The organism is Pseudonocardia nantongensis (assembly GCF_046546495.1).
Classification (GTDB): domain Bacteria; phylum Actinomycetota; class Actinomycetes; order Mycobacteriales; family Pseudonocardiaceae; genus Pseudonocardia; species Pseudonocardia nantongensis.
Map to the genome: position 1 here is coordinate 281,231 of NZ_JBKGXT010000002.1, position 96,830 is coordinate 378,060.

General features: G+C 73.0%; 90 protein-coding genes and 2 pseudogenes (1 of these 92 cut by a window edge). 50 read left to right on the forward strand and 42 right to left on the reverse strand.

All coding sequences use genetic code 11. The features are described 5' to 3' along the window. Positions 1–631, reverse strand: partial view of a class II glutamine amidotransferase domain-containing protein gene (locus ACLFMI_RS03315; RefSeq protein ID WP_410946198.1) — the 5' portion only. 278 nt of this gene lie to the left of the window's left edge; the window shows 631 of its 909 coding nt (coding positions 1–631); it begins with the start codon at positions 629–631; its stop codon lies off the left edge, out of view. A gap of 287 nt (positions 632–918) precedes the next feature. Then, on the reverse strand, positions 919–1,671 hold the full coding sequence (locus ACLFMI_RS03320; protein ID WP_410946199.1) for a FadR/GntR family transcriptional regulator: 753 nt from the start codon (positions 1,669–1,671) through the stop codon (positions 919–921). A 245-nt stretch (positions 1,672–1,916) separates the two neighbouring features. Between ACLFMI_RS03320 and ACLFMI_RS03325 the strand changes: the two genes are divergently transcribed. Together ACLFMI_RS03325 and ACLFMI_RS03330 are read left to right on the forward strand one after the other, a co-directional pair. Continuing rightward, positions 1,917–2,597: a type 1 glutamine amidotransferase gene (locus ACLFMI_RS03325; RefSeq protein WP_410946200.1), complete on the forward strand. Its 681-nt coding sequence runs from the start codon at positions 1,917–1,919 to the stop codon at positions 2,595–2,597. Positions 2,598–2,607: 10 nt separating this feature from the next. Then, complete coding sequence (locus ACLFMI_RS03330; RefSeq protein ID WP_410946201.1) at positions 2,608–3,822, forward strand: cytochrome P450; 1,215 nt, start codon at positions 2,608–2,610, stop codon at positions 3,820–3,822. A gap of 140 nt (positions 3,823–3,962) precedes the next feature. Here the strand turns inward: ACLFMI_RS03330 and ACLFMI_RS03335 are convergent. The 11 genes and pseudogenes from ACLFMI_RS03335 to ACLFMI_RS03385 form a co-directional block, all read right to left on the reverse strand. Next, positions 3,963–4,526 (reverse strand): annotated as a pseudogene (locus ACLFMI_RS03335) (hypothetical protein); the annotation flags it as partial. A gap of 48 nt (positions 4,527–4,574) precedes the next feature. After that, positions 4,575–5,216, reverse strand: coding sequence for a helix-turn-helix domain-containing protein (locus ACLFMI_RS03340; RefSeq protein WP_410946202.1), 642 nt, complete (start codon positions 5,214–5,216; stop codon positions 4,575–4,577). 177 nt (positions 5,217–5,393) lie between these two features. Then, positions 5,394–6,098 carry a helix-turn-helix domain-containing protein gene (locus ACLFMI_RS03345; RefSeq protein WP_410946203.1) on the reverse strand — a complete coding sequence of 235 codons (705 nt, stop codon included), beginning with the start codon at positions 6,096–6,098 and terminating at the stop codon, positions 5,394–5,396. 79 nt (positions 6,099–6,177) lie between these two features. Beyond that, the gene (locus ACLFMI_RS03350) at positions 6,178–7,800 is read right to left on the reverse strand and encodes an APC family permease (RefSeq protein WP_410946204.1); all 1,623 of its coding nucleotides are present in this window, start codon (positions 7,798–7,800) and stop codon (positions 6,178–6,180) included. A gap of 28 nt (positions 7,801–7,828) precedes the next feature. Next, complete coding sequence (locus ACLFMI_RS03355) at positions 7,829–7,960, reverse strand: putative transporter small subunit (protein WP_410946205.1); 132 nt, start codon at positions 7,958–7,960, stop codon at positions 7,829–7,831. A 33-nt stretch (positions 7,961–7,993) separates the two neighbouring features. Continuing rightward, complete coding sequence (locus tag ACLFMI_RS03360) at positions 7,994–9,658, reverse strand: sodium:solute symporter family protein (RefSeq protein ID WP_410946206.1); 1,665 nt, start codon at positions 9,656–9,658, stop codon at positions 7,994–7,996. Positions 9,659–9,828: 170 nt separating this feature from the next. After that, a complete protein-coding gene (locus ACLFMI_RS03365) occupies positions 9,829–10,281 on the reverse strand; it encodes a hypothetical protein (protein ID WP_410946207.1) in 453 nt (150 codons plus the stop codon). Beyond that, a complete protein-coding gene (locus ACLFMI_RS03370; RefSeq protein ID WP_410946208.1) occupies positions 10,274–11,686 on the reverse strand; it encodes an FMN-binding glutamate synthase family protein in 1,413 nt (470 codons plus the stop codon). Before ACLFMI_RS03370 ends, ACLFMI_RS03365 begins: the two co-directional genes overlap by 8 nt. Before the next feature lie 9 nt (positions 11,687–11,695). Beyond that, positions 11,696–12,490, reverse strand: coding sequence for a GltB/FmdC/FwdC-like GXGXG domain-containing protein (locus tag ACLFMI_RS03375; protein ID WP_410946209.1), 795 nt, complete (start codon positions 12,488–12,490; stop codon positions 11,696–11,698). Then, positions 12,487–13,416, reverse strand: a complete 930-nt coding sequence (locus ACLFMI_RS03380) for a class II glutamine amidotransferase domain-containing protein (RefSeq protein ID WP_410946210.1) — start codon at positions 13,414–13,416, stop codon at positions 12,487–12,489. Before ACLFMI_RS03380 ends, ACLFMI_RS03375 begins: the two co-directional genes overlap by 4 nt. 40 nt (positions 13,417–13,456) lie before the next feature. Then, positions 13,457–14,854, reverse strand: a complete 1,398-nt coding sequence (locus ACLFMI_RS03385) for a glutamine synthetase family protein (protein ID WP_410946211.1) — start codon at positions 14,852–14,854, stop codon at positions 13,457–13,459. Between the two features lie 431 nt (positions 14,855–15,285). On the opposite strand from ACLFMI_RS03385, the gene ACLFMI_RS03390 reads away from it, so the two are divergent. The 10 genes from ACLFMI_RS03390 to ACLFMI_RS03435 all read left to right on the forward strand — a co-directional run bounded on the left by ACLFMI_RS03390 (position 15,286) and on the right by ACLFMI_RS03435 (position 28,309). After that, entirely contained in the window at positions 15,286–16,494 is a 1,209-nt protein-coding gene (locus ACLFMI_RS03390) for an FAD-dependent oxidoreductase (protein ID WP_410946212.1), read from the forward strand. Positions 16,495–16,560: 66 nt separating this feature from the next. After that, positions 16,561–16,809: a sarcosine oxidase subunit delta gene (locus ACLFMI_RS03395; RefSeq protein ID WP_410946213.1), complete on the forward strand. Its 249-nt coding sequence runs from the start codon at positions 16,561–16,563 to the stop codon at positions 16,807–16,809. After that, a complete protein-coding gene (locus ACLFMI_RS03400) occupies positions 16,809–19,685 on the forward strand; it encodes a 2Fe-2S iron-sulfur cluster-binding protein (RefSeq protein ID WP_410946214.1) in 2,877 nt (958 codons plus the stop codon). Before ACLFMI_RS03395 ends, ACLFMI_RS03400 begins: the two co-directional genes overlap by 1 nt. Beyond that, on the forward strand, positions 19,678–20,322 hold the full coding sequence (locus ACLFMI_RS03405) for a sarcosine oxidase subunit gamma (protein WP_410946215.1): 645 nt from the start codon (positions 19,678–19,680) through the stop codon (positions 20,320–20,322). The genes ACLFMI_RS03400 and ACLFMI_RS03405 overlap by 8 nt, the downstream gene beginning before the upstream one ends. Positions 20,323–20,366: 44 nt before the next feature. After that, the gene (locus ACLFMI_RS03410) at positions 20,367–22,727 is read left to right on the forward strand and encodes a DUF1989 domain-containing protein (RefSeq protein ID WP_410946216.1); all 2,361 of its coding nucleotides are present in this window, start codon (positions 20,367–20,369) and stop codon (positions 22,725–22,727) included. A 30-nt stretch (positions 22,728–22,757) separates the two neighbouring features. Then, positions 22,758–24,119: a flavin-containing monooxygenase gene (locus ACLFMI_RS03415; RefSeq protein WP_410946217.1), complete on the forward strand. Its 1,362-nt coding sequence runs from the start codon at positions 22,758–22,760 to the stop codon at positions 24,117–24,119. Between the two features lie 46 nt (positions 24,120–24,165). Continuing rightward, positions 24,166–25,500, forward strand: a complete 1,335-nt coding sequence (locus tag ACLFMI_RS03420) for an NAD(P)/FAD-dependent oxidoreductase (RefSeq protein WP_410946218.1) — start codon at positions 24,166–24,168, stop codon at positions 25,498–25,500. A 23-nt stretch (positions 25,501–25,523) separates the two neighbouring features. Then, entirely contained in the window at positions 25,524–26,459 is a 936-nt protein-coding gene (gene purU / locus ACLFMI_RS03425) for a formyltetrahydrofolate deformylase (protein ID WP_410946219.1), read from the forward strand. 12 nt (positions 26,460–26,471) lie between these two features. Continuing rightward, on the forward strand, positions 26,472–27,332 hold the full coding sequence (folD, locus tag ACLFMI_RS03430; protein WP_410946220.1) for a bifunctional methylenetetrahydrofolate dehydrogenase/methenyltetrahydrofolate cyclohydrolase FolD: 861 nt from the start codon (positions 26,472–26,474) through the stop codon (positions 27,330–27,332). 17 nt (positions 27,333–27,349) lie between these two features. Then, positions 27,350–28,309, forward strand: a complete 960-nt coding sequence (locus ACLFMI_RS03435; RefSeq protein WP_410946307.1) for an NAD(P)H-dependent flavin oxidoreductase — start codon at positions 27,350–27,352, stop codon at positions 28,307–28,309. 138 nt (positions 28,310–28,447) lie between these two features. Here the strand turns inward: ACLFMI_RS03435 and ACLFMI_RS03440 are convergent, their stop codons facing one another. From ACLFMI_RS03440 to ACLFMI_RS03455, 4 genes are all read right to left on the reverse strand, one after another. After that, complete coding sequence (locus ACLFMI_RS03440; protein ID WP_410946221.1) at positions 28,448–29,179, reverse strand: substrate-binding domain-containing protein; 732 nt, start codon at positions 29,177–29,179, stop codon at positions 28,448–28,450. Between the two features lie 173 nt (positions 29,180–29,352). After that, positions 29,353–29,700, reverse strand: coding sequence for a VOC family protein (locus tag ACLFMI_RS03445; protein ID WP_410946222.1), 348 nt, complete (start codon positions 29,698–29,700; stop codon positions 29,353–29,355). A gap of 5 nt (positions 29,701–29,705) precedes the next feature. Beyond that, positions 29,706–30,149, reverse strand: a complete 444-nt coding sequence (locus ACLFMI_RS03450; protein WP_410946223.1) for a cupin domain-containing protein — start codon at positions 30,147–30,149, stop codon at positions 29,706–29,708. Between the two features lie 99 nt (positions 30,150–30,248). Beyond that, positions 30,249–30,689: an ATP-binding protein gene (locus ACLFMI_RS03455; protein WP_410946224.1), complete on the reverse strand. Its 441-nt coding sequence runs from the start codon at positions 30,687–30,689 to the stop codon at positions 30,249–30,251. Between the two features lie 277 nt (positions 30,690–30,966). On the opposite strand from ACLFMI_RS03455, the gene ACLFMI_RS03460 reads away from it, so the two are divergent. The 5 genes from ACLFMI_RS03460 (at position 30,967) to ACLFMI_RS03480 (ending at position 34,459) form a co-directional block, all read left to right on the forward strand. Further along, positions 30,967–31,692 (forward strand): hypothetical protein, encoded by a 726-nt coding sequence (locus tag ACLFMI_RS03460; RefSeq protein ID WP_410946225.1) that lies wholly within the window; start codon positions 30,967–30,969, stop codon positions 31,690–31,692. Positions 31,693–31,864: 172 nt separating this feature from the next. Then, positions 31,865–32,569 carry an energy-coupling factor ABC transporter permease gene (locus tag ACLFMI_RS03465; protein ID WP_410946226.1) on the forward strand — a complete coding sequence of 235 codons (705 nt, stop codon included), beginning with the start codon at positions 31,865–31,867 and terminating at the stop codon, positions 32,567–32,569. Further along, positions 32,566–32,892: an energy-coupling factor ABC transporter substrate-binding protein gene (locus ACLFMI_RS03470; protein WP_410946227.1), complete on the forward strand. Its 327-nt coding sequence runs from the start codon at positions 32,566–32,568 to the stop codon at positions 32,890–32,892. Before ACLFMI_RS03465 ends, ACLFMI_RS03470 begins: the two co-directional genes overlap by 4 nt. Then, positions 32,892–33,623, forward strand: a complete 732-nt coding sequence (cbiQ, locus tag ACLFMI_RS03475) for a cobalt ECF transporter T component CbiQ (protein ID WP_410946228.1) — start codon at positions 32,892–32,894, stop codon at positions 33,621–33,623. The genes ACLFMI_RS03470 and cbiQ overlap by 1 nt, the downstream gene beginning before the upstream one ends. Then, complete coding sequence (locus ACLFMI_RS03480; protein WP_410946229.1) at positions 33,620–34,459, forward strand: energy-coupling factor ABC transporter ATP-binding protein; 840 nt, start codon at positions 33,620–33,622, stop codon at positions 34,457–34,459. Before cbiQ ends, ACLFMI_RS03480 begins: the two co-directional genes overlap by 4 nt. Before the next feature lie 65 nt (positions 34,460–34,524). Here ACLFMI_RS03480 and ACLFMI_RS03485 read toward each other — a convergent pair whose 3' ends face one another. Continuing rightward, positions 34,525–35,370 (reverse strand): crotonase/enoyl-CoA hydratase family protein, encoded by an 846-nt coding sequence (locus ACLFMI_RS03485; RefSeq protein WP_410946230.1) that lies wholly within the window; start codon positions 35,368–35,370, stop codon positions 34,525–34,527. Positions 35,371–35,447: 77 nt separating this feature from the next. Between ACLFMI_RS03485 and ACLFMI_RS03490 the strand changes: the two genes are divergently transcribed. From ACLFMI_RS03490 to ACLFMI_RS03510, 5 genes and pseudogenes are all read left to right on the forward strand, one after another. Continuing rightward, on the forward strand, positions 35,448–36,665 hold the full coding sequence (locus tag ACLFMI_RS03490) for an MFS transporter (protein WP_410946231.1): 1,218 nt from the start codon (positions 35,448–35,450) through the stop codon (positions 36,663–36,665). Between the two features lie 40 nt (positions 36,666–36,705). Then, positions 36,706–37,503 carry a TrmH family RNA methyltransferase gene (locus ACLFMI_RS03495; protein WP_410946232.1) on the forward strand — a complete coding sequence of 266 codons (798 nt, stop codon included), beginning with the start codon at positions 36,706–36,708 and terminating at the stop codon, positions 37,501–37,503. Between the two features lie 209 nt (positions 37,504–37,712). Beyond that, positions 37,713–38,159: a sensor histidine kinase gene (locus ACLFMI_RS03500; protein WP_410946233.1), complete on the forward strand. Its 447-nt coding sequence runs from the start codon at positions 37,713–37,715 to the stop codon at positions 38,157–38,159. Beyond that, positions 38,152–38,780 (forward strand): annotated as a pseudogene (locus ACLFMI_RS03505) (response regulator transcription factor). The gene ACLFMI_RS03500 and the pseudogene ACLFMI_RS03505 overlap by 8 nt, the downstream one beginning before the upstream one ends. A 712-nt stretch (positions 38,781–39,492) precedes the next feature. After that, a complete protein-coding gene (locus tag ACLFMI_RS03510; RefSeq protein WP_410946234.1) occupies positions 39,493–39,822 on the forward strand; it encodes a hypothetical protein in 330 nt (109 codons plus the stop codon). Between the two features lie 280 nt (positions 39,823–40,102). Here ACLFMI_RS03510 and ACLFMI_RS03515 read toward each other — a convergent pair whose 3' ends face one another. Further along, a complete protein-coding gene (locus ACLFMI_RS03515; RefSeq protein WP_410946235.1) occupies positions 40,103–40,282 on the reverse strand; it encodes a hypothetical protein in 180 nt (59 codons plus the stop codon). A 72-nt stretch (positions 40,283–40,354) separates the two neighbouring features. Between ACLFMI_RS03515 and ACLFMI_RS03520 the strand changes: the two genes are divergently transcribed. Further along, entirely contained in the window at positions 40,355–40,663 is a 309-nt protein-coding gene (locus tag ACLFMI_RS03520; protein ID WP_410946236.1) for a multicopper oxidase domain-containing protein, read from the forward strand. On the opposite strand, the gene ACLFMI_RS03525 is transcribed toward ACLFMI_RS03520, so the two are convergent. Then, positions 40,653–42,176: an AMP-binding protein gene (locus tag ACLFMI_RS03525; RefSeq protein ID WP_410946237.1), complete on the reverse strand. Its 1,524-nt coding sequence runs from the start codon at positions 42,174–42,176 to the stop codon at positions 40,653–40,655. The two genes, ACLFMI_RS03520 and ACLFMI_RS03525, sit on opposite strands and share 11 nt — an antisense overlap. A gap of 140 nt (positions 42,177–42,316) precedes the next feature. Here ACLFMI_RS03525 and ACLFMI_RS03530 point away from each other — a divergent pair, with 140 nt between their 5' ends. Further along, positions 42,317–43,279 carry an aldo/keto reductase gene (locus ACLFMI_RS03530; RefSeq protein ID WP_410946238.1) on the forward strand — a complete coding sequence of 321 codons (963 nt, stop codon included), beginning with the start codon at positions 42,317–42,319 and terminating at the stop codon, positions 43,277–43,279. A gap of 135 nt (positions 43,280–43,414) precedes the next feature. Here ACLFMI_RS03530 and ACLFMI_RS03535 read toward each other — a convergent pair whose 3' ends face one another. Further along, positions 43,415–44,566, reverse strand: a complete 1,152-nt coding sequence (locus ACLFMI_RS03535; protein ID WP_410946239.1) for an MFS transporter — start codon at positions 44,564–44,566, stop codon at positions 43,415–43,417. Between the two features lie 138 nt (positions 44,567–44,704). On the opposite strand from ACLFMI_RS03535, the gene ACLFMI_RS03540 reads away from it, so the two are divergent. Beyond that, positions 44,705–45,937 carry an ROK family transcriptional regulator gene (locus ACLFMI_RS03540; protein ID WP_410946240.1) on the forward strand — a complete coding sequence of 411 codons (1,233 nt, stop codon included), beginning with the start codon at positions 44,705–44,707 and terminating at the stop codon, positions 45,935–45,937. 13 nt (positions 45,938–45,950) lie between these two features. On the opposite strand, the gene ACLFMI_RS03545 is transcribed toward ACLFMI_RS03540, so the two are convergent. Next, positions 45,951–47,663 carry a pyruvate dehydrogenase gene (locus tag ACLFMI_RS03545; RefSeq protein WP_410946308.1) on the reverse strand — a complete coding sequence of 571 codons (1,713 nt, stop codon included), beginning with the start codon at positions 47,661–47,663 and terminating at the stop codon, positions 45,951–45,953. Positions 47,664–47,891: 228 nt separating this feature from the next. Here ACLFMI_RS03545 and ACLFMI_RS03550 point away from each other — a divergent pair, with 228 nt between their 5' ends. Continuing rightward, the gene (locus ACLFMI_RS03550) at positions 47,892–48,047 is read left to right on the forward strand and encodes a hypothetical protein (RefSeq protein ID WP_410946241.1); all 156 of its coding nucleotides are present in this window, start codon (positions 47,892–47,894) and stop codon (positions 48,045–48,047) included. A 201-nt stretch (positions 48,048–48,248) separates the two neighbouring features. Here the strand turns inward: ACLFMI_RS03550 and ACLFMI_RS03555 are convergent, their stop codons facing one another. Then, on the reverse strand, positions 48,249–49,133 hold the full coding sequence (locus ACLFMI_RS03555) for a beta-keto acid cleavage family enzyme (RefSeq protein WP_410946242.1): 885 nt from the start codon (positions 49,131–49,133) through the stop codon (positions 48,249–48,251). A 177-nt stretch (positions 49,134–49,310) separates the two neighbouring features. On the opposite strand from ACLFMI_RS03555, the gene aroQ reads away from it, so the two are divergent. The 7 genes from aroQ (at position 49,311) to ACLFMI_RS03590 (ending at position 56,156) form a co-directional block, all read left to right on the forward strand. Beyond that, positions 49,311–49,958 (forward strand): gamma subclass chorismate mutase AroQ, encoded by a 648-nt coding sequence (aroQ, locus tag ACLFMI_RS03560; protein ID WP_410946243.1) that lies wholly within the window; start codon positions 49,311–49,313, stop codon positions 49,956–49,958. A gap of 96 nt (positions 49,959–50,054) precedes the next feature. Beyond that, positions 50,055–51,101: a M29 family metallopeptidase gene (locus ACLFMI_RS03565; RefSeq protein ID WP_410946244.1), complete on the forward strand. Its 1,047-nt coding sequence runs from the start codon at positions 50,055–50,057 to the stop codon at positions 51,099–51,101. Then, on the forward strand, positions 51,098–51,847 hold the full coding sequence (locus tag ACLFMI_RS03570) for a maleate cis-trans isomerase family protein (RefSeq protein WP_410946245.1): 750 nt from the start codon (positions 51,098–51,100) through the stop codon (positions 51,845–51,847). The genes ACLFMI_RS03565 and ACLFMI_RS03570 overlap by 4 nt, the downstream gene beginning before the upstream one ends. Positions 51,848–52,003: 156 nt before the next feature. Further along, on the forward strand, positions 52,004–52,789 hold the full coding sequence (locus ACLFMI_RS03575; protein ID WP_410946246.1) for a GntR family transcriptional regulator: 786 nt from the start codon (positions 52,004–52,006) through the stop codon (positions 52,787–52,789). Continuing rightward, entirely contained in the window at positions 52,786–53,790 is a 1,005-nt protein-coding gene (locus ACLFMI_RS03580) for an ADP-ribosylglycohydrolase family protein (protein ID WP_410946247.1), read from the forward strand. The genes ACLFMI_RS03575 and ACLFMI_RS03580 overlap by 4 nt, the downstream gene beginning before the upstream one ends. A gap of 9 nt (positions 53,791–53,799) precedes the next feature. Further along, positions 53,800–55,245, forward strand: a complete 1,446-nt coding sequence (locus ACLFMI_RS03585; RefSeq protein ID WP_410946248.1) for a purine-cytosine permease family protein — start codon at positions 53,800–53,802, stop codon at positions 55,243–55,245. After that, a complete protein-coding gene (locus ACLFMI_RS03590) occupies positions 55,242–56,156 on the forward strand; it encodes a PfkB family carbohydrate kinase (RefSeq protein WP_410946249.1) in 915 nt (304 codons plus the stop codon). Before ACLFMI_RS03585 ends, ACLFMI_RS03590 begins: the two co-directional genes overlap by 4 nt. A gap of 9 nt (positions 56,157–56,165) precedes the next feature. On the opposite strand, the gene ACLFMI_RS03595 is transcribed toward ACLFMI_RS03590, so the two are convergent. The 10 genes from ACLFMI_RS03595 to ACLFMI_RS03640 all read right to left on the reverse strand — a co-directional run bounded on the left by ACLFMI_RS03595 (position 56,166) and on the right by ACLFMI_RS03640 (position 66,041). Further along, a complete protein-coding gene (locus ACLFMI_RS03595; protein ID WP_410946250.1) occupies positions 56,166–56,651 on the reverse strand; it encodes a hypothetical protein in 486 nt (161 codons plus the stop codon). A gap of 48 nt (positions 56,652–56,699) precedes the next feature. Further along, the gene (locus tag ACLFMI_RS03600; protein WP_410946251.1) at positions 56,700–57,563 is read right to left on the reverse strand and encodes an alpha/beta fold hydrolase; all 864 of its coding nucleotides are present in this window, start codon (positions 57,561–57,563) and stop codon (positions 56,700–56,702) included. Then, complete coding sequence (locus tag ACLFMI_RS03605) at positions 57,560–58,237, reverse strand: isochorismatase family protein (RefSeq protein WP_410946252.1); 678 nt, start codon at positions 58,235–58,237, stop codon at positions 57,560–57,562. The genes ACLFMI_RS03600 and ACLFMI_RS03605 overlap by 4 nt, the downstream gene beginning before the upstream one ends. Next, positions 58,234–58,767 carry a (2Fe-2S)-binding protein gene (locus ACLFMI_RS03610; protein WP_410946253.1) on the reverse strand — a complete coding sequence of 178 codons (534 nt, stop codon included), beginning with the start codon at positions 58,765–58,767 and terminating at the stop codon, positions 58,234–58,236. Before ACLFMI_RS03610 ends, ACLFMI_RS03605 begins: the two co-directional genes overlap by 4 nt. Continuing rightward, entirely contained in the window at positions 58,764–61,142 is a 2,379-nt protein-coding gene (locus ACLFMI_RS03615; RefSeq protein WP_410946254.1) for a xanthine dehydrogenase family protein molybdopterin-binding subunit, read from the reverse strand. Before ACLFMI_RS03615 ends, ACLFMI_RS03610 begins: the two co-directional genes overlap by 4 nt. Further along, positions 61,135–61,935 (reverse strand): FAD binding domain-containing protein, encoded by an 801-nt coding sequence (locus ACLFMI_RS03620; protein ID WP_410946255.1) that lies wholly within the window; start codon positions 61,933–61,935, stop codon positions 61,135–61,137. Before ACLFMI_RS03620 ends, ACLFMI_RS03615 begins: the two co-directional genes overlap by 8 nt. After that, the gene (locus ACLFMI_RS03625; protein WP_410946256.1) at positions 61,932–63,362 is read right to left on the reverse strand and encodes an MFS transporter; all 1,431 of its coding nucleotides are present in this window, start codon (positions 63,360–63,362) and stop codon (positions 61,932–61,934) included. The genes ACLFMI_RS03620 and ACLFMI_RS03625 overlap by 4 nt, the downstream gene beginning before the upstream one ends. Positions 63,363–63,407: 45 nt before the next feature. Further along, positions 63,408–64,676, reverse strand: coding sequence for an FAD-dependent monooxygenase (locus ACLFMI_RS03630; RefSeq protein ID WP_410946257.1), 1,269 nt, complete (start codon positions 64,674–64,676; stop codon positions 63,408–63,410). A gap of 162 nt (positions 64,677–64,838) precedes the next feature. Continuing rightward, positions 64,839–65,348, reverse strand: a complete 510-nt coding sequence (locus ACLFMI_RS03635) for a MarR family winged helix-turn-helix transcriptional regulator (protein ID WP_410946258.1) — start codon at positions 65,346–65,348, stop codon at positions 64,839–64,841. A gap of 99 nt (positions 65,349–65,447) precedes the next feature. Continuing rightward, complete coding sequence (locus ACLFMI_RS03640; protein ID WP_410946259.1) at positions 65,448–66,041, reverse strand: TetR/AcrR family transcriptional regulator; 594 nt, start codon at positions 66,039–66,041, stop codon at positions 65,448–65,450. 194 nt (positions 66,042–66,235) lie between these two features. Between ACLFMI_RS03640 and ACLFMI_RS03645 the strand changes: the two genes are divergently transcribed. Next, positions 66,236–67,156, forward strand: coding sequence for an SDR family NAD(P)-dependent oxidoreductase (locus tag ACLFMI_RS03645; protein WP_410946260.1), 921 nt, complete (start codon positions 66,236–66,238; stop codon positions 67,154–67,156). Between the two features lie 50 nt (positions 67,157–67,206). Beyond that, complete coding sequence (locus tag ACLFMI_RS03650) at positions 67,207–67,716, forward strand: DIP1984 family protein (RefSeq protein WP_410946261.1); 510 nt, start codon at positions 67,207–67,209, stop codon at positions 67,714–67,716. A gap of 255 nt (positions 67,717–67,971) precedes the next feature. Here ACLFMI_RS03650 and ACLFMI_RS03655 read toward each other — a convergent pair whose 3' ends face one another. Then, complete coding sequence (locus ACLFMI_RS03655) at positions 67,972–69,621, reverse strand: glycoside hydrolase family 13 protein (RefSeq protein WP_410946262.1); 1,650 nt, start codon at positions 69,619–69,621, stop codon at positions 67,972–67,974. Positions 69,622–69,709: 88 nt separating this feature from the next. Here ACLFMI_RS03655 and ACLFMI_RS03660 point away from each other — a divergent pair, with 88 nt between their 5' ends. From ACLFMI_RS03660 to ACLFMI_RS03685, 6 genes are all read left to right on the forward strand, one after another. Continuing rightward, entirely contained in the window at positions 69,710–70,711 is a 1,002-nt protein-coding gene (locus tag ACLFMI_RS03660; protein WP_410946263.1) for a LacI family DNA-binding transcriptional regulator, read from the forward strand. 185 nt (positions 70,712–70,896) lie between these two features. Next, complete coding sequence (locus tag ACLFMI_RS03665; RefSeq protein WP_410946264.1) at positions 70,897–72,240, forward strand: NUDIX hydrolase; 1,344 nt, start codon at positions 70,897–70,899, stop codon at positions 72,238–72,240. Beyond that, positions 72,240–74,048, forward strand: a complete 1,809-nt coding sequence (locus ACLFMI_RS03670) for an ABC transporter ATP-binding protein (protein WP_410946265.1) — start codon at positions 72,240–72,242, stop codon at positions 74,046–74,048. Before ACLFMI_RS03665 ends, ACLFMI_RS03670 begins: the two co-directional genes overlap by 1 nt. Before the next feature lie 63 nt (positions 74,049–74,111). Then, on the forward strand, positions 74,112–74,342 hold the full coding sequence (locus ACLFMI_RS03675; RefSeq protein ID WP_410946266.1) for a hypothetical protein: 231 nt from the start codon (positions 74,112–74,114) through the stop codon (positions 74,340–74,342). 45 nt (positions 74,343–74,387) lie between these two features. Then, entirely contained in the window at positions 74,388–74,756 is a 369-nt protein-coding gene (locus ACLFMI_RS03680; RefSeq protein ID WP_410946267.1) for a cupin domain-containing protein, read from the forward strand. A gap of 79 nt (positions 74,757–74,835) precedes the next feature. Further along, entirely contained in the window at positions 74,836–75,249 is a 414-nt protein-coding gene (locus tag ACLFMI_RS03685; RefSeq protein ID WP_410946268.1) for an META domain-containing protein, read from the forward strand. Between the two features lie 101 nt (positions 75,250–75,350). Here the strand turns inward: ACLFMI_RS03685 and ACLFMI_RS03690 are convergent, their stop codons facing one another. Together ACLFMI_RS03690 and ACLFMI_RS03695 are read right to left on the reverse strand one after the other, a co-directional pair. Continuing rightward, positions 75,351–76,127: an alpha/beta hydrolase gene (locus ACLFMI_RS03690; RefSeq protein WP_410946269.1), complete on the reverse strand. Its 777-nt coding sequence runs from the start codon at positions 76,125–76,127 to the stop codon at positions 75,351–75,353. Then, positions 76,127–77,182, reverse strand: a complete 1,056-nt coding sequence (locus ACLFMI_RS03695; RefSeq protein ID WP_410946270.1) for an alpha/beta fold hydrolase — start codon at positions 77,180–77,182, stop codon at positions 76,127–76,129. The genes ACLFMI_RS03690 and ACLFMI_RS03695 overlap by 1 nt, the downstream gene beginning before the upstream one ends. Positions 77,183–77,373: 191 nt before the next feature. Between ACLFMI_RS03695 and ACLFMI_RS03700 the strand changes: the two genes are divergently transcribed. Next, entirely contained in the window at positions 77,374–78,555 is a 1,182-nt protein-coding gene (locus tag ACLFMI_RS03700) for a macrolide family glycosyltransferase (protein WP_410946271.1), read from the forward strand. A gap of 201 nt (positions 78,556–78,756) precedes the next feature. After that, positions 78,757–80,250 (forward strand): alpha/beta fold hydrolase, encoded by a 1,494-nt coding sequence (locus ACLFMI_RS03705; protein ID WP_410946272.1) that lies wholly within the window; start codon positions 78,757–78,759, stop codon positions 80,248–80,250. Positions 80,251–80,355: 105 nt separating this feature from the next. On the opposite strand, the gene ACLFMI_RS03710 is transcribed toward ACLFMI_RS03705, so the two are convergent. Beyond that, complete coding sequence (locus tag ACLFMI_RS03710) at positions 80,356–81,642, reverse strand: amidase (protein ID WP_410946273.1); 1,287 nt, start codon at positions 81,640–81,642, stop codon at positions 80,356–80,358. A gap of 96 nt (positions 81,643–81,738) precedes the next feature. Between ACLFMI_RS03710 and ACLFMI_RS03715 the strand changes: the two genes are divergently transcribed. After that, complete coding sequence (locus tag ACLFMI_RS03715) at positions 81,739–82,311, forward strand: hypothetical protein (protein ID WP_410946274.1); 573 nt, start codon at positions 81,739–81,741, stop codon at positions 82,309–82,311. 58 nt (positions 82,312–82,369) lie between these two features. Here the strand turns inward: ACLFMI_RS03715 and boxB are convergent, their stop codons facing one another. From boxB to ACLFMI_RS03735, 4 genes are all read right to left on the reverse strand, one after another. Further along, positions 82,370–83,782, reverse strand: coding sequence for a benzoyl-CoA 2,3-epoxidase subunit BoxB (gene boxB, locus ACLFMI_RS03720; protein ID WP_410946275.1), 1,413 nt, complete (start codon positions 83,780–83,782; stop codon positions 82,370–82,372). 15 nt (positions 83,783–83,797) lie between these two features. Further along, the gene (gene boxC / locus ACLFMI_RS03725; protein ID WP_410946276.1) at positions 83,798–85,507 is read right to left on the reverse strand and encodes a 2,3-epoxybenzoyl-CoA dihydrolase; all 1,710 of its coding nucleotides are present in this window, start codon (positions 85,505–85,507) and stop codon (positions 83,798–83,800) included. A gap of 83 nt (positions 85,508–85,590) precedes the next feature. Continuing rightward, positions 85,591–86,034 (reverse strand): GNAT family N-acetyltransferase, encoded by a 444-nt coding sequence (locus ACLFMI_RS03730; protein WP_410946277.1) that lies wholly within the window; start codon positions 86,032–86,034, stop codon positions 85,591–85,593. 244 nt (positions 86,035–86,278) lie between these two features. Next, a complete protein-coding gene (locus tag ACLFMI_RS03735) occupies positions 86,279–87,937 on the reverse strand; it encodes a benzoate-CoA ligase family protein (RefSeq protein WP_410946278.1) in 1,659 nt (552 codons plus the stop codon). A 136-nt stretch (positions 87,938–88,073) separates the two neighbouring features. On the opposite strand from ACLFMI_RS03735, the gene ACLFMI_RS03740 reads away from it, so the two are divergent. Together ACLFMI_RS03740 and ACLFMI_RS03745 are read left to right on the forward strand one after the other, a co-directional pair. Continuing rightward, entirely contained in the window at positions 88,074–90,062 is a 1,989-nt protein-coding gene (locus tag ACLFMI_RS03740) for an AAA family ATPase (RefSeq protein ID WP_410946279.1), read from the forward strand. Between the two features lie 26 nt (positions 90,063–90,088). Beyond that, entirely contained in the window at positions 90,089–90,895 is an 807-nt protein-coding gene (locus ACLFMI_RS03745) for a PIG-L family deacetylase (RefSeq protein WP_410946280.1), read from the forward strand. 26 nt (positions 90,896–90,921) lie between these two features. Here ACLFMI_RS03745 and ACLFMI_RS03750 read toward each other — a convergent pair whose 3' ends face one another. Beyond that, positions 90,922–92,040, reverse strand: a complete 1,119-nt coding sequence (locus tag ACLFMI_RS03750; protein WP_410946281.1) for an acyltransferase family protein — start codon at positions 92,038–92,040, stop codon at positions 90,922–90,924. 249 nt (positions 92,041–92,289) lie between these two features. Between ACLFMI_RS03750 and ctaD the strand changes: the two genes are divergently transcribed. Genes ctaD through ACLFMI_RS03770 form a run of 4 tightly spaced genes read left to right on the forward strand, consistent with a single transcriptional unit; the run spans position 92,290 to position 96,704 of the window. Then, positions 92,290–94,044, forward strand: coding sequence for an aa3-type cytochrome oxidase subunit I (ctaD, locus tag ACLFMI_RS03755; protein ID WP_410946282.1), 1,755 nt, complete (start codon positions 92,290–92,292; stop codon positions 94,042–94,044). Between the two features lies 1 nt (position 94,045). Beyond that, positions 94,046–95,305, forward strand: coding sequence for a phosphoserine phosphatase SerB (gene serB / locus ACLFMI_RS03760; protein ID WP_410946283.1), 1,260 nt, complete (start codon positions 94,046–94,048; stop codon positions 95,303–95,305). After that, positions 95,302–96,087, forward strand: coding sequence for a peptidyl-tRNA hydrolase (locus ACLFMI_RS03765; protein WP_410946284.1), 786 nt, complete (start codon positions 95,302–95,304; stop codon positions 96,085–96,087). The genes serB and ACLFMI_RS03765 overlap by 4 nt, the downstream gene beginning before the upstream one ends. After that, complete coding sequence (locus ACLFMI_RS03770; protein WP_410946285.1) at positions 96,084–96,704, forward strand: carboxymuconolactone decarboxylase family protein; 621 nt, start codon at positions 96,084–96,086, stop codon at positions 96,702–96,704. Before ACLFMI_RS03765 ends, ACLFMI_RS03770 begins: the two co-directional genes overlap by 4 nt. Positions 96,705–96,830: the final 126 nt, after the last annotated feature.

The window sequence follows — 96,830 nt, forward strand, 5'->3', positions numbered from 1 at the left end:
AGGCTGCGACGAACCGGGCTGCGACCTCGGTGTCGTTCTCCGAGTCGAACTCGATGCCCTCGCGGCGCAGCGCCCGGCGGATGGTGGCGTGGTTGGAGAACGACCCGTTGTGCACCAGGCACTGGTCGGGCCCCACCGAGAAGGGGTGACTGCCCTCCGGGGTGATCGCCGATTCGGTGGCCATCCGGGTGTGGGCGAGCGCCTGCCAGCCTGTCGCGGAGCCGATGTCGTAGCTCGCGGCGAGCTCGAGGGGGTCGCCGATGTCCTTGTAGACGACGAGGTCGGTGCCGATCCCGACGACCGTGGCCTCCGGCGCGGCCGCCCTGACTGCCGCGGCCAGCGCGTCCGGGTCGACCGGGGCCGTGATCACCGTGGTCACGCCGAACCGGCGGACGGTGACGTCCGACAGATCGGGCAGTACCCGACGCAGGTCCGCGGCCGGGTCGGCCGGCGCGCCCAGCAGGGAGACCGCAGCGTGGCCCTCCGGGCAGCGCTCCCGGTCTCCGTAGACGGCGATTCCGGCGGCGTCCGGTCCTCGCTCGGTGGCTCCGGCCAGCATGGCCTCCAGCAGGCTGCCCAGCCGGGGGTACAGCTCGGGGTCCCGCAGGTGCAGACCGACGATCCCGCACATTGCGGCCTCCCTTCTCGATGCTCGGTCCCGCCGCTCGGGGACTCGGGATGATCTGAGGGCCTGCTCCGGACCGGTCAGAGGGCGACCGTCGAGTCGGCGTGGAGCAGCGCCGAGCGGTCGGCCGCGCGCCGGCGGTGACCGTCGCCATGGCCGGACGGCGGCTCGAAGGTGTGGTTTTAGTACCATTGCCGAGGCAACACCGAACTCCGACGAAAGTCAACCCTGATGGGACGAGCGGGCTCGAGGGGTCGCCACGTCACCGCCGGTCGCGCGTAGGCCCCATTCGCCTACGAGGCGCTGCGGGTGCCCTTCCCCCGGCCTTGCGCACGAGAACCGGTGGTGGCATGCGCGGCGGGTCCGTGGTCCGGAGAGTCGGCCGAGCCGTCCTCGTCGCCGAACACGATCCGCCGGAGCTGGGCGCGGGTGCTGTCCAGGTGCTCACGCATGATGCGGGCCGCGCCGTCCCCGTCCCGCGCGGCCACCGCGTCGAGGATCTGCTGGTGGTCCCGCAGCGTCTCTTCGACCGGTTCGGCGAAGGGCAGCAGGTCGTGCGGGCTGAAGAGGTCACCGCGCGAGGCCTCGATCGCCTCCGCGAGCCGATCGCTGCGGGCCGCCCGGGCCAGTGCGAGATGGAACTGCGAGTCGGCCTGGCGGAACGTCGCCCGCCCGTCGGTGTCGCGCAGCGCGTCGATCGCCGTCTGGAGGACGACGAGGTCGTTCCGGTCGTGCCGGCGGGCGGCGAGGATCGCGGTCTCGGTCTCGAGCGCGATCCGGAAGTCCACGATGTCGTCGATCTCGCCGTCCTGCGTGTGCATCCGGGCACGCCACGCGGCCGCCGGCCGGCTGAGCTCGGTGACGTAGGTGCCGCCCGTCGCCCCGCGCCGGACCTCGACGTATCCCTCGTTGCGGAGCTGCTTGATCGCTTCCCGGAGGCTGATGCGTGCCACGCCCAGCTGCTCGGCGAGCTCGCGCTCCGGCGGCAGCCGTTCGGCGGGTCCGACCTCGCCCCGGTGGATCAGCGTGCGCAGGTGATCAGCCACAGCCTGTGTCAGCTTCGTGGATGTCACCGGCCGCCTTGCCATGGTCCAACCCTACCCCGGGGCTTCAGCGTGCCCCGCCACGTCCGACCGGGAGCGGGATCATTGAGCTGCGACGGGGTTGACATGCGCCGGCGCGGGGTGTTGCCTCGGCAATGGTTCTATCACCGCACCTTGGCGAGCGGGTGATCGTCGCCCCGGCCCCCGGCGAGCACCTGCCGCTTCCCGGAGTTGGGAGGGTCCCTCCGATGCGTGTGCTGTTCGTGCAGCACCAGGCCGACGCCCCGCCCGGCCTGGTCGGTGACCGGCTCGTGGAGCTGGGCGCGACCGTCGACGTGGTGGACGCCCGAGCGGGGCGGTTGCCCGAGCCCGCCGGGTTCGATCTCGTCGTGCCGCTCGGCTCCAGCGACTCGGCGGCCGACGAGTCGGTGCCCTACCTGGGCAGCGAGTGGTCGTTGCTGGAGCGGGCGGTCGAGATCGGCGTCCCGGTCTTCGGCATCTGCTTCGGTGGCCAGCTGCTGTGCCGGGTGCTCGGCGGCCGGGTCGGCCGGATGCCGGACGGCCCCGAGCTCGGCTGGGTGAGAGTCGAGACCACCGCCCCGGACATCGTCGCGTCCGGACCCCGGCTGACCTGGCACTCCGACTGGTTGGAGCCGGGGCCGGAGAGCACCGGGGTGGCCCGCAGCCCGCGTGCCGCGCAGGCGTTCGTGCACGGCCCGCACCTCGGGGTGCAGTTCCACCCCGAGGCGACGGCCGAGAGCGTGCGGGCCTGGGCTTCGCGCTACGGCGATGCAGTCGTCCGGCTCGGACTCGATCCGGACGCCGTCGTGGCCGAGACCCGCGAGCGCACCGGAGGCGGGTACCGGCCGACCGACGAGCTGGTCGACCGGATGCTCGTGCGAGCCGGTCTGCTGCCACGCGCGGCGTGAGGGGGCGGGCGTGACCGCGACCGACGTGCCGTACTTCGACATCGCCGACCCCGCGTTCTCGGTCCAGTCCGACGAGGTGCGGGCGGCGCGGGCGGTCAGCTGGTATGCCCGCACCAACTACGGGCTGGCGGTGCTGCGGCACGACGAGATGAGCGCGCTGCTCAAGGATCGCCGCCTGGTACAGGGCAGCGCGCGCTGGCCGGAGCGCAACGGCGTCACCGACGGGCCGTTCGTGCACTGGTGGGCGCGGACGCTGCTCAACCTCGAAGGCTCCGACCACGACCGGATCCGCAGGCTGCTGAAGCCGGCGTTCAACCCCAAGCTCGTCGAGCGGCTCGCGCCCCGGTTCCGGGAGCTGGCCGACGAGCTCGTCGACGGCTTCGCTCACACCGAGGGAAGCGCCAGCGGAACGAGCATGGACACAGGCCGGTGCGAGTTCATCGCGAATTTCGCCGAGCCGTTCGCGGCCCGCGTCCTGACGACGATGCTCGGCCTCCCGGAGTCCGAATGGCGCACCCTGTCGGCCTGGTCGAGCGATCTCGGTCTGGCCCTCGCGGTGACCATCCGCGACGACATCGACCGCGTCCACGCGGCCCTCGACGGCCTGTACGGCTACGCCGACGACCTGATCCGGCGGCGCTCGGCGGCACCGGGCGAGGACTTCGTCTCGCGCCTGGTCGGCGCGTGGCGTGAGGACGGGCTGAGCGAGTCGGAGCTGCGCAACGCGATCGTGCTGTTGATCTTCGGCGGGATGGACACCACCCGCAACCAGCTCGGCCTCGCTGTGCACACCTTCCTCCGGTATCCGGACCAGTGGGCGTTGCTCGGACGACGTCCCGAGCTCGGGCGCGCCGCGGTCGAAGAGGTCATGCGGGTCAACCCGACGACCACGTGGGTGACCCGGGAGACCGCCTGCGACATCGAGTTCCGGGGTCTCCACATCCCGGCGGGAACGACGCTGCACCTGTTCGCGGAGTCCGCGGGTACCGACCCGCTGGCGGTACCGGACCCGCGTCTCGACATCGAGGCCAAGCGGGCGCCGCACTTCGCCTTCGGCGGCGGGAGCCACCACTGCATCGGCCACTACGTCGCCCGCACGGACCTCGGCGTCGCGCTGCCGCTGCTGGCACGGCGGCTCCGTGAGCCGAGGCTCGACGGTGACGCCCGCCCCCTCCCGCTGTCCGGTAACACCGGCTTCGTCTCGCTGCCGATCGCGTTCCGCTGAAAGCTCCGTGAGTGGTTATCGTGGTCCTGGCCGCGATAACCACTCACGGGCGAAGCCTTCCGGGACTCGTTCTGGTCGGGGCGCGGCTCGCTCGGAGCCGTCGTCGGCTCGTCGTGGACGATCCCCCAGAGGTGGAGGTCGTAGCCTTCGACCTGGACCTGCTCGCTGACACCGAGCCCGATGGTGCGCTCGAGGACGAACGCCAGCACCGCCGCCGTCACCAGGCCCATGGCGACGGCCACGACGAGACCCACCAGCTGCCACAGCACGTTGACCTCGGCGTTCTGGAACGCGTACGGGCCGGAGTCCAGGCCGAAGTAGCCGCCCTGCGAGGTACCCCAACTCACCAGGCCGACCATGATGATCCCGTAGGCGCCGGGTGCCACGCACAGCGGCAGGAGCTTGTGCTCGTCGAACTCGCGGCGCTGCGACCACTCGTAGACCACGTAAGCGGCGACCGGTGCGAACAGCGCGATCAGGAACATCTGCCACGGTTCGTAGATGTCGAACGCGGGCGCCCCCGAGAGGTAGCCGGCGAGCGGGCCGGCAGTGTGTAGATGTAGCTCTTCGTCCGGTAGGCGATGACGGCACCGGTCAGTTGCACCCACGGTCCCCGAGGCATACACGAGGGTCTGCGCGAGTGAGTTCGTGCTCACCTGGTCCGGGAAGGGCGCTTGCGCGAGGACCAGCAATGATGGTGGCACGGCATTCTCCCAGCACTCGGAGAACCCGTCAGGACAGCCCGGGCCGGCTCAGCTCCGGGAGCCGGGCGCCTTGATCGCGAGGAACTGGATGGGGAGCGAGATCAGTTCGCCCGGGCCGTGCATGACCTCGCCGACGAACTGCATCGTGTCGCCGGGCTCGAGCAGGTAGCGCCTGCCCCCGTAGCAGTACTCCATCTTGCCGGAGATCATGAAGATCAGCTCGGTTCCGGCGTGCTGGTACAGGGGGAACGCATCGCTACGCTCGGTGAGCGTGACGAGCATCGGCTCGAGCGAGTCGTGTGGGGCGCGCATCGCGCCGAGGGTCTGGTACCGATGCCCTGCACCCGAACCGCGGTGCTGGATGTCCAACCCTGCGCCTGCCTTGACGTGGAGCACGTCCTGCTCCTCGGAGAGACCGCGGAAGAAGGCGGTCACCGGCACGGCCAGCGCCTCCGAGAGCCGCGCGAGCGTCGCGAGACTCGGGGACGTCTGCGCGTTCTCGATCTTGGAAAGCATGCCTTTCGACAGCCCGCACCGCTCGGCCAGCCGCCCGATCGTCCATCCGTTCTGCCGGCGGAACCCCCGGACACGCTCGGCGATCGCGGTGGCGAGGGCCCCTTCGAGGCCGCTTTCGGGTTCGTCGTCGGACGGAGCCGGCGGCAGCGCGCCCGGCAACGGTTCGATAGTCATGCCTGCCCTCCGAACCCGGCGCGGACCCTCGAGCCGCGACTTCTCGACTGCCTCGACGATAGAGGACGGGCCACCGTGTCCGCTCGACAACGCCCACTGTGGGTAACCAACTCCGTGGTCGTCGGACCGGCCGCCGGGCCAGAATCGTCGGATCTCATATCGCGTTCGAGAACAGGCTCACAGCGGATAGCCGGTGACTGTCAGGAAGACCACGGGCAGCGTGAGAAGGGACTCGGGACCGTGTGGGCCCTCGCCGTCGAAGATCAGGGAATCGCCGCGGTTCATCTCGTATCGGGCCTCACCGTGGGCGTAGACCATTCTGCCCTCGAGCATGTAGATGAACTCGGTTCCGGCGTGCTGGAACACCGGGAACACCTCGCTGGCCTCGGTCAAGGTGCACAGCAACGGCTCCAGGCGCTTGCCCTCACCGCGCAGTGCGCCGAGGATCCGGTACAGGTGCCCGACATGGCTTCCGCGCCGGACGATCTGCGCGCCATGCCCGGCCGGGGTGTAGACCGCCTCCCGCTCACCGTCGGCTCCGCGGAACAGGGCGGTCACCGGGATCTCCAGCGCCGCCGCCAGCCTCTTGAGAATCGAGAGGCTGCAGGACGTCTGAGCGTGCTCGATCTTGGACAGCATCGCTTTGGAGATCCCCACGTCCCGGGCGAGGGCGCTGATCGTGAGCCCCTTCATCATCCGGTGTTCACGGGCACGCGCCGCGATCACCTGTTCGAGATCGTTGGAGTCGGCGCCGCCGGCCTCCGGCAGGTCGTGCACAGGGCCGACGGAGCCGACGGAGCCGACAGGGTCGACGGGGTCGACGGGGTCGACGGGGCCGACGGGGCCGACAGGGCCGAGGGAGCCGGCCGGTCGTGGCGTCACACCGACCACGGTACTCCGCGCCTGGTCGGAGGTCCGGTCGGTCGTGTCGCGCCCGCGCCGCGCCGGCACCGCGGACCCCTCAACCGCTCACGGCGGCGAGTACCTGGCCGATCGCGACCATCGCCACGCCGCCGGCGAGTACGAGGTACGGCCGGATCCCGGCACGGCGTACGAGCACCCCGGTCGGTTCCCGTTCGGAGGCCGGCAGATCCTCGTACATCGTGTCCGGGAAGACGCCGCGGTCCTGGTAGAAGTGCCGGTAGGCGAACACCGGCAGGATCAGCACCGCGCCGACGAGCCCGAAGACCAGCGCGCCGCCGCCCCAGACGCTCGAGCCCCAGCCCAGCAGCAGCGCGTTGACGAACGCCAGGATCGTGCCGAGCGCCACCAGCACCGTCGGGGCGCGGTAGGGCCGCGGGGTGGACGGGTTGTCGATGCGGTGCATCCAGCCCGCGTTGAGGTTGAGGAAGTTGAAGATCATGTAGCAGACGGTGGACGAGGCCAGCACGAACACCGTGTCGCTGAGCAGCAGCAGCACGAGGTTGAAGACGAGGTCTGTCCACATCGCCCGGGTCGGGGCCCCGTGCCGGTTGGTGAAGGCCAGGAACCGCGGCAGCCAGCCGTCCCGGGCGCCCTGGTACAGCGTCCGCGACGACCCGGCCATCGTGGTCATGATCGTGAGCAACAGGGCGAGCACCAGCATCACGATCAGCAGGTTGGCCACGACCGGGCCGCCGCCCACGATCTCGGTCATCGCCTGGCCGACGCCGTCGCCGTCGACGATGCCGGGCTCGGCGAGCCGCTCGGGGCCGAGCGAACCCTGGAACGCGATCGGGACCAGGAGGTAGATGACCAGGCAGGCCAGCCCGGCCGCGAGGATGGCGCGCACCGTGTCCCGCCCGGGATTGCGGAACTCGGCCGTATAGCAGATCGAGGTCTCGAAGGCGTAGGCCGACCAGGCCGCGATGAACAGCCCGCCGGCGAGCAGCGTCCAGCCGGACAGGTCCCACGCGCCGTTCAGCGGGACGAACGGGGAGAAGTTCTCGGCGAGCACGTCACCGGTGATCAGCGGGACGATCCCGACGACCAGCAGCGGGACGAGCACGGCGATGCCGATGATCGTCTGCACCCGTGCGGCGCGCAGGATCCCGCCGTGCTGGAGTCCGAAGACCAGGAGCAGGAACAACGCGGCCACCACGAAGGTCGAGTTGATCCGCAGGGCGAGGTCGTCCTGGAGGAAGTCCAGCGGCAGCAGCGTCATCGACCAGGTGTTGACGAGGGCGTCCGCCGGGAACAGCGCGGTCAGTACGTACCCGGCCGCCAGGCTGGAGCCGATCATCAGCACCGGGGACCAGGCGAGCCAGTTGCACCAGATCGACAGCGGTGCGACGAACTTCGAGTAGCGGACCCACGCCATGGCCCCGTAGACCGAGGCGCCGCCGGACTTGCGCGGGAACAGTCCGGCGATCTCTGCCCAGATGAACGACTGGATCAGTCCGAACGTGATGGAGACTCCCCACACCAGCACCGACGGCGCGCCGATGGTGGCGGCGATGGTGCCGATGGAGAACAGGACCAGGGCCGGGACGCCGCTGGCGATCCAGAACCCGCCCTTCCAATCCAGCGTGCGGTGCAGGCGGTCGTCGTCACCGGCGGCCGTCGGTGGTGTCGTGCGTTCCGGGTCGGGTGCGATACCGGCCATCTTCGGGCTCCTCGCATCGGATGGGGGATCAGATGATGTCGCGTCCCTCCCGACGGGCCTCGCGCCATTCGGCGAAGAAGGCCCGGGAGATGACGAACAGGACGCCGGCGACCAGCACCGGCCAGACCAGGACGTAGATGCTCAACCAGATGACGTCCACACCTCCACTCCGTCCTTCCTTCTCGGATGTCGTTCAGGGATCGGGCAGCGGATCCTCCCGGGCCAGGGCCTCCTTCTCGTCGAAGTTGCCGGTCCGCTGCCGGATGACCGTGAAATCGAACGTGCGACCGGAGTTCACCGACATCGCGAAGCAGACGAGGGTGCTCACCGAGTAGGCGATCAGCGATGCCGACAGGACGTGGTAGGAGTGCACGGCGCCGAACGCGAACGGCGCGACCACGAGTGCCGCCACCACTCCGGCGACCTTGCCCGCGCGCAGTCCGAAGAACCCGAACGCCATCAGCCCCGCGATGACGCCCACACCGACGATGGCGAGCACGTCGACGGTGTAGGCGAGTGGTCCACCGAGATCGACGAGCTCGAACCGAACGGGGATGAACAGCGCCAGTGCTGCGAGCACGGAGACGGTGAAGGCCGCGTTGGTGACCTTCTCCCAGTAGAAGCTGGCGATCACCGGGAAGACCAGGGCGCCCCACAGCGCGCCGACGAACACCAGCAGGTCGAGGATGTCGAGCCGCATGCTCGCGAGGACCAGCGCCCCCGCGGTCGCGGCCACCATCGTCAGCCGGCCGATCAGCAGCATCATCCGCGGGTCTGCCTTCTCCTTGCCGGCGATGTTCTGCCCGTAGATGTCGGCCATCGCGATCGAGGACAGGGCCGACAGGTCGGAGTCCCCGGTCGAGCACAGCGACCCGATGATCAGCACGAAGAACCCGATCAGGAGCGCGGTCGGCAGGTAGGTCGCGGCGAGCTGCGGGATCAGGTTGTTCGGGTCGCCGTCCAGTGGTCGCATCCCGAGGTACAGGGCCAGCACCCCGAACATGCCCATCCCGATCACGGTCCCGCCGTAGCCGAGGGTGGCCGTCACGAAGGTCTTGCGGATCAGGTCCTCGCGGACCGCGAAGAGGCGTTGCGCGATGGTCTGGTTGCCGATCGCGTAGGCGAGCACCGCGGCGATGTAGGGCGCGCCCTGGCTGAGGAACGCCTCACTGGAGAAGAAGTTGCCCTGTTCCGGGGTCAGGTTCGCGGCGCCGGAGGAGAAGGCGTCCGGGAACCCGGCGAGGAAGTAGATCGCCGGGATGAGCACGATGACCACGGCGAGCATTCCGACGACCTGGATGAAGTCGGTGAGCACGGAGGCACGGAAGCCCGACCAGACGGTGTAGACGAGCAGCCCCACCGCGATCGTCACGACACCATGGGTGAACCCCAACGGGGTGAGCAGGGCGATCAGTACACCGCCGGCGATCAGGTTCGACGTCAGGCTGATGATGCTGCCGACCACGTTGGACACCGCGAGCATCAGCTGGCTCGACCGGCCGTGCCGGGCGTACATCACCTCGGCCAGCGTGTGCGCCTTCGGTGCCACGGCGCGGATCCTGCGCCCGAACGGGTAGATGAACAAAATCATCAGCGCGCCCCACAACCCGTAGTGGATCGGGCCCGAGATCCCGTAGAGGTACCCGGAGGTCGCCGAGGCGTACATCGACGAGGCCCAGATCCAGGTCGCGGTCATGCTGCCGGCCGAGATGCCGAAACCGACGCGGTTCCCGGCCGTCATGTAGGCGTCCGCGTCCTCCTGTTTCTTGGCGATCTTCCGGACGATGTAGAGCATCGCGCCGAAGAACAACACCAGGATCAGGACCGTCGTCACCCCGTTGAACCTCACCAGGTCCATATCGGCTCCCCAGACTCCACGCCGAGTCCCCTCCGTGATCGTCCGGCAGTACGGCGCGACGCCGTGCCTGCTCGTCGCGCCCGCTGTCAACCTGCCCGAGGGCTACGGGCGACCGGGGTGGCGTCCTCGCCATCCCGGTCACACCCCCCGTGGTGCCCTGGCCGTGCCCGTCAGTGACCGGCCGGTGGGTCCCAGCCCTCGAGGATCGGTGGCCGCCAGTTGTCGCCGACGGTCGGCGAGCCGGTCAGCCACGAGCCCAGCTCCGGCTGCGGGAACTTGGCGTGCCGGTACTTCAGCCAGATCCCGTAGGAGTTGCCCTCCTGCAGGTGCTTGATCAGCACCTTGCGGGCGTACTCGTCCTCGCGTCCTTCCGGAATCGGGAAATGGATCTTCAGGAAGGCGTTGGTGTACCGGTCGAAGACGGCCGGGATGCCGTCTTCGGACATCAGGTGGATGTCCTCCAGCCAGTTGATGTCGTCGCCCGGTGTGGCGGCGTCGAGGTCGACGTCGTCGAGCAGCGCGGCGTCGAACTGGTACGGGAACGTCTTGCCGGTCAGTTCCTCGGTGTCGATTCCCTGCCGGGTGGACAGCTTGCGTTCGGACAGGTCGAACAGATCAGACATCGCGGCGGCCCCCGGTGTCGTTGGCGATGTGCTTGGCCAGCAGGTCCTTGATCTCGGTGAGCGTTTCCTCCTCGGTGACGCCGGGGATGTACTTGGTCCCCGCGAGCGGGACCCGGGCCATCGCGGCGGCCTCGGTGGTGAGCGCGTTGAGGTCCTCGGGCTCGAGGCTGTGCACGTCGGTCTTCCCGCAGGCACGGGCGAGCATCTGCACCTCGAGCGTCAGGGTGTGCAGGAAGTTGTAGACCCGCATCGCCCCCTCGTCGACGTCCAGCCGCTTGCGCAGTTCCGGGTCCTGGGTGGTGATGCCGGCCGGGTCCTTACCGGTGTGCCAGTGGTAGAAGTCGCTCGCCGGCACGCCGAAGGTGCCTTCGTAGTCGGCACCCGCGATCTCCTTGTTGGAACCCAGTGCCATCAGCGCGGCACTGCCGATCGCCACGGCTGTGGCGCCGAGCGCGATGCACTTGGCGATGTCGGCGCCGTTACGGATGCCGCCCGCCACCACGAGGTCGATCTCGTCGGCGAGGCCGACGTCCTCCAGCGCCCGGCGCGCCTCGGGAATGGCCGCCATCAGCGGGATGCCGGTCTCCTCGGTGCCGATGTGCGGCCCGGCGCCGGTCCCGCCCTCCGCGCCGTCGAGGTAGATGACGTCCGGACCGCACTTGGCGGCCATCCGGACGTCGTCGTAGACCCGGGCGGCACCGAGCTTGAGCTGGATCGGGACCTGGTAGTCGGTCGCCTCGCGGACCTCCTGGATCTTCAGCGACAGGTCGTCCGGGCCGAGCCAGTCCGGGTGGCGGGCCGGGCTGCGCTGGTCGATCCCGGCCGGCAGCGAGCGCATCTCGGCGACCTGCTCGGTGACCTTCTGGCCCATGAGGTGGCCGCCCATACCGACCTTGCACCCCTGGCCGATGAAGAACTCGACCGCGTCGGCCAGCATCAGGTGGTGCGGGTTGAACCCGTACCGGCTCTGGATGACCTGGTAGTACCACTTCGTCGACAGGTCGCGCTCCGGCGGGATCATCCCGCCCTCGCCCGAACAGGTCGCCGTGCCGGCCATCGACGCGCCCTTGGCGAGCGCCATCTTCGCTTCGAGCGAGAGCGCGCCGAAGCTCATGCCCGTGATGTACACGGGGATGTCGAGCTCGAGCGGCTTCTTCGCGAAACGCCCGCCCAGCACGGTCTTCGTCTCGCACTTCTCGCGGTAGCCCTCGATCACGAAGCGGGTGAGCGTGCCGGGCAGGAACACGAGCTCGTCCCAGTGCGGGATCTTCTTGAAGATCCCGCCCCCGCGCATCCGGTAGCGGCCGAGCTCGGCCTTCATGTGGATGTCGTTGATGACCTCGGGTGTGAAGATCTGGCTCCTGCCGAGGACCGTGTTCTCGGACGGCGCTGTCTCGTCAGCCATATGACTCTCCTAGAGGACGAGCTTGCGCTCGGCGGGCTCGAGGGTGTCGTAGTTGTAGAGCTGCTTGCCGCAGACGAACTTCCGGAAGGTGTCCGGGCGGTCCATGCGGTAGATGCGGAACTTCCGGTCGAGGAGCTCCTCGTCCTGCGGCGTCATGTCCTCCTCGATGCAGTCGACGCCGAGCGCGGCGACCTTCCCGGCGACGTAGATCTCGCCGTCGTACATCGAGTCGCCGAGACCCGGGCCTGCGTCGCCGCAAATGATCTGGCGACCCCGCTGCATCATGAACCCGGTCGTCGACCCGGCGTTGCCGCCGACCAGGATCGTTCCGCCCTTCTGGTCGATCCCGGTACGGGCGCCGACGTGCCCCCGCACCACCAGGTCGCCACCACGCAGGGCGGCTCCGGTCAGCGAGCCGGCGTTCTTGTCGACGACCACGACGCCGGACATCATGTTCTCCCCGAGCGCCCACCCGACCCGGCCGGTCACGTGGATCTCCGGGCCGTCGCCGAGGGTGGCGCCGAAGTAGCCGAGGCTGCCGTCGATGGTGATGCGGCACCGGGTGAGCAGCCCGACGGCGATCGAGTGCTTCGCCCCGGGGTTGGTGATGGTCACCTCGGAGATGCCCTCGCCGTAGACCAGGCGGCGCAGCTCCAGGTTGATCTGGCGCGTGCTGAGGTCGGCGGCATCGACCACCGCCGAGTCCCCGTCGACCAGGGCGGTCTTCGGGGCCTCGAGATCGGGCTCGACGAGCCCGCGCGCGTCGTAGCGGACGGGCCCCGACGCCTCATGCCTGTCATTCACCGCGACCACACCAGCACCTCCCGCTCATAGGGGTCGTACGAATCGATCTCCTGGGGGAGCACCGCACGGATGGCGCCCTCCTCGGATGCCAGGGCCACCATGTTGTCGGCCTGGTACAGCACGAGCGGCTTGGCCGCCATCTCGTCCTTGGCCATCCCGAGGCTGGTCTCGGTCACGACCAGGTAGGTGAACACGCCGTCGAGGTCGTCGAGGCTCTGCTTCATCGATGTCTCGAGGCTCATCCCGTCGGCCATCCGCTCGGCCAGATAGACGGCGATGATCTCCGAGTCGCACTCGGACTGGAACCGGTGCCCGGAGCGCTCGAGCCGCCGCCGCCACTGGTGGTAGTTCGTCAGCTGTCCGTTGTGGACCACGGCCACGTCGGAGAACGGGTAGGCCCAGTACGGGTGCGCGCCGGCGATGTCGACGTCGGACTCGGTCGCCATCCGGACGTGGCCGATGGCGTGCGTTCCGCGGAACGCGTCGAGCTTGTACTGGCCGGCGACGGTCTCGGCATCGCCGAGGTCCTTCACGATCTCGAGCGAGTGCCCGAGCGAGAGCACCTCGCAGCCCGGGATGTCCTCGACGTAGTCGGCCAGCGGCTTGAGCTCGCCCTCGTAGCGGAACTCGGCCCGGTAGGCGTAGGCCGACTCGCCGTCCACCCGGTCGACCGTCGCCCCGATCTTGGACAGCCGCGACTCCACCTCGCGGCGGTTGCGGTCGAGGCGTTCGGTGAAGTCGAAGTCGCCGGTCTCGTTCGGGTCGGCCAGCTTGAACCGCATGACCAGGCTGTCCTGCGGCTCGCCGTAGAGCGCGTAGCCGGAGGAGTCCGGGCCGCGATGCTTCATCGACTGCAGCATCTTGGTCATCTCATGGCCGACGTCCCCGGGGCCGTCCAGGTGGATGATTCCCGCGATCCCACACATGTCTGCTGTTCCCTTCGGACGGTCACGGAACTTCGGTCGCTCAAGGAAGGATGTCGAGGTATTCCTTGACGTCCCATTCCGTGACGGTGGCGCAGTAGCGCTCCCACTCGTCGCGCTTGTAGTGCTCGAACACCCGGTACATGTCACCGGGCATGGCGCCGCGGACGACGTCGTCCGCGCGCAGGGCGTCGAGGGCGTCGCCCAAGGTCATGGGGATCTTCCTGACCTCCTTGCCCTCGGCCATGGCGTGGTAGATGTTGCGCTCCTCGGGGGGCCCCGGATCGAGGTTGCGTTCGATCCCGTCGGACATCGCGGCGATCAGCGAGGCGAACGAGAGATAGGGATTGACCGCGGAGTCCACGGACCGGTACTCGAACCGGTCGGGCGCGCTCACGCGCAGCGCGGTCGTGCGGTTCTGGTAGCCCCAGTCCGCGTACAGCGGGGCCCAGAACCCGGTGTCCCACAGTCTCCGGTAGGAGTTCACGGTCGGAGACGTGATGCAGGTCAGCGCGGAGAGGTGCTCGAGCACGCCGCCGATAGCCGCGAGGCCGATCTTGCTCGGCATCCGCTGATCGTCGCCGTCGGGCAGGAACACGTTCGTGTCCTCCTCCCACAACGACATGTTGTGATGGCACCCGTTGGCCGACACACCCATGAACGGTTTGGGCATGAAGCAGGGGAAGACGTCGAACTCGCGGCCGACCTGCTTGCAGATCTGGCGGTAGGTCGTGAGCCGGTCGGCGGTCAGCTCGGGCCGATCGAACTGCCAGTTCAGTTCCAGCTGTCCCGGGGCGTCCTCGTGGTCACCCTGGATCATGTCCAGGCCCATCGCCTCGCTGTACTCCATCACCCGGTGGATCAGCGGCTGGAGCTCGGAGAACTGGTCGATGTGGTAGCAGTACGGCTTGGTCATGCCCTCGACGGACGGTTTCCCGTCGGCGTCCTTCTTCAGCCACATCATCTCGGGCTCGGTGCCGACCCTCAGGTGCAGGCCGGTCCGTCGTTCGAACTCCCCATGGAGACGCTTGAGGTTGCCGCGACAGTCCGAGGTCAGGAACGCGCCCGGCTCCTCGGGCTCCTCGCGACCGCGGAACAAGGTGCAGAAGACCCGGGCCGTCTTGGGGTCCCAGGGCAGGACCTGGAACGTCTCGACGTCAGGCAGACCGACGAGCTCGCAGGCCTCCGCCCCGTAGCCGATGTACTCGCCGTGACGGTCGATGAAGAGGTTGGCCGTCGATCCGTAGACCAGCTGGAAACCCTTGTTCGCGAAGCGTTCCCAGTGCGCGGTGGGGGCTCCTTTCCCCATGATCCGGCCGGTGACCGAGACGAACTGGAAGTAGATGTAGCGGACGCCGCTCTCGTCGATCCGGTGCCGGATCTCGCGAATGGCGTCGTCGCGTCCGGGTTGGTCGAGGTGAGCGTCGAGATCGGTCGGCATTGTCTGGACCTCCGAAGGACTCGGGCATCTGGGCGCCCGGCGTGAGCGCGGCCACATCGGGTACAGCCCGGCCGAGTAGACCTCGTTTACTCACAGGTGACAACCCCTGTGTTCCGGACTTCGTCGTCGAAGGACCGATTTCACCGGCCCCGGCGTGCCGTCGAGCGGGCGGTTCGGCACAAGGTCGCTGGTGGCGGCGTCGTGGACAGGGGTGGTGTGGTCGTCGCGATCCGACCGGCCGTCGGAACGTGCGATCCGATCGTCCACTACTGGTGGACGTCGTTCACTACAGCTCGTATGCTCCCGGTCACACCTGATCGACACCACCACGAGCCTGGAGGCACTGCGTGGACGGATCGACCAATGGCGCGCGCCGTAACGGAAACGGCAAACTCCGCGGCTACTCGGCCTGGAGCCTGTTCCGGCACGGTGTGTCCGATGCCGAATGGCCGCGCACCTGGCGGCGGCACGACCTCGCCGACACCTACGACGTCATCATCATCGGTGGCGGCGTGCACGGCCTGGCGACGGCCTACTACCTCGCCGCCAATCACGGCATCACCAATGTCGCCGTCCTCGAGAAGTCGTATATCGGCAGTGGCGGCTCCGGGCGGAACACGGCGATCCTGCGGTCGAACTACCTGACCCCGGAGGGCGTGCGCTTCTACGACCGCTCGGTGAAGCTCTACGAGCACCTCGCCGCCGACCTGAACTTCAATGTCATGTTCTCCCAGCGCGGGCACATGACCCTGGCGCACAACGACTCCTCGCTGCGGACCATGCGCTGGCGCGCCGAGGTCAACAAGCGCCAAGGCGTCGACTCCGACGTGATCGGCCCGGACGAGGTCAAGGATCTCGTCCCGCACATGGACACCTCGCCGTATGCGCGGTACCCGATCCTCGGGGCCCTGTACCACCCGCCGGGCGGCATCGTGCGGCACGACGCGGTGGTCTGGGGGTACGCGCGCGGTGCGGACACGCACGGTGTCCACATCCACCAGAAGACCACGGTGACCGGCATCGACGTCGACGGCGGCAAGGTCACCGGCGTGCAGACCGACCGCGGGCGCATCTCGGCCCCGGTCGTCGTCAACTGCACGGCCGGCTGGTCCACGCTGATCTCCGACATGGCCGGCGTCGAGATGCCGGTGCAGACCTTCCCGCTGCAGGCGGCGGTCACCGAGCCGGTCAAACCGTTCCTGAACACCGTGGTGGTCTCCGGCACGCTGCACGTCTACGTCAGCCAGACCGACCGTGGTGAGCTCGTGTTCGGGGCCAGCGTCGACCCGTTCGCCTCCTACTCGATCCGGGGTTCGCTCGAGTTCACCGAGGGGCTCGGCGGCCACGTCCTCGAACTCATGCCCGCGCTGTCGAAGATGCGGCTGCTGCGGCAGTGGGCGGGCCTGTGCGACATGACGCCCGACTACTCGCCGATCATGGGCCCCACCGGGGTGGACGGCTTCTACGTCGACGTCGGCTGGGGCACCTACGGCTTCAAGGCAGGCCCGGTGTCCGGCGAGGCGATGGCCGCGTGCATCGCCGACGGGCGGCCGCCGGAGATCATCTCCGCGTTCGGCATCGACCGTTTCACCGATGGCCGGCTGGTGGGTGAGAAGGGTGCCGCCGCGGTGGGTCACTAGATCCTCCGCTGATTCCCGACCGACTGTTCCCGCTGCGCGCGCAGCTGTGGAGAGGTGAACACGCACATGATGGTGCTGTCGTGCCCGTGGTGCGGGCCCCGCAACGTGACCGAGTTCCGCTACGGCGGTGAGCGCCGGGCCCGCCCGGACGTGGAGACGACGACCCCGCAGCAGTGGCGCCGGTTCCTGTACGCGAAGTCGAACCCGCTCGGCTCGGTGGAGGAGTCCTGGTACCACCGTGCGGGCTGCCGGCGGTACTTCGCCGTCGAACGCGACACCGGAACCAACTCGCACCGTGCGATGGGAGCGACCTGATGACCGCGGCGACGAGCACGACGGCCACCGCCCGGCTCGCTCCGCAGCCCGGTGAGGTGATCGACCGTTCCCGGCTCCTGGAGTTCCGGTGGAACGGCAGGCCAGCCACCGCACACCCCGGGGACACGATCGCCTCGGCGCTGGCCGCCGCCGGCGAGCGGATCCTGTCCCGCAGCTACAAGTACCACCGCCCGCGCGGTATCCAGACCGCGGACTTCCACGACCCGGGCTGCCAGTTCCAGGTCGGCGACGAGCCGAACGTCCGGGGCGCGCACCGGCTGGTGGCCGAGGGCATGGACGTCCGGTCCCAGAACACCTGGCCGTCGCTGAAGTACGACCTCAAGGCGGTCAACAACCTCGCCGGCCGGTTTCTCGCGACCGGCTTCTACTACAAGACCTTCATCAAACCCGAGCCGCTCTGGCCGATGTACGAGAGCGTCCTGCGCCAGTTCGTGCACGCGGGTTCGATCTCCTCGGAGCCGTCCGGGGCGTACTTCGACAAGCGCTACGCCCACCCCGACGTCGTCGTCGCCGGTGGTGGCCCCGCCGGGATGGCCTCCGCGGTGGCCGCTGCCCGCGCCGGCGCCCAGGTGATGCTCGTCGAGGAGGAGCACCAGCTCGGTGGCCACCTGCGCTGGGGCTCGCAGGAGGACCTGGCGACGCTGCGCGAGCTCCGTGCCCAGGTCGCGGCGGAGCCCGGCATCGAGGTGCTCACGAACTCCGTGGCGCTCGCGCGCTACGACGACAACTGGATCCCGATCGTGCAGCGCGGTCTGCCGCACGTGTTCGAACGCCTGATCAAGGCACGGGCCCGGTCGTTGGTGGTCAGCCCGGGGCTGATCGAGCGACCGTACGTCTTCGCCGGCAACGATCTCCCCGGTGTCATGGGATCGACCGCGGTCCGGCGGCTCGTCAACCTGTACGCGGTGCGGCCGGGCGAGCGCGCGGTCGTGATGACCGCCAACGGCAGCGGCGACGCCGCGATCGGGGACCTGCGGCGGGCCGGTGTGGACATCGCCGCGGTCGCGGACGCCCGCCGCGGCGAGCGCGTGGTGAAGGCCGACGGCCGCGCCGGGGTCCGCTCGGTCACGTTGTCCGACGGATCGGACGTCGCGTGCGACCTCCTGGTCACGGCGACCGGATGGACCGCGCCGACATCGCTGCTGAACATGGCCGGCGACATGCCGGTCTACGACCCGTCCTCGGCCCGGTTCGTCCCGGACCCGGCCGCGTGGCCGGACACCGTACTGGCCGCCGGCGGGATCGTGGGCGACGGCTCGCCCGACGAGCTGGTGGCACACGGCCACGCGGTCGGACAGGAGGCTGCGCGGCGTGCCGCGCACACCGCCGGTGTCACCCGCGCACAGCTGCCCACCCGCCCCGACCAGGGGGCCGGGGCCGCTGACGCGTACACCCCGCGGCCGGTTCCGCCGCTGCGCCCGGCACCGCATCCGGAACTGTTCCGCAGCAGCACGCACGGGTTCGTCGACATGTGCGAGGACGTCTCTTCGAAGGACATCGTCAGCGCCGCCAAGGAGGGCTACGACTCCGTCGAGCTCGTGAAGCGCTACACCACGGTCACGATGGGGCCGACGCAGGGCAAGCTCGAGACGGTCAACGCGGTCGCCGTCCTCGCCGAGGCCACCGGGCGAAGCATCGCCGAGACCGGCACCACCACCTGGCGCCCGATGTACGCCCCGCTCACGCTCGGCGCCCTCGCCGGCCGGGTCCCGGAACCCGTCCGGCACTCCCCGATGCAGCCCTGGCACGAGCGGAACAACGCGGTGCCGCTGGTGGCCGGGCAGTGGATCCGGCCCGAGCACTACGGCGACCCGGACGCGGAGGTCGGGGCCGTGCGCTCGCGGGTCGGACTGATCGACGTCACCCCGATCGGCAAGCTCGACCTGCGCGGTCCCGACGTGGCGAAGCTGCTGAACCTGCTCTACGTCAACAAGTGGTCGAAGCTGGGAGTGGGCGGGGTCCGCTACGGCGTGATGTGCGCCGACGACGGCGTGGTGATGGACGACGGCGTCACCGGCCGCCTCGGCGAGGATCACTACCTGATGTCGACGACGTCGTCGGGCGCCGCCGCGGTCTGGGAGTGGGTCGAGGAGTGGCTGCAGACCTCGCACCCGGACTGGCAGGTGCACGTCACGCCGGTCACCACCGCCTACGCGAGCATGAACCTCGCCGGCCCGCGCTCGCGTGAGCTGCTCGCCCGGCTGACCGACGTCGACCTCGACCCCGACGCCTTCGGGTACATGCAGGTGCGCACGGGCACTGTCGCGGGGGTCGAGGACTGCGTCCTGTGGCGGATCGGCTTCACCGGCGAGCTCTCCTACGAGCTCCACGTCCCGGCGTCCTACGGACTGCACGTGTGGGAGCGCCTGATGGCCGACGGCCAGGACCTGGGCATCGCGCCGTTCGGGGTGGAGGCGCAGCGGATCCTGCGCCTGGAGAAGGGCCACTTCATCGTCGGCCAGGACACCGACGGTCTCTCCCAGGGCTACACCGCGGGGCTCGGCGGGCTGATCAAGCTGGACAAGGACGACTTCGTCGGCAAGCCGGAGCTCGTCTGGCAGGCCGAACACGGCGATCACCCCGTGCTGGTGGCGATCCAGCCCGAGGACAGCCGGGTCGTACCGGAGGAGGCCAGTCAGATCGTGCGGCCGGACGGCCGGATCGCCGGCCGGATCACGTCGTCGCGGATGTCGCCCACGCTGCGCCGGTCGATCTGCCTCGGGCAGGTCGATCCCGATCTCACCGCGCCCGGGACCCGACTGACGGTCCATCTGCCGGACGGGTCGGACGTCACCGCGCGGGTGATCGAGGGCCATGCCCACTTCGACCCGAAGGGAGAGCGTCAGCGTGTCTAGTACCGCAACCGTCGTCGCCCGGACCCCGATCACCCCGCTCGATCCCGTCGAGCGGGGCGGATGGCAGGTCAGCGCCCGGCGTAGCACCGCCGACCTCACGATCGCGGACGAGTCCCCACTGGCCAAGGTGCTCGTGCGCGGGCCCTTCGGCGGCGCCCTGCGCGACATCGTCGGCGCCCGGTTCGGGAGGGCGGCGCGCACGGAGTACGCCGGCACCACGGTGCTCGCGGTCGGATCCGGGCCGGGGGAGTGGCTGGTGATCGGCCCGCCCGGCGCGGCCGGGACCCTGCGCGAACACCTGGAGTCCGCCGCGCAGAACACGGGTGAGTTCGTGTCCGTGCTGGACCAGACGCACGGCCGGGCACTGATCCGGTTGCGCGGACGGCGCTGCGCGGACGTGCTGGGCAAGATCTGCGGCATCGACCTGCACGACGGGTCGACACCGGACGGGGCCGCGCTGCGCACCTCGGTGGCCGGCCTGGCCACCGACCTGGTCCGCGACGACGGCCCGGGGAGCACGGAACCGTCGTATCTCCTGCACTGCGAACGCTCGAGTGGCCAGTACCTGTTCGACGTCCTGCTCGACGCCGGTGCCGAGTTCGGCATCGACGTGACCGGCCCGGAGTCCGACACCTGAGAAGCCCGGCAGCTGCTGCCGTCGTCCCGGAAGGTGGCCATCCCATGGCAGTACCGACCGATCACCGCCCCGACCGCCGACGTCTGCTGCTGCCCGGCCTGCTCTCGCCGGAGCCCGGCCTCGAGACGTACTGGGTCCGGGCCGGTGGCGTGACCGGCGTCCGGCTGGCCGCCGGCGACGAGCTCACGGTCGTCGACCTGGAGGGTCGCCAGATCGCCGAGCTCACGACGCTGCGGCTCGCGGACACCCAGCAGCCGGTCCTCGACCTCGTGCCCGACGGCCCGGCGACGGTGCTCCGCGACCTCGTCGGGCGTGCCACCCGAATCCCGGACCCGGTCGTGGCGCACCTGGTCCGCCAGGGCCTCGACCCGACCCGGCTCGACGCGGCCCGGCTGTTCGGGCAGTGGTCGCCGGCCGGCGCCACCGAGACGTTCACGGCGCAGGCACCCGGGACGGTGGTCGTGGCCGCCCCCGGTGGCGAGATGTGGCTCGACGCGGTCGAGGCGAACCCGCCGTCGGACCTGCTGATCGAGCTCCGGAGGGCGGAGCGGGGTGTGGTCCGCCCGCCGCCGCTGCCCGAACCGCTGGCCGAGCCGATCATGGACTTCCGGGTGAACAGTGCGACCGCGCTGGGCTACGAGGTGAAGGCCGGCCAGTACATCCAGATCATCGATGTCGAGGGCCGGCAGTGCTCGGACTTCCTCGCCTTCGGTTCGCACCGCCTGCAGGAGGGGCTCGAGCGGGGGCTCGACTCCACGGCGACCCGGTACTTCATGGGACAGGCGTACCCGCAGCCCGGGTTGTACGGGAAGTTCTACGACCAGGACATGCAGCCGCTCGTCGAGGTCGTCCAGGACACCGTGGGGCGGCACGACACGTTCGGCCTCGCCTGCAACCCCAAGTACTACGAGGACATGGGCTATCCCGGCCATGTCAACTGCACGGAGAACTTCAACGCGGAGCTCGATCAGTTCGGCATCGCACCGCGTGCCGGGTGGCCCGCGCTGAACCTCTTCTACAACACCGCCTTCGACGGGCAGAACCAGCTCGTCTTCGACGAGCCGTGGTCGCGCCCCGGGGACTACGTGCTCATGCGGGCCGGGACGGATCTCGTGTGTGCCTCCTCCGCGTGCCCGGACGACGTCGACCCGTCGAACGGGTGGGTCCCGACCGACGTCCACGTGCGGGTCTACGACGCCGAACGGAAGTTCTCCATGGCCATCGCACACCGTGTCACCCCGGAGCAGCCGGCGGAACTGACCAAGCAGACCGCCTTTCACCCGCGGACCTCCGCGCTCACCCGGCAGTTCACCGAGTACCGCGGCTACTGGCTGCCGGCGAGCTTCGACGGGCACGGGCCGCAGGAGGAGTACTGGGCGTGCCGGGAGCGGGTCGCCGTGATGGACCTGTCGCCGCTGCGCAAGTTCGAGGTGCTCGGGCCCGACGCCGAAGCCCTGCTGCAGTACGGGCTCACCCGCAACATCCGCAAGCTCTCGCACGGCCAGGTCGTCTACTCCGCCGTCTGCAACGAGACCGGGGGCATGATCGACGACTGCACGGTGTTCCGGCTCGGCGACACCAACTTCCGGTTCGTCTGCGGGGACGAGTACACCGGTACCTGGCTGCGCGAGCAGGCCGAGCGGCTCGGCCTGGACCGGGTGTGGGTGAAGCACTCCACCGATCAGATGCACAACGTCGCGGTGCAGGGCCCCGCGAGCCGCGACACGCTGCGCGACCTGATCTGGACCCCGGACACCCAGCCCGCGTTCACCGACCTCACCTGGTTCCGGTTCGCGGTCGGGCGCCTGGGCGATCACAACGGCATCCCGATCCTGGTGTCCCGCACCGGGTACTCCGGCGAGCTCGGGTACGAGCTGTGGTGCCACCCCGACCACGGCCCGGAACTCTGGGACGCGGTCTGGGAGGCCGGGCAGCCGCACGGGATGCTGCCGCTCGGCCTGGACGCGCTGGACATGCTGCGGATCGAGTCCGGCCTGGTCTTCGCGGGCTACGACTTCTCCGACCAGGTCGACCCGTACGAGGCCGGCGTCGGGTTCACCGTGCCGCTCAAGACCAAGGAGGACGACTTCTCCGGTCGCGACGCGCTGCTCGCCCGCAAGGCGAGCCCGCAGCGCAAGCTCGTCGGCCTCGAGCTCGACGGCAACGAACCGGCCGGGCACGGGGACTGCGTGCACGCCGGCCGGTTCCAGGTCGGGGTCGTCACGAGCGCCACCCGCTCACCCGTCCTCCGGAAGAACGTCGCGCTCTGCCGGATGGCGGTGGAGCACGCCGAGATCGGCACGGACGTCGAGATCGGAAAGCTCGACGGCCACCGCAAGCGCATTCCCGCGCGCGTCGTGCGGTTCCCGTTCTACGACCCGGACAAGGAACGGCCCCGCTCCTGAGCGGGCCCGATCGAGGTGAGGGATGACGAGATGACAGGACGAGTCGCGATCATCGGAGCCGGACCGAGCGGCCTGGCGCAGCTGCACGCGTTCGAGCGGGCCCGCGCGGACGGCACGGACGTCCCGGAGCTGGTGTGCTTCGAGAAGCAGAGCGACTGGGGCGGCCTGTGGAACTACACCTGGCGGAGCGGGCTCGACGAGCACGGCGACCCCTGCCACGGCAGCATGTACCGCTACCTGTGGTCGAACGGCCCCAAGGAGTGCCTGGAGTTCGCCGACTACACCTTCGAGGAGCACTTCGGGCGGCCGATCCCGTCGTTCCCGCCCCGCGCGGTCCTCGAGGACTACATCCTCGGCCGGGCGAAGAAGTCCGGTGTGCGCCGGCACATCCGGTTCGACACTGCCGTGCGCTGGATCGACCACGACCCCGGGAGCGACACGTTCCGGCTGACCGTCGAGGACCTCGAGCAGGGCGCGAGCCGCGACGAGGAGTTCGACCACGTCATCGTCGCCACGGGTCACTTCTCCATCCCGAACGTGCCCTCGTACCCGGGATTCGAGCAGTTCCCGGGCCGGATCCTGCACTCGCACGACTTCCGGGACTCCCAGGAGTTCACCGGGAAGGACCTCCTCGTCGTCGGCAGCAGCTACTCGGCGGAGGACATCGCCCTGCAGACCCGCAAGTACGGGGCGAACTCGGTGACCATCAGCTACCGGAGTGCGCCGATGGGGTTCCCGTGGCCCGATGGCGTCGAGGAGGTCCCGGGGATCGACCGCGTCGAGGGCCGCACCGTGCACTTCGTCGACGGCTCGACCCGCGATGTCGACGCGATCATCATGTGCACCGGGTACCGGCACCACTTCCCGTTCGTCGCGAGCCCGCTGCGGCTCGCGACCAGAAACGTGCTCTACCCGCCGGATCTCTACAAGGGCGTCTTCTGGATCGACAACCCGAAGATGATGTACCTGAGCATGCAGGACCAGTACTACACGTTCACGATGTTCGACGCCGAGGCGTGGTACGCCCGCGACGTCGTGCTCGGCCGGATCACGCTCCCGGAGCGTGCCGAGATGGAACGGGACATCGCGACCTGGCGGGCCCGCGAGGCGGCACTCGACGGGCCGATGGACGACATCGACTTCCAGGCCGACCACATCGCCGATCTCCTCGCCGCGGTCGACTACCCGGCCTTCGACCTCGACCTCACCCGGGAGCAGTTCAAGGCCTGGGAGCACCACAAGACGGAGAGCATCGTGGGCTACCGGGACCAGGCGTTCTCCTCGCCCTGCACCGGTACCCCGGCGCCGGTCCACCACACCGCGTGGTGGGAGGCGCTCGACGACTCGTTGCCGACGTTCCTCGACCAGCGCGAGACGACCTCGGCCTACTGACGCACTTCGCTGCGGACCCGTGTCCGCGAGATTGGGTGATCGACACATGCTTCCCGAGAAGTCCCGCTACGTCGTCATCGGCGCCGGCATCCACGGCCTCACCACCGCGTGGCACCTGGCCCGTGGCCTGGCCGAGGCCGGCCGGGGAGACGGCAGCGATGTCGTCGTCGTGGACAAGACCGACGTGGGCGCCGGCGCGTCCGGCGTCGCGTGCGGCGTCATCCGGAACAACTACTTCCAACCGGCGATGCGCAGATTGATGGCGCATTCGGTCGAGGCGTGGGAACGGAACGCCGAGGCGCTCTCGTACCACGGCGTGGGGTACATCCAGCTCGCACCGGACTCGATGGCCGACGACGTCCGGCAGATCGCCCGCGAGCAGAACGAGATCGGCTACGAATCGGTTCTGGTGGAAGGCGCCGACGAGTGCCACCGGTACATGCGGGAGATCTTCTCCGACTGGCAGGCACCGGGGATCTCGATCCTGCTGCACGAGAAGCGGGGCGGGTACGCGAACAACACGCTGTCGCTGTCCGGGCTCGCGGCGAAGGTGAAGGCGGCCGGTGTCCGGATCGAGACCGGGGTGTCGGTCACCGGGCTCGAGCGGGACGGGGATCGGGTCGCCGCGGTCGTGACGGATCGGGGGCGGGTGGCCTGCGAATCGGTGGTGGTGGCGGTCGGGCCCTGGGTGCGCGACATCTGGTCGATGCTCGACCTGCCGACTCACATCACCGTCCGCGACAGCGCGGGCCGGGATCACCCCGATCAGCCGATGTGGACGTACTGGGCGCTGCAGGAGGGAACGCTCGAGGTCGACCCGCACGAGTTCACCGACAACGCGGGCGGGTTCCCGCCGGTCGTGCACGTCGACTCGGACGCCCCGCTGTACGACGACGAGGACGGGTCGCTGATCACCGATCAGCTGTGGGGGATCTACTACAAGCCGGACTTCCACTTCGGCGGTGTCCAGGGAGGTGCGTCCCCGCAGCGGATCGACCGACCGGCGGGTGAGGTCGCGGTGGACCCGTACGGTCCGGCGAGCCCGGAGTTCGTGGTCGACGACTCGTTCGTGCGCATGTGGACCTCCGCGCTGGCCGCGTGCCACAAACGGTTCGAGAACAAGCGGGGCGTCTACTCGAAGGAACCCTCCGGCGGGATCGGTGCGTTCACGCCGGACAGCTTCCCGGTGTTCGACACGTTCTGCGAGAACACCTACGTCATCGCCGACGCCAACCACGGCTACAAGATGCTCGGTGTCGGTGAGCTGGTGGCGAAGGAACTGCTCGGTGAACCGCAGGAACTGCTGGTGCCGTTCCGTTTCGACCGGTACCGCACCGGCGACCTGCACCCGACCAGCCACTCCCCGTTCCCGTGGAGCTGACGAGCCGAGAGAGGGATCCTTCGATGAACGAGGCGAGTTCGAGCCTGCCGCACTCCGCGGTCGTGGCCCCCGACCGACGGAGCCAGTGGGCGCGGGACGGGGCACTGCACGACCACGGGCGCCTGCTGATGTCGTGTCAGGACGGTCCCGGGATCGTGGCGTCGGTGACGGCGTTCCTGCATGCGCGGGGTGCGAACATCGTGCACGCCGACCAGAACTCCACCGATCCCGAGGGTGGGAAGTTCTTCCAGCGGATCGTGTTCCACCTGCCGAATCTGGTCGAGCGGCTGCCGGGACTGCGGCGCGAGTTCGGCGAGGAGGTGGCCGGCCGGTTCGGCATGGCGTTCCAGATGAGCGCCGCCGAGGTGCCCAAGCGGGTGGCGCTGTTCGTCTCGAAGTTCGACCACTGCCTGCTCGACCTGCTGTGGCGGTGGCGGCGCGGTGAGCTGCCGGTGGACATCGTGCAGGTCGTCTCGAACCATCCGGACCTGGAGAAGGACGTCGCCGGATTCGACGTGCCGTACGCGCACATTCCGGTGACCAGGGCGACCAAGGCCGAGGCCGAGCAACGGCAGCTCGAGCTGTTGGAGAACCGGGTCGACCTGGTCGTCCTGGCCCGGTACATGCAGGTGCTCAGCGGCGACTTCCTCCGCCGGGTCGAGGTCCCCGCGATCAACATTCATCACTCGTTCCTGCCCGCTTTCGCCGGTGCCGGCCCGTACGAGCAGGCGAAGAAGCGGGGGGTGAAGCTGGTGGGCGCGACCGCGCACTACGTGACCGAGGACCTCGACGAGGGCCCGATCATCGAACAGGACGTCGCCCGGATCTCGCACCGCCAGTCCGTCCGCGAGATCGCCCGCCGGGGCGCCGACATCGAGCGGGTCGTGCTGGCGCGCGCGGTGGAGGCGCACTGCGACGACCGGGTGCTGCTCGACGACAACACGACGATCGTCTTCTAGAGGGATCCCGACGTGAGCGCAGTACTGATCGACGGTAAGGCCGCGGCGGCCGAGCTGCGGAGCGAGATCGCGAACGAGGTTGCCGAGCTGCCGCGCGCCCCCGGGCTCGCCACGCTCCTGGTCGGCGACGATCCCGCCTCCCACATCTATGTCAAGAACAAGCGCAAGCAGTGCACACAGGTCGGGATCCGCGACCTGCACCGGCCCGTCCCCGGGGACGTGTCACACGCCGAGCTCGCCGGCATCATCGACGAGCTCGCCGACGACCCGGACGTCACCGGGATCCTGCTCCAGCTGCCGCTGCCCGCTCACCTGGACGCGAACACGCTCCTGGCCCGGATCCCCCCGGCCAAGGACGTCGACGGCCTCACCGAGCGCAGCGCCGGGCGGCTGGCGCTCGGCAAGCCCGGCCTGGTGCCGTGCACCCCGTCCGGGGTGATGCACCTGCTGGACCGGGCCGGGGTGGTGCTGGAGGGGGCGGAGGCCGTCGTCGTCGGCCGGTCGTCGCTGGTCGGCAAGCCGCAGGCCCAGCTGCTCCTGGCCCGCAACGCCACGGTGACGACGTGTCACTCCCGGACCCGGGACCTCGCCGGGGTCACCCGGCGGGCCGACGTGCTGGTCGCGGCCGCGGGGGTGCCGCGGATGATCGGACCGGACGCGGTGAAGCCGGGCGCGGTAGTGATCGACGTCGGGATGCACCGCCTGGAGTCGGGCCTGTGCGGCGACGTCGACACCGAACGGGTCGCCGAGGTCGCCTCGGCGATCACCCCGGTGCCGGGCGGTGTCGGGCCGATGACCATCGCGATGCTGCTGCGCAACACCGTCCTCGCCGCGGGGCTGTCCAGCGGGGACGCGGTCGGGGCCCGTCGGTGATCCCGCCGGTCGCCTCCGTGCTGGGGACGGCGGTACCGATCGTGCTGGCGCCCATGGGCGGGGTGGCGGGCGGTGCCCTCGCCGCCGCGGTGTCCCGCGCCGGCGGGCTCGGCATGGTCGGCGCCGGTTACGCGGACCCCGAGCGGCTCGCTGCAGAACTGCGGGTCGCGCGTGGCGCCCGGGTCGGGTGCGGATTCATCACCTGGTACCTGGAACGCGAGCCCCGGCAACTGGACGTCGCGCTCGATCACCAGGTGGCCGCTGTCATGCTGTCGTTCGGCGAGGTCCGGCGATTCGCCCCGCGGGTGCACGCGGCCGCGATCCCGCTGATCTGCCAGGTGTCCGGTCGTGACGAGGCGGCCGAAGCACTCGACAGCGGGGCCGAGGTGATCGTGGCCCACGGCGGCGAGGGCGGCGGCCACGGCGTACACCTGCGGTCGACCCTGACCCTGGTCCCGGAGCTCTGCGACCTAGTGCACGAGCGCGGTCATCCGGTCCCGGTACTCGCCGCAGGTGGCGTGGCCGACGGGCGCGGGCTGGCCGCCGTGCTGGCACTCGGTGCGGCCGGGGCGGTGGTCGGGACGCGGTTCGCGGCGACGGCCGAGGCCGCGGTCTCGCCCGCGGCACACCGGCGGATGGTCCGGGCCCGGGGCGACGACACCCTCACCACCCGCGTCTACGACGATGTTCGTGGCGTGAACTGGCCCGACGGCTACGCGAGCCGAGTGCTCCGTTCCCGGTTCACCGACGCGTGGGACCGCAAGGGGACCGGCTCCGTCCCGGTGGAGCACCTGTACGAGGCGACCGAGGAGTTCCGGGACGGGACACGGCGCGATGATCCGGAGACCGTCCTCGTCCATGCCGGCGAGGGCGTGGGTGTCATCGGCCGGACCGAGTCGGCCGCCACGGTCGTGGAGGTCATGGCCGCCGAGGCCCGAGGGGTGATCGACTCCCTGGACGGGCACCCGAGGCTGTGACCGGCGGCGGGGAGCCGGCGCCCCGCGAACGGGCGGGGAGATCCCGCCGACTCGGCTGTGCCGGGACAGGCCGACCGACCATGGTGGGATTCCCGGAACGGAGCTGCCATCGTGGCGCAGGCGTGCGCCAGCCGGGGGTCATCGCGGGTCTGGTGCAGCCTCGTCCGGGCATCGGCGCGTCGACTCCCGCAGGATGAGGTCGAGCGGGAGCAGTTCGCGGGCCGGTGGGTCGGTGTCCGCTCCCATCCGTTCGGAGAGCAGGTCGACGAGCCGGTTCGCCGAGGCGGTGACGTCGATCCCCAGGCCGGTGATCGAGGGTCGGGACAGCTCCGCCACGGGCCCGTCGGTGGCGGTGGCGATCATCAGCTCGTCTGGGACGCCGATGCCGAGCCGTTGCGCGGCGGCGAGCGTTCCTACCGCGAAGACGCTCGACGACGTGATGATCGCGTCCGGCGGGCCGGGGCGGGTGAGCAGTCCTTCGGCGACCTCGATGGCCGAGAGTCGGCCCTCGTCGTTGTCCGCGACCCGCAGGAGCGGGGCCAGCCCGAGGATCGGTGAGCTCGCTGCATCGGTGTCGACGTCGAACATCGTGCTCGACGCCCGCAGCGGCGCCCGCGGCCCGAACTCCACCGACCAGGAGTCGCCGGACCCGGTGTGGTGCAGCAGGAACCCGGACCCGCCCAGGGTCGTCTCGGTAGGCTCGACGACCCCGGCGACGAGCGCTGCGGCCACGGCGGCGTCGACCGCGTTGCCACCCCGTTCGAGCATGCTCGTCCCGGCCGTGCAGCTCGACTCGTGCGGTGCGACGACCGTGCCCTCCGGGTCGCTCCGGACGGACACCGAATGCCGCGGGGGACGGTGGGAACGCATGGGCCCTGCTCCTTCCGAAACCGCTCCCGGGGTGGAGCGGACGGCGCGAAGCTAGGTTTCCGAGCAACTCCCGCTCAACGGTCTTTGCGGGTTTTGCGTGGCGGTTCGAGGCACGAGGCCGCCGTGAGCGAGAACGCACCGGCGAGCAGCGAGTAGAGCGACCACTCACCTGTTCACGTGGCCCGCGCCGGGCACACGCAGAACTCGTTGCCATCGGGGTCGAGCATCACCGTCCACGTGCGCCCGGCCTCGGTGACCTCGTGCTGCACCCGGGCTCCCCGGGCGGTGAGCCGGGCGACCGTCTCCTCCCGCCGGTCCACCCGCAGGTCCAGGTGGACGCCGCCGGGGCCGGTCCCGGCATCGACCGTCTGGACGACCAGCTGCGGGCCCGTGCCCTCGGCCGGGTCGAGGACCAGGTACCGGCCGCGCCGGTAGCGGATCCGGTAGTCCAGCGCCGCGCACCAGAACTCCGCCGCGAGCTCGCCGTCGGCGGCGTTGATCGTGATCTCCAGCGAGTCCATCGCCGCTACCGGGGCCCTCCGGCGACATGCCCGCCCGTCTCGCGCTCGGCCGCGTCCCGCGAGGCGCGACCCGTGCGGTAGCGCGTCCAGTCCATCGCGGTGCCCGGCTGCCCCCAGACCACCAGCACGCTCGCCGGTGACGGGCCCGGGTTCACCAGGTCGTGCCGCGTGCCGGCCCGCGCGATGACCGCGTCGCCGGGCCCGAGGTCGAACCGCTCCCCGTCGACGGTCATCACGGCCGCGCCGTCGAGCAGTACGTAGATCTCCTCGAGCGCCTCCGCGCCCGGGGGGTGCGCGTGCATGCCCTCCGAACCGCCGGGTGGCAGCTCCCAGCGCTGGATCGCCACCGGGAGCGTGCTCTCCTCGCGGAAGTACCACTGCAGCTCGGAGGGTCGTTCCCCATCGTGCAAGGTGATCGCGAACTGTGCCCGGCCGGCCCGTTCCAGCATGGTCCACCGCCTCGTGGTCGCCTCCGACGTCCGGGCACGAGGCTAGCCGTCCGGCCGTCGCCGGGCGCCCCGCCCGCAGGTCCAGGTGCACGTTCCCGATCAGGACGCCCGGTCTGCCGGGCAGCGTCCCAGCGTCCGGTGCAGCGTGACGGTCGTCCCGGACGGCCCCCGGTCCACGACGACGTCCTCCGCGCAGGCCCGCATCATCGCCAGCCCGCGGCCCCGGTGGCCCGGGTCCGTCGGCGGGGCCCGCCAGCCCCCGTGGTCCGAGACCTGCACCGTCACCCGGAATCCCGCACACCCCGGGCCCCCGCTGTGGGTCGTGTGCGCCCGCAGCGTGACGGTGCCCGGGGCGCCGTCGCGGTAGGCGTGCTCGATGCAGTTCGACACGGCCTCGTTGACCGCGAGCACCAGGTCCGCGGCCGCGTCACACGGCGCCTCGAGCCCGCACAACGACGCGAGCCAGCGGCCGGTCGCGCGCCGGGACCGAGCGGCCGCGCCCGGTTCGGCGGGCAGCTCGACGTGCAGCTCGGCGGACATGGTGGCGGAGTACCCATCGGTAGCCTGCTCGATTCGCGCCGTTCACCGGATCCGGGCGGGCGGTCGGCGTCGTGGACACCCGGGGTTTTCCGACCGCTGCACCGGGGAACTCGTCCGCATCCAGGGCGGGTCGCGCTAGATTCACCGCCTGTTGCCGACACCACGACCGGACCCGCGCACGCCGCCGACCCGGCCGGGGACGACACTCCGTGTGCCCGTCACCGCCGAGGGTCGCCGTGCCCGTGTGCCCGGCTCCGACCAGGGAGAGGATCCGCCGATGGCCAAGAAGTCGAAGAAGTCCGAGAACTCGAAGAAGAAGGACGCCCCGAAGGTCGACGCGAAGGCGCTGTCCGCCGCGGCCGAGCGGCTGGAGGCGGCCGCCGAGCGCGCCGGGAAGGCCGCGACCGAGGCCCAGCGGGTCGCGACGAAGGCCGCCGCGGACGGGAAGGGCAAGAAGAAGGACGCCAAGAAGGGCGACGCCGGCGCGGACGCGAAGAAGGACGCCAAGAAGGACTCCGGCAAGGGCAAGAAGGACGCCGAGAACGACTCCGGCAAGGCGGGCAAGAAGGCGGTCGCGAAGGCCCGGCGTGCGGAGGAGAAGGAGGCCGAGGAGGCCGTCCGGGCCGCGGCGAAGGCCGAGAAGCAGGCCAAGGACGACGCGGACAAGCAGCGCAAGGAGCAGACGAAGGCGGCCGAGGCGGAGAAGAAGGCCGCCAAGCAGGCCAAGGCCGCCCGGCAGGACAAGGTCGCCACCGCCAAGGAGGCGGCGAAGGCCGAGAAGAAGGCCGCGAAGCTGGCCAAGGACAAGGTCGTGGCCGGGCAGCCGGGCGAGGGCGTCGGCACCCCGGACACCGAGCCGGCCGAGCGCGACGCCCGTCGCCGCGAGGCCGAGGCGGCGGCCGCCCGGATCGCCGCCGCCGTCTCCACAAAGGTCAACAGCTCGGAGGCCGCCGGCGCCGCGGTGCCGGAGGTGCACCACACCTCCGACGGCGCGCGCGGCTGAGCGACCCCGCAGCAGCACCCGCAGCGCCCGGGTCCGGTCCGCCGGGCCCGGGCGCTGCTGTGTCCGTGGGCGTGTTCCACACCTCCGGCATGAACAGGTATTCAGTCTTGCAGTGTTGTGCAGGCCAGTCGTACGGTTCCGCCGGACCGAACCAGCCTGCGAGGAGACACCCGTGCACATCGCCGAGGGCTACCTGCCGCCGCTGCACGCGGCGGCCTGGACCGTCGTGGCCGCCCCCTTCGTGGTGCACGGGGCCCGCGCCGTCGCCCGGCAGGTTCGCGAGGACCCCGACACCAAGCTGCTGCTCGCCGCGGCCGGGGCGTTCACCTTCGTGCTCTCCGCCCTCAAGATCCCGTCGGTGACCGGCTCGTCGTCGCACCCGACCGGGACCGGGCTGGGGGCGGTGCTGTTCAAACCTCCGGTGATGGCGCTGCTCGGGACGGTGGTGCTGTTCTTCCAGGCAGTCCTGCTCGCGCACGGCGGCCTGACCACCCTCGGCGCGAACGCGTTCTCGATGGCGATCGCCGGCCCGTGGATCGCCTACGGGGCGTTCGTCGCCGTCCGGCGGCTCGGCGGCTCGCTCGGCCCCGCGGTGTTCGCCGCCGCGTTCCTCGCCGACCTCGGCACCTACACGATCACCAGCGCCCAGCTCGCGCTGGCGTTCCCGGACCCGACCTCCGGTGTCGGTGGCGCGTTCGGCACCTTCGCCGGCATCTTCTCGATCACCCAGATCCCGCTCGCGGTCGCCGAGGGCCTGCTGACCGTGCTGGTCGTCCGGCTGCTGACGAAGATCAGCCCCGACGAGCTGCGACGGCTCGGGGTGCTGCGGCCGCGGCCCACCGCCGCTGCCACCGATGCGAAGGAGGCGTCGGTGTGAGCCGCTCGACCCTGGTCAACGTCCTGCTCGTGGTCGCCGTGGTGGCCCTGTTCGCGGTCCCGGTGCTGTTCGTCGAGGGCGAGTACGCCGGTACCGACGGCCAGGCAGGCGAGGTCATCGAGGAGACCGGCTACCAGCCCTGGTTCTCCCCGGTGTGGGAGCCGCCGTCGGGCGAGATCGAGTCCGGGATCTTCGCGATGCAAGCGGCCGCAGGGGCCGGGGTGCTCGGCTACTGCCTGGGCGTGGCCCGCACCCGCAGGCGTGCCCGGGACGCCGGGGCCGTCCCGGCCGGGCCGGGTGAACCGCCGGCCGGCCGGGGCTGATGCTGCCGATCGACGAGGTCGCCCACGCCAACCGCTGGCGAGCCCGTCATCCCGGCGAGAAGGCGTTCCTCGCGCTCGGCCTGCTGGTGCTGACGGTCGCGCTCCCGCCGTGGCCCGGCGCGGCGCTCTGCGGTGCCGCCGCGCTCACGCTGCTGCTGGCCGGCGCCCGGATCCCGCTGCGCACCGTCGGCCGGCTGCTGCGCCTCCCGCTCGGGTTCGTGCTGGTCGGGGCGATCCCGCTGCTGATCACCGTGGGCGGTGACCCGTGGCTCGCCCCGGCGCCCGGCGGACCGGTGCGCGCGGCCGAGCTGGTCGGCCGGTCGATGGCCGCGGTGAGTTGCCTGATCCTGTTCGCCGCGACGACCCCGGTGTCCGACGCGCTGCCCCGGCTGCGGTTCATCCCGGCGCCCGTCACCGAGGTGGCGTTGCTGATCTACCGGATGCTGTTCCTGCTGCTGGACTCGCTGCATGCGGTCCGCGAGGCGCAGACCCTGCGGATGGGCTTCGGATCCTGGCGCGCCACCTACCGGTCGCTGGCCGGGCAGGGGAGCGCGATCTTCGTGCGGGCCTTCGACCGGGCGCGGCGGCTCGAGGCCGGGCTGGCCTCCCGCGGCTACGACGGCGTGCTGCGGGTCCGCCCCGGCGAGCGCCCGGTCTCGGTGGTGTTCGTGACCGCCAGCGCGGTACTGCTGGCGACGCTCGCCACGACCACGCTGCTGGCGACGCTGTGACCCCGCCCGTGCTGGAGGGGCGCGGCCTGGTCTTCGGTTACCGGGGCGGCCCGCCGGTGCTCGACGGCGCCGATCTCGCCGTCCGGACCGGGCGCCGGCTCGCCGTGCTCGGCCCGAACGGGGGCGGCAAGACCACTCTGTTCCGGTTGCTGCTCGGGCTGCTGGTGCCCCGTGACGGCGAGGTGCTGCTCGACGGCGTACCGCTGGACCGCCGGCGGCGCGGCCTGGCCCGGCTGCGGGAAAGCGCCCAGCTGGTGCTGCAGGATCCGGACGACCAGCTGTTCGCCGCCGACGTCGCCCAGGACGTCTCGTTCGGCCCGCTGAACCTGGGCCTGGACCCGGCCGAGGTGGACCGGCGGGTGGCCGGTGCGCTGGCCGCCGTCGGCGTCGCGGACCTGGCGGACCGCCCGACCCACCTGCTGTCGTTCGGGCAGCGCAAGCGGGTCGCGATCGCCGGCGCGCTCGCCGTGCGACCGCGGCTGCTGGTGCTCGACGAGCCGACCGCCGGGCTGGACCCGGCCGGCGTCGAGGAGCTGGTCGCGACGCTGCACCGGCTGCACGACGACGGCACCGCCGTCGTGCTGTCCACCCACGATGTCGACCTGGCCCACCGCTGGGCCGACGACGTCGCGGTCGTCGCCGGGGGCCGGATCCGGACGGGCAGCGCGCCGGAGGTGCTCGGTGATCCGGCCCTGCTCGCCGGGGCCAGGCTCGGTCCGGCGTGGGCACCCGCGGTGGCCCGGCTGCTCGGCGAGCTCGGGCGCACCGGCCCGCCGCCGCGCACCGCCGCCGAGCTGCACGCGCTGCTCGACGGGTTCCCGGCCCGCCGAGTGTGACGTTCCGGCCCTCGCGACGACCGGACCGTCACACTCGACCCGGAACGTGCTGGGGGTGAGGGGGGTCAGTCCCGGTGGTCGGCGGGACGCTTCTCGGTGAACGCCGCCATCGCCTCGTGCAGGTCCGCCGACATCAGCGCCCCGCTGTTCCAGGTGGCGATCTGCTCCAGGCCGTCGGCCACCGAATGGTCGCGGGCGTAGGTGATCGCGTGCTTGGTGCCGCGCATCGCCAGCGGGGACTTCGCAGCCAGCTCGGCGGCCACCGTCGCGACCCGCTCCTCCAGCGCGGCCGGGTCCGGCAGCACCTCGTTGACCAGCCGCATCGCCGCGGCCTCCGCGCCGTCCACCGGGCGGCAGGTGTAGGCCAGCTCCCGGGCGACGCCCTCGCCGACGATCCGCGGCAGCCGCTGCAGCACTCCGACGTCGGCGGCCAGGCCCATGTCGACCTCCTTGAGCACGAACCGGGCGTCGGCGCTCGCGTAGCGCAGGTCGCAGGCCACGGCCAGGTCCAGCCCGGCCCCGACGCACGCCCCGTGCACCGCGGCGATCACCGGCTTGCGGCACCGCTCCACCGCGGTCAGGCAGTCCTGGAGGTCGAGGATGGTCCGGCGGAGCTTGTCGGCGCCGTGCCCGGGGGAGGGGTCGGTCGCGGTCTGCTGCAGCCCGCCGAGCATGGACAGGTCGATACCGGAGCAGAAGTGCTTTCCGTTGCCGCTGATCACGAGCACCCGGACGGCGGGGTCGTCGTCCAGGGCCCGGACGGCGTCGCGCAGCTCGAACCACATCGGCTCGCTCATCGCGTTCGCGGCTCCGGGGCGGTCCAGCCGCAGCCGTGCGACCCCGTTCGCCACCTCGATCGACAGCGTGGACGAACGTTCCGCTCCGCGGCTCTCCGCCGTCGGCTCACCCATGTTCCGAACTCCTCGCCTCACCCGCACGGACGCATCGAGGCTACCCCGGAGTAACCGGCACTGAGAGGATGCCCGGCATGGGGGTGCGGAGTCCGGAACGCCGGACGTGGTGGGTGGCGTGCGGGCTGCTGTTCGCGGTCGCGGTGGGGCCGAACGTGCCCACGCCGCTGCTGCTGATCTACCGCGAGCAGCTCGATCTGGCGCCCAGCACGCTCGCCGCGATCTTCGGCGTGTACGCGCTGGGGCTGGCGCCCTCGCTGCTGTTCGGCGGGCCCGCCTCGGACCGGTTCGGCCGAGTGCGGGTGCTGCTGCCGGCATCGGTGCTGGTCGCGCTGGCCTCACTGGTGTTCCTCGGCGCCACCTCCTCGTCGGGAGGGGCGCTGGGCGTGCTGTTCGCGGCCCGATTCCTGCAGGGGCTGGCCTCGGGTGCGGTGTTCAGCGTCGGCAGCGCCTGGTTGCAGGACCTGGCCGCGGAGCACCCGGGGCCCGACGGCGGGGCGAACGGCCCGGCGCGCGCCGCCCGGTCGGCCTCGATCGCGCAGACCGGCGGGTTCTGCCTGGGCCCGCTCACCTCCGGGCTGCTCGGCGCGTACGGGCCGCTGCCGCTCACGCTGCCCTACCTGGTGCACGTGGCGATGATGGTCGTGGCGCTGGCCGCGGTCGGCCTCGTCGCCGGGACCGGGACGCGCCCGGACGGCGGCGCGAGGCGCGGGCTGCTGCCCCGGCCGGGGCTGGACGGCCGCGCCCGGCGGACGTTCGGCCGCGTCGTCGTGCCGACGGCGGTGTGCGTCTACGCCTTCCCCTCGGTGTCGGTGACCGTGCTGCCGCTGCTGCTGCCCGGCGTGACGGGGCTGGTCGCCTTCACCGGGCTGCTGGCCGCGCTGACCCTGGGCACCGGGACGCTGGTGCAGCCGTTCGCGCACCGGCTCGGCCCGCGGACCGGGCCGGTCGGGGCCGGGCTCGGCGCGCTCGGGTTCGCGGCCGGGGTGGTCGCGGCGTACGCGCCGTCCGTCCTCCCGGTCGCCGTGGCCGGGGTGCTGCTCGGTGCCGGTGGCGGGCTGTGCCTGAACGCGGGCCTGACCCTGGTAGGGCGGCTGGCCCCGGTGTCCGGACGCGGTGCGGCGAACGGGCTCTTCTACACCGCCGCCTACGCCGGGTTCGCGACGCCGTACCTGGCGACGGCGTTCGTCACGGTCGAGGAACTGGCGGTACCGCTGCTGGTCCTGGTCGTGGTCACGGCGACGACGGCGGCGTGGCTGGCGGCCCGGACCCGCGCCGGCGCGGGCGGTGACTGAGCCGCCGGGCGGCGTGCGGCGGGGCACTACGCTTTCCGGCGTGCCCGACCTGACCAGCACCGCCAACCCGCGTGTCAAGGGCCTGGCCCGGCTGCGCACCCGCCGGCACCGCGACGCCGCCGGTGTCACCCTGATCGAGGGGCACGACGAGCTGGCACTGGCCCTCGACGCCGGGGTGCGGCCCACCGAGGTCTACTGGGCCCCCGACCTGGTCCGGGACGCCGCGCTGCTGGAGCGGATGACCGGTGCCCGGGCGTTCTCGGTGAGCCGGGAGGTGTTCGCCCGCATCGCCTACCGCGAGTCCCCGGACGGCTGGCTGGCCGTCGCCCCCGCCCCCGGGCGCCCGCTCGACGCGCTGGTGCTGCGCCCGGACGCGCTGGTGCTGGTCGCCGAGGGCGTCGAGAAGCCCGGCAACGTCGGCGCGATGCTGCGCAGCGCCGAGGCCTTCGGTGCGGACGCGGTCGTCATCGCCTCCGCCGACCGGGCCGGGACCGACTTCGCGAACCCGAACGTCGTGCGGGCGTCGAAGGGGACGGTGTTCGCGGTCCCGGTCGCCTCCGCGTCCACTCCGGAGGTACGGGACTGGTTGCGCCGCAACGGTTTCCGCACGGTCGTCACGACACCGGCCGGGGCGGGCGAGCTGGGCCGCACCGATCTCACCGGCCCGTCCGCGCTGGTGATCGGGACCGAGGCCACCGGCGTCACCGACGACTGGCTGACCGGCGCGGACGCCACCGTGGTCATCCCGATGCACGGCACGGTCAACTCGCTGAACGCCTCGGTCGCGGCCGCCGTGGTGCTGTTCGAGGCGGTCCGGCAGCGTACGTCGGTGAGCTGACGCGGCGATTCCCGCGCGCTGCGTGACCTGGTGCCGACGGCGATCTACTACTGGCTCGACCACCCCGACGGGCTCTCGCGCTGCTGCGCTCCCCGGACGACCTGCGCTCCCCGGATGACCTGCGCTCCCCGGATGACGTTGAGCCCGTCCCGGGCGGGCTCGACCGGCTCGACGAGGTCGTGCGCGCCGGGCGGGCGGCGGGGCTCGCGGTGACCGTCACCGGGGACGCCGGCGCGCTCCCCGGCGAGGTGGACCGGGTCGCGTTCGGGATCGTCCGGGAGGCGGTGACCAACGCCGTCCGGCACGCGCCGCAGGCCGCCGAGGTGCGGGTGTCGCTCGTCCGGGAGCCCGGCCTGCTGCGGGTGCGGGTCACCGACGACGGCGGCACCCGACCGGCCGGCGAGCGCGACCGGGCCGGTGGCCAGGGTCTGCGCGGTCTCGCCGAACGCGTCCGGGCCCTGCACGGCGACCTGGACGCCGCTCCCGGACCGGACGGCTTCGTCGTGACGGCGGAGCTGCCGCTCGACACCGCGGACGCGCGCCGGACTGGAGAACGCGCACCCGATCGGGCGCGCGTTCCCGGGTTCGGTGAGCGTTCTGCCGGTGGCGTGGCCGACGGGGGTGGGGTGGCCGGTGGGGGTGCGGGGCATGGGTGAGGTGCGGGTGTTGCTGGCCGACGACCAGCGGCTGATCCGGGCTGGGCTGCGGGTGCTGCTCGAGACCGAGGACGGCTACGCGGTCGCCGCCGAGGCCGCCGACGGCGCCCAGGCGGTGCGCGCGGCGCGGCGGACCCGTCCGGACGTGGTCCTGATGGACGTCCCGATGCCCGGCACCGACGCCCTGGCCGAGATCACCGGCGACCCCGGCCTGGCGGGTGCCCGGGTGATCGTCCTGACCACGTTCGACCTCGGGCGGGTTCCTGCTCAAGGACACCGACCCGGTGTCGCTGCTGCGCGCGATCGACCTGGTGCACTCCGGAGAGGCGCTGCTCGCACCGTCGGTGACCCGGCGGTTGATCACCGAGTTCGCCCGGCACGGACCTGCCGCGCCGCCCGCCCGCGACCGGGTCGCCGTGCTGACCGGCCGGGAACGCGAGGTGCTCGCTCGCCCTCGTCGGGCGCGGCCACACCAACGGCGAGATCGCCGCCGAGCTGGTGATCAGCCCGGCCACCGCGCGCACCCACGTGGGCCGGCTGCTGACCAAACTGGACGCCCAGGACCGGGTGCAGCTGGTCGTGATCGCGCACGAGACGGGCCTGGCCGGCGCCCGTCGCTGAGGCCCGCCCGTCGCTGGGGCCGCCCGGCCGCGTCCCGGGGGCCCGACCCCGAGCCGCGGTGTGGCGTCCCCGAGCCGGGAGCCGGGGGACTACGTCGAGGCGCGTAGCCACTGCTGACGTTCCCGCGTCGATGTGCCGGCACCGGTGCCCGGTCGAAACTCGTCCCCATGACCAGAGCGTTCAGCCGGGACTTCCTCGCCTCCGTGCTGGCCGGGGCGGGAGCGGCCGGGGGTGGGATGCTGTTGCAGGCCTGCGGGGCGGTCCCGGTGTCGGCACCGCGCCCGGTCCCGTCGTCCCGGCCGCTCGCGATCCCACCACTCGCGCCGTCCACGGTGGACGCCTCCGGGACCCGGACGTTCGCGCTGAGCGCCGCGCCCGACGCGCCGGGTTCCTGCCCGGTGCAACCGAGACCACCACCACGCACTGGCACGGCATGCTCACGACCGATCGGCCCGGGCCCCGATCGACCTACGGGTCGGTCGGGGTCTGTCGTCTGTGGATGACACAGGCGGCCGAGCGGGTGGCCGTGGCCGGCGCGTCGGACGCAGGCCGGCCGCATCAAGATCACGTGCAGCGCCACCGGCCGGTCGACCGGCACGGACGCACTGCCGCCACACGGCACAACCCGCCCCCGACCCGGCACTCTCCACAGTCTTGATGAACCCGCGGACGGCCGGATAACGCCATCCCTCGACCCCGCGACGAATGCGACGTGACTACCACACCGCAGCAGCAGCAGCCCCAGCCCCAGTACCAGCCGCCGGAGGGTGGCTACCCCTACCAGCAGGCCCCGGTCGAGCCACCGAAGAAGAAGCGCCACGTCTTCCGGTGGGTGTTCCTCGGCATCCAGGCCCTGTTCCTGGCCTGGATCATCGGCGGAATGTCGGCCACCGGCCCGGCGTGCGCCCCGAACCTGTCCGCGGAGGCGTGCCAGGCCGCACAGGGCATCGGCACTGGCATCGGCGTGGCGTTGATCGTCGCGCTGTGGATCGCCGTGGACTTCATCCTCGGCATCACGTACCTGATCTTCCGCAAGAAGTAGCCGAACCCAACCCCCGATCTATCGGAGCCTGCGTCGGGCGACCGGTAGTCACGCACTTCACCCGACGCACAACCGTCGCCCCGCGCTCATCCAGAGTGCGGGGCGACGTCTATTCACCCGACGATCTGCCGGCGCGGCGACGACCCGTATTCCGGCCGCGCGGCGCGGCGTCACGCTGCCGCTGGGCCGCCCACACAGCCCGATTCGTCGCCGACCGCCGGGCGCGCGCCGACGGGTGGCCGGAGTCGTTCACCGCGTTCCGGCGGGCGTCCCGCGCGTGCTAACGGCCGGCCAGCCACGCCCGCCACGTGACCTTCGGGATCGGCCGGCACGCGACGACCGCCACGCCGATCACTACGCCGAGCGCCGCCACCGCGGCGCCGACCCAGAACGTCACCGGCGACCACCGCTCCGCCGCACCGCCGAACGCGGGACCGACCATCATCATCACTCCGATCACGAGGCACGTCGACGCCTCGGCCATCACGAACCCGCGCCGCCTCCGGGCACGCCGCCCGGTTCCGCGCAGCCGGTGCCGGCCGCCGTCGACGGCTGGCCGCACCAGCCGATCCCGACCGGAGCCACCTGGACTCCGGAGTGGACCCTCGAGCAGCCGGCGGCGACGCTCTGGTACCACCCGCACCCGCACCCGCACGGGCACACCGAGCGGCACGTGCACCGCGGGCTGGCGCTCGACCACGCCCTGGCCTGGCACGGCGGGATGCTGGCGGTGCACGTGCCGCTGGGGATCGCGATCGTCGTCGTGCAGCTGGCGATCGCCGTCCGCGCGCTGAGCCCGGTCCGCCAGGCCCCGGCGGACCGGGCGGCTCTCAGCCGGTGAGCTCGGCCCGCAGCCGCTTCTTGTCGGTCTTGCCGATGCCGGTCAGCGGCAGCCGCTGCACGAAGCTGATCTCGCGGGGCACGTACATCGCGCCCGCCCGGTCGGCCACCAGGTCGCCGAGCTCAGCGCCGGTCGGTGCCGGGTCGGCTGGGACGACGGCCGCGTGCACCACCTCGGCGCCGTCGGTGTCCGGGGCGCCGAACACCGCCGCCTGCCGGACGCCCGGGTGGTCCATCAGGACGTCCTCCAGCTCGGAGGTGTACACGTGCCCGCCGACGACGACGACCATGTCCTTCACCCGGTCCACCAGGTGCAGGTAGCCGGCGTCGTCCTGCCAGGCGACGTCGCCGGTGCGCACCCAGCCGTCCACGATCGTCTCCGCTGTCAGCTCGGGCTGCTTCCAGTAGCCGTCCATCTCGGTGCCCGTGCGCACCCACAGCTCGCCACGCTCGCCGGGGCCGACCCGCGCGCCGTCGTCGCCGACGATCGCGATCTCGGTGCTCGGGATGGGCCGGCCGACGGTCTCCAGCAGCTCCGGTTTGCCGTGCTCCTCCGGGGTGAGCGCGCTGATCCCGCCGGCCTCGGTCTGGCCGTAGAACTGGCTCAGCACCGGCCCGATCCGGTCGACCGCCTCGGCGATCCGTCGCGGGTTGGCCGGTGCGCCGCCGTAGACCACCGAGCGCAGCGCGGACAGGTCGGTCCGCTCCAGCGCGGGGTGGTCGAGCAGCCGGTAGAGCAGCGGTGGCAGCAGGAAGGTGTGCGTGATCCGCTCCCGGCCGAGCGCGTCCAGGAAGGTGCCCGGCTCGAAGCCGTCCTGCAGGACAACGATGCCGCCGCCGCCCAGCGTCCGGTCGGCGATCGCCCCACCCGCGTGCGCGATCGGGGTGGCGACCAGCAGCCTGGCGCCGGCGCCGTCGGTCCCGAACCCGGACAGGTGCTCGCGCACCTCGGCCGTCCGCAGGTGGTGGGCGAAGGTGTAGGTGATGCCCTTCGGATGTCCGGTGGTGCCGCCGGTGTGCCGGACCTGCTCGATGTCGCCGGGCCGGGCCCGCCCGCTGATCGGCTCGGCCGGGGCGTCCGCGGACTCCGCGAGGACGTCCGGCCAGTGGTCGGTGGCGCCGAGCCCGAGCGCGTCGACCGGGGCCGCGCGGTCCAGGATCTCGGCCGCCGGAGCTGCGTGCGGGGCGTCGACCAGCACGAGCGCGGCCTCGACGTCGTCGACGATCCGGGCCTGTGCCTCGACCGACAGGCCCTCGTGCGGCTGGGTGATCCCGGCGCCGAGCAGGTTCACCGCGTACCGGGCCGCCATCGCCTCCGGGGTGTTCCCGGCGAGCAGCGCCACGACGGTGCTCGGCCGGACCCGGCCGTCGAGGGTGTGCGCGAGGCGATGCACCGTGTCGGCCAGCTCGCCGCCGGTGAGCCGGCGGTCGTGGTGGACGAGGGCCTCACGGTCCCGGTCGTCCGCCAACGCCGCCAGGATCTCCTCGATGTCCGCGTGCGCCGCGGTCGTCATGTCGCCTCCCGTACTCGCTTCCAGGTCTATTGCTCGATGCAACGATCCGTTGCGGCGCGGGTTTCCCGATGGTGATCCGATCGACACCTCTCGTTTGCGTCGCGCGGGTCACCCGGGCCGGTCGCGGGTACACACCGACCATGACGACGGAGATCGGGAAGGTGTCCGGGCTCTGCCTGGGCTCGAACGTGTTCGGCTGGACCGCCGACGAGCAGGCGTCGTTCGCGCTGCTCGACGCCTTCGTGGACGCCGGCGGGACGATGCTGGACACCGCGGACTCCTACATGTTCCGCGCGGAGGGAAACTCCGGCGGCGAGTCGGAGACGATCATCGGGAACTGGCTCGCCGCCCGGCCGGGCGTCCGGGACCGGGTGCAGATCGCGACCAAGGTCGGCCAGCTCCCGGTCCGCCGGGGGCTGGGGCCGGAGAACGTCGCCGCGGCGGCCGAGGACTCGCTGCGCCGGCTGCGGACCGACCGGATCGACCTGTACTACGCGCATGACGACGACGCCGCCGTCCCGCAGGCCGACTACCTGGCCGCCTTCGACCGGCTGGTGGCCGACGGGAAGGTGCTGGCGACCGGGGCGTCGAACTTCTCCGCCGACCGGCTCCGCTCGGCGCAGGAGATCGCGGCCGCGGAGGGACTGACCCGGTTCGCCGCGGTGCAGCCGCACTACAACCTGATGGAGCGCGACTACGAGGCCGAGCTCGCGCTGGTCGCGGAGACCGAGGGGCTGGCCTGCTTCCCCTACTTCGGGCTGGCCAAGGGGTTCCTCACCGGCAAGTACCGGCCCGGCGCCGATGGTGCGGTGGACAGCGGTGCGACGAGCGGGGCGATGGCCTCCGCCCGGGCCGAGGGCGCCCGGGCCTACCTGGACGACCCGCGCGCCGAGAAGGTCCTCGCCGTCCTGGACGAGGTCGCCGACGCGCACCGGGTGGCCCCGGCCGCCGTCGCCCTGGCCTGGCTGGACGAGCAGCCGACCGTCGCCGCCCCGATCGCCAGCGGGCGGACCACCGACCAGCTCGCCCGGATCCTGCCGGCGCTGACCCTGAGGCTCGCCCCGACCGAGCTCGCCGCCCTCTCCGACGCCAGCGCTTCCTGACGCTCCGCCCCACCGGGCGGCTCCTGGGGCACGCGCCCCGCGCCGCGGCTCCCGGGGGCACCTTCGGGGCCCCGGCCGAGGCGAGGGTGCCCCTCGGGACACGGAGAACGCCGTGCGCGCCGGATTCGAGCGCCCTCAGGCAGCGAGGGCGAGGTCGCGGCGCCGCTCGGCACGCTCCATCCGGACGGCGACGGCGAGCGTCGCGAGCCCGAGCAGCGGCAGGATCGTCGCGACGGCGGCCGGCGAGGTCCAGCCCCACCCGGCGGCCAGCACCAGCCCGCCGACGGCGGCGCCGAGCGCGTTGGACACGTTGAAGGCGGCGTGGTGCAGGGCCGCGCCGAGGGTCGGCCCCTCCCGGCCGGCGTCCATCAGCCGGGTCGCCAGCGCCGGGGTGGTCGCGGTGCTGGAGAACGACAGCGTGAACAGCGCAGCCACCGCCGCGACCGCCGACGGTGCGACGAGCGCGAACACCGCGGTGGACAGCGACGCGACGGCCATCCCGACCGCGATCGTGCGCACCGGGGCCAGCTCGGCGAGCCGGCCGCCGACCTGGTTGCCCAGCGTCATCCCGACGCCGAAGACCGCCAGCGCCACCGGGATGGCGTACTCGGCCATCCCGGACACCTCGGTCAGCACCGGTGTGATGTAGCTGTACACGGCGAACGTGCCGCCGAACCCGGCCGCGATCACCGCCATCGTGATCCACACCTGGCCGCGGCGCAGCGCCGACAGCTCGGCCACCACCGAGCCGCGCCGCTGCTCCCGGACGTCCGGCACGAGCAGGTACACCGCGGCCATCGTGATCAGCGCGATCGCCCCGGTCGCCAGGTACGCCGCGGGCCAGCCCGCGGCCTGACCGAGCCAGGTCGCGCCGGGCACCCCGACGATGTTGGCGATCATCAGGCCGCTCATCACGGTCGCGATCGCCCGCGGCCGCCGCTCGCGGGGGACGAGCGAGGCGGCCAGCACCGACGCCGTCCCGAAGTAGGCGCCGTGCGGCAGCCCGGCCAGGAACCGGGTCGCGACGAACGTGCCGAACGTCGGCGCCAGCGCGGACCCGATGTTGGTGACGGCGAGGGCCAGCGCGAGAACGAGCACCATCCGCTTGCGCGGCCAGCGGGCCCCGGCCACGGCCAGCACCGGCGCCCCGACGACGACGCCGAGCGCGTAGGCGCTGATCGCGCCCCCGGCCTGGGGCACCGAGGCGCCGAGGTCGTGCGCGAACGCGGGGAGCAGGCCCATCGAGGCGAACTCGGTGGTGCCGATCGCGAGCCCGCCCAGCGCCATGGCGAACAGCGCGGGGCCTGCCCGTCCCGACCGGGCGGGAGCTGCGGGGTCGTGGCTGGCAGAGTGACGCGGACGCAGAACGAGTCTTTTCATCGCGACACGAGGATAAAGACTCGCTGGTGGGAGGTGTCAAACCCGATGACGACGATGTCGGGCGACTCACGTCCCGGCGGCGTGCCCCGGAGCCCGGGGGCGCGCCCCGGGCGGGCGGAGACCGACCGCTGGCGGGCGACCGCCGAGGTGCTCGCCGAGGTCCGCCGGGACCCCGGGTCGACCCGGGTCGAGCTGGCCCGCCGGCTGGGTCTGGCCAGCGGGTCGGCCACCGAGATCACCGCGCGGCTGCGCGAGCTCGGCTGGGTGGTCGAGGAGCGCGCCCCGTGCGGCGGGCGCGGGCGGCCGACCACCCGGGTCGTCCCGGCCCCGGCCGGGCCCGCCGTCGTGGCGGTCGACGTCCGGTTCGAGGGCTGGCGGGCCGCCCTGGCCGGGCTGGACGGCGTCCCGGTCGCGGTGCGGTCCGGGCGGCACGCCCACCGGGACCCGGACGCCGTCGCCGCGGAGCTCGACACGGTCGTCGGCGGCCTGGTCGCGGCGCACCCGGGACCGGTCGTCGCGGCCGGGGTGGGGGTGGCCGCGACGGTCACCGACGAGCACCAGGCCCAGGGCACCGGCCAGGGCTGGAGCCCGCTCGACGTGCGCCGGATCGGTGCCGGGCAGGGCCTGCCGGTGCTCGCCGGGAACGACGCGAACCTGGCCGCCGTCGCCGAGGTCCGGGACGGCGCCGCGGCCGGGGCCGGGACGGCGCTGTTCCTCACCGTCGAGGTCGGGATCGGCGGCGCGCTGGTGCTGCAGGGGCGCCCGCAGACCGGCGCCCGCGGCGCGGCGGGGGAGTTCGGGCACCTGCCCTTCGGCGACCCGGCCCGCGAGTGCGCGTGCGGCGCCCGGGGCTGCTGGAACTCCGAGGTGGACGGTCGCGCGCTGGCCCGGACGCTGGGTGAGGCGGAGCCGGACGACCCGCACGGCCACACGCTCGCGGTCCTGGAACGCGTCCGGACCGGCGACGCGGTCGCGGCGGACGCGGTGGGGCGCATCGCGGCCGCGCTCGGCCGGGGCACCGGCGGGCTGGTGAACGCACACGACCCGGAGGTCGTCGTGCTCGGCGGCCTGGGGACGGCACTGCGCGCGACCGCGCCGGACGACTTCGCCGCGGCCTACACCGCCGGTCTGATGGCCTTCCGCCGCGACGACCCGCCGCCGGTCGTCGACGCCGCGCACGGCGCCGACGGCGTGCTGCGCGGCGCCGCCGCGATCGCGCTGGACCACGTGACCTCGGCGGAGGGCCTGGCGGCCCGTGAGTGGTTGTCGCGGTCCTGACCGCGATAACCACTCACGGGCGCGGCAGCGCCCGCAGGTTGCTGCGCGCCAGCTCGATCATCTTCCCGACCCCGCCGTCCAGCACGGTCCGGGTCGCGGCCAGGGCGAACCCGCGGACCTGGGTCGCGGTGATGTGCGGCGGGACGGACAGAGCGTTCGGATCGGTGCGCACGTCCACAACGGACGGTCCGTCGTGGTCGAGCGCCGCCCGCAGCGCGGACCGGACGTGGGCCGGGTCGTTCACGGCGACGGCGTGCGCCCCCGCGGCGCGGGCGATCCCGGCCAGGTCGGACGGCCCGTGGTCGGTCTGGAACGACGGGTAGCCGGCCACCATCATCTCCAGGCGGATCATGCCCAGCGAGCCGTTGTTGAACGCCACCACGGTCAGCGGCAGCTGCTGCTCGACGGCGGTGAGCAGCTCGCCGAGCAGCATCGTCAGCCCGCCGTCGCCGGACAGCGAGACGACCTGGCGTCCGGGGAAGGCGCAGGACGCGCCGATCGCGTGCGGCAGCGCGTTGGCCATCGTCCCGTGCCGGTACGAGCCGATGATCCGGCGGCGCCCGTTCGGTGTCAGGTAGCGCGCCGCCCATACGTTGCACATGCCGGTGTCCACGGTGGCGATCGCGTCGCCGTCCATCTCGTCGTCCAGCACGTCGGCGACGTGCTCGGGATGGATCGGGCGCATGTTCTCGACCCGCTGGGTGTACGCGCCGACGACCTTCTCCAGCGCCTCGGCGTGCCGGCGCAGCATCCGGTTCAGGAAGCCCCGGTCGGTCTTGGTCGTGATCCGCGGCAGCAGCGCCGCCAGGGTGGAGCGGGTGTCGCCGTGCACGCCGAGATCGAGCACCGTGCGCCGGCCCAGGTGCGCGGCGTCGGCGTCGATCTGGACGGTCCGGGCCTGCGGCAGGAAGTCGTCGTAGGGGAAGTCGGTGCCGATCAGGATCAGCAGGTCGGCCTCGTGCGTGGCGTCGTAACAGGCGCCGTAGCCGAGCAGGCCGCTCATCCCGACGTCGTAGGGGTTGTCGTACTGGATCCACTCCTTGCCGCCGAGCGAGTGCCCGATCGGGGCCTGCACCGCCCGGGCCAGCGCGAGCACCTCGTCCCGCGCGCCGGCGATCCCGGCGCCCACGAACAGCGTCACCGACGACGCCGCGTCCACCAGCCGGGCGAGCTCGTCGACCTGCTCGTCGGCCGGGACGACGGTGCCCGAGGGCGCGACCAGGTCGGAGAACCCGGTGGCGTGCGCGGCCGGTTCGGCGCTCACGTCGCCGGGCAGGACCAGTACCGACACGCCCGGCCGGGCCAGCGCGGTCTGCATCGCGATCCGCTGCAGGCGGGGCATCTGCAGCGGCCGGGAGACCAGCTCGCAGAACCCCGAGCACTCGGTGAACAGCTGCTCGGGGTGGGTCTCCTGGAAGTATCCGGTGCCGATCTGGCTCGACGGGATGTGCGAGGCGATCGCCAGTACCGGGGCGCCGGTGCGGTGCGCGTCGAAAAGGCCCTGCACGAGGTGGGTGTTGCCGGGCCCGCAGCTGCCGGCGCAGACGGCGAGCCGGCCGGTCAGCTGCGCCTCGGCGGCCGCGGCGAGCGCCGCGGCCTCCTCGTTGTGCACGTGTACCCAGCGGATCCGGCCGTCCCGGCGGATCGCGTCGGCGAGCGGGTTGAGGCTGTCCCCGACCAGCCCGTAGATCCGCTCGACCCCCGCCTGGTGCAGAAGTTCGATCATCTGGTCGGCCACGGTGCGGCTCACCGGCACGCTCCCTTCGCTCGGTTCGTCGCGCCCGGGTTCCCCTCCGGGACGCCCGCCGAACCGTGGGCCGGTGTGTCGTCCGCTGCCGTGGGGTGCCGACGGTCGCGGGGTGGTCACGTTCGGCGTGTCGGAATGGCCCCCCGGTGCGCGTTCCCGGAACGTGGATGTACATTTCTCCCACATTCCGGAGAGGAGGATGATCAGATGATCATTCTGGGACTGATTCTGCTGGTCGTCGGATACTTCACCAACATCGGCCTGCTCACCACGCTGGGCGGCATCCTGCTCGTGATCGGCGTGATCCTTCTGATCCTCGGGGCGATCGGCAAGCCGGTGGGCGGTCGGAAGGCCTGGTTCTGACCAGGCCGATCGCGACCGGATGACGTCCGGGTGGCGGTCGGCTCACGACGACATCGGGGGCGCGGTTCCCGGGATATCCCGGAAGCCGCGCCCCTGGCGCATTCCGGTTGCCCATCGGACCGGAGGTTCATGTTTCACCCGTCGTTCCGGGGGTACCGAGACGTTTCTCGTCGTGACACTCGATCACGAGTTCCGGGGTTTTCATCGGATGCCCAGCGTTGCGCGTGCGCGGGCCGGAGTGGCGGGTGTCGCGCCGGTCGTATCGAGCACCCGCAAGGCGCCCTCGATCAGGTCGCGGTTGGACGGCGTCGCCCCGGCCGGGTCCCGGAAGTCCTCCAGCCCGACCCGCAGGTGCCCGCCGCGGCGCACCGCCAGTTCGGCCAGCCCGGACCCGACGACGTCGCCGCCCAGCACGGCCACCGACCACGGCAGCCCGGAGGGCTCCAGCAGCTCCAGGTAGGCCTCCAGCGCCGCCGGCGTCGGGGGCAGGCCGAACTGCAGGTCGTCGGCGAAGTAGAGCTTCACGATCGCGCCCGGCGGTACCCGCCCGTGCCGGTGCAGAGTCAGCGCGGTGCGCAGGAACCCCGGCTCGAAGATCGAGATGCTGGGTGCGGCCCCCAGCTCCGCGGTCCGGGCGAACATGTACTCGGTGTCGGCGAACGAGTTCTGGTACGGCTCCGGCGCCGCGGCCTCGGGGGCGGCGCCGTCCGCGGTCAGGCCGACGTTCACCGAGCCCGGGTCGACCAGGGTCATCCCGCCCAGCCCGCGCCGGGCCAGTTCCTCGACGTGCGCCCAGCGGCGCCGCACCGGGATGTCCCGGGCGCCGGCCGCCATCGTCGGGTAGAGCAGAGCGTCCGGGTGCCGGTCCAGCACCGGTGCCCATGCCTGCAGGTAGGGCTCGACGGCGTGCACGCCGTCGGACGTGAACATGGGCTCGTCGTTGTGGTTGTGCGCGATCGCCGCGCCGAGGTCGAACGCCTCGATCGCCTGCTCGGCGATCTCCTCCGGGGTGCGCGGGACGTGCGGGTTGCGGGCGCGGGTCGTCGCGCCGTTCAGGGCCACTTCGAGGATCACCGTCGAGTCCACGACGGCAGCATCGCGGGTCCCGAGCCCGGCCGCACCCCCGCGCTGCCTTACCGGGCGGTCGACCGGCCGTGCGCTCCCGAACCGGGCCCTCGCTCGGCGCGGAACCCCGGGCAGGTGCGGAGGGGCCCCGGCAGTGGGGCAGCGGGCCGGCGCCGCCCACGTCGTAGGCTCGCGCACGTGATCGGGAGCCGAGCCCTGCCGCCGCGTCGCGGCCACCGTCGTGCCGGCCCGGCGTTCCGGTGCGGTGCCCTCCCGGCGCTGGCCGTCCTCGCGTTGCTCGCGGGTTGCGCCGACCCGGCCCCGCCGCTGTCCGACGGCCCCGCGGGCGCGGCCCCGGCCGACGGACTCACCCGGATCGTCCAGCTCGCCGCCGAGCGTGCGGTGCTCTCCGACCGGGTCGCCGCGGCCAAGTTCGGCACGCCGGCGCCGGTCACCGACCCCGCCCGGGAGGCGGCGGTGCTCGACGGCGCCCGCGCGGACGCGACGAGTGCCGGCGTCGACCCGGAGTGGGTGGCGCGCGTGTTCACCGATCAGATTGCGGCCAGTACCCAGGTGCAGAACGACCTGATCCGCGGCTGGACCGAGCGGCCCGACACCGGCCCGGCCGAGCAGGCCGACCTCACGCAGGTGCGCCCCGAGCTCGACCGGATCGGCGACGAGCTGGTCGCCGCGCTGGCGCTGGCCGCCCCGGCGCGCGGGCACGAGGACTGCCCGACCGGGCTCGCCCAGGCCGCCGTCGCGGCGGCCCGTCCGCTCGACGACGTGCACAAGGCGGCGCTGGGTCGCGGGCTGGCCTCGGTCTGCGACGGCACCGCCGAGGGCTGAGTCGCGCCCGCTCGTGCGTGACGGCGGCGTTTCGTCCCGCCGCAGGCCTTGCGTCCCCGGATAGTACGTGCTCGGATTAGTCTGGAGGTGGTCGCGATGGACCAGAACCTGTTCAACGACATCTGTCTGCAGCAGCTGACCCTGTCCGGGGTGCACGAGGGCGAGACCGTGGTGGTGCTGACCCGCGGTGCGGAGCGTGGCGAGTACGCCGACGCGTTCCTCTGGGCGATCCAGCGCCTCGGAGCGACCGGTTATCACATGCGGCTCCCGTCGCCGGCGAGCGCGGGCGGTGCGTGGGCGGTCGGCGACTCCGGGCTGGGGAACATCCCCCTGGCGGTGAACGCGCTGAAGGCGGTCGACATGGTGGTGGACTGCACGTTCCTGCTGTTCTCCCCGGAGCAGTTCGCGATCCAGGACGCCGGGACGCGGATCCTGACCGCGGTGGAGCCGCCGGAGCTGCTGGCCCGGTTGATGCCCACGACCGAGCTGCGGGAGCGGGTGGAGACCGGCGCGGAGTTGCTGGCCAAGGCCTCGGCGATGCGGATCACCAGCCCGCACGGCACGGATGTGACCTACCAGCTGGGCATGTATCCGACGATGTCGGAGTACGGCTACACCGACACCCCGGGCCGGTGGGATCACTGGCCGGCGGCGTTCGTGTTCACCGGCGGTTCCGACGACGGCGTCGACGGCAAGATCGTCCTCGCCCCGGGTGACGTGCTGCTGCCGTTCAACACCTACGTCCAGACCCCGGTGGAGATCACCATCGAGGCCGGGTTCATCCGCGACATCCGCGGCGGCCAGGGCTCCTCGGGGCTGGACGCGGACCTGCTCGCCTCCTACATCAAGAGCTTCGACGACCCGCGCGGCTACGGCATGTCCCACGTCGGGTGGGGTCTCGACGAGCGGGCGCACTGGCACGGGCTGACCCAGTTCGGTGGCGGCATGGGCATGGAACTGCGCTCCTTCTACGGCAACGTGATGTTCTCGATCGGCCCGAACAACGAGCTCGGTGGCCCGAACGACACCGCGTGCCACTTCGACATCCCGATGCGCGGCAACAGCCTCTACCTCGACGACGAGCTGATCGTCGACGCCGGTGAGCTGACCGTGCCCGAGATGCGCCCGGTGAACCGCCGATGAGCCGGGACCTGCACGTGGGGATGATCGTCCCCAGCTCGAACCTGACGATGGAGACCGAGCTCCCGCGGATGCTCGCCGCCCGCGAGCAGATCCTGCCCGAGGAGCGGTTCGTGTTCCACGCCGCGCGGGCGCGGATGCAGCACGTGACCCCCGAGCAGCTGGTGGCGATGAACGCCCAGGCGAAGCGGGCCGCGGCCGAGCTGGCCGACGCCCGCCCCGACGTGGTGGCCACCGCCTGTCTGGTCGCGATCATGGCGCAGGGCCCGGGGTATCACTGCACCGCCGAGGACGACATCACCACCGCCCTGCGCGCCGAGGGCTCGCAGGCACCGGTGGTCTCCAGCGCCGGGGCGCTGCTGTCGGGGATCACCGCGCTCGGGGTGTCCCGAGTCGCGATCATCACCCCCTACATGCCGCCCCTGACCCAGGCCGTGATCGCCTACCTCGAAGACGCCGGCGTCGAGGTCGTCGACTCCCTGTCACTCGAGGTCCCCGACAATTTGGCGGTGGCCCGGCTCGACCCGGCCGACCTGCGCGAGCACCACCGCAAGCTCGACCTGTCCCGGGCCGAGGCACTCGTGCTCAGCGCGTGTGTGCAGATGCCCTCATTGCCGGCGATCGCACCGGTGCAGGACGAGATCGGCATCCCGGTGCTGTCCGCAGCGACCGCGACCACCCACCGCATCCTCACCGAGCTCGGCCTCGACCCCCGGGTTCCCGGCGCGGGGGCGTTGCTGGCGGGCTGACCCGCACGCCCGTGGCCCGCGCTCCGCCCCCGAGGGGCGCGGGCCCGTCGGTGTGCCCGGATCCGCCGGGGTCGCCGCCGGGGCCGAGCAGGACGAGCCGGATCGGGCCAGGACAGAACTGGACAGGGCGAAGCCCATTCCTGTACATGTTTGTACATGTCTGAACAGGGTGGTCGGTCCAAGCGGGCCCGACTCGTCGCGGACCTGACCGGACGGATCCACTCCGGACGGCTCGGGCACGGCGAGCGGCTGCCCGGGGAGAACCAGCTCGCGCAGACCTACGCGGTGTCCCGCGGCACCGTGCGCAGCGCGCTCGCCGAGCTGGCGCGCCGCGATCTCATCGCGACCGAGACCGGGGTCGGCTCCTTCGTCACCTTCGACGGCGCCCGGCTGGACCAGCAGCTCGGCTGGGCGCGGGCGCTGGCCGAGTCCGGCGCCGAGGTCGCCACCGAGCTGCTCGGCATCACCGCGGGCGGCGATCCCGGTCTCGAGCAGCGGGAGGGCCCGCTGGTGACCGTTCATCGGCTGCGCCGGGCCGGCGGTCGGCCGGTGTCGCTGGAGACCGCGTCGCTGCCCGCCACCGCCGCGCTCGCCGGGCTCCCGGAGCGGGGCCTGGTGAACGGGTCCATCACGGCGACCCTCGCCTCCGCCGGGCTGCACGGTGCGACCGGCGAGCAGTGGATCTCCGCCGAGCCGCTCGACGCCGCGGACGCCGCTCGTCTCGAGCGCGCGCCGGGTGAGCTGTTCCTGCGGGCGACGCGGGTCACCCGCACGGCCGGCGGCGGACTCGTCGAACACGTGGTGAGCCTGCTCGACCCGCAACGCTTCCGGTTCCATCTCGCTTTCGGCCCGGCCGAGGAGGCCATGGGTGCTTCCGGCCTCGCCGGGGACGCCTCCGGTTCGGTCACGGGTGCTTCCGGCTCCGCCGGGGACGCACGGTGAGCGGCGAGCGGGACCGCGCGCTCGGTGCGCTGCTCGGCCTCGCCGTCGGCGACGCCCTCGGCATGCCGACCCAGTCGATGTCCCGGGCGGCGATCGCGGCCCGCTACGGCGCCGTCGACCGGCTGCTCGACGGCGCCGACGACCAGCCGATCGCGCCGAAGCTCCCGGCGGGGACGGTCACCGACGACACCGAACAGGCGCTGCTGCTCGCCCGGATACTCCTCGCCCACGACGGACGGGTGCCCGCGCACGTGTTCGCCGCCGCGCTCGAGGACTGGGAACGACAGATGATCCGGCGCGGGTCCCTGGACCTGCTCGGGCCCTCCACCCGCCGCGCGCTGACCCGGCTCGCCGAGGGCGAGCCGCCGGAACTCGCCGGTCGTGACGGCGTCACCAACGGCGCCGCGATGCGGGTCGCCCCGGTCGGCATCGCCGCGACCGGCCCACGGCTGCTCGACGCCGTCGTGGAGTCCGCGGTCGTCACCCACAACACCGCCGCCGGGATCGCGGCCGCCGCGGCGGTCGCCGCAGCGGTCTCCACCGCGGTGGCCGGTGCGGGGCTCCCCGCCGCACTGACCGCCGCGGTGGACGCGGCCCGGGCCGGTGCCCGCCGCGGGAACTGGGTGGCCGGCGCCGACGTCGCCGCCCGGCTGGAGGTCGCGTTCCGCCTGCTCCCCGGGCTCGCCCCGGACGCGCTCGCCGACGCCGTCGCCGGCGTCGTCGGGACGTCGGTGACGGCCACCGAGTCGGTCGTCGCGGCGCTCGGCCTGGCGGCGGCGCTCGGCGACGACCCGCGGGCCGCGCTGGTCACCGCCGCCTCGCTGGGCGGCGACACCGACACGGTCGCCGCGATCTGCGGTGCCGTCCTCGGTGCTGCCCACGGTGCCGCCGGCCTGCCCGCGGACCTGGTCGCGACCGTGCGCCGGATCAACGCGCCGGTGCTCGACCCCCTCGACGACCTGGTCGAGGGGCTGCTGACACTCCGGTCCACCTCTCCCTAGGAGGCTGTCATGGCCACCGGTACGACCGGCACCGACGCCGGTTCCACAGGTGGGGCTCTCGAGACCCGTGGCATCGAGCCCGTGCCCGTCGCCGAACGCCGTGGGCGTCCGGGCGAGCTGTTCTGGGTCTGGTTCGCCGCCAACATCTCGATCCTCGGCCTCCCGCTGGGGGCGACGCTGGTCGCATCCGGGCTCACGGTCTGGCAGGCGGTCATCGCCGCGGTGCTGGGGGCCGTCGGCTCGTTCGCGATCGTCGGGGCCATCTCGATCGCGGGCCGCCGTGGCGGCGCCCCCGGGCTGACCCTGTCCCGGGCCGTGTTCGGCGCGCGCGGCAACATCGGCCCGACGCTGGTGTCGCTGATCTCCCGGCTCGGCTGGGAGACGGTCAACACGACGACGGCCGCGTTCGCCCTGCTGTCGCTGGTCACGATCGTCGCCGGCACGAGCCCGGCGGCGAAGGAGCACCCGGTCATCACGATCGCGTGCATCGCGGTCTTCGTGCTCTGCACGGTGCTCGTCGCGGGACTCGGGCACGGCGTGCTCGTGGCCGTCCAGCGCTGGGCGACCTGGGTGTTCGGCGCGCTCAACATCGTGGTCGGCGGCTTCCTGGTCGCGACGGTCGACTGGACCGCCGTCACGACGGCGGCGCCGGCCCCGGCCGGAGCGGTGGTGGCCGGGATCGGCGTGATCGCGGCCGGGACCGGGATCGGCTGGGTCAACGCGTCGGCCGACATGTCGCGCTATCAGTCGCCGTCGGTGCGGGCCGGCTCGCTGGTGGCCTCGGCGGCCGCGGGCGCCGGGATCCCGCTGGTGCTGCTGATCTCGCTGGGCAGCCTGCTCGCGGCCGGCGACCCGACGCTGGCCGAGGCCGGTGACCCGGTCGCCGCGATCCGCGACCTGCTCCCGGCCTGGATGGCGATCCCGTACCTGGTCGCCGCGTTCGGCGGGCTGCTGCTGGCCAACCACCTGTCGGTGTACTCGGCCGGGCTCACCACGCTGACCCTCGGCCTGAAGGTGCCGCGGGTGTACGCGGTGGTCGTCGACGCGCTGGTGACCTTCCTCGGCGCGATCTACTTCATGCTGGTCGCGGACGGCTTCTACACACCGTTCGTCGCCTTCATCAGCGCCCTGGCGATCCCGAGCACCGCGTGGGTCGGCGTGTTCGCGGCCGACATGCTGCGCCGCCGGCACTACGACCCGGACGCCCTGGTCGACACCACGCGTGCCGGCCGCTACTGGTATCGCGGCGGGATAGAGCCACGGGCCACGACGGCCTGGGCGGTCGCGATCGTCGTCGGGTACCTGTTCGCGACGGTCGGCCCGTCGTCGGCCCCGTGGTTCACCGGCCCGCTGGCGGGGACCTGGCTCGGCGAGAACGGCCTGGCCTGGGTGATCACCTTCGTCGTGGCGGCCGGCGGGTACGGGCTGCTCGGCGGGGCCCGGGAACCACGGTGACCGGCCGGCTGGTGCACACCGGGCAGGTGCTCGTCGACCTGGTCATGCGGGTGCCGTCGCTGCCCCCGCCCGGCGGCGACGTCCTCGCCTCGGACACCGTCATGCTCCCCGGCGGTGGGTTCAACGTCGTCGCCGCGGCCGCCCGGGCCGGTGCCCCGGTGGTCTACGCCGGCGGGCACGGCACCGGGCCGCGCGGGGAGCTGGTGCGGGCGGCGCTCGCCGCCGAGGGGGTCACGGTCGTGGCCGCGCCGGACCCGCACGGCGACACCGGCGTCTGCGTGACCCTGATCGAACCGTCCGGGGAGCGCACGTTCGTGACCGGCAGCGGGGTCGAGTCCGGCCTGGCGGCCGGGTTGGCGCCCAGTACGCCGCAGGACGTGCTCTACGTGTCCGGCTACAGCCTGCTCGTCCCGGACAAGGCCGAGCAGGTCGTGGCCGCCGCGGCGGCCACGGCGGCCACGGCGGCGAGCGTGCTGCTCGATCCCGGGCCGCTGGTGTCCGACGTCCCGCCGGACACCTGGGCCCGGATGCTCGCCGCGACCGGCGTGCTGAGCTGCAACGCCCGGGAGGCCCGCCTGCTGACCGGTGAGCCGGCGGTGGCCGGTGCCGGCCGGGAACTCGCCCGGCAGCTGCCGGACGGAGCGGTCGTCGTGGTGCGCGTCGGCGCCGAGGGCTGCCTGCTGGTCCGCGACGGGCACCTCGAGTCCGTCCCGGCGCCCCCGGTGCGGGCCGTCGACACCAACGGTGCCGGTGATGCGCACTGCGGGGTGCTCGGGGCCGAGCTGTTGCGGGGCACCGGCTGGAGCGAGGCCGCGCGGCGGGCGAACGCCGCTGCCGCGCTGGCCGTGAGCCGGCACGGCCCGGCGACGGCACCGACCCGGGCGCAGGTGGACGCGCTGCTCGCGGTCTGACCCGGCTCCTCAGCCGGGGGTGCCGACCGCGCGCGCCATCTCTCGGGTGGTGCGCTGCACCTCGCCGAACAGCGGCCCGCAGGTCCCCGGGTCGCCGGTCCCGGCGGCGTCCGGCGCGGCCTCGCAGCCGGCCGCGGCGAACCGGTCCAGTGCCTGCTCGACGGTGTCCGCCGTCCCGGCGGCGGCCGGGACGTCCTGGCGCACCTGGGGGACCACGTTGCGGATCTCGGTCGTGAACCGCCCGCAACGGGGGTAGGTCTCGGCCGGGGCACCGGTGGCGCAGGCGTCCGCGGCGAAGAACCGGAACTTGGTGCGCAAGGCGTCGGCCCCCTCGCCGCCGACCCGGTCCGACGCCGACTGCTGGTCGGACGCCGGCGGGTCGGTCCGCTCGATCGTCGCCGGTCCCGTGGAGCAGCCGGCGGCCGCGATCGCCAGGGCCACGAGGCAGGCGGCGGCCCGGAACGGGCGCGGGCCGGGCTTGGGTCGGGTACGCACGTCCCCGACAGTAGGCCGCGGCCGCGAGATCGGCAGGGGCCGGGCCGGTCAGCCGACCAGCGCCTCCAGTGCGTCGCGCAGCAGTCGCAGCGCCTCGGCCGGGTTGTCCCAGAAGACCATGTGCCCGGCGTCCGGGATCCGGACCAGCTCGGCGCCCGGGTTCGCCGCGGCGATCTCCGCGGCACCCGCGGACGGGACGACGGGGGAGTCCGCTCCGTAGAGCACCGTCGACGGCGCGGGCACCGACGGCCACGCGGTGAAGAAATCCTCGGACTCGAACCCGGCGTGCGTGGCCCGGATCGCGGCCTCGTCGCAGGACGACAGCCAGCGCGCCCGCAGCTCCTGCTCGCGGCGCGGCCAGCGCGGCCAGGACGCGGCGACCTCGTCGGCGTCGGTGCCGCGCACGGCCTCGGCGAGCTGGCCGAGGAACGCCTCGCACGTGGTCGGGTAGGGACCGCGGCCGGGCCCGGACAGCGGCGGGTCGACCAGCACGGTCCCGCGCAGCGGCCGGTCACGCCCCGCCCGCACGGCGGCGACGGCGGCGATCCGGGCGCCCATCGAGTGCCCGAGCAGCACCGGCTCGGCGCCCAGGTCCAGTGCGGACAGCACGGCGAGCGCGTCGGAGGCGTAGTCGTCGAGCGACCAGGAGGTCCCGGAGTCGGACAGCCCGCGCCCGCGCACGTCGAGCACCACCGGGCGGCACAGGTCGGTGAGCTCGCGCGCGACGAAGTCCATGGTCGCCGCGGGGCTGGTGATCCCGGGCAGCACCAGCACCGGGACCCCGGAGCCGCCGTAGTCGAGCGCGTGCAGGGCCAGGCCGTCGTGGCGCACCCAGCGCGAGGTCGCCGGGACGTCGGCGAGATCGGCGAGCGCGTCCTGCCGGACCTGGCGGGTGGTCAGCGTGCGGTTCATGCCCGATCCTCCGTGTCGCGGTCCGTCAGGACCTCCGTGTCGCGGTCCTTCAGATACGCGAGAGCCTCGTCGAGGCCGACCACATCGCCGTACTTGGCCTGGATGTCGAACAGGTTGGCCTCGTGCGGGCCCGCAGCGCGGTCGCCGACGCAGTCCCGGGGTACGAGCACCCCGAACCCGGACTGGACGGCGTCCACCGCGGTGGCCCGGACGCACCCGCTGGTGGTCGCCCCGCACACCAGCACGGTGTCCACCCCGGACGCGGTGAGCAGCGCGGCCAACCCGGTGTCGAAGTACGCCGAGGCGCCCTTCTTGGTGATCACGTGATCGGCGTCGTCGACCGGGAGCCGGTCGTCGAACGCGACCGCGTCGGACCCCACGACCAGCCCGCGCATCCCCGGGACCTTGACCAGCCAGGGCAGCGTGTCGCGCTCGGCCGGGGTGAAGGCGATCGTCGTCCAGACGACCGGGGCGCCGGCCGACCGGGCTGCGGCCACCAGCGTCGACGTCGCGGCGACCACGTCGGACAGGTCCGAGCCGGTGGGGTACGCCGGGTCGGTGAATCCGGCGGTCAGGTCCACCACGACGACCGCGGGCCGGTTGCCGCGGCGGGCGCCGGCGCCGAACCCGGCCCGGTCGTAGGTGGCGTCGGTCTCGCTGCCGTGCAGGCTCATGCGGTGCTCCCCGCGGTCGTGGTCGGTGCCGCGTCGAGCGCGGACTGCAGTGCCGCGCGGCGGCGGGACGCGTAGTCGTCGACGGCGTCGACGATGGTCTGGTAGCCGGTGCACCGGCACAGGTTGGAGGCGACGACCTCGCGGATCTCCTCGCGGGTCGCGTCCGGTTCCTCGGCCAGGTAGCCCTCGGCGAGCATCAGGAACCCGGGCGTGCAGAACCCGCACTGCAGGCCGTGCCGCTCGGCGAAGCACCGCTGCAGGTCCGACAGCCCACCGTCCGGATCGGACAGCGACTCCACGGTGCGGATCGTGGCGTTCTCCACCTGCGCGGCGAACAGCAGGCAGGACCGGGCCGGCTGATCGTCGACGAGCACCGTGCAGGCCCCGCAGATGCCGTGCTCGCAGCCGAGGTGGGTGCCGGTCAGGCCGAGATCGTGCCGGAGCACGTCGGCCAGCGTGCGCCGGGGCGGGATCGCCAGGTCGTGCCGCTCGCCGTTGACGGTCAGCTCGACGAGCTGGACGTCGGTCATCGGGTCACCTCCGGGGAGAGCGCCGCGAAGATCGCGGAACGGGGGATCGGGGTGGCGTCCAGCTCGACGCCGGTGGGCCGCAGCGCGTCGTTGACGGCGTTGAGCACGGCGGCCGGGGCACCGATCGTGCCGCCCTCGCCGGCCCCCTTGGCGCCGTTCGCGGTGAACGCGCACGGCGTCTCCAGGTGCTCGATCCGCACGTCCGGGATCTCCGCGGCGGTGGGCACCTTGTACTCCATGAAGCTGGGCGCCAGCGGCTGGCCGAGCTCGTCGTAGGTGACCTGCTCGAACAGCGCACCGGCGATGCCCTGCGCGATGCCGCCGCGGGCCTGGCCCTCGACGACCCGCGGGTGGATCGCGACCCCGCAGTCCTCCACGCAGACGTAGCGCAGGATCTCGACGCCGCCGGTGCCCGGGTCGAGTGCGACCACGCAGCCGTGGGTGGCGTTGGAGAACGTGCCGTCCCCGCCGACGTCGAAGCTCGCCGTCGCGGTCAGCCCGGGGCCGACGTCCTTGGGCAGCAGGTGCGCCTTCAGGTAGGCGACGTCGGCGAGCTCGGCGAAGGTGAACGTCCGGTCCCCGGCCCGGACCCCGCCGTGGCCGTCCAGCCCGGTCGAGTCGATGTCCACACCGGCCAGGTGCGCGGCGAGTGAGCAGAGCTGGTCGCAGAGCTTCACCGCGGCGGCCGACGCCGCGGACCCGCCGATGGTGACCGAGCGGGAGGCGAACGAGCCCCAGCCGTAGGTGACCCGGTCGGTGTCGCCCTGCACGATCTTGACCTTGTCGTAGTCGACGCCGAGCCGGTCGGCGACGATCTGGGCGAACGTCGTCTCGTGGCTCTGGCCGTGCGAGAGCGTGCCGGTGGTGACCGTGACGGTCCCGTTCAGGTCCATCGTGATCTGCGAGAGGTCGAACCCGGGCACGACCTGCATCTTGCGCTGCGCGAACGCGCCGGAGCCGTAACCGGTGCGCTCGGAGAAGCAGGAGTACCCGATCCCGATCACCCGGCCGTCGCGGTCGGGCCCACCGCGGGAGAGCCAGCCCTCGTCGCGCAGCACCTGCTCGCACAGGTTCAGCGACTCCAGGTAGGACCCGGGGTCGTAGGTGACGTTGTTGATGCCGCGGTACGGGAACTCGGTGATCAGGTTGCGCCGGCGGACGTCGAGCGGGTCGAGGTCCAGCTCGCGGGCGGCCCGCTCCATCAGCCGTTCCATCACCATCACGTACTGCGGCCGGGACACGCCGCGGTACGGCGCGGTCGGCGCCTTGTTCGTGGTCACGGCCCGCCCGCGCACCCGGTAGGACGGCAACCGGTAGACCCCGGGCATCTCGGCCGAGGCCATCAGCGGCTCGATGCCGGCCGTGAACGGGTAGCAGGAGTAGGCGCCCATGTCGCAGACGACGTCGACGTCCAGGGCCAGGATCGTCCCGTCACCGGAGAACGCGGCGCGGGCGGTGTAGTGCTGCTCGCGGGCCAGGAAGCTCGCGGTGAGCGCCTCCCGCCGGTCCTCGATCCACTTCACCGGACGGCGCAGCCGCCGGGCGGCCGCCGCGGCGGCGATCTCCTCGCGGCCGACCACGCACTTCTGGCCGAACCCGCCGCCCATGTCCGGCACGGTGACCCGGACCTGCTTCTCGTCCAGCCCGGCGCAGCGGGCCAGCACCGTGCGGACCTGGTGCGGGACCTGGGTACAGGTGCGGACGACCAGCTGCTCGTCGCGGTCGTCCCAGTCGGCGACGACGCCGCGGGTCTCCAGCGGCAGGGCGTTCTGCCGCCCGGTGTTCGCCTCGACGGTGACCACGACGTCGTCGGACGACGCGGCCGCGGAGGCGAACACGTCGTCGATGCCCTCGGTCGCGAACAGCGAGACGTCGACCAGCACGTTGCCGGGCGCCTCCTCGTGCACCGGGGTGCCGGCCGCGGCCAGCGCCGTGGCCTCGGTGACGACCGGGTCGAGCGGGTCGTACTCGACGATCGCGGCCTCGACGCCGTCCTCGGCCGCGTACGGGTCGGTCGCGACGACGACCGCGAGGGGCTCGCCGGCGTAGCGGACCCGGTCCCGGGCCAGCACCGGCATCGCGGTGGGAGTGAACTCCTCGGCGGGCCGGTCGAGCAGCGCGGTGATGTCGGCGAGGCCCAGGTCGGCGGCGTCGAACGCGGCGACGACGCCGGGCACCTCGCGCACCTCGGACAGGTCGAGCCCGGTGATCCGGGCATGGGCCTCCGAGCTGCGCACGAACGCGGCGTGCAGCATCCGGGGCAGTGTGAGGTCGTCGACGAACCGGCCGCGGCCGGTGAGCAGCCGCGGGTCCTCGCGTCGCGGCACGTCGGCACCCACCCAGGTGCCGTCGGGTCGGAAGCCGGGTTCAGCCATCGCGAGCCTCCTTCCGGGCCCGGTCCACCAGGGTCCGGACCAGCCCGCGCCGGTATGCGGCCGGTGCGCCCGGCTCGTCGCGCAGCTCCGGCGCGTCGGCGATCTCGTCGATCGTGCCTGCCGGCCGGACCAGCAGCGGCACGGAACTGACCCCGCCCAGCACGACCGACCCGGTGTCCAGGTCGGCCCCGGCCGCGACGACGGCGAAGTCACCGCGCCGGTCGGCGTACTCGGTCAGGGCCGCTCGCGGCGCCGGGCGGCCGAACACGACCTCCACGATCACCTCGTCGGGTTCCAGCGCGGTGCTGAACGGGCCGAGGAAGAACTCGCTCGCGCCGATCTCCCGGCGCCCGGCCGGGCCCTCGACGATGATCCGGGCGTCCAGCAGTACCGCCAGCAGGCACCACTCGGCGGTCGCGTCGGCGTGCGCGATCGAGCCGCCGACGGTGCCGCGGGTCCGGATCGGCAGGTGCCCGACCCAGCGCATCGCCGCCGACAGCACCGCGAAGTCCGGTCCGAGGTCGGCCTTCTCCACCGCGCGGTGCGTGGTCAGCGCGCCGATCCGCAGCGCGGCCCTGCCGTCGTCACCGACGGACCGCCGGATGCCGGCCAGGTCGGGCACGTGGGTGATGTCGACCAGGTGCCCGGGCCGCGCCATCCGGAAGTTCATCATCGCGACCAGGCTCTGCCCGCCGGCGAGGACCTTGGGGTCCTCGTCGGCCAGCTCGCCGAGCAGCGTCACGGCCCCGGCCACCGACGACGCCCGGTGGTAGGTGAATGCGGCGGGCTTCACGCCTTCTCCACCGCCTCCGGATCGAGCTGCTCCTCGGTCCCGGTGATCCGGTCCAGCTCGCGGCCCTTGGTCTCCGGGGCGCAGAAGGCCATGAACAACACCGCGGCGACGACGACCAGGCCCATCACCGTGAAGGTGAGCGGCAGGCCGAGGACCGGCCACAGCAGGCTGCCGAAGATCAGCGGGACGAACCCGGTGACCGCCCGGCTGGACGACGAGGCCCAGCCGAATCCGGACGCCCGCAGCTCGGTCGGGTAGAGCTCGGAGACGTAGGCGTACATCACCGGGATGACGACGAGGGCGAAGAACCCGAAGACCGCGATCATCACGATGGCCGCCGTCGAGGACTCGATGACCAGCGAGAACACGATCAGCGACAGCGCGGCCAGCGGGGCGGCCATCCCGATCACCCACTTGCGGCCGAGCGTCTCGACCAGCAGCACCGAGGTGATGACGCCGAGGATGCCGACCGCGTTCATGATCGTGGTCGAACCGAACGCGGCGACCTCGCCCATGCTCTGCGCCCGCAGGATCGAGGGCATCCAGGACAGCGCGGCGTAGTAGACGACCATGACCGAGACGAACAGCGCCCACGCCACACCGGTGATCTTCGGGGAGAACGCCCAGACCAGCTTCAGCTGCTCCAGGATCACCCCGGCACCGCGCCGGCCGGATCGGACCGGTTCGGGAGCCGTGTCGATGCCCGCTCCGCCTGCGCTGCGCGGGGTGGCCGCGATGACGTACGGCTCGGGGGCCGCGCCGGTGCGGGCGGCCATGTCGTCGATGACGGCGCGGGCCTCGGTCTCGCGTCCGGTGCGGGCCAGGTAGAGCGGGGACTCCGGGACGCCGCGGCGGATCCAGACCAGCAGCAGCGCGGGCAGCACCATCAGCGCGAGCATCCAGCGCCAGTTGCCGTCGACCGGGACCAGCAGGGTCGCCGAGACACCGGCCAGCGTGGTGCCGACCGGCCACCAGCCGTCCATCGCGGCGAGTACCTTGCCGCGCTGCTTGCGTGGCGAGAACTCGCCGACGATCGCGTAGTCGACCGGGATGCAGCCACCCAGGCCGACGCCGGCCAGGAAGCGCAGCAGCAGAAAGATCTCCCAGTTCGGCGACAGCGCGCCGAGCACGGAGAACAACGCGAAGATCATCAGCGTGATGGTGAAGACGCGCTTGCGGCCGATCCGGTCGGCGATCGTGCCGAACGCGATGGCGCCGACCGCCATGCCGATCAGGTTGGCCGTCGCGACGAGACCGCGCTGTCCGGTGGACAGGTCGAACTCGGCACCGAGCAGCGGGGTGAGGAAGCCGTTGAGGGCGACGTCCCAGGCGTCGAACATGTAGCCGAGGCCGCCGATGATGAAGATCTTGCCTTGGACGCCCCACCGCCAGGGCAGGTCCTGGACGACCTGGTCTCCGGTACGCATTGTCGGTACTCCTCGATTCGATGGAGGGGTTCGGTGGAGGGTCGGTCAGCGGGCGAACTGGTAGGTGATGGCCTCGTTGTCCGGATCCTGCAGCGGTGATCCGCGCCAGAGCCAGTCGTAGGAGACGTCGGACTCGCCGTCGAAGCGGCGCAGCTTCTCGTCGCGCTCGCGCTGCGCCGGCCCGTCGGGGAGGTGGTAGAAGCTCATGTTCTGCCATGAGGCGTCCTGCACCATCCCGGCGTGCTTGGCCCGGCGGTGCACGTAACGCGCCAGCGCGGTGTCGACGCCGGACCGGCCGGTCGCGCCGAGCTCCTCGGCGAGCACCGCCGCGTCCTCCATCGCCTGGGAGGCGCCCTGGGCCTGGTAGGGCAGCATCGCGTGGCAGGCGTCGCCGAGCAGGGCGACCCGGCCGTCCACCCACAGCGGGTCGCGGCGGCGGTGGTACAGCGCGAAGGCGGCGACGTCCTCCTTGGCCTTGGACAGCATCGCCGGGACCCGGTCGTCCCAGTCGGCGAAGGCCTCCACCAGGTCCTCGACCGGAGCCGGGGCGGTCCAGTCCCGCTCGACCTCCGGCGTGCACGGCACGATCGCGACGACGTTGAGGAACTCGCCCTGCCGGATGACGTAGTGCACCAGGTGCTTGTCCGGGCCGTACCAGATCGTCGAGTGGTAGCGGTCGAGGAGGAACCGGGTCGCCGGGTCGGCCGCGATCAGGTCACCCGGGATCAGCGCCCGGTAGGCCATCTCGCCGGAGAAGAGCAGCGAGTCGTCGAACCCGGCCAGGTCGCGCACGCCGGAACGGATACCGTCGGCCCCGACCAGGACGTCCCCGGCGACGCGCAGGCCGCGGGCGGTGACCGCCACCGGCCGGTCGGCGTCCGAGCGGTCCAGCTCGACGACCTTCGCGTCGGTGTGCACGCCGACCACCGGGCCGGGGCCGCCCGGGTCGAGGCACGCGTCGAGCAGCACCCGGTGCAGGTCGGCCCGGTGGTAGTGCCAGTACGGGGCGCCATAGGCGTCGACCACGCGCTGCCCGAGCGGGAGCTGGGCGATGACGGTGCCGTCCGCCCAGCGGCGCCGGACCTGGTCCTGCGGGGCGGTGTGGATGCGCTCCAGCTCCGGGCGCAGGCCGAGCCCGATCAGTACCCGGCTGGCGTTCGGGGCGGTCTGGATGCCCGCGCCGACCTCGCCGAGGGCGGGGGCGGCCTCCAGCACGGTGACCCGGAAGCCGTGCCGGCGCAGTGCCAGCGCGGCGGTCAACCCACCCAGGCCACCACCGACGACCGTGATCTCCAGGGACTGGCTCGGTGCCACTGCCGACTACCTCCTCGCGTCCGGCGGGTGCCGTGCCGGTGTGACACAGCCCGCAACGAGAAGTCATCCGAGCACGTACTATCCGGATACGCAAGAGTTTGCCGGGAACGGACGCGGATCGAAACGCTGGGTAATCCGCCGTTCACATGCGGCGGGTGTCGCTCACGCGGGGTCGCCGAGCCCCTCGCGCTCCGCGACCGCCTCCCAGTGCGCGCCCAGGGTGTTGAGCAGGCCGGCGATCTCGGTGCGGCGCTCCTCGGGGACCGCCGCGAGCAGCTCCTGGTCCAGTCGCCGGGTCCTCCGGGTGACGCCCTCGAGGGCGACCGTCCCGTCCGCGGTGAGGGACAGGATCTTGCGCCGGGCGTCGCGCGGCGACTCGGTGCGGGAGATCAGGCCGCGGCGTTCCATCCGCCGGCAGACGTCGGCCATCGTCGAGGTGTCCAGCGCGACGGCGCCGGCCAGCGAGCTCTGGTCGGAGGCGGGATAGGCCCGGATGGCGGACAGCACCGCGAACTGCGGCCCGGTCAGGACCGGGTCGACGTGCCGGTTCCAGGCCGCCAGGTAGGCCTGGTACATCCGGCGGGCGCCGTAGCCGGGGGCGGCGACCAGGTCGGCGGGCGGGGCGGCGTCGACGGGCGGCTGCTCGCGTCCGCGGCGCAGCGGCTCCTCCATGATCCCTCCGTAGCCCCCGTCCCGGACCGGGCGTCCGGAACCGCTGCCGATCCTACGTGTCCGGACGATCACCGGGCGTGGGTGGCCGGCGACGCCGGTTCAGCGCGGTCGCAGCCCGTCGACCAGCAGGTCCAGCAGGCGTCCGGCCTGGGTGCGGCCCTCCGGGTCGGCGACGGCCATGCAGATCCCGCTGGTCCCGACCAGCACGTCCGCGGCATCCACGTCGGAGCGCAGGGTGCCCTCGGCGATGCCGGCCTCCTGCAGTGAGCGCACCGCCTCGATCATCCGCTCCCGGCTCTGGGCGAACGGGTTCCGGCCGCACGCGACGAGGGTGTGCAGCGAGTCGGCGAGCTGCTTCTTGGTGATCACGTAGTCGACGAACCGGTCCATCCAGGCGCGCAGGGCGCGGTCGGCAGGCAGCTCCGCACGCAGTTCGGTCGCGGCCGCGCAGAGCCGGTCCAGCTCGTTGCGGTAGACGGCCTCGACCAGCGCGTCCCGGTTCGGGAAGTGCCGGTAGAGGGTGCCGATGCCGACGCCGGCGTCCTTCGCGATGCCGTCCAGGGTGGCCGGCGGGCCGCCGCCGCTCTCGGTGGTGAACGCGCGCACGGCCGCGGTGAGCAGCAGCTCGCGGTTGCGGGCGGCGTCCGCGCGCAGCGCGGGACGGGTGCCGGGTCCGCCGGTGCCGGTGGGCATGTCGAGCCTCCTCGAACGCGATCGGCTCCACGATACGGCTTGCGATGCGGAGGATCCTCCGGATAGAGTTCCGAGTCATACGGAGAGTCCTCCGTTTTCCGCTCCGGATCCGTGCCGACCGCCGGCGCCCGCTCATCGCCGCTGCTGCCGCTGTCGTCGCCCGCAGGTCCGGGGAGCAAGAAGGGATCACCGCCATGTTCTTCCGGCCCACGTCCACCCGATCCCCGTCCCACCCGGCCGTCGCGGCCCCGGACGCCTGCCCGACCGCCGACGAGGTGCTGGCCGGCGTCGACCTGACCGGCCGCCGCGCGGTCGTCACCGGCGCCACCACCGGCGTCGGGCTGGCGACCGCGCACGCCCTGGCCGGCGCGGGGGCCGAGGTCACCCTCGCCGTCCGGGACGCCGACGCCGGGGCGCTCGCCCGGTCCGCCATCGTCGATGCCACCGGCAACGAGCAGATCCGGGTCGGCGAGCTCGACCTCGCCGACCAGCGTTCGATCGCCCGCTTCGTGCGGCTCTGGGACGGCCCGCTGCACATGCTGGTGCACGCCGCCGGGGTGGCGGGCGCGCCGCTGACCCACACCGTCGACGAGTGGGAACTGCACCTGGCCGTCAACCACCTCGGCCCGGCCGCGCTGAGCTCCGGTCTGCACTGGGCGCTCACCGCGGTGGACGGCGCCCGGGTCGTCGCGGTCACCTCGAACGCGCACCAGCGTGCCCCGTTCGACCTGGACGACCCGCACTTCGCCGCGACCCGGTACGACACCGCGCTGGCCCACGCGCGGTCCCGGACCGCCGCGGTGCTGCACACGGTCGAGGCGGCCCGGCGCTGGTCCGGGGACGGGATCGCGGTGAACGCCGTGCACCCCGGGCCGGCCGCACGGCCCCCGGAACAGGGCGCCGCGACCGTCGTGCTGGTCGCGGCGTCACCGCTGACCGGGGGGATCAGCGGACGCTACTTCGAGGACGGTGCCGAGGCCGGCCCGGCGGGACCCGAGATCGGGCCCGGGGTGGCCGCGCACGCCGTGGACCCGGTCGTCGCCCGCCGGGTCTGGCGCTGGACCGAGCGCACGCTGCGCGAGGTGTGGTTCTCCGGGCTGCCCGTCGTGGCCTGATCGGTGCAATCCGGTCGCGCCCGGGCGGAGATCGAACGACCCTGGACGTCGTGACGACTGCAGGAGAGGCGATCCCGCCCGGGAGCTCGCTGGCCGAGGCGCTGGCCCGCCGGGGCGAGCTGCGCAACCGGCTCGACTCGCTCCGGGGCCGGATCACGGCGAACGCGCGGCACCAGGAGGGCGACGAGCCGTCCGAGGACGCCGCTGCCCTGCTCGAGCAGGCCGGCGTGACCCTGACCGAGCTGGAGGACCTGATCCGGCGGATCAACCGGACCAACTCGGCCACCGATCTCGGTGCCGACGGGACGATGACCGACGCGCTGGCCCGCCGGGACGTCCTCCGGATGCGGCACTCGTTGCTGGTCGCGGCGGCAGACGCGGCGTCCGGTCAGGACGACCGTGTCCGGTTCGGCGGGCGCCAGCTGCACTCGGAGCTGCGCCAGGTCTCGGCCCTGCCGGTGCCGCGGCTGCGCGAGGAGGCCGACGGCGTCGCGCGTCGGCTGCGCGAGCTGGACGCCCGGATCCAGCGGGTGAACTGGACGACCGCCGTGTTGGAGTAGGGACGCGAGTCGGTAGCCGGTCGGGGAGCGGGCACACACCGAGGGTCGGCGGTACTTCCGGCCCACTTGCTCGGCGCCGCGGGCGGCGTCACCTCCACACGGAGCACGCCCGGAACGGTGCACGAGTGACGGTGCACCACGCACCGCGCACCACCACGTGCCGATCCCGTCCGGTGAGGGTGGGTCAGGGGACCTCGCGGCAGTGCCGGTCACGGGCGGGTTGACCATGGAGGCCGGTCGCTCTGGAGATCGAGCTCAGTGCCGCAGCCAGACCGTGGTGTCGGCCGGCAGCTCGTCGCGCGGGGTGAGCGAGCCGCTGGCCAGCAGCACCTCGGCGTCCTCGGGCAGCGACACCGGCGCCGACGAGACGTTCACCAGCGCGGTGAAGCCGCCCTCGCCGCCATCCGAGATCCGGCTCAGCGCCAGCGTCCCCTCCGGCGAGTCCTGCCAGGTCAGCTCGCCACCGCCCAGAGCCGGGTGCGCCCGGCGGATCGCCAGCGCGTCCCGGTAGAGGTGCAGCACCGAGTCCGGAGCGGCCTCCTGGACGTCGGCGGCGTGCCGGGCGAAGACGTCCGGCTGGGGGAGCCACGGCTCGGCGGCCGCACCGGCACTGAAGCCGAACGCGGGCTCCTCGGCGGCCCACGGCAGCGGCACCCGGCAGCCGTCCCGGCCCCGCTCGGTGTGCCCGGACAGCTCCCAGGTCGGGTCGTCGAGCCGCTCGGCCGGGATGTCCTCGACCTCGGGCAGTCCGAACTCCTCGCCCTGGTACAGGTAGGCGGTCCCGGGCAGGGCCAGCATCAGCAGGGTCGCGGCGCGGGCCCGGCGCAGGCCCAGCTCGGGGTCGGCGGGCAGGTCGAGCACGTCGTCGAGGTTCCAGCCGCGGCCGGTCTCCGGCTTGCGGGACAACCGGCTCGGGTGCCGGCAGACGTCGTGGTTGGACAGCACCCAGGTGGCCGGCGCGCCGACCGCGGCGTTCTCGGCGAGCGCGTCGTCAATGTTGCGCCGCAGGTCATCGGCGAGCCAGGCCGCGGTGAGGAAATTGAAGCTGAACGCGGTCTGCAGCTCGTCGGGGCGCAGGTAGCGGGCCAGCCGCTCCGGGTCGGGCACCCACGCCTCGGCCACGAAGACCTTCGGCGGGTCGTAGGAGTCGCCGATCGCCCGCCAGGAGCGGTAGACCTCGTGCACCCCCTCGCGGTCGAGGTAGGGGTGGCCGCCGTCCTGGACGTCGTTGACGCCCGGCACGACGTCGGGCAGCCCCGGCTGCTTGACCATCGCGTTGGCGACGTCGATCCGGAAGCCGTCGACGCCGCGGTCGAACCAGAACCGCAGGGTCTGCTCGAAGTCCGCCCGGACCTCGGCGTTGTCCCAGTTCACGTCCGGCTGCTTCACGTCGAACAGGTGCAGGTACCACTGCCCGTCGGGAACCCGTTCCCAGGCCGGCCCGCCGAACATCGACTCCCAGTTGTTCGGCGGCCGCGCGCCGTCCGGCCCGCGGCCGTCGCGAAAGACGTAGCGATCGCGTTCCGGCGATCCGGGACCGGCGGCGAGTGCCTGCCGGAACCACGCGTGCTCGTCGGAGTGGTGATTCGGGACGATGTCGAGCAGCACCCTGATCCCGCGCCGGTGCGCCTCGGCGATCAGTGCCTCGGCCTGCGCGGTGTCGCCGAACATCGGGTTGATCGCGCGGTAGTCGGCGACGTCGTAGCCCCCGTCGGCCAGTGGCGACGGGTACCACGGGTTGATCCAGATCGCGTCGACGCCGAGCCGGGCGATGTGGTCCAGCTTGCCGCGCAGGCCGGCCAGGTCACCGGTGCCGTCGCCGTTCCCGTCGGCGAAGCTGCGGATGTAGACCTGGTAGACGACGGCGTTGCGCCACCAGTCGAGATCGTTCGCGGTCGCGGTCATGCCTCTCCCCGGGGAGTTCGTGTGCAGCGGTGTCTCACACTGTTCCACGCTGTTGCAACAGCTGTCGAGGTCGGGGGAGGATGTCCCCGTGACGGATGAGCCGGTGCGCGAGGTGGTCCGCCGGGCCGGGGTCCGACGGGTGGCCGAGCTCGCCGGGGTGTCGCCGGCGACCGTGTCCCGCGCGCTGCGGGAGGGCACCCCGGTCTCGCCCGGAACCCGGGACCGGGTCCGCCGGGCCGCCGCATCGCTCGGCTATCCGGTGCCCGCCCGCGCGGTCACCGTGGCGGTGCTGGCCCGCTTCCCGACCCGCTGGTTCTTCGCCGAGGCCGTCGCCGGTGTGGAGTCGGTCCTGTCGGCGGGCGGACACGCGTTGCAGCTGCACAATGTCGGCGACCCCGCCGGGCGGGCGCACTTCTTCGCGACCCTGCCGGTGCGCGGGCGGGCCGACGGGCTGATCGTGGTCGCCTCCGCGATCGACGACGCCGAGCGGGCCGTCCTGGACGCCCTTGACGTGCCGATCGTGGTCGTCGGCGGCGAGATGCCGGGCAGGCCCCGGATCGGGATCGACGACCGTGCCGGTGCGCGGGCGGCCGTCCGGCACCTGGTCGGACTCGGCCACGACGGCGTCGCGCTGGTCTCGTTCGACCCGGACGAGGCGTGCGGCCAGGCCACCACCCGGGACCGCGGGGCCGGCTGGGCCGAGGCCCTCGACGAGTCCGGCCGCGCCCGCGGGCCGGTCCTGGAGGTGGGCGCGGACGTCGCGGCCGGGGACGCGGCGGCCGGCGGGCTGCTGTCGCTGCCCCGGCTGCCGACCGCGGTGTTCGCCATGTCCGACGAGGTCGCGCTGGGCCTGGTCCGGACCCTGCGCCGGGCCGGGGTGGACGTGCCCGGCCAGGTGTCGGTGGTCGGGTTCGACGACCACGAGATGGCCGCCGTCGCCGATCTCACCACGATCGCCCAGCCGGTGCGCCGCCAGGGCGAGCTGGCCGCGCGGGCGCTGCTCGACGCGCTCGACGGCGCCGCGCCGGAGACCGCCGAGCTACCGACCCGCCTGGTCGTCCGCGGCAGCACCGCCCCGCCGCGCGGCTGAGGGGGTGCCCCCGGCGAGGGGCACACCGCTGCTGCCACCGGCCCCCTGAACCTAAGGCCCCGCTGAACCTCAAGCCCGTGCCGCAGCGCTGGTGTGCCGCTCGGGCGGCTCTGCGGTCAGGGCTTGGCCTGCCCTTAACCCTCGCGCAGCGTGCCGCTACCCGCGCGTCGCGCACCGTGCGGATCGTGACGAACCCGACGCCGGTCCCGGACCGCAGCACCGTCCCGACCGGGCTCCTGCCGGCCCGCGCGGCACACCCGACCCCGCCGCCGGCCGGGTGCCTGGCCCGCGCCCGGCTGGCCGGCAGCGCCGCGACCGCCGCCTGCTGGCTGCGGGACGCGGCCGGCGCATCCGACCCCGGGACGGTCGCGGCGGCCCTGGATGCGCTCGGCGCGCTGCGCACCGAGCTGCGGTCGCTGCGCCCGCTGCTGGACAAGGAGCGGGTGCGGTGGATCCGCGCGTCGACCGACGCCCCGGCCCGCGACCTCGCCGCAGCACACGACCTGGACCAGCGGCTCGCCCTGCTGGACGGGCTCGACGGTGCCGCGGCAGCCGATCCCGAGGCCCGGGTGCTGCGCACCGCGCTGGCCCGCGCCCGGTACCGCGGCGCGCCGGCCGCCGGCGCGGACCTGCTCGCCGACCTCGACGACCTGGCCGCGGGACGGATCGGGCTGCGCGATCACGCCCCGCTGGGCGATCCGGCGCTGCCCGCCTCGGTGCTGCTGCCGCCGCTGCTGCAGCGGCGGTTCCGCAAGCTCGTCCGGGACACCGACCCCGCCGACACCGCGGCGGTGCACCGACGTGCGGCCGAGCTGCGGATCGTGCTGGCGCTTGCGGCGACCGCCCGGGTCGACGAGCTCCCCGGATCCGCGGGCGGGCGCCCGAGCTCGTGCGCCGTCGACGACGCCGCGGCCGTCCTGCTCGAGCGCGCCGCCGCCGTCCGGAACGCCTGTGTGGCCGCGGAGCTGGCCGACCGGCTCCCGCCCGGCCCGGCGCGCGACGCGCTCGCCGCGATGGCCGCGACCGCCCGCCCGGCGGCGGTCCGGGAACCGCTGAGCGCGCTCGCCGCGCTGCGCGACCGGCTCCCGGTGGACACCGCGGGTCCGGCCAAGCGGGCCGCGGGCGGGGTGCTGCTGCGGTCCGGCCCGGACGGTCCGCAGGCGCTGCTGGTGCACCGGGTCCGCCAGGGCGACTGGACGCTGCCGAAGGGGACCGTCGCGCCCGGGGAGACCGACGTCGAGGCCGCGGTGCGGGAGGTCCGGGAGGAGACGGGGCTGCGCTGCCGGGCCGGGGCCGAACTCACCGGCGTCCGGTACCGGGACCGCAACCGCCGCGCCAAGCAGGTCCGCTACTGGCTGATGACCCCGCTGGCCGGCGCCGGACGCCCGGATCCGTCCGAGGTGGACGGCCTGCGTTGGGTGCCGTTGGCGGAGGCCGGCCGGTGGCTGCCCCGGGAGCGGGACCGGATGGTCGTCGCCGAGGTCGCCCGCGAGCACGGCGGCACCGCGCGTCCCGGCCGGGTGGCGTGATGGTCGAGACGCTGTGGCGGTTCCGTGCGCTGCTGGCGCCGCACCGCGCGCGGCTGGTGATCGGCGGGGTGCTGACCGTCGCCGCAGCCGGGCTGGCGCTGTTGCTGCCCTGGCCGCTGGCCGTCGTCGTGGACACCGTGCTCGGTGCCGCGACGCCACCGGACCTGCTGGCGCCGGTGACCGCGCTGACCGGCACCGGCGCGGGGCTGGTCTGGGCCTGCGCGGTGGCGCTGTGCCTGGTCGCGGCGGTGGGCGCGGCGGCGACCTACGGCGCGGAGCGGGTGCTGGCCGGGGTGGGCGAGCGGATGCTGGCCGACCTGCGGCACCGGTTGTTCGCCCACCTGCACGCCCTGCCGCTGCGTTACCACGACACCCAGCGCGTCGGGGACCTCGGTAACCGGCTCACCGCCGACACCTCCACCGTGCAGACACTGCTGGTCGCGGTGCTGTCGGTGCTGCTGCCGAACGTCACGCTGCTGCTGGGCATCGTCGCGGTGACCCTGGTCCTGGATCCGGCGTTCGCGCTGCTGTCGCTGGCCGTCGGGCCGGCCCTCTACGTCGTCCTGGTGCACTACCGCGGGATCATCAAGTCCTGGGCGGCGACCGCCCGCGCCGCCGAGGGCAGGGTCGCCGCGCACGTCACCGAGTCGCTCGGTGCGATCCGGCTGGTCAAGACGTTCGCCGGCGAGGCCCGGTCGGAGTCGCGCTTCCGCAGCTTCGGCCGGGAACGCATGACGGCCGGGTTGCGGCGGGTCGACCACGCCGCGCGGTTGCCCGCCGCCGTCGACGTGCTGGTCCACACCGGACGCGCGGTGGTGCTGCTGGCCGGTGCGGTGCGGGTGCTGGACGGGTCGATGGACCTCGGGGTCCTGCTGGTGTTCCTCACCTACAACGAGCGGCTCTACCAGCCGGTGAAGCAGCTGGCGAAGCTGCAGACGACGATCAGCAGGGGCCAGGCGTCGGCGGACCGGGTCCGCGAGGTCCTCGACACCGACCCGGAGATCGCCGACCCGCCCGGTGCGGGGCCGCTGCCGGCGCTGCGTGGGCACGTCGAGCTGCGCGGGGTCACCTTCGGCTACGACGCGACGCACCCGGTGCTGAACGACGTCTCGATCGTCGCGCGGCCGGGCGAGACCGTGGCGCTGGCCGGGCCCACCGGTGCGGGCAAGTCCACGATCGGCGGCCTGCTCCTCCGGCTGCACGAGGTCGGCTCCGGGGCCGTGCTGCTCGACGGGCACGACGTCCGCTCGGTCACCCAGAAATCGGTGCGCGACCAGGTCTCGGTCGTCCCGCAGGACCCGGTGCTGATGGCCGGCACGATCCTGGCCAACATCGGCTACGGCGCCCCGTACGCGACCCGCGCGCAGCTGGTCGCGGCCGCCCGGGCCGCGCATGTCGACGAGTTCGCCGAGCGCCTGCCGGACGGCTGGGACACCGTGCTCACCGAGCGCGGCGGGACGCTGTCCGGCGGGCAGCGACAGCGGATCGCGATCGCCCGCGCGCTGGCCCGGGACACCCCGGTGGTGATCCTGGACGAGCCGACCTCCGGCCTGGACGCGGTATCCGAGTCGCTGGTCATGGCCGGTCTGGAGCGGCTGACCGCGGGCCGGACGGTGCTCGTCGTCGCGCACCGGCTGTCCACGCTGCAGGCCGCGGACCGGATCCACGTCCTGGACCGCGGGCGGGTGGTGCAGTCCGGGACGCACGCCGAGCTGGTCGCCACCGACGGCCTGTTCCGGCGGATGCACCGGTTGCTCGCCGTCGTCGATCCCGAGCCGGAGCGCGCCGGACCGGTGCGGGTGGCGTGACGCGGGACTCCCGGGCGTCGGTGGTCCGTGGTTCCCTGGCGGATGACACGCAGGAGGTGGGCCGTGGTCAGGGTGGAGGGGCACTGGCGCAACCGCAGCTGGGTGCGCACGCACTACCGGCATCCGCTGCGGCCGGGGCAGGACCAGACGGGACTGGTGTTCCCGCCGGCGTGGCTGGTGCGGCTCGACCTGAGCGCGCACCGCGGGCCGTTCCCGTCGGTCCCGACGACCGCCCGTCCGGGCGCGGCCGTGCCCGCGCCGCGCCGGCCCCCGGACACACCGCCCGCTCGCTGACGTCCGGAGTGGAACTCCCGTGCGGGACCGTCGGAGGATGGGCCGATGCCACGACTGATCGAGAACGCCAGCCGGGTCACCGCCGCCGGGACCCCGCCGAAGACCATCGACGAGTACGTGGGCCGGGTGAACACCGGCGACGGCGCGGTGTCGGTGGCGCACATGCGCAGCCCCTCCGGGTGGGCCGAGCCCGGCCAGACGCCGGAGTTCGCCGAGTACACGCTCGTCCTGCGCGGGGCGTTGCGTGTCGAGTTCGACGGCGGCGAGCTCACCGTCCCCGCCGGGCAGGCGGTGCACACCGCGCCGGGGGAGTGGGTGCGCTACAGCTCGCCCGGTGCGGACGGCGCGGAGTACGTCGCCGTCTGCCTGCCGGCGTTCGACCTCGACGCCGCGCACCGCGACGACGAGCGCTGACCGGAGCCCCGCGGCGAGCGTGCTGCGTCGTCGGGAGTGCCAGCGTCGTGGAACAGTGGACGGCGCGGGAGGTGAGGTGATGAGCCGGATGATGCTGGCCCTGGCGGTGCTCGCGGTGCTGACCGTGCTCGGCTGCGCGGCCGGCCCGGCCGGTCCCGGCGGCGCCGGTCCCCGGCCCGCGGCCGCTGCGGACCTGCTCGGCCGCTGGTACCCGGCCGACGGGACCGCGCAGGGCCGGGCGTTCGCCGAGTTCGCCCCCGACGGCGGCTGGACCGGCTCGGACGGCTGCAACGGACAGCGCGGCACGTGGCAGCTCGGCCCGGACGGCGCCCTGAGCGGCACCGCGGGCCCCAGCACCCTGATCGCCTGCGAGAACGTGCCGATCGCCCGGTGGATCGCCACCGCCGCCGGCGTCCGGATCGACGACGGGGCGCTGGTGTTCACCGACGCCGGCGGTGCCGAGATGGCGCGAATGGTCCGCGACCTGCCCTGATCAGCGGGTCGTCGGCCGGCTCGCTTCCACGTTGCACAGGTTGCACGGTTCAGCCATGGCCGCTGCGGAGCTGACCGACGGCACGCGGCACCGGGACCCGGTCACCGGGGGAGCGGCAGCCAGGCCAGGACGTCACGGATCCGCGCGTCCCAGTAGCCCCACTCGTGCTCGCCAGGGCCGACGTCGCTGGTGACCTCCAGGCCGGCCGAGCGGGCGTGCGCGGCGAACCGGATGCTCTGCCCGACCAGCGGGTCCTCGGTACCGCCGCACACGTACAGCGGCGGCACCCGGCCCGGCTCGGCGCGGTCGATCAGCGCGAACAGGTCGGCATCCGTGCCGGCGACCGGGCGGTCGTCGAAGATCCGTTCCCAGATCCGCGGGTCCTCCTCGCGCGGCTCCCCGGCGGTCAGCGCGACCACGTCCAGCGCCCCGGACAGCGACGCGGCCGCGCCGAACCGACCGGGCTCGCGCAACGCCCAGGCCAGCGCCCCGTAGCCGCCCATCGACAGCCCGGCCACGAACGTCTCGGACGGGTCCTGCGACACCCGGAAGAAGCGGGCCACCAGCGCCGGCAGTTCCTGCTCGACCCAGGTCCGGTAACGGCCGCCGAGGGCCTGGTCGGCGTAGAAGCTGCGGTGTACCTGCGGCATGACGACGGCGAGGCCCAGCTCGTCGGCGTAGCGCTCGATCGCGGTGTAGCGGGTCCAGGCGGTGTCGTCGTCGGACAGCCCGTGCAGCAGATACAGCACCGGCGGCGGAGCGTCCAGGTGGCGCACCCCGGCCCCGATCCGGGTCCGCGACGGCTGCGGCAGCAGCACCGTGATCGAGGTGGCGAGGCCGAGCGAGTCGGCGACGACATCGCAGCGCAGCCGCGCCATCAGCGCGTCGAGTCCAGGAAGTCGCGGAACACCGTGACCCAGCGGGCCTCGGCGTCGAACAGCGGGCCGTGCCCGGAGCCGTCGAACATCTCGGTGCGGACCCGGCCGCCCGCGGCGGCGTAGCGGTCCAGCACGTCCCGGATCTGGGTGACCATCTGCTGCGGCGGGAACGCGTCCTCGCCCGGCCAGCCGGGGATCAGCCCGGCCTGCCCGAGCGTACCGGCCTCCAGCATCGAGCCGTCCGCGACGATCAGGTCCGCGGTGCCGTGCGTCCACAGCACCGGCGGCTTGCTCGCCAGCCCGACGACGCCGTCCCACCGCAGGTGCTTCGGCGAGATCGCGTTGAGCAGCCCGGCCTCGCCCGGCGCGAACCCCGGCCAGTGCTGCGACGACGCCGCCGATCCCGGGTAGCCGCCGTCGCCGAGCACAGTCAGCAGGATCTCGTCGACCAGCACGTCCTCCCGCTCGGGGGAGAGCCGGTACGACGGCGACCAGTAGGTCTGGCGCATCACGTTCCGGATCGAGAACGGGCTGTCCGCGGACCGGTCGCCGTCGCGCAGCCGCTGCACGAAGTCGGGGTTCGCGCCCGCCGCCCCGGACCCGGCGCCGTCGGCGTGCACGAGGGTGCCGTCCGGGTGGACGCCGCCGTAGCCGTACGGGCCGACCGGGTCGATCAGGGTCAGCGACGCCGCCGGGTGCACCAGCGCGTACCGGGCGATCGCGCCGCCGCCGGTGGACCAGCCGGCCAGGTGCGGGGCCGCGGTGATCCCCAGCGCGCGCAGCAGCGCGGCGAGGTCGTCGGCCCAGTCGTCGAGACCGCGGGTGGCGTCCAGCGGGGCCGGATCGCTGCGTCCGAACGACCGCATGTCCGGCGCCAGCACCCGGTACCCGGCCTCGGCGAGGCCCGGCATCAGGTGCTCGTAGAACCGCCCTGTCGACAGGTTGCCGTGCACCAGGACGAGCGGGATGCCGTCGTCCGGACCCGCCTCCAGCAGGTGCATCCGGATCCGGTCGGTCGACACCTCGCGCGCACGCACGCCGGGCAGCAAGTCCACGGCCGGGATCCTCGCGGCGCCGCCGTGACGCGGTCAAGAAACCGGCTGCGCGCCGGGGCCGGCCAGGGCATGATCGCCGCCGTGCTGCTCGAACTCCTCTACGGCTGATCAGGCCCCGGCCCCGTCCCGCAGCCGTGTCACCGGCGCGCGGGATCCCGCCGTGCCCGCACCCGAACCCCCGAGGAGGCCCCGTGAGTCACGTCCTGATGTCCACCACCGCCGCACACGGTCACGTGCACCCCAACCTGCCGGTGATGGTCGAGCTGGTCGCCCGCGGCCACCGCGTCACCTACCCGGTCCCGGCCCGGTTCGCCGACGCCGTCGCCGGCACCGGCGCGCACCCGCTGGAGATCCACACCGACCTGCCGGACCCGGCCCGGGGCGAGCAGTGGCCCGAGGGCGGCATCCCCGCGATGCGGTTGTTCTCGGACGAGGCCCGCAGCGCGCACGCCCAGATCCGGCCGGTTCTGGAAGGGGACCGCCCGGACATCGTCTGCTACGACGGCAGCGGCTGGGCCGGGCACGCGCTGTCCCGGGCGTGGGGGCTGCCGCGGGTGGAGCTGGCCCCGCACATGATCGCCTGGGACACCTTCGAGGAGGACTTCGCCGAGGCCTACGCGATCCTCGATACGCCGGAGGGTCTGGCCTGGCAGTCCGACATGGACTCCTGGCTGGCGGAGGTCGGCGTCGGGCTCGGGAACCGGGAGTTCCTCGGGCCTCCGGACCGGTCGGTGGTGCTCATCCCGGAGGCCATGCAGCCGAACCTGGACCGGGTCGACCGGGACCGCTACACGTTCGTCGGGCCGGTGATCGGCGACCGCTCGCACCAGGGGCCGTTCTCGCAGCTCGGGTTGGGGCCGGAGCCGGACCGGCCGCTGCTGCTCGTGTCGCTGGGCTCGGCCTACAACGACCGCCCGGGCTTCTGGCGGGACTGCGTCGTCGCGATGCACGGAACCGGCTGGACGACCGTGCTCGCGATCGGCCCGCACGTCGACCCGGCCGACCTGGGCGCGATCCCGGACGACGTCGTCGTCCGGGAGTGGGTGCCGCAGCCGGCCGTGCTGGCCCACGCCTCGGCGTTCGTCACGCACGCCGGGATGGGCGGCTGCTCGGAGGGGTTGTTCCACGGCGTGCCGATGGTCGCGGTACCGCAGGCGGCCGACCAGTTCGTCAACGGCCCGCGACTGGCCGAGCTCGGAGTCGGGGAGCATCTCCCCGCCGAGGAGGTCACCCCGGACCGGCTGCGTGCGGCGGTCCTGCGGCTCGCCTCGTCCGGGACGGTCGCGCAGCGGTGCGCGGAGCAGCGGCGGGTGGCGCGGAACGCCGGCGGGGCGCCCGCCGCCGCGGACGTGATCGAGTCGCTGCTGCGGTGACCGGTCCGCCCTGACCGGGCCGCGCCCGGTCCGGACCCGCATGCCCGGCTCGGTTGCGCCGTTCGATGCCCCGTGCGGCGTGGTGATTGTGGATCAGCGATCGCGGGTGGCAACGTGCGCGCCCTGTCGTCGGGGGCGGGTGTGGACCCGCGGGATCGGGGGAACCACGTGCGCAGGTCGATCGTCGCCATCCTCACGGCCGTGGGGCTCGCGGTGGGGGCGGGCACACCGGCGCTCGCGGCCGAGCCCGCCGCGGCGCCCGCGCCGCCGGTGGCGCCGATCTCCTGGGGAACGTGCCCGTCCCCGCCGCTGCAGCTGGCCGGCGCGGAGTGCGGGTTCCTGCCGGTCCCGCTCGACCACGCGAAGCCGGACGGGCCGACGATCCGGATCGCCGTCTCCCGGGTCCGGCACACCGCGCCGGACGCGCAGTACCAGGGCGTGATGCTGGTCAACCCGGGCGGACCCGGCGGGCCGGGGGTGGGCCAGAGCCAGCTCGGGTCGGTGGTGCCGAAGGACGCCGGTGCCGGCTACGACTGGATCGGGTTCGACCCGCGCGGGGTCGGGGCCAGCGAACCCGCGCTGTCCTGCGACCCCGACTACGGCGGCTACGACCGGCCGGACAACCAGCCGGAGCACGGTGCCGCGGCCGCCTGGCTGCCCCGGACGAAGGCGTACGCGCAGGCCTGCGGCGAGCAGGGCGGCGAGCTGCTGAAGCACATGCGCACCGAGGACACGGTCCGGGACATGGACCTGCTCCGCCGGGCACTCGGTGCCCCGCAGATCAACTACTATGGCTTCTCCTACGGCACCCTCCTCGGCCAGGTCTACGCCACGACCTTCCCGGACAAGGTCCGCCGGATGGTGCTCGACGGCGTCGTCGACCCACGGAACTGGTGGTACCAGGCCAACCTGAACCAGGACGTCGCGTTCGAGCGCAACATCCGGGCGTTCTTCGACTGGGTGGCCAAGAACGACGCGACCTACCATCTCGGGAACACCGGCGACGCCGTCGAGAAGCGCTACTACGAGATCCGCGAGCAGCTCCGGAAGGCCCCGGCCGGCGGGAAGATCGGGTCGTCCGAGTGGACCGACATCTTCCTGCGCGCCGGCTACAGCGTCGCCGAGTACCCGTCGGTCGCCGAGTCGTTCGTGGCCGGTACCCGCAACGACGCGGCCACCCTCAAAACCGCCTACGACCAGGCCGGATCGCCCACCGACGACAACCAGTACGCCGCCTACCTCGCCACCCAGTGCACCGACGGCCCGTTCCCGCGGGACTGGGCGACCTGGGAGCGGGACAACACCGCCACGGCCCGGACGGCGCCGTTCCAGACCTGGGGCAACGCCTGGTACAACGCGCCCTGCCTGAACTGGCCGGTGCCGCCCGGCCCTGCCCCGGTGGTCGAGGGGAAGATCGACTCCGGTCCGCTGCTGATCTCCGAGACCTACGACGGCGCGACTCCCTACGAGGGCGCGCTGCAGGCCCGCCGGACGTTCCCCGGCTCGTCGCTGATCGAGGGCCTCGGCGGGCACACGCACTCGGCGTCGCTGTCGGGCGTGTCCTGCGTGGATGACAGGGTCGCGGACTACCTGGCCACCGGCGCGCTGCCGGAGCGGGTGCCGGGGGACCGGTCCGACGTGCAGTGCCCGCCGGTGGCGCCGCCGGACCCGGAGGTGCCGGGCGCGGCGGGCTGACGTCGAGCCCATCCTCGTGGCGGCCGGCATCCTGGCCACCTCCAGGTGCCGGCCTGCGGCATCGCAGTAGGGATCCCGACAACGCCCCGGGCGGATGGGCCGAGGTCAACCCTGAGCGGCCCGACCGATCCGGATGAGGTCGTGCTCGGTACAGCGGACCGCGGTCAGCTGCACCGACGCCGGGGGATCGGCGTCGCCGAGCGGGACGCTCAGCGCCGGCCACCCGGTCACGTTCGCCGGGAGCGTGAGCTCCAGCAGCGCGGCGCCGACGGTCGTCAGGTCTTCGCCGACCCGCACCGTCCGGGCTCCGACCGGCGGTGCTCCGATCCGGGTCGTCGCGGTCAGCAGCAGGTCGATCCCGTCCAGGTGCCGGACGAGCCGGTCGGTCAGGGCCACCGCGGCGCGTCGGGCGGCCCGCCGGTCCGGCTCCGGGACCCCGACGAGATCCGCCAGGCCGGCGGCCGTCTCGGGATGGTAGTCGTGCGGCCGTGACGCGAGCGTCGACCGGTGGACGGCGTGCGCCTCGGGGCCGAGGATCGACATGTACAGATCGGGGAACTCGTCGACGCCCGGGGTGTCGACGTCCCGCACGTCGATGCCGGACCGCAGCAGTTCTGCGCGGGCCCGCTCGACCGCGGCGGCGCCCGCGAGGTCCACGGCGGTCCAGTAGTCGTCCCGGGGCACGCCCACCGTGAGCGGGCGTAGGGGTCCCGCGGGCGACCCGCCGCCGCGGTCGCGCAGCGCGTCCCAGCCCGCGGCAGCCACTGCCGGGTCCGCCGCGACGAGCCCGACGCAGTCCAGCGATGGCGCCAGCGGGCACACCCCTCCGGACGGCAGCGACCCGTGCCGGGGCTTGAGCCCGGCCACCCCGCAGAGCGCGGCCGGCACGCGCACGCTCCCGCCGGTGTCCGTGCCGAGTGCCAGCGGCAGGTGCCCGGCCGCGACCGCCGCGGCCGGCCCGGACGACGACCCGCCGGGGATCCGGCCCGGGGCGCGCGGGTTGCGGGCAGGCCCGTCGACACTCACGTCGCCGGTCGGGCCGACCCCGAACTCGTGGGTGTGCAGCTTGGCCACCACGACCGCCCCCGCACGACGGAGCCGGGCCACCACCTCCGCGTCGCGGGCGGCGGGTGGTGCGTCCGCCCGGACCGCGGACCCGGCCCGGGTCGGCAACCCGGCGACGTCGATCAGGTCCTTCACCCCGACGGCCAGGCCGTGCAGCGGGCCGCGCGGCCCACGGTCGCGCGACTCGGCGGTCAACGCCGCCGCGTCCCGCAGGGCGCGCTCGCCGTCCAACGCGACCACCGCGTTGTGGCGGTCACCGGACAGGCGCTCCAGGACGTCGGCGACATGGTCGACCGGGCTGATCCCGCGCCTCAGCTCCTCGCACACGGCCACCACGATGCCCCCGGGGCACGCAGGAAGTGTCGCCGGGCGGGGAGTGGGGGTGCAGCCCCATGCTGGTGCGGTGCGACGGCGTGATGTGCGGTGATCGGCGGGCTCGACGCGGTCGACGACGTGCTCGTCCCGGTCGGGGCGCTGCTGACCGTCGTGACGACCGTCGGGACGGTCCACCTGCTCAAGGGCAAGCGCTACCTCGCCCTGCTGGCCCCGCTGTCGGTGGTCTCGGTGATCGGGATGCTGGGCGTCTTCCGGGTGGCGCGACCAGCCTCGCCGTGGGCGCGGTGGCGCTATTCCGCCGACCGGTTCGCGCAGGCACGGATCCGGTTCGGCGGTGCGCTGCCCGGCCCGGCGCACCGGTGGGACCCGCCCGCCACCGCCGCGCTCGGGACGGTGCTCGTGGGGGTCGTCGCCGGGGTTCCGCTCGGTGCGGTGACATCCCTGATCGGGGGCGTGATCGTGACGCACGCGCTGCTCGCGTCGGCCGGGCGGGCGGCGTCGCGGCGGGTGTGCACGTGGACGGTCGTGGTCGCGGGGGTGGGACAGGCCGCAGTCGTGGTGGCCAACCTGCCGGGGCTCGGGCCGCTGCCGGGCGCGGCGACGACGCTGGTCACAGTGGCGGGCGTGGCGTGGCTGCACCGACCACCGCGCGGAGCGTGAGCCGGCACGCCGTGCGCCCGGCCGCCCACCGCAGCGGCGGCCGGGCCGCGCACCCAGCTCAGGCGAAGTGCACGTACTCGTAGTCGAAGGGCTTGCCGTTGATCCCGTTCGACGGCGGCGCGATCCAGCCGGCGATCTTGCCGGGCTCGTAGACCGGTCGCATCAGGCTCTGCACGTGCGTGCGGTCGGCGTCCGAGGGCAGCCAGTCGTCCTTGCGCGCCTGCCAGACCTCGGGGGACACGACGTCGCCCTTCGGGGTGATGTCGTGCCCGGAGAACAGCCCGACCTCGCGGTTGAAGCCGACGTGCGGCAGGTAGACCCGGTCGTCGAAGCCGTTGCGCTCCAGGATCTTGTTCCAGCGCTTGAGCCCGGACTGGCAGTCCTTCACGTACTCGTTGCGCAGGTCCAGGTTCAGCGCCAGCAGCGCCGGGACCTGGTCGGTGATCACCGAGCCGTCCTTGACCTGTTCCATGTCGTAGCCGTCCTCGGTGAGGAGGTGGTCGTCGTGACGGCGTTCCTCCTGCCAGCGGCCCTTCAGGCCCGCGGTGAAGTAGTTGGCCGCGTTCGTCGACTGCTCGGAGCCGAACAGGTCCAGCGAGACCGAGTAGTGGAAGTTGATGTAGCGCTGGATCACGTTCAGCGGGACGCCGCCGTGCGGGGCGATGTCGGCGGTGTCGTGCTCGCGCATCAGCTCGCAGGTCCGCTGGACCACGCGGTCGATGCCGGTGGTGCCCACGAACATGTGGTGGGCCTCCTCCTTGAGCATGAACTCGCAGGTCCGCGACAGCGGGTCGAACGCGGACTCCTTCAGCGTGCCGAGCTGGTACTTGCCGTCCCGGTCGGTGAAGTAGGTGAACATGAAGAAGGAGAGCCAGTCCGGTGTCTCCTCGTTGAACGCGCCGAGGATCCGGGGCGCGTCGAGGTCGCCGGAGTTGCGGTGCAGCAGCGCCTCGGCCTCCTCGCGGCCGTTGCGGCCGAAGTAGGCGTGCAGCAGGTAGACCATCGCCCAGAGGTGCCGACCCTCCTCGACGTTGACCTGGAACAGGTTGCGCAGGTCGTACAGGGACGGCGCGGTCTCGCCGAGCCGGCGCTGCTGCTCCACCGACGCCGGCTCGGTGTCGCCCTGGATGACGATCAGACGCTGCAGGTCGGCGCGGTACTCGCCGGGCACCTGCTGCCAGACCGGCTCGCCGCGGTTCTCACCGAACGCGATCCGCCGGTCGTCCCCGCGCTCGGCGAGGAACACGCCCCAGCGGTACTCCTCCATCGCGACGTGGCCGAACTGCGCCCAGCCCTCCTTGCCGACGTCGACGGCGGTGCGCAGGTAGACGTCCTGGGTCGGCACCGCCGGGCCCATCGTCTTCCACCAGTTGATGAAGTTCGGCTGCCAGGACTCCAGCGCCCGCTGCAGCTTGCGATCCCCGGCGAGGTCGACGTTGTTCGGGATCTTCTCGGTGTAGTCGATGCTCATGTCACACCCCTGTTCTCACACGCGCTTGCGGTCGAAGTCGGCCCTGCGGCCCGTGCCGTACTTGCGCAGCGCGCCCTCCGGCCCGGAGGCGTTCGGACGCACGAAGATCCAGTTCTGCCAGGCGGTGAGCCGGCCGAAGATGCGGGTCTCCATCGTCTCCGGCCCGACGAACCGGTGGTTGGCCTCCATCCCGGTCAGCGCGTCCGGGGACAGCGAGGCCCGCTCCTCGAGCATGAGCCGGATCTCGTCGTCCCAGTCGATGTCGTCCGGCGAGTCGGTCACCAGGCCCAGCTCGAGCGCCTCGCGCGCGGTGATCCGGCGGCCGGTCTCCTGCTTGAGTTTCGCGACGTGCTCCGAGTCGCCGTGGAACCGCGAGCCCAGCCGGGTCACGTCGTTGCCCATCGGGAAGGTCCCGAAGTTCGACGCCGTGAGCATGATCTGGGCCTCGTCGCCCTGCTCGGAGTCGTCCTCGTCGAGCGTGCCGTCGAGCATGTACTGCCGGTCGCAGGCCAGCGCCAGCTCCAGCAGCGCGCCGGCGAAGCAGGATCCCGGCTCGATCAACGCGATCAGGCTGCGCGAGGTCACGTCGAGCCGCTTGAGGGTCCGCTTGAAGTAGTGCCGGATCTCGTTGACCAGCCAGTCCGAGCCGGAGTGCTCGGCGATGACCTGCTCGAACGCCAGCGCGTCCTCGACGTCGCCGCGGGTCCGGATGATCCAGGTGCCCAGCTCCAGCTCGTTGCTGCGCAGCCGCAGGATCAGGTCGTCGAGCTCGCGGGTCATGGCCAGCGGCCAGAACTGCGCACCCAGCTCGTGCACCCGCCCGATCGAGGACGGGACGCCGCCGTCCGGCCCGTCGATCGTGATCTCGACGAGGCCGCGGTCCCGGTCGAACGTGGCGCGCACGTGCGGGTAGGAGATGCCCTCGGCGGTCTCGGTGCGCTGCAGTGGGGGAAGCTCGATGCCGTCACCCCCGGGCAGCCGGGACGACTGCGCCGCGGCCGCCGCGGCCCGCTCGCGCACCGTCTCGTCCCACTTGCGCTTCGGGACGACCTCGTCGACGAGCTTCCACTCGACGGCCTGCTTCCCGCCGAAGCCCTCGGACCTGGTGGCGAACACGTCGGCCCGGTCCTTGCGGACCCGGCGCTTGTCGGTGACCCGGGTCAGCCCGCCGGTGCCGGGCAGCACACCCAGCAGCGGGACCTCGGGCAGCGCGACGGTCGACGAGTTGTCGTCGACCAGCAGGATGTCCTCGCAGGCCAGCGCCATCTCATAGCCGCCGCCGGCGGCGGTGCCGTTGAGAGCGGCGATCCAGCGCTGGCCGGAGTGCGCGGTGGCGTCCTCGATCCCGTTGCGGGTCTCGTTGGTGAACTTGCAGAAGTTCACCTTCCACGGGTGGGGCGACCCGGCGAGCATCCGGATGTTCGCCCCGGCGCAGAAGTTCCGGTCCCTGGCGCTGGTCAGCACCACGGCCTTCACCTCGGGGTGGGTGAAGCGCAGCCGCTGGGTGAGGTCGTGGAGCTCGATGTCGACGCCGAGGTCGTAGGAGTTCATCTTGAGCTCGTAGCCCTCGACGAGCCCGCCGTCGGAGTCGACGTCGAGCTTCACCCAGGCGACCGCCGGGTTCTCGGAGTCGATCTCCAGCTGCCAGTGCCGGTAGCTCGACGGGTCCCGGTCGAAGTCGACGGGCGGGGACCCGGCGTCGGTGGTGGGGCCGGCATCGGTCATGGGACGGGCGCCTCCTCGCGTCGTCGCGGCAGGCAAAGACTACAGCAGACCGTCGGGACGACGGAAGATTGTGGAGTATCGCGTCAGCCGCCGTGCCGAACGGCCCCGGAGGGCACCTGCTTGCGCAGCTCACCGACGTCGTTGCCGACGAACCCGTGCGCCCCCAGCCAGCCGGTGACCTGCTCGGGGTCCGGGTGCTGGTCGGGTACGACGTTGTAGATGTAGGTCAGCCCGCGCCGCCCGGCCTCGTTCTCCAGCCGGGACAGCACGAACGAGCCGACCCCGGTGCGCCGGGCCTCCGGGTGGACCAGGACGAGGATCTCGGCGTCGCCCCACGACTCGTCCAGCCGGCCGTACGCGACGGTCCGGCCGCCGCCGTCCTCGACGCGCCACCACTCGTCGCCCAGCGCATCGCCGGACTCGGGCCGCCCCAGGCCGAACAGTGCCGGATCCAGCGTGCCGAGCACGCCGGCCTTCCGGGCGTCCCAGCTCGCAGGGGTCTCCGGGATCCACTCCCACGTGTGCACGCCGGCCTCCTCGCCGTCGGGTGACAGGTGCCCTGCGAGTGAACCCTGTCGACCGTCTCCGGCCAAGGGGCACGCTCAGCGCCGCATCGTGCCGGTGTCGACGACGTCCACGTGCCAGGACAGGGCTTCCGCCAGCAGGTGCGGTCTGGGTGCGCGCAGGGCTCGATGACCTGCTCGGCGTGGTCGACGTGCGAGACCATCGGCACGATCGCGGAGATCGCCCCGTTCTGGATCCGGCTGCCCATCAGGTCACGGTCTCCGGCGTGCCGCTGCGCCCGCCGGCCTCGGGCAGCGCGGACGCGTGCTCGCGCAGCCGGTACCGCTGGATCTTCCCGGTCGCCGTCTTCGGCAGCTCCTCGACGGTGACGACGGCCCGGGGCCGCTTGAACGCGGCGAGCCCGTCCCGGCAGAACGCCACCAGTTCCTCGGACGACGGCGCGGCGGCCGGGTCCCGCGGGACGACGAACGCGATCGGCTTGTCCAGCCCGTCGTCGTCGGGGATCCCGACGACGATCGCCTCGGCCAGGCCGGGGTGCTCCAGCAGCCGGGACTCCACCTCGCCGGGCGAGACCCAGATCCCGCCGACCTTGAGCACGTCGTCGGCGCGGCCCAGGCAGGTGTAGGAGCCGTCGTCGTTGCGGACGTACTGGTCGCCGGTGCGCATCCACCCGCCCTGGAAGACCAGCCGGTTCACCGCGGTGCGGCACCAGTAGCCGGTGCAGATCGAGTCCCCGGAGATGTACAGCATCCCCTGCTCCCCGGCGCCGGTGATCACCGTGCCGTCCGGCCGGCGCAGCTCCACCTCGTAGCCGGGGACCGGGAACCCGGAGCTGCCGGGCACGACAGCGCCGGGCAGGTTGGAGATGAAGATGTGCAGTGCCTCCGTGGAGCCGATGCCGTCCAGCACCTCGAAGCCGTAGCGCTCCCGGACGCCGTGGAACATCCGGGCCGGCAGCGCCTCGCCGGCCGATGCGCCGCGCCGTACGGTGGCGAAGCGCTCCCGCGGCAGGTCGGCGGCGACCATCGGGCCCCAGAAGCTGGGCACGGCGAAGAACAGCGTGGCGCCGTGCTGCTGGGCCAGCGCCGAGTACCTCTCCGGGTCCGGCCGGGACGGCTCCAGCACCGCGCAGGCGCCGGCCGAGAGCGGGAAGAACATCGAGTTGCCGATGCCGTAGGCGAAGAACAGCTTGGCCACCGACAGGCAGACGTCGTCGCGGGTGATGCCGAGGACCTGCCTGCCGTAGGTCTCGCAGACGGTCCGGATGTCGGCGTGCCGGTGCATCGCGCCCTTGGGCTTGCCGGTGGTGCCCGAGGTGTAGAGCCAGAGCGCCTGCGACTCGTCCCAGGTGGGGGAGGGTTCGGCCATCGGCTCGCCGCCGGCGAGCAGCTCGTCCCAGGTCAGCGAGTCGACGCCGGGGGAGAGGCGGGCCGGGTCCAGCCGGTCCGGGCCGGTCAGCGCGACCCGCTCCAGATCCGGCGCACCGGCGGTGGCCTCGACCAGGTTCGCCGCGAACGGCTCGCCGCCGAGCACCGTGGTCGCGCGCGAGTCGCGGACCAGTACCGCGAGCTCGCGGCCGGTGAGCATGGTGGAGCTGGGCACCGCGACGGCGCCCACCCACATCGCGGCGAGGATCGCGGTGAAGAGCTCGACGTCGTCCGGCATCACCAGCAGCACCCGCTGCTCGGGCCGGACCCCGGCTGCGCGCAGCGCGCCGGCGACCGCGCGGACCCGGTCGGTGAGCTCGGCGTAGGTCAGCGAGCCGGTCGGGAACCGCACGGCGGTGCGGTCACCGTCGCCGGCCGCGACCCGGGCGGCGGTGAGGTAGGCGGCCGCGTTGAACGGCGCCGCGCCGGCGACGGGCGCGGTCGCGGCGGGCTGGTCAGCACGGACGACGTCGGCCATGGTGGGTGGCTCCTGTGCCGGTTCGGGGCCTGTGATGCTACACACATCACGTGCGTCGTCAACGCTTCGTAGACCGTTCCGCCGGGGTGTCCCGGTGTGGTGAGCTGGACCCGAACCGACACAGGAGGTCGACCCGGTGACAGCGTTGTCCCAGGCCGCACAGCCGGCCCAGGCTGCACAGCCGTCCCAGGCCGCGAGCGGATCCCGACCCGGGCCGGTGCCCGTCGTCGGGCTGCGGCGCGAGCGCGAGGTGCTGACCGCCGCGCTCGAGACCGGCCGGCACGTGGTGCTGGAGGGCCCGCCGGGTACCGGCAAGTCCACCCTGCTGCACGCCATCGCCCGGGAGTCCGGTCGCCGGATGGTGTTCGTCGAGGGCAACGCCGAGCTGACCCCGGCCCGGCTGGTCGGTGCGTTCGACCCGGCCCAGGTGCTCACCGACGGCTACTCCACGGCGGCCTTCGTGGACGGCCCGCTGCTCACGGCGCTGCGCGAGGACGGCCTGCTCTACCTCGAGGAGATGAACCGGATCCCCGAGGAGACGCTGAACGTCCTCATCACGGTGCTCACCGAGGGCGAGATCGCGGTGCCCCGGCTGGGCGCGGTCCCCGCCGGGCCCGGCTTCCGGCTGATCGCCGCGATGAACCCGTTCGACGCCGTCGGCACCGCCCGGGTCAGCCAGGCGATCGCCGACCGGATGTGCCGGGTGGTGCTCGGCTACCAGCCCGAGGGGGCCGAGCGGCGGATCACCGCCGCGGTCACCGGGCGCCCGGACCCGGCCGTCGCGCTGGCCGTGACGCTGACCCGGCGGACCCGGGAGCACCGCGACGTCCGGATGGGGTCCTCGGTGCGCGGTGCGATCGACCTCGCGCACGTGCTCACCGGGCTGTCCGGGCTGCGCGGCGAGGACCCGCCGGCCCGCCCGACCGCCCGGGACGCCGCGTACGCCGCGCTGTCCGGCCGGATCCGGATCGCCGACGGCGTCGACCGGCCCCCCGAGTCGGTGCTCGACGAGATCCTCGACGACGTCTGGCCACCGGACGCCGAGGCGCCGCCGGACCCCGCCGAAGCGGGGGACGACGACCCGGGGGACGAGCCGGACGACGCCCAGGACGGGACCGACCCGGGAAAAGCCGACGGCCCGGCGCCCGCTGACGGCGCGCCGGGCCTCCCGCCGGGATCCGAGCCACCCGGTGGTCGTTCCGGGCGGCCGCCGCGCAACCCGCGCACCCTGGGCCGGGACCAGCTCGCGGCCCGGCACGAGAGCTTCGAGCAGATCTCCCCGGAGCTCGGCGATCTCGACGAGGGCGCCCTTGACGACGCCATGGCCCAGGACCCGGAGGCGGCCGCGGCGCTGCTGGCCGACCTGGCCGTCGCCACCGACGCGCAGCTGCGCGCCCGGGCCCGGGCGATCGCCGGGCGGGTGTTCCTGCGGCTCGGCCGGGTCGGCCCGGCGACCTCGCGCGGCACCCGGCGGCTCGGGCCGCGCCGTGGCGGGCAGGGCGACCTGGACCTGGACCGCACCCTGGACCGCTGGCAGCCGGGGACCGGGGCACCGCGGCCCGAGGACCTGGTCACCCGGGACTGGACGGCGCACCGCCGGGCGATCTGCCTGGTCGTCGACGTCTCCGGCTCGATGCAGGGCGACGCCGTCGCGCTGGCCGCGGTCGCCGCGGCAGGCGTGGTGCTGGCCTGCACCCAGGGCGGCGCGGGCGGCGGCGCCCAGGACCCGGGCGTGCTGGTCTTCGGGTCCGGGGTGCGGACGCTGGCCACGCACGGCGTCCCCCGCCCCGCCGAGGAGCTGGTCGCCGAGCTGGTGGCGCTGCGCGGGCACGGCACCACCGACCTCGCCGCGGCACTGCGGGCCGCGTCCACCCAGCTCGGTGCCGCGGTCGCGGAGGAACGCACCGTGGTGCTGCTGTCGGACTGCCTGCACACCGCGGGCGACGCCCCGGTGTCCGCGCTGGCCGGGATCGACCGGCTGCACGTGCTGCTGCCCGAGCCCGGCGACCCGGACCCGGACGCGCGGCGGGCGTCCGGGGCGCTGGCCGCCCGCGGTGGCGGGCTGTGCGTGCCGGTGGCCCGGCTGGGAGACGTCGGGGCGGCGCTGACCCGGGTCCTGGCCTGATCCGGAGCTGCGTAGGCTCGCCCGGCGTGGGGACCCTTGTCAGCTTCCACGCCCATCCCGACGACGAGTCGATCGGCACCGCCGGCACGCTCGCCAAGGCTGCGGCGCACGGGCACCGCGTGGTGCTCGTGTTCGCCACCCGCGGTGAGCTCGGTGAACCGGTGCCCGGCGTGCTCGCCGACGGCGAGCTGCTCTCGGTGCGCCGTTCGGCCGAGTGCCACGAGTCCGCCCGGGTGCTCGGCGCCGCTCGCGTCGAGTTCCTCGGCTACGTCGACTCCGGGATGATGGGCGAACCGTCCAACGACGCGCCCTTCTGCTTCTGGAGGGCTCCGGTGGAGCACGCCGCGAAGCGTCTCGCACTGATCCTCGAGGAGGAGGAGACCGACGTGCTCACCACCTACGACGACAACGGTGGCTACGGCCACCCGGACCACATCCAGGTGCACCGGGTCGGCACCCGGGCCGGCGAGCTGGCCGGGGTCCCGGTCGTGGCGCAGAACACCACCAACCGGGACTGGATGCTCCGCGGCATGCGCGGGCTGCAGAAGGATCGCGGTGCCGACTGGGAGCCCCCGCAGATCCCCGACGACGCGTCGTTCGGCAAGCCCGAGTCGGAGATCACGCACCGGGTCGAGGCCGTGGAGTACGCCGAGACCAAGCGGGCGTCGATGCGTGCGCACGCCAGCCAGATGGCCGACGATCACTTCATGCTCACGATGCCCGAGCCGGTGTTCGCGATGGGACTGGGCACCGAGTTCTACATCGTGGAAGCGCAGCCGAACCCGGCGTCGGCGCCGGAGGTGTGGACGGACCTGTTCGAGCCGCTGCGGTGAGGTGGCCGCTGCGCTGAACCGGCAGGTCAGGCGGCCCGGGCGCGGGGCACCCACCGGTCCCAGGCGCGCATCAACGCGGTGTGCACCGGGCGCTCGACCAGCCGGGTCAGCAGCCAGCCCAGCAGTACCGCGATGACCAGCATGGCCGCGGACTGCAGCAACGGGCCGATGCCGAGGTCCTGCAGCCGGCGCATCAGCACGTAGCCCATGGTCTGGTGCACCAGGTAGACGCCGTAGGAGATCCCGGCCAGCCACCGGAACCCGCGGGCGACCGGCTGCGGGGTGCGGCTCCCCGGCCGGGGCAGCCACGCCACCATGGCGATCAGCGCGACCCCGGTGCAGACCAGTGCGGAGGCCACCACGTCCTCGACGAGGCCCTCCGGGCCGAGGGTCGTGGTGTGCGCGAACTGCGCGAGTGCGCAGACCCCCAGCAGTGCGGTGGCGTGCGGGCCGCGGATCCGGCCGGTCGACCACAGCCAGACCGTGATCCCGGCCACGAACAGGTGCAGCCGGTGGAACCCGACCCCGTCCACGGCGATGCCGTACCAGGTGGGCGGCTCGCCCGCCGAGGTCACGCCGAGCCGCAGCGGCCACTGGGCCAGCGGGACCAGCAGCACGGTCCACAGCAGCACCCGCAGCCGGTGCCCGCTGCCCCAGGTGGTCACGCTGAGCACGGCGGCCGCGGTGAAGGCCATCAGCTGCAGCGGCAGCGTCCAGAACGCCGGGTCGAGCCAGGGGAACCGGCCGTCGTCCCAGTGGCCGAGCATCAGCCAGTTCTGCCAGAGCTGGGCGGCCGGCGGGTCACCCCACTCCACCGGGCTCAGGTAGCGCAGGGCGAGCCAGGAGATCGGCACCGCGACCAGGAACGGCGGCAGCAGCCGGGCGATCCGTCCCCACCAGTACCGGCCGGGGGAGTGCCTGCCGAGGGTGGCGCAGGCGAAGTAGGCCGAGATCACCAGCAGCAGGCTCGCGCCGACCTGGTGGTCGAACGAGATCCGGCGCGGGATGAGGTCCGGGTGCAGGGCCGGGCCCAGGAACGTCGCGTGGTAGAGCACCACCAGCAGGACGAACCCGCTGCGCAGTACGTCCCAGCCGGGCTCCCTGCGGGAACCGGTCACGGCCGGGGACCCGGTCGAGGTGCTCACCCACACGACGGTATGCGGGCCACCGGGGCGTCCCGACGGCGGGTGCTCGTGCCCTCGGGTGGGCCGGTCGCGCGGCCGGGGGGTGTCGGTTCTACCCTTCGTAGAGCAGAATCGGTGCGCGGCCGCGCCCGGCCCGGGATCCGGCATGTGGATCACACGGCCCGGGCGGGCGCCGGTCGCCGACCGAAGGCTAGAGTCCACCCGTCCTCGGAGAGGACGTGCTCAGGTGAGGCAAGTGCAGGAGGCCCAGTGACAGCCGTCGCGCCCAAGCCGATCTCGACGCGCCCCTATCCGGCGCGTCGGACGGGTAAGGGTTCCACGTTCCTGAAGATGTTGCGGACGACGGACCCCAAGGACATCGCGATCCTGTACATGGTCACGTCGTTCGCGTTCTTCATGGCCGGCGGCGCGATGGCGCTGCTGATCCGTGCGGAGCTGGCGCGACCGGAGCTGCAGTTCCTGTCGAGCGAGCAGTACAACCAGCTGTTCACCATGCACGGCACGATCATGCTGCTGCTGTACGCGACGCCGATCCTGTTCGGGTTCGCGAACTACATCGTGCCGCTGCAGATCGGCGCGCCGGACGTGGCGTTCCCGCGGCTCAACGCGTTCTCCTACTGGCTGTTCCTGTTCGGCGGCCTGATCGTGCTGTCCGGGTTCCTGACCCCGGGCGGCGCCGCCGACTTCGGCTGGTTCGCCTACACCCCGCTGTCCGACGCGGTCCGCTCACCGGGCCCCGGTGGCGACCTCTGGATCATGGGCCTGGTGGTGTCCGGTCTGGGCACCATCCTCGGCGGCGTCAACTTCATCACCACGATCGCCTGCATGCGCGCACCCGGCATGACGATGTTCCGGATGCCGATCTTCACCTGGAACATCTTCATCACCGCGATCCTGATCCTGATCGCGTTCCCGATCCTGACCGCGGCGCTGCTGGGCCTGGCCGCGGACCGGCACCTGGGTGCGCACGTGTTCGATCCGGCGAACGGTGGCGTGGTGCTCTGGCAGCACCTGTTCTGGTTCTTCGGCCATCCCGAGGTCTACATCGTGGCGCTGCCGTTCTTCGGCATCGTCTCCGAGATCTTCCCGGTGTTCTCCCGCAAGCCGGTCTTCGGCTACAAGGGCCTGGTCTTCGCGACGCTGGCGATCGCCATGCTCTCGATCGCGGTGTGGGCGCACCACATGTACGCCACCGGCGCGGTGCTGCTGGCGTTCTTCTCCTTCACGACCTTCCTGATCGCCATCCCGACCGGCATCAAGTTCGTGAACTGGGTCGGCACCATGTGGAAGGGCAAGATCACCTACGAGACGCCGATGCTCTTCGCGGTCGGCTTCCTGGTGACCTTCCTGTTCGGCGGGCTGACCGGCGTCCTGCTCGCGATGCCGCCGGTGGACTTCCACGTCTCGGACACCTACTTCGTCGTCGCGCACTTCCACTACGTGCTGTTCGGCACGATCGTGTTCGCGACCTACGCCGGCATCTACTTCTGGTTCCCGAAGATGACCGGCCGGTTCATGGACGAGAAGCTGGGCAAGGTCCACTTCTGGACCACGTTCATCGGCTTCCACCTGACGTTCCTGGTGCAGCACTGGCTGGGCAACGAGGGCTACCCGCGGCGCTACGCCGACTACCTGCCCTCGGACGGCTTCACGACGCTGAACTCGATCTCCTCGATCGGCGCGTTCGTGCTCGGTGCCTCGACGCTGCCGTTCATCTACAACGTGTTCAAGAGCTACCGGTTCGGCCGGGTCGCCGAGCACGACGACCCGTGGGGCTTCGGGAACTCGCTGGAGTGGGCGACCAGCTGCCCGCCGCCGCGGCACAACTTCACCGAGCTGCCGCGGATCCGCTCCGAGCGCCCGGCGTTCGACCTGCACTACCCGCACCTGGTCGAGAAGGCGCGCGCCGAGGCGCACGTCGGCGGGCGGGCGCACCCGACCGAGGTGCTGGCCAAGGAGGTCGGCAAGGAGTCCTGGCCGGACGACGACCCGAAGAACAACTGAGGTGGCGGTAGCCGCTCCCGGCCCGGCCCGGCCGACCGTGCTCGTCACGGTGACCGGGCCGGACCGGCCGGGTGTCAGCTCCGTCCTGTTCACCGCGCTCACCACGGCCGGGGTCGAGCTGCTGGACCTGGAGCAGGTCGTGGTGAACGGCCGGCTCACCCTCGGCGCCCTGGTGCTGCCCGAGGGCGACGCCGAGGAGCTCGAGGAGTTCGTCGGCGCGGCCATGGACTCGATCGGCATGTCGGTGCACATCGAGATCCAGCGGGACGGCCACTCCGAGGCCCCGCCGGAGCCGACGCACGTGGTGACCGTGCTCGGCCGCCCGATCACGGCTCGTGCCTTCGGCGCCATCGCCGCCGAGCTGGCCGCGGTCGGCGCCAACATCGACGCCATCCGGCGGGTCGCCGACTACCCCGTGACCGGCCTGGAGCTGCTGGTCTCGCCGGTCCCGGACGGTGACGCCGACTCCTACCCGCCCGGCACGCTGCGCAAGCGCCTGGTCGGGGTGGCTCGGCAGGCCGGCGTCGACGTCGCGGTGGCCCGGGCCGGGCTGGCCCGGCGCAGCAAGCGGCTGATCGTGTTCGACGTCGACTCCACCCTGATCCAGGGCGAGGTCATCGAGATGCTCGCGGCGCGGGCCGGGCCCGAGGTCGAGGCGCAGGTCCGCCGGGTCACCGAGGAGGCGATGGCCGGCGAGCTGGACTTCGCCGAGTCGCTCACCCGGCGGGTCGCGGTCCTCAAGGGGCTGCCGGCGTCGGTGGTGGACGAGGTCGCCGCGGAGATCGAGCTGACCCCTGGCGCGCGGACCACCATCCGCACGCTGCGCCGGCTGGGCTACCGCTGTGGCGTCGTCTCCGGCGGGTTCACGCAGGTCATCGCCCCGCTCGCGGAGGAGCTGAAGCTCGACTTCGTGGCGGCGAACGACCTGGAGATCTCCGACGGCGTGCTGACCGGACAGGTCCGCGGCGAGATCGTCGACCGGCCCGGCAAGGCGGTCGCGCTGCAGCGGTTCGCCGCGGCACATGAGATCCCGGTCGAGCAGTGCGTGGCGGTCGGCGACGGCGCGAACGACATCGACATGCTCTCGACCGCCGGTCTCGGGGTGGCGTTCAACGCCAAGCCCGCGCTGCGTGCGGTCGCCGACACCGCGCTGTCGGTGCCCTACCTCGACGTCGTGCTGTTCGTGCTGGGCATCACCCGGAACGAGGTGGAGGCCGCGGACGCCGCCGAGGGTGTGCTGCGGCGGGTGCCCATCGCGTGAGCGGGCTCGCGAGCGAACCGCCGGACACGACGGTGCTCGACCTGCTGGCCGCCCGCTACGGGACCGGCGCCGCGCGCCGCGAGATCCCGCCGGAGACCGACGGGATCGTCCGCGCCATGCCGGTGGTGCTGCGGATCGAACGCGACCCGCTCCCGTCCCGGACGGCGCTGCTGGAGGCGGCCGCGGCCGCCGCGGTCGCGGTGTGCCTGGACCGGCGGGCCCAGCCCGGCGGGGACTGGCACGAGACCGTTGCCCTCTGGGTCGACGGCCGCATCCGCAAGATCGCCCGACGGGCCCGCGGCGCGCACTGGCGGGCCGTCCACGAGCTGCCGGGCGCGACCGTCGAGGTGGGTGGGGCGCAGGTCCGCGCGCTGCTGCCGGGACCGGTGGACGACGTGCCGAAGGCGGTGTCCCGGCTGCAGATCGGCGGCACCGAGCTGGAGCCGGACGCACCGGGTCCGGTTCCGGGCGGGACGCCGCTGATCCTGCTCAACCCGCACGTGGAGATGACCGTGGGGAAGGCCGCGGCCCAGGTGGGGCACGCGTCGATGATCCTCGCCGCGGCGCGCCGGTGGCCGGTCGCCGACGAGTCCGCGCCGCGCTGCGCGGTCCGCACCCCCGCCCCGGACCTCTGGGACGCCTGGTGCGCCCGGCTCGGCGAATCCGATTCCACGGTCGTCGCGGTGCGGGACGCGGGGTTCACCGAGGTCGACCCGGGCACCGTGACCTGCCTGGCCGCCGACGGTCCCAGGGCCACCATCGAGCAGGAGGAGTACCGGTGACCGAGCACCCGCCCGCCGACGCCCGGAACTGGGGCGGTCGGCTGCCGCGCAACGAGACCCTCGACCTCGACGACGACCAGCGGGCGGCCGTCGAGGCCCTGCACGAGCGGCAGGTCCCGTGGGCGGAGCGTTCGGGGTTCGTCGCCACCGACTCCGACGGCGGGCTGCTCGGCCCGTTCAACGCGTTCGCGTTGCGCCCCGCCCAGGGCCGGGCGTTCCAGCGCTGGGTCGGCACCGACCAGCGGCACTCCACGCTGCCCGAGCCGGTCCGCGAGGTCGTCATCCTGACCGTCGGCGCCGCCTGGCAGGCCGACTACGAGCTGTACGCGCACGCCGCCGCGGCCCGGACCGCGGGACTGTCCGAGGAGGCCGTCGCGGCGCTGCGCGCCGGCTCGGGGACCGCGGACCTGGGATCGGCGGAACGGGTCGCGCACCGCTTCGCCGACGAGCTGGCCCGCACGCACCGGGTCACCGGCGACACCTACGCGGCGGCCGACGCGGCGTTCGGGCGGGACGGGGTGCTCGACCTGGTGCACCTGGTCGGGCAGTACCTGGCGGTGTCCGCGCTGCTCAACGCGTTCGAGATCCCGGCACCGGGCGACGCCCCGCCCGCCTGAGGCGCGTTCTGTGGGTTCAGCTCGTGGATAGTGCGATCAGGGCGAGGCTATGAGCAGCGATGGTCGCGGCGGTCCGGGTGAGCAGGCCGTGGAAGGTGTGAGCGCCATGGCGGGCCAGTTCCATGA

Excerpts from the sequence above, each read along its gene's own strand:
- ACLFMI_RS03540 (WP_410946240.1), top strand. The coding sequence starts at position 44,705 with ATGACGACGATGTCGGGCGACTCACGTCCCGGCGGCGTGCCCCGGAGC.
- ACLFMI_RS03550 (WP_410946241.1), top strand. The coding sequence starts at position 47,892 with ATGATCATTCTGGGACTGATTCTGCTGGTCGTCGGATACTTCACCAAC.
- purU (WP_410946219.1), top strand. The coding sequence starts at position 25,524 with ATGAACGAGGCGAGTTCGAGCCTGCCGCACTCCGCGGTCGTGGCCCCC.
- ACLFMI_RS03670 (WP_410946265.1), top strand. The coding sequence starts at position 72,240 with ATGGTCGAGACGCTGTGGCGGTTCCGTGCGCTGCTGGCGCCGCACCGC.
- boxB (WP_410946275.1), bottom strand. The coding sequence starts at position 83,782 with ATGAGCATCGACTACACCGAGAAGATCCCGAACAACGTCGACCTCGCC.
- ACLFMI_RS03400 (WP_410946214.1), top strand. The coding sequence starts at position 16,809 with ATGACCGCGGCGACGAGCACGACGGCCACCGCCCGGCTCGCTCCGCAG.
- ACLFMI_RS03735 (WP_410946278.1), bottom strand. The coding sequence starts at position 87,937 with ATGGCCGACGTCGTCCGTGCTGACCAGCCCGCCGCGACCGCGCCCGTC.
- ACLFMI_RS03455 (WP_410946224.1), bottom strand. The coding sequence starts at position 30,689 with ATGTCCGCCGAGCTGCACGTCGAGCTGCCCGCCGAACCGGGCGCGGCC.
- boxC (WP_410946276.1), bottom strand. The coding sequence starts at position 85,507 with ATGACCGATGCCGGCCCCACCACCGACGCCGGGTCCCCGCCCGTCGAC.
- ACLFMI_RS03325 (WP_410946200.1), top strand. The coding sequence starts at position 1,917 with ATGCGTGTGCTGTTCGTGCAGCACCAGGCCGACGCCCCGCCCGGCCTG.
- ACLFMI_RS03440 (WP_410946221.1), bottom strand. The coding sequence starts at position 29,179 with ATGCGTTCCCACCGTCCCCCGCGGCATTCGGTGTCCGTCCGGAGCGAC.
- ACLFMI_RS03445 (WP_410946222.1), bottom strand. The coding sequence starts at position 29,700 with ATGGACTCGCTGGAGATCACGATCAACGCCGCCGACGGCGAGCTCGCG.
- ACLFMI_RS03610 (WP_410946253.1), bottom strand. The coding sequence starts at position 58,767 with ATGACCGACGTCCAGCTCGTCGAGCTGACCGTCAACGGCGAGCGGCAC.
- ACLFMI_RS03395 (WP_410946213.1), top strand. The coding sequence starts at position 16,561 with ATGATGGTGCTGTCGTGCCCGTGGTGCGGGCCCCGCAACGTGACCGAG.
- ACLFMI_RS03420 (WP_410946218.1), top strand. The coding sequence starts at position 24,166 with ATGCTTCCCGAGAAGTCCCGCTACGTCGTCATCGGCGCCGGCATCCAC.
- ACLFMI_RS03685 (WP_410946268.1), top strand. The coding sequence starts at position 74,836 with ATGAGCCGGATGATGCTGGCCCTGGCGGTGCTCGCGGTGCTGACCGTG.
- ACLFMI_RS03530 (WP_410946238.1), top strand. The coding sequence starts at position 42,317 with ATGACGACGGAGATCGGGAAGGTGTCCGGGCTCTGCCTGGGCTCGAAC.
- ACLFMI_RS03605 (WP_410946252.1), bottom strand. The coding sequence starts at position 58,237 with ATGAGCCTGCACGGCAGCGAGACCGACGCCACCTACGACCGGGCCGGG.
- ACLFMI_RS03370 (WP_410946208.1), bottom strand. The coding sequence starts at position 11,686 with ATGGCTGACGAGACAGCGCCGTCCGAGAACACGGTCCTCGGCAGGAGC.
- ACLFMI_RS03340 (WP_410946202.1), bottom strand. The coding sequence starts at position 5,216 with ATGACTATCGAACCGTTGCCGGGCGCGCTGCCGCCGGCTCCGTCCGAC.
- ACLFMI_RS03490 (WP_410946231.1), top strand. The coding sequence starts at position 35,448 with ATGGGGGTGCGGAGTCCGGAACGCCGGACGTGGTGGGTGGCGTGCGGG.
- ACLFMI_RS03380 (WP_410946210.1), bottom strand. The coding sequence starts at position 13,416 with ATGTGTGGGATCGCGGGAATCATCCACCTGGACGGCCCCGGGGACGTC.
- ACLFMI_RS03575 (WP_410946246.1), top strand. The coding sequence starts at position 52,004 with ATGTCTGAACAGGGTGGTCGGTCCAAGCGGGCCCGACTCGTCGCGGAC.
- ACLFMI_RS03690 (WP_410946269.1), bottom strand. The coding sequence starts at position 76,127 with ATGGCGCGGCTGCGCTGCGATGTCGTCGCCGACTCGCTCGGCCTCGCC.
- ACLFMI_RS03635 (WP_410946258.1), bottom strand. The coding sequence starts at position 65,348 with ATGGAGGAGCCGCTGCGCCGCGGACGCGAGCAGCCGCCCGTCGACGCC.
- ACLFMI_RS03460 (WP_410946225.1), top strand. The coding sequence starts at position 30,967 with ATGGCCAAGAAGTCGAAGAAGTCCGAGAACTCGAAGAAGAAGGACGCC.
- ACLFMI_RS03655 (WP_410946262.1), bottom strand. The coding sequence starts at position 69,621 with ATGACCGCGACCGCGAACGATCTCGACTGGTGGCGCAACGCCGTCGTC.
- ACLFMI_RS03640 (WP_410946259.1), bottom strand. The coding sequence starts at position 66,041 with ATGCCCACCGGCACCGGCGGACCCGGCACCCGTCCCGCGCTGCGCGCG.
- ACLFMI_RS03415 (WP_410946217.1), top strand. The coding sequence starts at position 22,758 with ATGACAGGACGAGTCGCGATCATCGGAGCCGGACCGAGCGGCCTGGCG.
- ACLFMI_RS03535 (WP_410946239.1), bottom strand. The coding sequence starts at position 44,566 with ATGGCGCTGGGCGGGCTCGCGATCGGCACCACCGAGTTCGCCTCGATG.
- ACLFMI_RS03585 (WP_410946248.1), top strand. The coding sequence starts at position 53,800 with ATGGCCACCGGTACGACCGGCACCGACGCCGGTTCCACAGGTGGGGCT.
- ACLFMI_RS03350 (WP_410946204.1), bottom strand. The coding sequence starts at position 7,800 with ATGGCCGGTATCGCACCCGACCCGGAACGCACGACACCACCGACGGCC.
- ACLFMI_RS03410 (WP_410946216.1), top strand. The coding sequence starts at position 20,367 with ATGGCAGTACCGACCGATCACCGCCCCGACCGCCGACGTCTGCTGCTG.
- ACLFMI_RS03570 (WP_410946245.1), top strand. The coding sequence starts at position 51,098 with ATGAGCCGGGACCTGCACGTGGGGATGATCGTCCCCAGCTCGAACCTG.
- ACLFMI_RS03565 (WP_410946244.1), top strand. The coding sequence starts at position 50,055 with ATGGACCAGAACCTGTTCAACGACATCTGTCTGCAGCAGCTGACCCTG.
- ACLFMI_RS03360 (WP_410946206.1), bottom strand. The coding sequence starts at position 9,658 with ATGGACCTGGTGAGGTTCAACGGGGTGACGACGGTCCTGATCCTGGTG.
- ACLFMI_RS03525 (WP_410946237.1), bottom strand. The coding sequence starts at position 42,176 with ATGACGACCGCGGCGCACGCGGACATCGAGGAGATCCTGGCGGCGTTG.
- ACLFMI_RS03680 (WP_410946267.1), top strand. The coding sequence starts at position 74,388 with ATGCCACGACTGATCGAGAACGCCAGCCGGGTCACCGCCGCCGGGACC.
- ACLFMI_RS03600 (WP_410946251.1), bottom strand. The coding sequence starts at position 57,563 with ATGAACCGCACGCTGACCACCCGCCAGGTCCGGCAGGACGCGCTCGCC.
- ACLFMI_RS03485 (WP_410946230.1), bottom strand. The coding sequence starts at position 35,370 with ATGGGTGAGCCGACGGCGGAGAGCCGCGGAGCGGAACGTTCGTCCACG.
- ACLFMI_RS03365 (WP_410946207.1), bottom strand. The coding sequence starts at position 10,281 with ATGTCTGATCTGTTCGACCTGTCCGAACGCAAGCTGTCCACCCGGCAG.
- ACLFMI_RS03625 (WP_410946256.1), bottom strand. The coding sequence starts at position 63,362 with ATGCGTACCGGAGACCAGGTCGTCCAGGACCTGCCCTGGCGGTGGGGC.
- cbiQ (WP_410946228.1), top strand. The coding sequence starts at position 32,892 with ATGCTGCCGATCGACGAGGTCGCCCACGCCAACCGCTGGCGAGCCCGT.
- ACLFMI_RS03545 (WP_410946308.1), bottom strand. The coding sequence starts at position 47,663 with ATGATCGAACTTCTGCACCAGGCGGGGGTCGAGCGGATCTACGGGCTG.
- ACLFMI_RS03450 (WP_410946223.1), bottom strand. The coding sequence starts at position 30,149 with ATGCTGGAACGGGCCGGCCGGGCACAGTTCGCGATCACCTTGCACGAT.
- ACLFMI_RS03645 (WP_410946260.1), top strand. The coding sequence starts at position 66,236 with ATGTTCTTCCGGCCCACGTCCACCCGATCCCCGTCCCACCCGGCCGTC.
- ACLFMI_RS03615 (WP_410946254.1), bottom strand. The coding sequence starts at position 61,142 with ATGGCTGAACCCGGCTTCCGACCCGACGGCACCTGGGTGGGTGCCGAC.
- ACLFMI_RS03385 (WP_410946211.1), bottom strand. The coding sequence starts at position 14,854 with ATGCCGACCGATCTCGACGCTCACCTCGACCAACCCGGACGCGACGAC.